This is a genomic window from Maribacter sp. MAR_2009_72, from assembly GCF_007827235.1.
Lineage (GTDB): Bacteria > Bacteroidota > Bacteroidia > Flavobacteriales > Flavobacteriaceae > Maribacter > Maribacter sedimenticola.
The window spans coordinates 2,364,530-2,479,872 of the sequence record NZ_VISB01000001.1 but is presented as its reverse complement, the minus strand read 5'-3'; the positions used below and the strand labels follow the sequence as shown (position 1 = coordinate 2,479,872).

Sequence of the window (115,343 nt, the reverse complement as noted above, 5' to 3'; positions counted from 1 at the left end):
AGGATACAAACTGGCCCAAGGTCCCCAAAAAGCTATTGCAATAGGGTTAGAGTATAGAGATCCAAAATATTGGTGGGTTGGTACAACCGCAAATTATTTGGCAAATAATTATGCCAACATCTCTACGATTATTAGAACGGAAAGTTTTCTGACCGACCCGGAAACAGGTGAGAAGTTTCCAGAAGCCACAACTCAAAATGTCCAAAATTTATTAAAACAGCGTCCATTGGACAATTTTTACTTGCTCAATCTTATAGGTGGCAAGTCATGGTTAAGGAACGGGAAATATTTGAGTGTGTTCGCAAGTGTTAATAATGTATTTGATACGACCTTTAGAACAGGAGGTTATGAGCAAAGTAGAAATGGTAATTATGGCCAGTTAAATCAGGATAATTTAAGTGGTACACCTTCATTTGCCCCTAAATATTGGTATGGATTTGGTAGAACTTATTTTTTGAATTTGGCATTTAGCTTTTAAAACCACGGTATATGTGCGCAACGAAAAATAAAATATTGAATTTGCTGATGGCCAGCTTGGTCTTATTAATAACGGGTTGTGTTGATGACAGGGATTTTGACAAATTGGAAACCTTTTGTAACGACGAACAATATGATACGATTACAATTGGTGAGCTTAAAGCGATGTTTACTGGTGATACTGCTCAAATACAGGAAGATTTGATTATTGAAGGCTATGTGACCTCTTCCGATCAATCGGGAAATTTTTATAACGTACTACATATTCAGGACAGTCGCAGTAATCCAACCCATGGATTACAGATAGAACTGGAACTTAGGGATTCCCATCTATTTTTTAATGTTGGCCAACATATCAAGGTTAAATTAAAAGGACTTTATTTAGGTGAATCTAACGACCTTTTTAAAATAGGTGGCGTATTTACCTCATTTGGGAATCGTAGTGTTGGCAGACTGCCTAAAACTGTGGTTTTTGACCATATTTTTACTTCATGTAAGGATAATGTTGGGGTTGAACCCACATTGGTGTCCCTGACCAATTTAAGTGACAATATGTTAAGTACTTTGGTTAAGCTGGAAAATGTGGAATTTGCTGAAAATTTGATCGGCGAACCCTTTGCAATTTCCAATGAAGAAACTACTAGGACCGTAATGGATTGTGAGGACAATGAGTTTGGACTACTTAATAGCGGTTATTCAACTTTTCATGAACAATTGATTCCGGCGCAATCTGGGACCATTACAGGAATATTGACTAAAAAGGGGAATTCTTTTCTTTTAACGGTAAGGAATGTGGAGGACATAAATTTAATGAATGATAGATGTAAGGATGTAATTGATGAATACAGCTCTAACAATGTCTTTATTTCGGAACTAGCGGACCCTAACAATAATGCCGGCGCAAGGTTTGTTGAACTATATCATTCATCGGATAATATATTATCCTTAAAAGGATGGAGTTTGGTAAGGTATACCAATGCTAATTTGACCGTAAGTTCCTCCATAGATTTATCAAACTATACTATTGGGGCAAAGTCCCTTTTGGTAATATCGCCCAATGCTGAGGAATTTGAACGTGTGTATGGTTTTACACCGGACATTATCGTAGGAACAAATTCACCTGCGGATTCTAACGGTGATGATAATATAGCGTTGGTTGATCCTTTTGGTACGATTATAGATCTTTATGGGGTCATTGGTGAAGATGGTAGCGGAACCGATCATGAGTTTGAAGATGGTAGGGCTTTACGCAAACCGGAAATTAACATTGCCAATGCCCAGTTCAATCCCCAAGAATGGATAATCATTAATGATAGTGGAGGTAGCGGTACGTTAAATGACCCGCAAATTGCACCTGAAGATTTTACGCCCGGGGTTAGGTAGCATCAAATAACTTTATGGGATGAAATTATTTTCTGCAACGCATTCTCCGTTAAGGGTTTTACAATATAATCTTTGACCAATTTGTACTTTTTTGATTTTTCGATTAGTGACGGACTAATAAAGGAACTGGTAATATAAATTTGAATGTGTTTAATTTTATCTTCTGGAAATTCCTCAAATTCTTCTAGAAAAGACCATCCATCCCTTTTTGGCATATTTAGATCAAGAAAGATAATGGTAGGTAGTTTAATATTCTCAACAATAAGGCCTACTAGTCCATCCAAAGCTTTCTGGCCATTGGTATAATATAAAATGTTTGTGCTAAAATCTACTTGCTTTAAGATATTCTTGCTGCTTAAAATAAAAAAGTCATCATCATCAATAATACAGCAACTGGTAAATACGCCCATTAATTTAATCTTTTATTTTATTTTTTAATCTGGCTAGTGACAATATATATTTTTGAACAAAATAAATAAAACTGATAGAAAGATAAGATTTATTTATAGTAGAATAATTAAATGTGACCAATTTTAGATAAAATGAACCTAATAATATCTAGGTTTTTTTTGTGGACTAAGCCTTGGTTGCTTTTAAGATAGTGGATAGATCATCTGGTGTAATGGGTTTTAGTATATAGTTATTAACCTGCTCATAATTCTTTACCCGTTCAAGGTCTCTTGGGTCAACAGATGAACTAATAATGTAGATAATGGTCTTTTCCGTATTATTATTTGGTAAATTTTTGTATTCGTCCAAAAATTCCCAACCGTTCATAATAGGCATGTTTAAATCCAGGAAAATAACTTCTGGCATTAATCCTTCGGCTTGGCTAATTTCCATCAATCCTTCTACTGCTTCTTGGCCATTATTATAGACCAAGATGTCTTCGGCAAAATCCACTTCTTTCATAATCCTTTTAGTACCATAAATGAAAATAGGGTCATCATCGATTATACAGCAAATTTGTACGTTTTTCATGCTTATTATGCTTTTTTTAATTCAATAAAAATTGTTGTACCTACATCTACGGTACTTTCAAGTTTAATTTTTCCGCCCATTGCTTCAATTTGGTTTTTGGTTATGAAAAGGCCAATGCCCTTGGCATCCTTATGCTTATGAAACGTCTTGTACATTCCAAATATTTTATCGCCATGTCTTTTTAAATCTATGCCTTGACCATTGTCTGAAAATGTGATCAGTACATAGTCTCCTTTTATTTTTGAGGAGATTTCGATAATAGGAATTCTATCCTGAGATCTGTATTTTAAAGCATTTGTAATTACGTTCAAAAAGATACTTTCCAAGTAGGCCGGTACTGCATTTACAAAATGGGTTTTAGATACATTAATGTTCAATACGGCCTCCTGTTCCTCTAAAAGTCCGCCAATACTTTTTTTAATGTGATGTATTGTATTCAGTACGCCAATACTTTTTAAGTTTTCTAACGTACCTGTTTTTACTTGTACGACATCGTTTAAGTGGGCAATGGTTTCTGCCAAGCTTTCTGCAGCATTGGATATCATCTCATGTAGGTTTTTACGCTCTTCCTCGTCTTCTTCTTTAGTGAGAAATTTGGTCAGCATAGTCATGTTGGTAGAGTGCGACCTTAGATTATGTGATACGATATGGGCAAAGTTCATAAGGCTATCGTTTTGGCTTTTGGTGACTTCGACCAAGGTTTGCAATCTTTTTTCAGACTCTATCCTGTCCGTAATATCCAAAAATTGAGCAATGGTATGGCTAGGGTTGCCGTTCATGTCCTTTACTACCGTTACCCCTAATACAACATGTACCAGATGGCCATCTTTATGAAAATACCTTTTTTCTAATTGATATGTATCATTTATTCCATCATATGCACTGGTATGAAAGGACTTGCTGACAAGAATGTCCTCTGGGTGGGTTATATCCAAAGTTTTCATGCTCAGCAGTTCTTTTTCCGTATAACCTAAACTGTTCAATAAACTTTTATTGACCTTTAACCATTTAAAATCCGGGCTTACCAATGCCATACCAATAGATGCGTTGTCAAAGGTTTCCGTAAAAGATTCCGTACTCCTTATTAATTTTAGCTCTGTACTTCTTAAATCTGTAATGTCCCAGTTGGCTCCGGTAAGTTTAATAGGTTTACCGTTATAATCCTTTATGGTTTTGGAAGTTCCTTTTACATGTCTAATACTACCGTCTTTTAAGATAATTCTAAACTCTTCGTCAAAATCCTTAACACCGGTTATAGCATTTTCTGTGGCTTTTAAAGCTTTTTCCTTGTCCTCCGGATGAATGGTTGATTCCCATGCTTCAAAAACTCCTGAAAAATCATCTTTTTCTACACCAAAAATTTGGTACATTTCATTGTCCCATTCCAGTTCGTTGGTTTCCAGGTTAAAATCCCAAATTCCTATTTGTGCGGTTTGGGTAGTAATTTTTAATCGTTCTGAAATTTCTTCATGGGCCAATTGCATTTTTTTGGTTTGGTCTATATCCTGAAAAGTTCCAATAATACGTACAGGTTGTCCTTTGGCCATCTCAACCTCACCTTTTGCCCTAACCCAAACCTCGTTTCCCTTCGCAGTAATGATGATTAGTTCTGTATCCCAAGATTTTCCTTGTTCAATGGCTGTGCCCACTAATTCCGTAATTTTATCCCTATGGGAACCCTCTTTGTAAAAATTTATGCCTTGGGCCAGATCGGGAACAAAATCTTCACTTACTTCGTGAATATCCTTGGTAGTTTTGGTCCAATACAGGGAATTATTGATCAAATCAACTTCCCAGCATCCAATTCTGGCAACTGCCTCGGCTTTATGTAATAATTCTATCTCTTTTTTATCTTCCGTTACGTCTTCTAAAAAGATAAGCAGACCATCCAAATTATTTGTATCGTCTATTTTAACAGGAGAAATTTTCCATTTTAGCCATTGTAATTTGCCACTGGGTAAAATATATTTTTGACCAAGATTTTCAATTTCCTCCCCTTTTAATCCTTTTTTTAAATCTTTATCAAATTGCTCAGGAGTTTCACCAATAACCTCAAATAAATTCTTACCGATATAATCGGAATTATTCAAAGTAAAATCCTTACGCCATTGGTTTGAATAGTTAATAAAGTTTAACTTAGTATCTACCATAGCGATCGCGATGGGAGCTTTCTTTAAAAGAAAGTCAATAGCTAATGTTTTCAAAAGAAATTAGTTTTTTATTTAAAGGTACAATTATTGGCATTGTAGGAAAGAATGAAATTAGTAGGAAAAAACTTGGAAAACAACCTTTTTATAACTTAATAACCGTAACATTTTCAATTATGAACGAATTTTTTTTTAAAGCAATAAGGGAAGGTAATTATAATGAGGTGAAGGCAATGTTAGATAAAAATGCCGTTTTGGTCAACAGTAAGGATTCTAGAGGCTCTACCCCATTAATTTTGGCAACGTATTATGATGAAACAGAAATAGCCCGCTTGTTACTTGAAAAAGGAGCAAAGATAGATGCTGTGGACGCCTCCGGAAATACAGCGTTAATGGGGGTTTGTTTTAAAGGGTTTACGGATATTGCCAAACTTTTGATAGACAAGGGTGCGGCCCTTAACGAAAGGAATGCAATGGGGGCTACATGCCTTATCTATGCAGCACAGTTCAATAGACTGGAGATTGCAAAATTATTGATTGCCAATGGTGCGGACAAGTCCATAAAGGACAACAGGGGCAATAGCGCTTTGGACCATGCCAAGACCCAGGGTTTAAGTGCGTTGATAGATTTATTTGAATAAATTGATAATGTCCAATAAAGATAACTTACATCTGCAGGTAGCATTGGTACAATCTCCTATCAAATGGGAAGATCCCCAAGGCAACAGGTCATTTTTTGGCCAAAAAATAGATCAGGTAAAGGAGAAGGTAGATTTGATCATTCTACCTGAAATGTTTAGCACCGGTTTTACGATGTCGCCAGAAAATATTCATGAAAAGGAAGGCGATATTACCTTGCAGTGGATGCAGAAAATGGCGCAAAAAAGAGATTGTGCCGTTACCGGAAGTATGGTCTACAAAGAGGAAAACCATTATTATAATCGTCTTTTTTTTGTGTTCCCTAACGGCCATTATGAATCGTATGATAAAAGGCATACGTTTACCTTGGCAGGCGAGCATAAGAAATATACAAAAGGTACCAAAAAATGTATTGTGGAATATAAAGGGTTTAAAATATGCCCTTTGATATGCTATGACCTTAGATTCCCTGTTTGGAGCAGAAATACTAAAGATGTTGACCTTTTGCTTTATGTAGCCAATTGGCCGGCTCCAAGAGTTAACGCTTGGGATGCACTCTTAAAGGCAAGGGCTATAGAAAATATGGTGTATTGTATTGGTGTTAACCGTGTAGGAAAGGATAATGAAGGTCATTTATATACAGGCCATTCCGGAATTTATGATCCATTAGGGGAACGCATAGGTTTTTCTGAAAAAGATGAAACTTTAGTTAGGACTCTGGATAAAGCAATTCTTAACAAGTACCGTGAAAAATTAAGGTTTTTGGAGGATAGGGATATTTTTACAATTCATTAATCACCATAAGCTATACAAGGTGTTTACTCAATAAGGTTAAAAGTTTCAATCTTCTCCCAATTGGCACGTAACTCAATAGTTGTTGGGTAATAGCTTACCCGTTCTGGCTGTATTTTTTTAAGGTAATTTCCGGTATCCCATTTTCCGTTTCCGTTCAAGTCATAAATTACCCTGGCCATATATTTACCCGGATTTAAGTTGATGAATTCAAATGATTGTGATTCTTTAGCATAAATTTCACGTTGAACCTCTCCTTTTTCATTGGTTAATTGCACTATGATTGGATATTGAATGGTATTGGAATTAAGGTTTAAAGTTAAGTTTCCATAATCGGCAGGACTTTTGGTCCTTAAGTTATATGAAACGGTATCGTTAGTTTGTTCAAAAAAATCGGTAATGGCACCGGGGAAAAGATCAAGCTGATAATTTTGACCGGTTGCTATGGTAAAGTCGAAATTTAATTGATTTTCCAGCGTGTCCAACGTAATGGTATGAACAATCGGTACAGAATCTTTGTCCATTAATTTTATCTTGGTGGTATCAAAACTAATCAAGGGCGTATTGATTTGTAAATTAATAGGTTGATCAAATTCAATATTTCCCCTTTGGTTCATTGAAATTTTCAGGGAATCAAAAGCAACTTTTCTGTTTTTAACGTTAAACGTATCCTTTAACTTGAGTTGTTCGTTGGTAATTGAAAATAGGATAGAATCCATCTCAAAAGGGGTGAACCAAAAATTTAAGGTGTCCTTGTCCCTTTCTTTTACCACAATGGATTTTACAGTATCCGGAAGCGCATTTACTGGTTCTATGCTAATGGCGGAGCCATCGCCATAATAACCGAAGCTTATTTTGTTACTAGCAACCATACTGGGCACGGCTACCCCATAATCGGGAATTTCCTTGAACAGATTCAATAGGTAAATAGAATCTGTAGGTAAGTTAATGGTGTCTTCCACAAAACCTATTTTGTCCGTTTTTTGATCAAATACATTATTGTTAGCGGCATCTTTAATACCAAATAGCGCGTATTTGCCTTCTTTTAAATTTTTAAGTTTAAAAATTACGGCGCTATCCAAGGTATTTGTAATGTAATTTGGAGGGCGTTTATATATGGTAGAATCAGTATAGCTAGTGTCAATTTTATATAGCATTACACTAATAAACTGATCCACTTTTTTATTGAAGGCATCTGTGACCACACCTGATAATTCAAGGGAATCTATATAATCCCCGGTAGAAAATATGTAGGTAAAAAACGGAATGGCATTTTCTTCATTGTTGTCCACAATACCTCGCCCAAAATTAAGAGTGTAGGTAGTATTGGGCTCCAAAGTATCCTTTAAGGTAATTTCTACAAATTTATTGGCACCTCCAAGTGGTGATAGGATAGGGGCGTACTTTAGGGGTGGGGATATAATAAGTTGTTTTTGTATATCTTTTAATTTCACCAGCTCGTCAAAATACAGGCGAATCTTTTTTTCGCTGAAATTAGTAGATAAATTGGCGGGTTCCGCCTTTAGCAGTTTTGGTGGCGTAATGTCCTTTGGTCCTCCTGTAGGTGTGCCTCTTTGAGCACATTGATAGGATACCAACAAAATGATAAATAAAAATATAAAACCTAGAATTTTTCTACCCATACGTGCTATAATCGACCACAAAGAAACAACATATTTTGTACAATTGTAAGCCTATTGTACAAAGGCCATGCTGGCAATATAAATACCAACACCGTCTATTTTTTTTAAACTACTTGCGCAAATTTCCATAGTTGCACCCGTGGTAATAACATCATCCAAAAGCAAGATGTTCTTATGTTTAAGTATGTCACTATTCCTAATTTCAAACAGGGAACGGTTGTCATACCATCTTCCCAATCTATTTTTTTTGGTCTGTGTTTTTGTATTGGCGGTTTTAATGAGCAAATCATCTGCGTATGTTGCGTTGATATGAAAAGCAATACGTTGGGCAAATAAGGAAACTTGATTGTATCCACGTTTTCTAAATTTTTTTTGATGTAAGGGCACGGGTATAACATAATCAATACAATTAAGATGCCCATTTTTTTTCAATATTTGTCCAAACCAGTCGCCTAAAAACTCGCCAATTTTTTCCTGATTTTTGTATTTTAAATTGTGAATAAGGTTTTTAACTATTCCAATATCGGTGAAGAAAAGGAAAGAATTTGCCTTTTTGATGTTAATTCGACCATAAAAAATACGGTCAACGGCATTTTCTTCGTTAAAATTATACTCGGTGAGTGGTAATTGATGTCGGCAAAGTGTGCAAAGCATAACCTCTCCTCCGTATAATCGTGCATTACATCCAAAACATGATATGGGCAGGAGAATGTTAGTAACATCCTTTAGTATATTTGAAATTCTGTTTTGCATCAAATTTTACAGATTAAATTAACCTACAGGCCGTGTTTTAAATGGACAATCAAGATAACAAATTCAATTATAAAATTCTGCTCGCTGCATTTGTGGCTGTAATCATTGCGTTATTGATCGCATTTTATTACAGTTATGCGCAGTCTAGTGCCCAAATAGACTTTTTGGAGCAGGAAAAAGCTATATTGGTAAGGGACCTTACCATTATGAAGGCAGATGTAGATCGCCTTGCCGCCAAAAATGAAATGAACGAGATAGAATTGCAAGATTCCAAATTTAGGGTACAGGAACTTTTGGATTCTGTGGGCAGGTTAAACTTTACCGTAGAAAAACTAAGGGAATTTAAAAGTGAACTTAGAAGATTGGAGTCTAAAAACGACAGTTTAATATTAAAGAATAATTTCCTTCGCTATAACAACATGCTGTTGACCGATAAGTATGACGAATCGCGTAAGCAGGTAGAACAATTACGTGCCAATAGTAATTCATTGGCAGAGGCAGAAGCCTTACAGCGCAGGAAAATTCTGGAATTGAATCAAAAACTAAAGACAAAGAGCTATTTAAAAATGGCCAATGCCGAAGGGAGCGGTTTCAGGATCGTAAGAAATACCAGGCCTACCAAAACCAATAAAGCATCGATTATTGAAAAATTAAGGGGCTGTGTAACCATATTGGCGGACGAGAGCGAAGCGGATAGCGAAAAAATTATCTATTTACAGTTTTTGGACCCCAATAAACAGATCATAGAGGATAATGCCAATACTATTACGGTTAATGGTAATGTGTATAGTAAAAGGGTTGAGTTTGTATTTACTGGATTGGAGTCTTATATATGCGAGGCCATTACGATACCAGAAGGTTCTCTGATCCCTGGTAATTATACCTTAAATGTCTTTGAGGATGAACGGTTGATCACTTCTTCAGAATTTCAATTAAAATAATTATTCTTTTTTTGGGCTATTGTTCTATTTTTGCCGCATGGCAAAGCAAGAAGATGATTTTAAGCGTGTAATATCCCACGCAAAGGAATACGGATACGTATTTCAATCTAGTGAAATTTATGATGGGTTAAGTGCCGTTTACGACTATGGTCAAAATGGTGTAGAACTCAAAAAGAACATACGCGACTATTGGTGGAAGGCAATGGTGCAGCTCAACGATAATATTGTTGGCTTGGATGCGGCAATTTTTATGCATCCTACAACCTGGAAAGCATCTGGACATATAGATGCTTTCAACGATCCATTAATAGATAATAAGGATTCCAAAAAGAGATATAGGGCAGATGTCTTGGTAGAGGACTATGTGGCCAAGATCGATGCTAAAATTGAAAAGGAGGTCAATAAGGCGGCCAAGAGATTTGGTGATGCCTTTGATAAACAAACTTTTTTGGAAACCAACCAAAGGGTAGTTGATTACCAATTGCAAGGAAAAACAATTTTGTCAAGATTGGGAAAATCATTGCAGAATGAGGATTTGGCAGATGTAAAGGCCTTGATCGAGGAATTGGATATTGCATGTCCTATGTCCGGTTCTAAAAATTGGACTGATGTAAAGCAGTTTAATCTCATGTTCGGCACCAAACTAGGTGCCAATGCAGATACTGCTATGGATCTTTACCTTAGGCCAGAAACTGCCCAAGGTATCTTTGTGAACTTTTTAAATGTTCAAAAATCTGGCCGAATGAAAATTCCGTTTGGGATTGCACAGACCGGTAAGGCTTTTAGAAATGAAATTGTCGCTAGACAGTTTATATTCAGGATGCGCGAGTTTGAGCAAATGGAAATGCAATTTTTCATTCAGCCGGGTACCCAAAAAGAGTGGTATGAGGTTTGGAAGGAAAAGCGTATGAAATGGCATTTGTCCTTAGGTTTGGGCGAAGAAAACTATCGCTTTCATGATCATGAAAAATTAGCCCATTACGCAGATGCGGCCGCAGATATTGAATTTCGTTTTCCGTTTGGCTTCAAAGAGCTTGAAGGTATCCATTCCAGAACGGATTTTGACCTAGGTAGTCATGAGAAATATTCCGGTAAAAAACTACAATATTTTGATCATGAGGTGAACAAGAACTATGTGCCTTATGTCCTTGAAACCTCTATTGGCTTGGACAGAATGTTCTTGGCTGTATTCTCAAACTCCCTTAAGGAAGAGGAATTGGAGAATAATACAACTAGAACTGTACTTAAATTACCACCGGTTTTAGCACCGGTTAAAGCGGCAATTTTGCCATTGCTGAAAAAGGATGGTCTCCCCGAAATAGCCCATGGTATTATAGATGACCTTAAGTGGGATTTTAATGTGGTCTATGACGAAAAAGATGCGGTCGGTAGAAGGTATAGAAGACAAGATGCCAATGGTACGCCTTTTTGTATTACCGTGGATCACCAAACCAAGGAAGATCAAACGGTAACCATTAGACATAGAGATTCTATGGACCAAGAACGCGTAGCAATATCCTCATTGAACCAAATCATTCATGATGCGGTTGATATGAGGACCTGGTTAAAGAAGATGGAATAGGTAGTTATAAACTATATTTTAACTGTACACCACCATATAGGTTGGTATTGTTCCCAGGATAGAAATATCTTGGGGCACTACCTCCAAAACTACTTGCGTTTATCAATACGGATTGCGCATATTTTGTATCCGTAATATTATTGACTCCCAACTGAACACTTAGATGTAAATGGTCGTTGATCGGGCTGCCATAACCCAGTTTTGTATTTAATAAATGAAAGGAGTTGCTGTATATACTATTTGCATCGGTCAATGGAATCCTATCTACGAACTGATGAGTTAAATTAGCAAAGAAACCATTTCCAAAACTAGTTTGTAATCCAAAATTTATTCTGTGTTTAGGAACCCCTGTCAATGAATTGCCGGCATAATCCTGTTCAGCTTCCTCGTCTTCAAATTCCACAAACCTATGGGCGCTAAACGAATAATTTAAAAAAGGAGCAATGGATATACGGGGAGAAATGTTAAAGACATAATTCCAGTCAATGTCAAGACCTTTGTGTTCTGTCTTTCCTGCATTTCTGCCTATATATTGGTCTTCACCTATTCTTTTTGCCACTAAGAGATTGTTAATGGGCATCAAATAAATTGCAATGTTTAAATGCATCTTTTTCTCCCTGTCTGTAAGTTTGGTGCCCACTTCGTAATTCATGCCAATTTCTTGCTTAATGTCCGGATTAATAACTCCTTCGGGAGTAAGTGTTTCTTCAAGACTAGGGTTAGAATATCCCCTGCTGATATTGACATATATTTGGCTTAGGGCCGTAGGCGTATAATTTAAGTCTAAACTTGGTAACAGGAGCGTTTTAAAATTCCGTTGGGCGCTTTTATTAAATTCTCCGGTAGTAAAACGGTCTCTAAAATCATATTGTGTTTTATTTATATTTAGTCCGATCTGGGCGGCAAGATTCTTTAACGGGGAGTATCCTAAAGTGGCAAAACCGTTAATTTGTGTTCTAAACTCTTTGTTGTCATTAAGTCTATCTCCTTGAAAACTGCCATTGCCGTTATTCTGCTCATATAAATTTTCAAAAATTGCCCATGTATACTCATCCTTATAGAGTTCTCCTCCAATGGTATAGGAAAGGGTTTTTTGAAATGCATTAAAGTTGCCGGAAAATAAACTCCTAAAACCAAATCCATTGGTGTATTCATCCAATATATTAAATGGTCTGGGTTCATAATGGTCCAGGTAGGTGTAGAAAACACTACTTGTGTTAGTTAAATTGGTAGTAGGACTATAGGTGTGGCTTACGCCAATAAGACTGTAGTTGTTGTCCTCGTAACCTTGGGCGTTTTTCCATGTAAATGCCGCTTGTGTTGGGTCTTCATCAAAGTCGGATTGATTGATGGAACTGGCAATTTGGGCAGAATAGTCTATGTGGTTTATAAGCAAACCTATTTCACTTTTGTTGGAAATGCTATAGATTGAATTCAGCAAATATCCATCACGTTCAAACCTATTATTCTCCCTATAGCCATCAATTTCCATATGTCCGTATTGAAAAGAGAGATATAAATCTTTTTGATGATGGGAAAAACCAAGATTATTTTTGAATAGGCCGTAAGAACCTAGTGTGGTCTTGTTGGTAAAAGTTGTAGGTCTGTTGCTCGGTTGTTTTGTGTTCAAGATAATGGCTCCTCCCAAGTTGGTTCCAAAACCAGTACCTTTAGGTCCTTTGATAATTTCTACGGAAGTTAGGTTTTCTAGATCATAGGCCTCTATGGTAGAGAACCCTGTACCATTTGTTACCGGTATATCATTGTAATATAATCTTAATTTATCTGTACCGAAAGGGGTTCTTGACCCAACGCCCCTTATAGTAATTCTATTGGTGTTCAAGGCTCCGGATAATGCATATACACCAGAAACTTGGTTTATAGCGCCAATAAAATCTACAGGGCTATAGTTATTGAATACAGATGCACCTATAATTTTGGAAGGAATGATTCCTATAGCGTTTTTGGCAGTAAGGGTGTCTATTACTATGACTTCCTTAAGTTGTGTAACGCTATCTTTTAAGATTGTGTTTTGGGCAAGAAGGTTAATGTAGAAAATAACCGAAAAAACAAGGGTAAGTGTAGTTTTCATAGGGATTTAAACCTCAAAAATACCTATTAAAATCGAAAACCTAGTGACAGTCCCGCTTTGAACATAAAATCGCTCTGAAAATCTTCTGGGTTTATATTTCTGCCTAGCCCACCATTTATTTCAATAATGAAACGTTGGCTTCTTGTAGTCCATTTTGAACCCGCTCCAAGACCTATGGCGGTAGTGGCATAGTCATAATCCCTTCCGCCTAAATTTTGGGAAACTTCATCATCTTCACCAGTATAGTACAACCCAAAAACTTCTGCAAAAAAACCGCTTTGCGGTGCGTAACCAAAATAGGCCCTAACATTTGGACCTATACCAAAATTTCCATTATAAGCGGTAGCATCTCCACTAAAATAAAGGGTGCCACCAACACTGGTATCCTCGTTTAAATAATATTCATATGAACTTTCTATTACGGAAGTAACAAGAAACTGACCAACATTGAATTTTATTTCATGCCGGTTAGAGTCATTATAATAGGCTTGGCCGGCCATTGATATCGAAAAAAGTACTGCTGTAAGGGATACTAAAAACTTCATCATATTTCTATTTTGGTAGTACATAATGGTTTAAATGATGTTCCAAAACCGTGAAATTAGGGTTTTTTAATGGGTTTTTTATTCCTAAAATCTACGATCCTTTTCTATTTTTGAAACAAAACATAGAAATGAAAATTATATCCTATAATGTAAACGGAATTAGGGCCGCTTTAAAAAAAGGATTTTTAGAATGGTTGACGACCGTTTCGCCAGATGTAGTTTGTCTACAAGAGATCAAGGCGCATGAAGAGCAGTTGGATCTATCCTTGTTCGAGCAAGCGGGTTATTCATATAATTATTGGTATAGCGCGCAAAAGAAAGGATACAGTGGTGTGGCCATACTTTCGAAGACCAAACCGGATTCAGTGGTTTATGGTACAGGTGTAGAATATATGGATTTTGAAGGGAGAAATATTAGGGCTGATTTTGGTGATATTTCTATTATGAGTATGTATTTACCCTCGGGGACCAATATCCAACGCTTAGATTTAAAACTTACCTATATGGATGATTTTCAGGAATATGTAAATAAATTAAGGAAATCCCATCCAAATTTAATTGTTTTGGGGGATTACAATATTTGTCACGAAGCTAGGGATATCCATAACCCAATAGGATTAAAGAACGTTTCCGGTTTTTTACCCGTTGAGCGTGAATGGATAGGTAATTTTATTGCTAGCGGATTTGTAGATAGTTTTAGGGAGTTTAATGAGGAGCCGGAACATTATACCTGGTGGAGCTATAGGGCTAATGCTAGGAACAATAATAAAGGGTGGCGCCTTGATTATGCTATGGTCGCCAATTCGTTAAAAGATCGTTTGTCCAGGTCCGTAATTCTGTCCGAAGCAAGGCATAGCGATCATTGTCCTATTTTAATAGAGCTAGATAGATAAGGGAAATTAGGTAAGTACCCTCAATATAATTGCTAGCTTTGCATTAAAATGATAAATTTTTAAGTTGAATGATCTACACCAATTTACCACACACAGATATTGAAGTAAGTAAAATTTGTTTGGGAACCATGACATGGGGCAATCAAAATACAGAGGCCGAAGGACATGAACAAATGGATTTTGCTGTAGAACAAGGAGTCAATTTTTTTGATACTGCTGAGCTTTACCCCATTCCGGCCCATAAAGATAGATATGCGGTTACCGAGAAAATTATTGGGAGCTGGTTTAAGAAAAGAGGTAATAGAGAAGATATAGTTCTTGCAAGTAAGATTGCCGGAAGGGCAGAAATGTCAAAATTTATAAGAACTACGGGGTTCACAAGAGATTCTATTATAGAAGCGGTCGAAGGAAGTCTGCAGCGATTAGGAACTGATTATATTGATTTATATCAGTTACACTGGCCTGAACGTACGACCAATTATTTTGGAAAAAGAGGGTATAAGCATGATATTACCGATCATTGGGAAGATAACATACACCAGATATTGGAGACCTTAAGGGACTTGGTTCGTGAAGGTAAGGTCAGGCACGTGGGGGTTTCCAATGAAACGCCATGGGGAATCATGCGCTATTTAGAGGAAAGCAAGGTTCATGGTACTTTACCTAGAATGATTACGGTGCAAAATCCTTATAGCTTGTTGAACAGATTGTATGAAGTGGGTATGGCAGAAATATCCGCACGGGAACAAATAGGTTTGTTGGCATATTCCCCATTGGGTTTTGGAGCTTTAAGTGGAAAATATTTAGGGGACCGTCTGCCCAAAGGGTCACGATTGGAACGTTTTCCTCAGTACAATAGATATGTTGGTGAAACCGCATCTAAAGCAACGAAGAAATATTACGAACTAGCCCAGTCCAACGGACTTACACTGGCTCAAATGTCATTGGCTTTCGTGAATTCAAGGCGTTTTGTCACCAGTACTATTATTGGAGCTACAACAATGCGTCAATTAGAAGAAAATATTGGAAGTATAGAAGTAGCGCTATCCAATGAAATAATAGATGAAATTGAAGCTATTCATGAAAGTATTCCAAATCCGGCACCATAGATGATTGAGCATATTTTTTTAAAAGTAGGATTCTGGCAGATTATAGTTATTGCCGCCGTTATTATAGTTATTATGGTCTTTGCCAGGATAATGCGTGATAAACGTTAACCGAACAAATGACGTACCACCTCTTCGATTTTTGAGGCCATAAGTACCTTGATCGTTGTTGACTTAAGTCCAATTTTATTGTTTTTGGAAACTATAATAGTGGTGTAACCTAGTTTTTCTGCCTCTGTTATACGTTGTTCCACACGTTGAACAGGTCTAATTTCCCCGGCCAGACCAACTTCTGCGGCAAAACATACGCCCTTTGCAATTGGGATATCTTCGTTACTTGAAAGTATGGCTGCAACAACAGCGAGGTCTATAGCCGGATCATCTACGGAAATACCTCCGGTAATATTAAGGAATACATCTTTAGCCCCAAGCCTAAAGCCGGCACGTTTTTCCAATACGGCCAAAAGCATATTTAAGCGTTTAGCATTGTATCCAGTGGTAGAACGTTGTGGTGTGCCATAAACTGCGGTGCTCACCAATGCCTGGATTTCTATCAACAAAGGTCGCATGCCCTCAACGGTTGATGCAATTGCCGTTCCGCTAAGTCCTTCTTCGTTTTTAGATATCAAGACCTCAGAAGGATTATTGACCTCTCTTAAACCACTGCCCTGCATTTCATAAATTCCAAGTTCAGCGGTAGAACCAAATCTATTTTTTAAAGATCTAAGTATTCTGTAGACATAGTTACGGTCTCCCTCAAACTGTAAGACGGTATCTACCATATGTTCCAAAATTTTTGGACCGGCAATGGAACCATCCTTCGTAATATGCCCGATAAGGATTACAGGAGTGTTCGTTTCTTTGGCAAATTTTATAAGTTCAGCAGTACATTCACGTATTTGGGATATGCTACCGGCGGCAGATTCAATATAGTCCGTATGTAGGGTCTGTATGGAATCTATGACTACAATATCAGGTGCAGTGGCTTCAATTTGCTTAAAAATGTTCTGCGTCTTGGTTTCGGTAAGGATTAGGCATGTTTCACTATTGGGAAAAATCCTATCTGCTCGCATTTTAATTTGCTTTTGACTTTCTTCGCCAGAGACATATAAAGTTTTGTACGGTAATTTTAAGGCAATTTGTAGAAGTAAAGTGCTTTTTCCTACACCGGGTTCCCCGCCTAATAGTACTAATGCACCAGGTACCAGACCACCTCCAAGAACCCTGTTGAACTCTAGGTCAAAAGTGTTTAAACGCACTTCTTTTTCAATACTTATTTCATTGACCAATAATGGTTTCGAAACTCTTTTATTAGCAGGAGTATTGGTTTTCCATGTGGTTTTTTCCTCTTTTTGGACCACTTCTTCTACAACTGTGTTCCATTGTTTACAAGCAGAACATTGACCTACCCATTTTGCATATTGAGTTCCGCAATTTTGACAAAAAAATGCAGTTTTTACTTTTGCCATCTTTAATATTTACCGTGCGGGTTAAAGGTAGCAAGAAGTTTATAAAGTGCTAAAGTTTTAAAATTGGTTTTGAATTAATTATTACCGGAACGTTCTTTTTTATGGGCGCTAAATGCTAAAAAGAAAGAGGCCCAGGCCATAAATAGGGCAATTCCGTTATAGGGTAAAACAAATTCTCCTTTTAATCCAAAATAAGTAAAAAGTACTCCTGAGAATACAAAATACATTGCATTGGTTTTAATCATAATAAGTAGGTTTGGCTAATTTGGGAACTAGCTTTTTAATTTATTAAAATCCGAAATCGGCTTTTAAGGCATCCATTTTTTCAAGGGCCATTTCTTTAGTTAAAAAATCTATTTCTTTCATTTGAAAAGCTTTTTCAAATGTTCTTAATGCTTTTTTGGGTTCACCTAACTGCTCATAATATTCCCCTTCAAAATAAAATCCGAGCATGGTTTCAGGATATTCTTTTTTACAAAGTTCCGATAAGGGTTTTAGGGACTCAAAATCCTCTTTTTTTCTTGAGGCCGCATATATGGCCATAATATCATTTAATTCTACGGGTTTGCTAAAGCCGAATATATCCACAATGTTTTGATACTTTTTTTCTAGATAATTATAAACCGGTTCTTCACTGGTAAGTATTTGGGTTTTATATTCTTGTGGGCTAATGGGCTTGAACATGCCAAATATATTGTCAAAAGATTTTCCTATTCCGTAAGTGGCTACGGAAATATGGTCTGCGTTTTTATATTCATCAAAATAATAGTGCAAGGTTTCTTTTTCCAAAGCCTTAATGCCCTGGTTCATTGCCATTATTTTTTTGGTATCCTTGTTCTGTTCCCCTTCAACGATCAATTGATAAAATATTTGGTTGTCAAATGTATTCAGTCTCATAGGCACCCTTGTTTCCATTTCAGGGGCAAGGGTAGGTGAAATACAGATATAAGCATCAAAAATGGAATTCTCCTTAAAAAGCCAATAGTTTTCAAAATTGGCGGTAATATCATAACCAACGATCATTTTAAAAGGAGCGGTACTGTAGTTTAGGTCCAAATATGGAATTAGTTCCATGCCAATGAATTCATAAAAACTTTTGCCTTTTTCAGACGGGAGCCCACTATCCGGGTCAAAGGCACAATCCTCAAACCTAAGCTCGTTTTCGCTTTGGTTTATTCCAACAACGATACTTTGGGGCATACCGTGGAATTGACTATAAAATTTAGATGATGCCACAACTTGTTCAAACAGATATTCACCATCCAAGACTATAATAAGCGGATATTTTTTGGTGTCATCCAAGTTTTTCGGAAAATAGTAATGTACGTCCCTTCTTTCCTGTAGTTTAAAGGATTCAAAGATTTCCTGGGAGACTTGGGAGTAAGATATCACACTTAAAAAAAGCGCGTATACAACAATGAGATTACGCATATAAGGCAAGTTCTAAATAGTTGGTACTATTTGTTTCTGTTTAATAACGGTAATAGAAGAAAAGATATTGCACCGAAAACAACTATCATCATTGTCTGGGCAATCCAGATGATCCACCCAAATGCATCTCCGGAAACAGCACTTATGCCATAAATGGCCAAAGCACTACTTACTGCAATAGGATAAAGACCTATTCCGCCATTGGTGGTTGCCATGGCAAATGAACCTGCAATAAATGCAACCAATAATTGCCCAAGGGAGAGGTGCAGGGTTTCAGGAAGCGTAAATTTAATGACCCAGAACATGCCAATATAACAAGCCCAAATAAATAATGTATGAAAGATGAACAACCATTTATGTTTCATCTTAAAAATGCTGAAAACACCATCCAAAAGGCCTTTTACGAACATTTTTATTTTTTTGGCAATGGAAGATGAGCTTTTTTTAATAAATAAGATAAATATTCCAAAGGACAATATGCCTGCCCCAAGTAATAAAAGGATGCCGGTAAAATTAATGCCTCGCTCAATGAGCATGGACATTATTATATCTGTCTGTAATAAAAAAGTAATTAAAACTATGGCCAACAGCATGATTACATCTATGACTCTTTCCGTGACTATGGTCCCAAATCCTTTTTCAAAGGGTACGTTTTCATATGTAGTAAGTGCTGTAGCTCTTAGCACCTCACCAGTTCTAGGTATTCCAAGATTGGCAAAATAAGAGGTGAGTATGATCAGTATATTGTTCTTTATGCGTGGTTTATATCCAAGAGGCTCCAAAAGATAGTTCCATCTAACAGCTCTTGAAACATGGCCTAAAATACCCATGAGCACGGAAAGAAAGACATAAAGGGGGTCGGCTTCCTTAATATAGAATACTATTTGCGATCTATTTTCGGGAGTAGTATTGGTATAGGAATACCAAACTAAAAAAACTCCCAATGCAATTGGGAGTATAATCTTTAATTTATGTTTTAGACCGGTCGTCAAATTTAATTCAATAAGTTGTTTGTTTCGTTAGGGAACACCAATGAAGGATTAAATTTTTTGGCAGCTTCTATGTCCATCCAAGCGTAAGTAATGAGAATTAGGATGTCTCCTACGGCAACTTTCCTTGCTGCCGCACCGTTCAATGTTATTTCACCACTAGATCTAGGACCTGGTATTGCATAGGTCTCAAGGCGTTCACCATTGTTATTGTTAACAATTTGTACTTTTTCCCCCCTAATTATGTTAGCGGCATCCATTAAGTCCTCATCAATGGTAATGCTGCCTATATAATTAAGGTCGGCACCAGTGACTTTTACTCTATGTATCTTTGATTTTACAACTTGTACTTGCATCTTACGAAATTAGTTAATTAAGGGCTAAATTGTCTATAAGCCTAACATTTTCGGCATAGGCTGCAATAAACGCCCTGTATTTAATATTATTGCTTTTTTGTTTGATCGGGGTCAAGGTTTCGCTATCGGTAATTTCAAAATATTCTAACTGAAAATCAGCGTTTTGCTCAAAGGCCTTATGAACCCAATCCTTAATACTTATAACATTTTCTGTGCCAAATTTTTGTTTAGCGGTTTTTAGCGTCTCGTAAATGAACGCCGCTTTTAGTCGTATTGTATCGCTTAACCTTTCATTTCGGGAGCTCATTGCCAAACCGTTTTTTTCACGTACAATTTCACAGCCTAATATTTCAACGGGTAAATGCTGTAATTCTTTCATTTTTTGAATGATCCTTAGTTGTTGAAAATCTTTTTCTCCAAAATAAGCTTTGTTGGGAGACACTAGCCTAAGAAATTTTTCAACTATGGTACCTACTCCATTAAAATGGTTGTCTCTAAATTCACCTTCCATTACTTTATCCAATCCGTCAAAATCATATAGGTTATGGATGACATTTTTCTCGTAGATTTCACTAACGGAAGGTGCAAACACAATAGCTTCATCTGCTACCGAAGCAATAAGGTTAATGTCATTTTCCAAAGTTTTAGGATATTTCTCCAAATCCTCACTATTATTAAATTGTGTAGGGTTTACAAAAATACTTACAACAATATAATTGTTTTCTTCTGCCGCTCTTTCGATTAAGGAAACATGCCCTTCATGAAGTGCGCCCATTGTAGGTACAAAGCCCAGACTCTGCTCTTTGTCAATTTTATCCAGTTCTGCCCTCAGGTCATTTTTGGTCTTGATTACCAACATGTAAAATGTAATTTAGCGAGCAAACTTACTATAATTACTGCTAATCTCTATATTTTTTGTAATTTTGCACTTGCGTTCTTGTGAAAAATAAAATATAACCTTTATGAATGGTAAAAAGATATTATTTGTATCTTCTGAATTAGTTCCTTACTTACCCGAAAACGAAGTTTCCCTAATGTCTTATGAAGCACCTAGAATGGTCAACAGCAATGGTGGCCAGATAAGGATATTCATGCCACGTTATGGGAATATCAATGAAAGGAGGCATCAACTGCACGAAGTAATACGTCTTTCCGGTATGAATTTGGTAATTAATGATATGGATATGCCATTGATCATTAAGGTTGCATCAATACCAAAAGAACGTATTCAGGTTTATTTTATTGATAACGAAGAATATTTTAAGAGAAAGGCTACGTTTACCGATAAGCAAGGAGTATTGTTTCCTGACAATGACCAAAGAGCGATCTTCTTTGCTAAAGGGGTCATGGAAACGGTTAAGAAATTAAATTGGTCTCCGGATATTATTCACGTACATGGTTGGATGGCTAGTCTTTTGCCATTATATCTTAAAAAATACTACGCGGATGAGCCTTTGTTTGGGGACAGTAAGATCGTGTTGTCTGTATACGGTAAAACTTTTGATGGCACTTTAGATCCTGAAATGATCAAAAAAATTGCATTTGATGGTATTCCTGAAGAAGCTATTTCTTCTTTGGCAGAGCCTACTTATAATAATTTGTTAAAGGTGGCCGTAGATTACGCGGATGCAATTATTTTAGCTTCGGAAGAAATTCCGGAAGAATTAGAGAACCATATATCCAACCAAGAAAAACCAGTGTTACCATACGTACCTGTGCAGGAATTTGAAGAGGCGTATGCTAATTTTTATAACACAGAAGTTTTAAAATAATCTGAATGAATTTTTTTGATAAGTCCGCCACTCCCAGGTTTGTGGGATTGTTTTTGATATTGGCTTTTTTGGTTTCTTGTGAGCAAGATTTGACTACGGTAGGCGCAGGAGTTGTTGGTAACGAACCTTTTACTACAGGACAGGAAGTCTATGATGTATTTGTGTATAACAAGAATATAGAGGCGGTACAGTCCAATAAGTTGCCAATATATCAAATTGGGACTTATAATGACCCTGTATATGGTAAAACAAGGGCTTCTGTAACTTCTCAAGTATTATTGTCCTTGCAAAACCCAACTTTCGGTAATTTTTCTCAAGAAAAGGAAAATAATGCAGGCAGTGCAGATGAGGCAATTACGGTTATTCAGGAAAATGAAACTGTAGAGGAGGTATATCTATATATCCCCTTTTTGTCAAAGTCCATAACTCCGGATAGTGATAATGATGGGGTGAATGATGAATTTGATAATGAACCCTTGAATCCGGACAATGATAACGATTTGGATGGTGTATCCAATATTTTGGAAACGGCTGCAGGAACCGATCCATTGGATAGTGGTAGTGTAGATGCTGATGGTGACGGTTTATATGATGATAATGGAGAAGCGATCATATCAAATAATTTTGCGGAGCGTATAGAATTGGACAGTATTTATATCAACGGAAAAAAGTTTGATAACAGTCTGTATTATGATGCCATAACAGATGAGAATCTACCTACATTTAATTTAAAGGTAGAAAGGTCTACGTATTATTTAAGGGACCTTGATCCAGATGCTAATTTTCAAGAATCACAGGAATATTTTACTTCTCAAGAGATTTCACCTTCATTTGTTTCAGATGTATTGTTTGACGGTGAAGTAAAAATTGATAATAAAGAAAAATTGATACTTAATGAGGATGATGAGACAACTACGGAGGTAGATGAATCATTGACCAATATAAAATTGAATCCGGGAATTCGCGTGAAATTGGATAATGAATTTTTTCAAACCAATCTTTTGGACAAGGAAGGAAGTTCGGAATTATTGAGCCAAGCTAATTTTAAGGAGTTTTTAAGGGGGCTACACTTTTCAATTACGGACGAAGTTGGTAATGAGGTTTACTTTATGTTCGACCTTAAAACAGCCAATATTACCGTGACTTATAGTTACGATAGTTATGATACCAATGGAACAGCAGATGATACAAGTGATGATATTGTCAACGTAAAAAAAGAGAAAGATTTTGTTCTTAACTTTTTGACCCAAATATCAAGTGGATCCGTAAGCGGTAATGCCGTAAATACCATTACAGCTGAAAGTTATTCGCCGGAAATTGCACAATCTTTGGATAATGAGGAAAATGCATCAAGAATATATTTAAAAGGAGGACCAGGTACCTATGCCGAAATTAATTTGTTCGAGGAGAATGGAGGGGAAAGTATTGTTGAACAAATACGTGCTGAAAACTGGGTAATCAATGAAGCCAATCTGGTATTCTATGTAGATAGGGAGATGTTGGATGTTAACGGTAGTGCTTTGGAGCCAATAAGGCTATATCTTTATAATTCAGAAAACAACTTTCCTTTGATCAATCAAAATACAGAACAAAATAACCTTGAGGCCAATCCAATAACGGGGCTTTTTCTGAATTACGATGGTATTTTGCAAAAAACGGATGGAAAAGGGGTGAAATATTCTGTTAAGATAACAGACCATATCAACAATTTGGTTGTGAGGGACTCTGCTAATGCCACTCTGTCATTGACCTTGTCTACCAATATCCAAAATTGGAATGTAGCACCGGCCAAAGTAACGGGAGAAGAAAAATCTATAGCTACAACTTCTAATTTAACTCCTTTAGGAACAGTATTGTATGGTAGTAATGTGCCAAGTACCGATCCTAATTTTGATAAGCGTTTAAGGCTTGAGATTTTTTATACAAAGGCCGACTAGGTAAACCTATTTCTATTTCCTATAATTAATTTGGTATTCGTATATCATTTTATAGATTATTCACGTTGTATACCCTAAATGGTATAAAATTTGGTCACGATGGTATATTTTCGTGTAGGATAATTAAAAAATAAGTCAGCAAATAATAGTTATATGTGTGGAATTGTAGGTTATATAGGTCATAGGGATGCTTTTCCCATAGTAATTAAAGGTCTTCAGCGATTAGAATATCGTGGTTATGACAGTGCAGGTATTGCGTTGTATGACGGGAACAAAATCAACCTCTCTAAAACTAAGGGAAAGGTAGAGGATTTAAAAAACAAGGCCAAGGAGATTTCTTTGGAAGGAAGTATAGGAATTGGTCATACCCGCTGGGCTACCCATGGTGTTCCAAATGATGTTAATTCCCACCCGCACTATTCAAATTCAGGAAATCTGGTGATCATTCACAATGGTATCATTGAAAATTATGAGGCCATTAAGCAGGAGTTGACCAAAAGGGGTTATGTATTTAAGTCGGATACGGACACTGAAGTATTGGTCAATTTAATAGAGGAAGTTAAGAAAACGGAAGATGTGAAGTTGGGTAAGGCTGTGCAAATAGCGCTTAACCAAGTTGTTGGTGCCTACGCAATTGCCGTATTTGATGTTGAAAAGCCAGATGAAATTGTAGTTGCAAAATTAGGTAGCCCATTGGCTATTGGTATTGGCGACAATGAATTTTTTATTGCTTCAGATGCTTCGCCTTTTATCGAATTTACCAATAATGCCGTCTATCTTGAAGATGAGGAAATGGCTATCATTAGATTGGGCAAGGAGATTAAATTAAGAAAGATTAAAGATGATTCAGTTGCGTATCCAAGGATTTTGGAATTGCAAATGAATTTGGAGGAAATAGAAAAAGGTGGATATGACCACTTTATGTTAAAGGAAATTTACGAACAACCTAGGGCTATAAAGGACACCTACAGAGGTAGATTATTGGCAGATCAAGGATTGGTAAAAATGTCCGGTATTGAGCAAAATATGGAGAAATTCATCAATGCCAATAGAATCATCATAGTGGCTTGTGGAACTTCATGGCATGCAGGTCTGGTGGCGGAATATATTTTTGAAGATTTGGCAAGAATACCTGTTGAGGTTGAATATGCGTCTGAGTTCAGGTATAGAAATCCGGTTATTACGGATAAGGATGTTTTAATTGCGATATCCCAATCTGGAGAAACAGCGGATACCTTGGCGGCAATTAAACTTGCAAAAGAGAAAGGTGCATTTGTTTTTGGTGTTTGTAACGTTGTAGGGTCCTCTATTGCTAGAGAGACAGATGCAGGTGCATATACGCATGCGGGTCCTGAAATAGGTGTTGCTTCTACGAAGGCCTTTACTACACAAATTACAGTACTAACGTTAATGGCCTTAAGGTTGGCCAAGGCAAAAGGTGAATTTTCCGAAACCAAATACCGTGAATATTTAACGGAATTGGAAACAATACCTTCCAAGGTTGAAAAATCGTTGGAGTCCAATGCTTTAATAGAAATTATTGCTGATGTATACAAGGATTCTACCAATTGTCTATACTTGGGTAGAGGATATAATTTCCCAGTCGCCTTAGAAGGGGCGTTAAAATTAAAAGAGATAAGTTATATTCATGCAGAAGGATATCCTGCCGCGGAAATGAAGCACGGACCTATAGCCTTAATTGATGAACATATGCCCGTTTTCGTTATTGCCACTAAAAAAGGGCATTATGAAAAGGTAGTAAGTAATATTCAGGAGATTAAATCAAGGAAGGGTAAGATTATCGCTATTGTTACCGAAGGTGATGAACAAGTGAGAGATTTGGCCGACCATGTGATTGAGGTCCCGGAAACGTTGGAAAGTTTGACTCCACTTTTGACTACCATTCCTTTGCAACTACTTTCTTATCATATTGCGGTAATGAGAGGCTGTAATGTGGATCAACCCAGAAATTTAGCCAAATCGGTAACGGTGGAATAGAAGTAAGATAAATTATATTATAGCGGTGTGGAGCAATCCATACCGCTTTTTTTTGCGCAATACACAATATTTATAGGGTATAATTATCAAAATAATACTATGCATGCATAATTTTTTTCAAATTACTATTTTCGAGATAAAATAATCTGTATCTTGAGCCCGAACTAATTTTAAACTTAAATTAAGAATGAGAGCAATACTACTTATAGCATTGTTTGGTTTTGGAACCTTAGGGTTTGCACAGACCAATATCAATGGTACGGTTGTTGATCAGAACAACCAGCCTATCCCCGGGGCCAATATTGTTATTGTTGGTAAAACTATTGGGACTGTATCGGATTTTGACGGTAATTTCAATTTAGAAACTTCTGAGGTTCCACCTTTTAAAATAGAAGTCTCAAGTATTGGGTATACAAATGCCACCGAAACGATTACAAGTAATAATCAGACGGTAAATATTATTTTGACAGAATCCCAAACATTTTTGGATGAGGTCGTTATTTCGGCATCAAGAACCCCTGAACGAATTTTTGAATCCCCCGTTACAGTAGAAAGAATTGGTATTTCCGAAATAAAAAGTACCACGGCTGCAGATTTTTATGGCGGTTTGGAAAATTTAAAGGGAGTAGATGTAAATACGAACAGTTTAACATTTAAATCGGTAAATACCAGAGGATTTGCCTCCTTTGCCAATACTCGATTTATGCAGTTGGTAGATGGTATGGACAATTCTACGCCCGCACTTAATTTTCCTATTGGAAACTTGGTAGGTATGATAGAAACCGATGTTTCCAGTGTGGAGTTATTACCAGGGGCATCATCGGCATTGTATGGTGCTAATGCATTTAACGGAATATTGTTTATGCGCAGTAAGAGTCCGTTTGACCATGAAGGAATAAGTGTTTCTATAAAAAGAGGTATTACTTCTCAAAAATCTGCAGGGGATAACGCCTATACGGATGTTGGGATTAGGGCTGCTCATAAATTCAGCGATAAATTTGCGGGAAAGGTCAATTTTGGTTATTTGAAAGGTACGGATTGGGCCGCTACAAGTGAAGTGGATAAGACTAGGCCCGGAGGTACTAGGGCAGATTTAAATTATGACGGTATCAATGTCTATGGTGATGAGGTTGCAACAGATATTAAGGATGTGGCGCTTACATTAGAAGGATTAGGTATTTTACCTGCCGGTGCAAATGCATTGGTTCCTTCGCAAATTGTAAGTAGAACCGGTTATAATGAAAATGTATTGACCAATTACAATGCGGAAAGTATTAAAGCGGATTGGGGTCTATATTATAGGCCAATTGAAGATAATAGTTTGGAATTGTCCTATGTAGGTAAGGTAGGTACGGGTAATACGATTTACCAAGGAACCAACAGGTACAATATAGCTGGGTTTTTTCAGGAACAGCACAAGTTGGAAGTAAAGAACGACAACTTCTTTGTAAGGGGCTATGTAGTAGCTGATAAAGCCGGTGATTCTTATGACATGGTATTTACAGGTATTAATATTAACAGGGCTTGGAAAGATGACAACACTTGGTTTGGTGAATACACCGGTACATATGTACAGGCCACCTTGGCAGGAGCAACCGATGAGCAAGCACATGCTGCGGCTAGGGCTCAAGCGGAGACAGGTAGGTTTTTGCCTGGAACCCCGGAGTTTCAAGCTGCTTTTGATAGAAGTATCAACGATCCGGATTTGACAACGGGATCAAAATTTCAGGATGCATCCAAATACTATCATGCAGATGCCAATTACAATTTCAGCCATTTAATAGATTGGGCAGAAATTCAGGTTGGGGGTTCTTTTAGGGAATACAGTTTAAATTCTTCCGGTACTATATATACTGATTTTGATGGACCCATAAATTACTCTGAATTTGGTATTTATTCACAAGTACAAAAGACATTGCCTTTTCAAAATGAAAAGAGCTTAAAACTTACCGGATCTATTCGTTATGATAAGTCAGAATTTTTTGACGGATTTATATCGCCTAGGTTATCTGCAGGTTTTACCCTGAACAGAGATCATAATATAAGGGCCTCTGCGCAAACTGGTTTTAGAAACCCAACTACCCAAGATCTTTTTATTGGGTTAGATGCAGGTAGGGCAATCTTGGTTGGGTCCGCACCAAACAATTTGGATCGTTATTCCAGGGATTTTGAAGTCAGTGGAGGTGGTCAGCTTTTAGGGCAGCCAAGTACAATAAACCAAACCGGGGCGGCGGCATATAACAATTCTTATTCCGCAGCATCCGTAACTCGTTTGTCGGAAACGGGAAATCCTGCCGATTTGGAAGTAGCCAACCCTGATATTATAAAGCCCGAAAAAGTAACTTCCTTTGAAGTAGGTTATAGGGGAAAGGTTGATAAATTGGTAATTGATTTTAGTACTTATTTTAATTCTTATCAAGACTTTATTTCCCAGGAAGTGGTTGTTGCCCCATATTACGGTACTGTTGGTGATGGAGGTTTATCCATTGCGGCAATTTCAAACGGGGATTTCCAAGCTTATAGTGCATATACAAATACAGATGCAGATGTAAATTCCTATGGTGCCTCATTAGGGTTAAGTATGAAAGTACTTGGTAATTTTGATCTGGAAGGAAGTTACACTTTTACTAAACTTGATTTTGACCGCGATGCAAACCCAGATGTAATGTTGAATTTCAACACTCCAGAGCATAAATTCAAGGCTTCTTTTGGGAACAAGGAACTGTTCAATAATTTTGGTTTCAACGTATCCTATAGATTTAGCGATGATTATTTCTGGGAAGCTACTTTCGGTAATGGTGTAGTACCTGAATTTCATGTAGTGGATGCGCAGATTAATTATGATGTGCCCAGTATTAAGTCCACGTTCAAACTAGGAGGTACCAACCTTACTAATAAGGAATATTTTACTGCATTCGGTACTGGATTTATAGGGTCTATGTACTACTTATCTTGGACTATTAACAACTAATTTTTAAATAAGGAGTTGAAATGAAAAATTTAAAATTTATATATATTTCTATAGGGATCTTGGCTTTTACGGCTTGTAATGATCCAGAAGATGTTGATCTTTCACCAGAAGTGATTGTGGAAGATCCTGTTGAATTGACCGCTGGCTCTGCTGATTTTTCAAATTATGTGGCCTTGGGCAATTCATTGACTGCAGGTTTTACGGACGGAGCTTTGTTCCAAGCTAGTCAAAGTATGTCGTTGCCAAATTTATTGTCCCAGAAATTTAGTTTAGCGGGTGGCGGAAGTTTTGTACAACCGCTTACCAATGATAATTTTGGTGGACTTGCTGCCGGTGGAGAAAGAATTCAAGACCCTAGATTGGTTTTTGGAGGTGCTGGTCCTGTACCGTTAGAAGCCGCTTTGGGCGCATCGGTTACTGTTTCGACGGATATAGTATTGAACAACCCTACCGGTCCATTTAATAATCTGGGCGTACCAGGAGCTAAAAGCTTTCATCTACTGGCGCCAGGATATGGTAATTTGGCAAATGTATCTTTAGGTTTGGCAAACCCTTATTTCGTAAGGATGACAGGAAATACACCTAATATTAGCGTATTAGAAATGGCTGTAAGTCAAGCTCCTAGCTTTTTCTCTCTTTGGATAGGTAATAATGATGTACTGGGCTATGCAACTACAGGTGGTGACGGTACTAACCCAATAACTCCGGTTTCCGGAGTGCCAGGTGTTGGTTTTGATGGTAGTTACGGAGCTTTGATCGCAACCTTGACCGCAGGAGGTGCAAAAGGAGTGGTTGCCAATATTCCTAATGTGGTAGATATTCCGCATTTTACTACAGTTCCCCATAATCCGGTACCTCTGGATGCTGCTACTGCAGCTGCGGTGAACGGGGCTTATGCACAATATAATGGTGGTTTGCAAGCTGCCTTTGGCGCTTTGGCAGGTACAGGATTGTTTACACAGGAAGAATTAGAGGCTAGAACGATAAATTTTGTCGAAGGACCTAATAATGCGGTAGTCATAGAGGATGAATCATTGACGGATTTAGGAGCTATTAATCCGGCATTTGCTGCATTGCCAAAAATTAGACAGGCCACGGCTAATGATTTATTGGTATTAACGGCATCAAATTTTATTGGTACACTTGCAGTACCGGGCAATCCTTTATCGGTAAATGGAGTTGCCGTACCACTTGCGGACAAGTGGGTATTAATTCCTAGTGAACAAGAAGAAATTGCAGTGGCTATTGAGGCGTTCAACCAAATTATTGAAGCAACGGCCGCCCAAGCCGGTCTTGCCTTGGTGGATGCAAATTCCTTATTGAACCAGTTGGCCAATGGTGGTATTACCAGTGGTGATTTTACGTTAACCTCTAGTTTGGTGACGGGAAGTGCATTTTCTTTGGACGGTGTACATCCTACTGCACGCGGGTATGCGTTGTTGGCAAATGAGTTCATGAAAGCGATTGATGCTACTTATGGTTCAAACTTTGAGGCATCGGGCAATTTGCTTGATGTAGGTGATTATCCTACAAATTATTCTCCCACGTTACAGTAATGGAATATATAATTATCAATAAATAAAGGTGCTCTCAGGGCACCTTTTTAGTTTTGTAAAAAAGCTAAAAAACAGTTTTCGTTTAAAATTGAATAGCATATCTTTGCAGCCTGAAAATGAGAGCATTTTTAAGGTTATATTAAACGTAATACATAAACATAAAAGTAATGTCAAAAGTTACAGGTAAAGTTTCGCAAATCATTGGGCCAGTGGTTGATGTAGAATTTCAATCAGGTGCTGATCTACCTAGAATCTATGATTCCTTGGAAATTGTAAACAAGGATAAGTCAATTTTGGTTTTAGAGGTGCAATCCCATGTTGGCGAAAATACGGTTAGAACCATATCTATGGATTCTACCGATGGTCTAAGTAGAGGTGTTGAAGTAGTGGCTACGGGAAGTGCGATCCAAATGCCTGTTGGGGATGATGTTTATGGCCGTTTGTTCAATGTAATCGGTGATGCTATTGATGGTTTGGGCAATTTACCTAAATCTGGAGATAATGGTCTGCCAATACACAGGGAGGCTCCAAAATTTGAGGATCTTTCGACTTCAACAGAGGTTTTATATACAGGTATTAAGGTAATTGATTTGATCGAGCCTTATGCAAAAGGTGGTAAAATTGGTTTATTTGGTGGTGCAGGTGTTGGTAAGACGGTTCTTATTCAGGAGTTGATCAATAACATTGCAAAAGGACATGGTGGACTTTCTGTTTTTGCCGGTGTAGGTGAAAGAACACGAGAGGGAAATGATTTACTTCGTGAGATGTTGGAGTCCGGTATTATCAAATATGGTGATGATTTCATGCATTCTATGGAAGAAGGCGGTTGGGATTTGAACAAGGTTGATAAAAATATAATGAAAGAATCAAAGGCAACTTTTGTTTTTGGTCAAATGAACGAACCACCTGGAGCCCGTGCAAGGGTTGCTCTTTCTGGGTTGACCATAGCGGAATATTTCCGTGATGGAGCTGGTGAAGGTCAAGGTAAAGATGTTCTTTTCTTCGTTGATAATATCTTCCGTTTTACGCAAGCAGGTTCAGAGGTATCGGCATTATTGGGTCGTATGCCATCTGCGGTAGGTTACCAACCAACTTTGGCAACGGAGATGGGTGCCATGCAAGAACGTATTACGTCAACCAAAAGAGGATCTATTACCTCTGTACAAGCGGTATATGTACCAGCGGATGATTTAACGGATCCAGCTCCGGCAACTACATTTGCCCACCTGGATGCTACAACCGTATTATCACGTAAAATTGCAGAGCTTGGAATTTATCCTGCTGTGGATCCATTGGATTCTACATCAAGAATATTAACTGCTGAAATTTTAGGAAAAGATCACTATGCTTGTGCGCAAAGAGTTAAGGAGCTTTTACAACGATATAAAGAGCTACAAGATATTATTGCCATTTTAGGTATGGAAGAATTATCTGAAGAAGATAAATTAGCAGTTGGTAGGGCACGTCGTGTACAACGTTTCCTTTCTCAACCTTTCCACGTAGCGGAGCAGTTTACTGGGCTTAAAGGTGTATTGGTAGATATCAAGGATACCATTAAAGGATTTAATATGATTATGGATGGTGAATTGGATCACTTACCCGAATCTGCTTTTAACTTGAAAGGTACTATAGAAGAGGCGATCGAGGCTGGTGAGAAAATGTTGACTGAAGCTTAGAACTAGTAAGCAGTTAGCAGTAACAGTTTGCACTTTGTTTGCTACTGTATGCTGAATACTGAGTACTGAATACTTAAAAAATATGTATTTAGAAATTGTATCACCAGAAGCAACCTTATTTGCTGGCGAAGTAACATCAGTTACGGTACCTGGTATAAATGGTGAGTTTCAGATGTTTAAAGATCACGCTCCAATAGTTTCTTTGTTACAGGAAGGGAAGGTTAAAATTGCCGGAAATGTGACTTTGGAAAAGGCTCACGCATCAAAATTCAGTAAAGATTCTGATGGAAACACTGTGTTACCAATTACTAGTGGTACCATTGAATTAAAGAATAATAAGGTTATTGTACTAGCGGATTAAGGCTTACAATTGTTATAAATTATAAAGGCTACACCTTAAAGTGTAGCCTTTTTTATTCAATTTCATATGCGAGTATATCAGCAGGTTGACAATCTAATGCTTTGCAAATAGCATCCAGTGTAGAAAAGCGAATGGCTTTTGCTTTACCTGATTTAAGTATGGATAGATTAGCTTCGGTAATACCAATCATTTCTGCCAGTTCTTTACTTTTTAAATTACGGTCTGTTAATACGGTATTTAAGTTAACGACAATGCTCATAATTATATGGTTAGGTCGTTTTCATTCTTAAAGTAATAACCTTGATCAATTATTTTTGATATAATTAAAAGGAATAAAGAAGTAATTAATAACGTTACAACACCTTCAATGACTCCTTTAGTATTATATTCTATTAATTTCTGGTAATTTTCACCTAGCGAAATTTCAATTATGTTGATAAATAATCTTATAAAAGAATAGTACAAAAATACTCTTCCAATAGTTTTAAAAGATTTTCCGTTTTTCTTGGATAGAAAATTTTCAAGGTTTAGTTTATTTATGACTCTACTAAATTTCAATAAATAAAAGGTTAAAATACTGCTGATACTAATTTTTGCTATTAAAATGCAAATAGGAATTGTTAAGTTACCGTAGACGTTTTCTATTAAAATCAAGTTGTAAAGATCTGAACTTGATTTAAAAATTGCAACTAATCCTCCTATAATCCAAAGACAAATTAATAGGTATAGAAAAAAAATAAGATTCTTCATATTACAATTATTATTGTTTAACGATAACAAATATATAAAAATTATCGAAAAACAATAATAAAATTTTAATTTATTGGATTATGATGTCCTCAAAGATATCAATTCCCAATCTTGACCTAAGGAATTATAGGTGCATATTTTTGTAAAACCAATAGCATAATGGGCGCTCAAAGAGCGGCTATTCGTGGCATCCACTTCAGTTATGATGCTGGTATAAGTAGGAAAGGCTATTTTTTTCATTGCCTCGTACAATCCTCTAAAAACACCTTGTTTTCTATGGGTCTTTGCAACGCAGATTTGACCCATGGTAATATAATTCTGTAGATAATTTTTTTCTATTTCCGTAAACATAGGTCTTAGGACGGAAATATCATCCTTAAAATCTTGTGTCATGGATAGTGCATAACCAACTATCTTACCCTTGTGTTTGGCAATAGTATGCGGAAAAGCATTGTTCATTTTAGTAAGAAGTTCCAAACTATGTTCAACGGTGACAAATCCTTCCCTTGCCATCTCCGTAGCGGTAACGGAAGATCTTAAATTCATTTGTTGTATGGAAAGAATTTGCATTAATTCTTCCGTAGTACTTGCACTGGTGTAATTGATTTCCATTATTACAGTTTTAACCAAGTATTACGAGCTTTAAGCATTTGCTTAGAAGGTAAATCTTCTGTTTTTTCCATCAATTGAATGGAATAGTGTGGATCCGGCTCAAGCGTTAACACGGTATTTTTTTTATTGCCATCTCTTATAAAGTCAATAGAAAGCTTATCTGTTGGCCTAAATTGTTTCAATAAAGCATTGAATGCAATATCTTCTTGCAATGGCCTACCGTTTATGTGGGTAATTAAATCACCTTTGTCCAAACCAGCGGTATAAGCAGGACTTCCTATAGTTGGATTACTTTTAATTATACCATTTTGCTCATTGGAAATTGATACGGCAGCACCAAAATATACAGTATTGGAATCTTGAGAAATAAAAACACCAACACTTTCTAAAAGCTGCTTGTATTTGGGCATACCACTCTTATATATGTAATTATTGAAAAATTGGTTACCAAATTCCTCGCCGGCATAACTGTTCAAGGTTTGGTGTAAATTTTCTAGTGTATAAGGTATTTCAGTTTTACCATATTGAGACCAAACAAGCTTCATAAAATCATCTAAGTTCAATTTTTGTTCCCTTAGGGAAAGGTCTAGCGCCAAACCTAAAACACTACCGTAGGAATAGTAAGATATAAATGTATTTTCCCTATTAACGGGATCTACGGATGTGGCAGCGTCTACAAAAGGAGCTTGATAGCTCATTTCAATAGGATTAAAAAATTGTAGGGCCGGTGAATTCCAAACATAATTAAATGTACCCGTCAATCCCTCAATATATTTTTCTGGTGATATAAGTACAGCTCTACATAATATAAGATTGGTGTAATAACTTGTAAAACCTTCAGCAAACCATAGGGCTCCGCTCATATTTGCCTCTTCAAAGTTAAAAGGTTCCAAAGACTTTGGTCGTATACGTTCCACGTTCCAACTATGGAAAAACTCATGGGAAACCGTACCTATATTACCATCCATACCACCATTTGCCAATGTTCTTGAGCTTGTTAGTATTGTTGAATTTCTATGTTCCATGCCATCACCGGATGCGTTTGGTATATAGCAGGCTAAAAAAGTGTAGGTACTATAATCGAATTGTGGCAACTCACCGAACACCTCTTTTTCGGCAATTACTACTTTTTTTACTTTCTCAAAATACTTGTCTGCTTCTTCTTCAGTTCCTGGGTCATGAAGAGCAAGTTTTACGGTTTGATCATCAATATTGAATTCCCTTACCTTGTGGTTACTTAGTTCTGTGGGGCTATCCATAAAATAATAAAGGTTTGGAGCGCTATAAGTATTGTTTTTAACCTTTACTAATTGAGTGGCAATTTTCCATTCTAAATCTTCCCTATTTACAAAATCAACTTCAATGGGTCTGTCGCTTAAAGAAGGAGCATAAATAAATGTGGCCGGTATATTTAAATGCGCATGGGATTCATCTATTTGTGAATAGGTGCCGTCCCCTCTATCTGCAAATAAGATGTATTCAATTATTACATTTCCGTTATGTCCGGTAATTTGCCATTCATATGGGTTGGGCCTATGGATTTTAAGTATATTACCTTGGGCATCTTTGGCCTTAAAAGCATAAACGTTCTTGGCAAATTCATGTAGGGCATATCTTCCCGGAGATGTTCTGCTCATTCTTACGGACAATGTATCTTGATCAATATCTGGAAAGTTTACCGTAACCACGGCCTCATGGTGTATGGCATTATCAAAAGATATGGAATAATTTATCGTTTGCGCACTAAGAGATAGTGCTGCAAAAAAGAGAAAAATTAGGTACAAATAACGCATACAATGTTTTTAGCTAATATAATGAAGCTAATGCATGTTTGTAAAATTTGATTCTAATTATTAAGCGTGAAGAAAGAATTATTCTCCAAATTTAGATTGAATGGCATTTTTAATTTTTTTGAAAACAATATCATTTATGGGTTTTATGACAAAATCCGTCACTAATGGGCTAGCCATAAGATTATCGATATCTAGCTTATTGCCTGAGGAGGTCAATACAAAAACCATACAATTTGAAGGGTTGGCAAGGACTTCAAAATGTTCCATAAATTTCCAACCGTTCATTACGGGCATATTCAAATCTAAAAACACAACATAGTTGTTGTCGTTGTTATAATCTTCCTTTAAAAAGTTGATAGCCGTTAATCCGTTAGTGAACAAAGTTATGTCACCTGTAATATCAGTTGCCTTTAAACCTTTTTCCAGCAAAAAGGTAAATATTGGATCATCTTCTATAACAATTATTTTATAACTCATTCGGTTTCTTCTATATTCATTCGTTGTACGGTACTGTCTACAATTTTCTTTATGACCACATCTATTTCATCTGCAGAATCTATAATATATTGTAGCATACGGTTTTTTTCTTCAAAATCAAGATCTTGATTTTCGTCCCTAATAAGATTAACCAAACCCATTAATCTTGCAACAGGAGCTCTTAGTTCATGGGACTGTGTCCATGCAATTTCCTTTAATTTTGCATTTTGTTTTTCAATGGCCTTTAAGTAGTTGACACGGTTACTTACATCTCGTGAATTTACGACAATACCGTTTATGGAAGGTTCGTCCAATTTATTGGTAACCGTTGTCTCCATCCAAATATATTGGTTGTTTTTGATTCTGAACCTAAATGGCCTAATCTTGGTTTGGGGTACTTCCAAGATATTATAAAATTGTTTTAGGACTTCATCATAATCTTCAGGATGTACATAATCAAATGCATTGGTGCCTAAATATTCCTCTGGAGTTGTTTGCAAAATTCTGGTAGAAGTAGGACTTACATATAGGAAATTGGCTTCTGTATTTAATATGGCGATTAAATCACTACCATCTTGTACCAAAGATTTAAATCGGCGTTCTGATTGTGAAAGCTGTACGTCAGCTTTTTTCTTCTCGGTTATATCACGGGCTATACAGTATACCACCCTTTCTTTATCGTCCCAATTTGCAGACCAAAGCATGGGTACTATAGTATTGTTCTTGTGGATGTATCTATTTTCAAATCCCGTGACCTTTTCACCTTCTAAAATTGCGAATGCTTCGTTCAAGGTCAATTCTTTGTCCTCTTCATGTACAAAATCTATATATTGCTTACCGATCAAGTCCTTTGGTTCATATCCCCAAATTTTTTGACAGGCCTTGTTAATGCTCAAGAAATATCCTTCTTCATCTATGGTGCAAATGATATCCAAGGATGCATCCATTATTTTTTGCATTTCCTCTTTGGCACTTATCAATACCTGCTGTGACAAAACCTCTGATGTTATGTCTTTAGAATAGCAGGTAAGACCTAATAATTTACCATTGTTGTCATAAAGGGGGTTAAATGAGGTCAACCCATAGGTAGTTCTAAGTTTTGCGGGGTTGTGAAATTTAGCTTTAATAGAAAACTGTTCTCCCTTTAATGCCCTTGCATAATAATTTTTCCATTTATTATTAATATCGATATCAAAATTTTCTGAAAACACGACGTCCCCAACTTTAAACTGATAGCCAATATTGTCCCTGATCAATTCATGATAGGCGTTGTTTGCCATTATTAATCTGTATTCGGTATCAACAGACCATAAAAGATCCTTGGTGTTATTGATAATGGCTTCCTGGTTATTTTTAAGTTTTACCAGTTCAAAATCATCATTTACTTTTTGCGTGATATTCTGGATGGTACCGTACATCAAAAGCGGTTGATCGTCATCCCAAGACAAAACTTTACCGTTATCATGAACCCAATTTGTTTGCCCGCTTAAGTTTATAATTCGGTATTTAATATCATAAATTTCAGTCTTATGCTCAAAACATCGTTTTAGTTTTGCCTTGACCAATTTTAGGTCTTCCGGATGTATAAAATTTTCCCAATCAGAATATTGCAAGGTTTTTTTGGCTTCGGCGGAATAACCTAGAATTTTTAGACATTCATAATTTAATTTCATTAAATTATTCTTGATATCCCGTTCCCAAATACCAATACCAGTTGCAGAAACGATGTTGTCAAGAAGAATACCTTTTTGTTCTAATTTATTTTTTTGGTGCCGTGATAATTTTTTTGACTTTCTTAATTCAAATAATTGTATGACCTGCTTGGCAAGTGTTTTTAAGCCATTTATTTGCAGCTCATTGAGTTGTTTTGTTTTTTGGTCCATGACACATAATGAACCTAATTTATATCCATCATCGTTAGTTAAGGAAACCCCAGCGTAGAAACCAATTTTCAAATCTCCTTTGACAGAAGCATATTCTGAAAATCGTTTATCCTGGATTGGGTTTTCTACGATTAAAACATCTAAATCATCAAGAATTAAATATTTGCAAAAAGAATGATCTAGTGTAGTACTAGTTAAATCCAATCCATGATGAGATTTAAAAAATTGTCGATTATCGTCCACTAAAGAAATGAGGCTTATAGGGGTGTTGCATATAGCTGCTGCCAAAGCCGTGATATCATTGTATAGGGATTCCTCTTCAGAATCCATAATAGTATAAGAACCTAAAGCTTCTAATCTTTCTTTGTCTGCAATTTTATCTCTTTTCATAGCCAATCAATCAGAAAAAAAATATAGCGCTAATAGCAATATACAATATTAATAGTAGGAAAATTCCTTAAAAATTGTGCAAAAATATGTTTATTCTTTAACATTTAAACATTATTTCACGTTTATTTTTGATTAAAAAGAGAGGTAAACTCCTATTTATCAACGTTCTAAATGATGATAAATGGTAATTTAAAACCGGTTTTCTTAAAAAATAGTTTTTTTCTCAAACTTAGAAGTAAATAATTCTTCATTTCATTAAAAACTTCCGTTTCAATTCATAGAAAAGTTATTTTTGCTCAATGAGTAAAACACCCGCTAGGTTAGTAAAATTATTGGCAGGCCGTAAGGAAGAGGACACCTTTAGGCAGTTGACTTCAATGAGTGGTCTAATAGATTTTTTGTCCAACGATTATTTGGGATTTGCCAATAATGAAACACTGTTTTCCAAAACCTTTCAGGTGCTTTTAAATGAAGGGATAGCTTCCAATGGTTCAGGAGGGTCGCGTCTTCTGTCCGGAAATCACAAACTTTATGGCCAATTGGAACCTTTGTTGGCTAATTTTTATAAAGCGGGGGAAGCATTGGTCTTCAATTCTGGTTATGATGCCAACCTTGGCTTGTTCAGCGCTGTACCACAACGTGGTGATATTATATTTTATGATGAGTGTGTTCATGCAAGTATTCGTGAGGGAATACGAATGAGCAATGCAAAATCATATAGTTTCTTACACAATGATTTGTCTAGCCTAAAAGACCGAATTGCTTTGAATTTGGCGAGAAATGATCAAAAAGATAGTATGGTCTATGTGGCTACCGAAAGTGTTTTTTCAATGGATGGAGATTCTCCCGACTTAAAAGCTTTTGCGGATTATACCAAAACTAACGGCTATCATTTAATTGTTGATGAGGCCCATGCCGGTGGCGTATTGGGTAAAAATGGAGAAGGTCTAGTGGCAAAATTGGGGTTGCAGGAAGATGTTTTCGCAAGGACCATAACCTTTGGAAAAGCATTTGGGTGTCATGGTGCAGCGGTTTTGGGCAGTAATGAACTTAAGGTGTTTTTGGTCAATTTTGCAAAACCGTTAATATACACCACAGGCTTAACGCCACATACTTTGGCCACTATTCTTACGGCCCATACATTTTTTAATGAATTAAGTAAAGAGCCAAAAGTAAGGTTAGCGGAAAATATTGCATATTTTAAAGATCAGGTCAAAGCATATAAATTAAATGATTATTTTATTGCTAGCGATACAGCTATACAATGTTGTGTGGTCCCTGGCGCAAAAAAGGTAAAGACGGTATCCAAAAAACTATTGGATAAAGGATTTCATATTAAGGCCATTGTATCACCAACGGTGGCCGAAGGTCAAGAGCGACTTAGAATTTGTTTGCATAGCTTTAATTCCAAGGAAGAAATAGGACTATTGCTTAAATTGTTATCCAGTTTTATTTAGTATGGGCATGGAAGATAAATTTTATCAATTGGCTAGTTTTGAATATGTTGCCGATGTACAGATTGTAAAGGGTAAACTGGAGTCAGAGGGTATTCCGGTTTTTTTAAGGGATGAGAATACCTTAAATTCCGATCCTCTTATTAGCAATGCCATTGGGGGCGTAAAATTGCAGGTATACTCAAAGGATAAGGAAAGGGCAATTGCTATTTATGATGAAATAAGGGCCTATGCCGTAGATGAACAAGGTGATCCTATTGTATGTCCAAATTGTAAGGCAAAACGATCAGAACCATATTATAACAGTAAGGGGGTATTTTATAAACTTTTTCCATTTTTTGAAAAAAGAAAGTATAAGTGCCTAAATTGTAAAATGATTACGAACTCAAAGTAAGAATATAATGCAAAAGATATTTGTGACCGGAATTTCAACAGAAGTAGGCAAAACAATTGCTTCTGCTATTTTTACCGAAGCTTTAACAGCAGATTATTGGAAACCTGTGCAAGCAGGAGATTTGGACAATACAGATGTAGATAAGGTGAAAAGGTTGATTTCCAATGATAAATCTAAGTTTCATCCGTGCAGCTATGAGTTAAAGGCAGCTATGAGTCCGCATGCCGCGGCAGAGTTGGAAGGTATTAGAATAGATAGGTTCCATATTAATGAACCGGAAACCGATAATAATTTGATCATTGAGGGTTCTGGGGGAATATTGGTACCCTTAAATGATGAGGATACCATGTTTGATATTATTATGCCAGACTACAAGGTGGTAGTAGTTTCCAGAAATTATCTGGGCAGTATTAATCATTCTTTATTGACGATCAATTGGCTTTTACATAAAGGTTATGATGTATCCGTACTGTTCAGTGGAGAAGCAAATCCGCAGACCGAAAATATCATATTGCATAAAACTGGTGTATCCTTGATTGGTAGAATAGATGAGGAAAAGGAGTTTACCAAGGAAGTGATCAAAAAATATGCCGTTAAATTTGAGGGTATATTAAGGTCGCTCTAGTCGTTGTAATACTTCTGCATTTTCAACATCGGCCAGTTTTACATAATGCGTAGAAAGGTAATCATCTATATAGGTATTTACTTCTATCAATTTCTTGTCGAATATCCGTTTGCTTTTTCTTGTTATTACCGTTTTGGGCCGTATGACCTCCATAATGTATTGTAATTCTTCAATAGCAATTTTTCTTGGGTTGTTGAAAAATGGGAACAGTTCATCCCTGCAAATATTACTGGGATGTGTAGCCGCAATGGTGGGCGGTAGCGTATTTAAATTCCAATAACCAATATGGTATTCAAAAAAAAGTATGTTTTTGGTCTCTAAATTGTGATCTGTAATATATTGTGGTACAGAGAAACCCTCGCCATTATAAAGTGTATTTTTTTCATAATAGTTTTTGGCGACATTGATATATTCCAAATAACTTTCTGCAGGTATCAGCATTCCTACAAATGCAAGGAAAACCGGTATTCTTGGTTTATAACGTAATAAAATATTTGAAATCACTATGCCCAAAAGGATTAGAAATAGAGGGTGTAATTGTATGAGGTAATGGCCGTTTATCCTTCCGCCTTTTATAAACGATATCAATATCCCAAAAATAGAGACCAGCAGTAACTGGTTGGTTCTGTTTTTAAAATCAATGTATTTGTTTTTATAGGCATAGATGAGAAACAAACCTATAATAACGAATATAGGAGCAAGTTTAAGGAATGAGTATCTTCTAGCCTCGGTATATTCCAAAGGGGCGAGAATTACTGATTTCCACCATACTAAGGTTTGCCCGGTTATATAATAAGGGACTATGGTAGCGAGAATCACGGTAAGTATTCCTATACCAAATAAAATGACTTTTAAAAAACCCTTCTTTTTTTTAGTAAGCAATGCTTCGTACAAAAGGAACAAGCCAATAAAGCATATGGGGAATGCCATATTCAGTTTGACCATTACCGTAATTCCCATGAGCAGTCCGGCAAAAAAGATGGCAAACGCAGATTTTTTTTTCAGTATCAGGTAGATTGCGGGAACAAAGAAAGCAACGCAGATATGTTCTGACATTACACCTTGCAAACTGCCAAACAAGCTGAGCAATACAATACAGGACACGGCAACAATTATAGATGATGTTTTGGCCAATATGGTACGTGCAATTTTAAAGGTAAAGAATGCTGTAATCAAAACGGTGAACACTCCTGCTAATCTAATGGCGATAAAGCTTTTGCCGAATAGGGTGATTATGGAGGCAAAGAAAGCAAAGGTTAACGGGGGCTTTAAGTCCCATAATTGGGTATAGGGCAAAAAACCGTTGGCCCAAGATTGCCCAAGTAATATAAACGTACTTTCGTCCCTGTCAATATAGTCCCTGAAGAAAAAAGGGAACCGTATAAAAAAGGTGATGCAAAAAAAGAATAAAAGAATGGTGGAATTTTTCCATTTGGAAATGGTATAAAATACATTTTCGTTTCTTTTCAAGGACATCTTAAATTTGCGGTTTATTTCCCGATCTTTGCAAGATAGATAAAATGAGGAATTATAAATTTTATGGCCGTGGAAAATCTATCAACTAGAGATAAAAAGTATTTGTGGCATCCTTTAACTCAACATAAGTTAAACAAGCCCCAATTACCTATTGTAAAGGCAAAAGGGGCACTTTTGTTTGATGAGGGCGGTAATGAATATATAGATGGTATTGCATCTTGGTACACCACAATGTATGGCCATGGCAATGACCAGATAATTGCCGCAATGACCAAACAGATGCAAAAGTTGGATTTTGTAATGTTCAGTGGCTTAACACATGAACCGGCTATTGAACTTTCAGAACAGCTTATCAATATTTTACCTGACAATCAAGCAAAACTTTTTTTTAATGATAATGGTTCTACGGCAATTGATGCGGCCATAAAAATGGCGTTTCAATATTTTCATAATGATGGAAAAAAAAGAGATACGTTAATAGCATTTGAAGACGGATTTCATGGAGATACCTTTGGGGCAATGAGTGCTTCTGGACTTTCTTCGTATAATGGACCGTTTGAAGATTTTCTATTAAAGGTTGTGCGCATTCCTGTACCGCAAGAAAACAATCTGGAATTGGTCAAAAAACAATTGACGAATATTTTAAGTGAAAACAGCTGTGCGGCCTTTATTTTTGAACCGCTGGTACAAGGTGCCGCAGGAATGAAATTTCATTCCGCAAAAGGGCTTGATGAGTTGATTCAACTATGTCAAACTCATGATGTGCTTTGTATTGCCGATGAAATAATGACTGGATTTGGAAAAACTGGAACGGATTTCGCTTCTGACATCCTTATGAACAAACCAGATATTATCTGTCTGAGCAAAGCGCTTACGGCAGGTATGTTCCCCTTAAGTATTACCAGTTGTTCAAAAAAGCTGTATGATAGGTTTTTAAGTGATGAGGTACACAAAGGTTTTTTTCATGCGCACACTTTCAGTGCACATCCTATTGGATGTGCTGCGGCTTTGGCCGGAATTAGCCTTTTAAATTCTTCTGAAATTATGGAAAGAAGGCAGTATATAGAAAAGGAACACAATGTATTTGCTGCAGAAGTTAAAAACCATGAAAAGATAGCTGAGGTAAGGGTCAAGGGGGTGATTTTGGCTATAGACCTACAACTGAAAATGGAACGGTATGGCAACTTGCGTGATGAGCTGTATCAATTTTTCTTAAACAGGGGCGTTCTGCTTAGGCCATTGGGCAATACCGTTTATGTGTTACCCCCTTATGTAATTACCAACAAACAACTTCAAAAAATATATGCCGCCATTAAAGAGGCATTAGATACTTTTTAGATTAATATATTGAAAGAAAAAATATCCATAACGGCCCTAGCCTCCCTTTCACCTTTGGGAGATACATTGAATGAAACCTGGAATGCTTATTTAAGCGACAATCATTATTTTTCTTTAAAGGATTACAATGGACAACAAGTATGGGTAGCCCCATTGTCCCAAGCCTCAAAGCTTAAAGTAGATGAATTAAGGTTTTCTGATAATAAATATAAAAAGTTGGACGATAGTGTTCTCTTTGCAATTTTAGCATCGAGAAAGGCAGTTGATCAAGCAGGATGGAAAAATACCTCAATTTTTGGTGTTAATATGGGCTCATCAAGGGGCGCTACAAAACTTTTTGAGGAATACCACCAAGAATATTTGGAAACGGGAGTAACGTCAACCTTAAGCTCACCTACAACAACGTTGGGCAATATATCATCATGGGTATCTCATGACCTTGGGGCGACAGGTCCGGATATCTCCCATTCCATTACTTGTTCCACGGGCTTACATTCCGTATTGAACGGGGTGGCATGGCTTAATAGCGGCATGGCGGACAAATTTTTGGTAGGAGCTAGTGAAGCGCCATTGACCAATTTTACCATTGCCCAGATGAAAGCATTAAAAATTTATGCTAGAACTACGGCTGTTCATGAGCCTCTGGTAGATGAACTTGGAAAGGAGTACCCCTGCCAGGCTTTATATCTTGAAAAGGAGACCAATTCCATGATTTTGGGTGAAGCTGCCACTGTAGCATGTTTGGAAACCGGTACGGTGAACAATGCCCTTGCGCTAATAGAAGGGGTTGGGTATGCAACTGAAATTTTAAAACATAATACCTCCATATCGGCAAATGCGGAATGTTTTCAAAAATCGATGAAAATGGCCATGGGGAACTTATCCCTTTCCGATATTGATGTCATAGTTATGCATGCACCTGGCACCATTAAAGGAGATTTGTCTGAATTTAATGCGGTGCAACAGGTGTTTGGAAGTACAATGCCACTTTTAACGACCAATAAGTGGAAATTTGGGCATACGTTTGCGTCTTCTGGTATGCTAAACCTAGAGTTGGCAATTTTAATGATTCAACATAATAAATTCATACCATCACCTTTTTTTAAGAACAAAGTGAATAATAAGCAGATCAAAAGGGTCTTGGTCAATGCCGTAGGTTTTGGTGGTAATGCTGTAAGTATATTAGTATCTAAAAATGAATAGGTTATGAAAAGGACTCTAGTGTAGTCTTCATTTTAAAACCAACCAATTATATTTTCAATTTAAATTCAGTTATTTTTGAACTTGGTAACAACCCATGATGATATGAGCGACGCAAGACATAATTGGACAAAAGACGAAATCTTAGCAATATATAATAAGCCTTTAATGGAGCTTCTATATGAGGCTGCAACCGTACACAGGCAACATCACGATCCCAACACGGTGCAGGTTTCAACCCTACTTTCAATTAAAACGGGCGGTTGTCCGGAGGATTGTGGGTACTGTCCGCAAGCGGCACGTTACCATACGGATATAGAAGGTAACGACCTTATGGCCGTATCTCAGGTAAAAGCTCAAGCGTTAAGGGCAAAGGCATCTGGTAGTTCACGTGTTTGTATGGGGGCTGCATGGAGAAATGTTAAGGATGGTCCGGAATTTGAGCAAGTATTGGAAATGGTGCGTACCATTAATAAGCTGGATATGGAAGTATGCTGTACACTGGGGATGATAACGGAAAACCAGGCCAAACGTTTGGCAGAAGCAGGTTTGTACGCTTATAACCACAACTTGGATACCTCAGAGGATTATTATAAAGATGTAATTTCTACGCGCGCTTTTGAGGACCGTTTGGATACGATAGAAAATGTGCGCAAAAGTAATGTTACCGTCTGTAGTGGTGGTATCATTGGTATGGGAGAGGCATTGGAAGATAGGGCAGGGATGTTGGTCGCTTTGACCTCACTTAATCCGCAACCGGAATCTGTTCCCATTAATGCTTTGGTTGCCGTAGAGGGTACTCCTATGGAAGATATAGAGCCGGTTTCTATTTGGGACATGATCAGAATGGTGGCCACTACCAGGATTGTAATGCCAGAGACTCAAGTACGTTTATCCGCAGGCCGCACGGAAATGAGTAGGGAAGGTCAGGCAATGTGCTTTTTTGCGGGTGCAAATTCCATTTTTGCGGGAGATAAATTGTTGACGACCCCAAATCCAGATGTAAATGAGGACATGGCTATGTTCAAAATGTTGGGGTTAAATCCTCAAAAACCATTTACCAAAGTGGCCCAGCCCAAAACTGTGGAAGCTGCGGATTCACAACTACAACCTTTAGGCGAAAAGCCAAAGTGGTCAAGACCCGGGCATACCATAGAGCGTAATGAAAATGCCAAGCAAAAGGCAAAAATTGTTGAATAATACTACATTAATACATTTTTAAGAAATTATTTTCTAATCGTTAATTACCTTTGGGTTCCCTAAAAACCATGTGTAATTGAAGTTAGCCGATATTCCAAGGGTAAGTAATATTACCAAGGACATTTTTATTAACGATTATTTTAAACCGCAGCAACCTGTAGTTCTTGAAAATGCAATTACGGATTGGCCTGCCTTTCGTAAGTGGAATCTTGACTACATGAAGGAAGTAGCCGGTTCAATTACCGTACCCTTGTATGATGATAGGCCGGTACAACATAAGGATGGTTTTAATGAACCACATGCCAAAATGAAAATGGCGGATTATGTTGATTTGCTGAAAAAGGAACCCACTAGGTTTAGAATATTTCTTTGGAATATTTTAAAGGAGGTGCCTGCGTTGCAGAACGATTATAGTTTTCCGGATTTTGGTCTAAAGTTGATGAAAGGTTTGCCAATGTTGTTTTTTGGTGGCCGGGATTCCTATACATTCATGCATTATGATATTGATTTGGCCAATATCTTTCATTTTCATTTTGATGGAGAAAAAGAGGTCATACTCTTTCCACAGTCCGAAACGAAAAAATTGTATAAAGTACCACATTCCTTGATTACCCATGAAAGCATAGATTTCTCGGACCCGGACTATGATAAGTGGCCGGCGTTAAAGCAAGCCAATGGTTTTAAGGCTACACTTTCCCATGGTGATGTATTATATATGCCAGAAGGTTATTGGCATTATATGAAATATAAAACACCTGGCTTTTCCATGAGTTTAAGGGCAATTGCCCGTAATCCTAAAAATTTGGCCAAAGCCACGTACAATATCTTGATTATGCGTTACTATGATGTTCTAATGCGTAAATTAAAGGGGCAAGATTGGATAGACTTAAAAAATGAAAAAGCCGTATCTAGAACACATAAAAGAATAGGTGAATTGGTTAGGGATTAAATTTTGTTGACCAGCTCTTGAACTTTTTCATAGACCAAATGGCTTTCCCAACCTCTGTATAATAAGTAGTCCGCCAGTTTTTTTCTGCGCTTTTGTATATCCGTATCGGTAATTTGAAGTAGTCTTTTTTGGGCCAATTCGTCCAATGCCTTCATATATGCAGTAGGGTCAATTTCTTTCAGGGCCGTGGTAATATTGTATTTGGAAATATTTCGTTGTTTTAATTCCCTTACAATTCTGTTTTTACCCCATTTTTTAATGTTGAATTTACCTCTTGCAAAACTTTTGGCAAATCGTTCTTCATTTAAAAATCGATCTTCAATTAGTTGCCCTATTATAGTATCTATGGCAATAGGTATCATACCCATTTCCTTTAATTTGGAAACCACTTCTTTATGGCAGCGATCTTGGTATGCGCAATAGCTTTCTATTTTTTTAGTGGCTTCTAGAATAGTGTAGCCTTTGGTTTTTGAAGTAGTCAAAAGTATATTTATTATAATTGAGAATAAACGTTAGGTAAATTTACCATAACTTATCTATAAGTTGAAATTTTATAATATTTTGGGCGATTGCGAGTTTTATAATAAAATATTAAAAATGAGAAAATTGTTATTGCTAGTATTTGTTTTTTCGATGTTAACTGCTTGTGACGAAGAAGAAATAATAGTTAATGAAATAGAGTTAAAAGATATTACAAGTAACAATTTAATAAATAACCCTATTATTTATGAGTCAACTGATGTCAATATCACAGTTGAAAATAATAGTGGGGCAATAGAATCTATAGTGGTTTATTTTAATGATGAAATTCTTTTGAATTTAGAGAATGATTCAAATGTCAACTTTAGTTTTAATCCTGAACTATACCCAACTGGATCAGCAAATATTAAGATTGAAATAATTGAAAAATCTGGTGGGCTTATTTCAAAAATTTATCCAATTACAATACATAGAAAGTTATTAGATGTTGAATTAGACAATTACTTTTTTCGCAAAGGAAATAAAGATTTTATGATTTTTGCATCAGCATATGATGGTTCATTGTTAGCTACTAGGTTGATTGATTCTACCCCAACATCTTTTGTTTTATCTACTGAAGTAGATATAGATTTAGAAACACCTTATATGTTCACTATTGCCTCAAGAAATGAATTTGTAGATATAGAATATGCAAATTTATATACTGTAATGGATGTAACAAGGTCAAGTTTTAATGAATTTAGACCAAAATCTCCACGAAGAAGTGAGTATTCTAAACAATATAAATTAAACACTATTGGTTTTTCGGAGGATGTAATAATTGAAGGATCAATCAACCCAGGGTATTCCACAGGTTATGATCATTTGGATTTTTCTTTTTCACTTATTAAGTATGAATATTTAAACGAGGAAAATACAATAGATAGTTATTATATCAACGCTTATAATCGAAATACTCGACAAGTAAGTCATATGTGGATTAACGATGATACTTTATTAAACAATCAAGAATTAAATGCGAATGAACTATCTACAGAAGATCAGATTGAAGGTTTTGTAGATACAACTTATTCTGATGGTTTAGAGAATGATCATACTAGAGGACTTCAGATAAGAGGATACCAAAATGAAAAAGATTTTAAAAATAATAATTATCATGAAATTTGGCGTAGTGGTCATACTACGATACAATCTTCTGATATGTACATTCAGTCTATAGAAGATTATGTATTAAATACTTCATTTTATAAATATTCACATTTCTTACGTTTAGAGGATTATATAACAAATAGGGTTGGTATCCCTCTTGAAAAATATAATATACCAAATTGGGATTTAGATTTTCAAATTATTGATAGGCAAATAAATCTAACAGTAAATGGAAGTGGTCACAACGTAGGTAAATTATTAATTTCTTCGGGAAATTCGGTTGATGAAATCCCCACTGTTGAAGGAAAATTAAACTATTATACTTGGAACATTAATTTTGATAGTAATAAAACATCAATAATTACACTTCCTGAGGTTCCTCAAGAAATTAAAAATTGGAGTTTTGGAAAATTTTATAATTCATCTAATCTAAATGTTAAATGGTTTAGAGTAGAGAGGTATGAAAATATAGAAGATTATGATAATTATTTAAATCAAATTATAAGGGAGAATAAAATTTTATTTCAAGTAAGCCCTTTGTTTGAGGCAAAATTTATATCTAACGACAAGTATAGTAATTTTATGTTAGATTCAGATACATTTTTTGATTAACAATTAAAAAAACCTAAAACAAAAAAAGCGACTCTGTTATAGAGTCGCTTTTTTATTAATATATTGTTTTACCGTCCTTGTTCTTAAAACGGTATTCAAGATACGTATACGCATCACGTGGTTGAATTTTTATCCATCGTTTGTATTCCAAGAACCATTTTGTTCTTAACGAAGGAAATCCTTTTGTAATATAGGCTGCAATAAAGGGGTGTATATTTAGTGTTATACTATTGTCCTTTGCAGGTCCTTTAAGGAGTTTTTCAAGATCCACAGTAATTTTGTCTATTAAAACAATAGGTGCTTCCACCTCTTTTCCGGTTTGGTTAGGATCCTCTTCGGTTGTTTTAATATTCATTTCAGGTCGTACCCTTTGTCGGGTAATCTGAATCAAACCAAATTTACTTGGGGGTAGTATTTTGTGTTTGGCGCGATCATCTTTCATCTCATCCCTAAGATGTTCAAAAAGCTTTTTTCTATGCTGTGATTTTACCATATCGATAAAATCCACTACAATAATGCCTCCCATATCACGAAGGCGTAATTGCCTGGCAATTTCCGAAGCCGCCAATAAGTTGACCTCTAGGGCCGTATCTTCTTGGTTTTTGGCCTTATTGGACCTATTGCCGCTGTTTACATCTACCACGTGTAGGGCTTCGGTATGCTCTATAATTAAATAGGCTCCTTTGCTCATGGTGGCGGTACGTCCAAAAGACGTTTTAATTTGTCTCTCGATACCAAATTTTTCAAAAATTGGCACATTGGAGTCATAGTGCTTTACGATACTCTCCTTTGCAGGAGCAATTTCGGCCACATATTCTTTTATTTCATTATAAAGAGTGGCGTCATCTACGTGTATACCCGTAAAACTATCATTAAAAACATCTCTTAATATAGAGGATGCCCTATTAAGTTCTACGAATACTTTTGAAGGTGTTTGAGCACGATATAATTTTTTACACATTGCTGTCCATTTTGCCAGCAAGTTTTCTAGATCTTTGTCAAGTTCCGCAACTTTTTGCCCTTCTGCAACTGTTCTGATTATTACACCAAATCCTTTTGGCTTAATACTCTTAACAAGTCTTTTTAACCGGTCTTTCTCTTCTTTACTTCCTATTTTTTGGGAAACGGAAACACGTTCCGAGAAAGGAACCATGACCAAATAACGTCCTGCTATTGAAAGCTCTGAGCTAATTCTTGGTCCTTTAGTAGATATAGGTTCTTTTACAATCTGCACCAATAAGGATTGGTTTGCTTTAATGACATCGGTTATTACCCCGTTCTTGTCAATATCGGTTTCGAACGGAAAGTTTTTTAAGGAGTAATCCTTTAGTTTTCCGGTACTCACCTGTTTAATGAACTTTAGCATGGAGGATAACTGTGGTCCAAGGTCATGATAGTGCAAAAATGCATCTTTTTCATATCCTACGTTCACAAAGGCAGCGTTTAGGCCTGTAACCGGCTTCCTGATCTTGGCAAGAAAAATATCGCCTACAGAAAAGTCGTTACTGTTTTCCTCTTTATGCAGTTCAGTGAGTTTTCCGTCCTTTAGCAAGGCAAAGTCTACGGCTTGGGAACTAGATCTTACGATTAATTCTCTATTCACCTGAATATATTTTTAGTCGTTCCACTATATAGTATAGGAAACGAGCTGATTAAACAATACCAAAAGCAAACACAATTTGTATTTGCCGAGATCCAATACAGGGATCTCTATGTCAATGAACGTAAAAAGAAAAAGTAGTTAAAAAACTACTTTTTCTTGTGTCGGTTAGCTCTTCTACGCTTTTTGCGCTTGTGTGTAGCTACCTTATGTCTCTTTCTTTTTTTACCGCTTGGCATAAAGTTCTTTTTTTAAGATTAATTATTTTACGTGTACGTTGCTCTTAACTCCTTCAACAAAAACCTTGGCAGGTTTAAATGCCGGAATGTTATGGGCGGGTATTTTAATAGTTGTATTCTTGGAAATATTTCTACCGGTCTTTTCGGCTCTGGTTTTGATTATGAAACTTCCAAAACCTCTAAGGTAAACATTGTCACCACTTTCCAATGATGTTTTTACCTCTTCCATAAAGGATTCAACTGTAGCTTGTACATCTCCTTTTTCAATTCCCAGTTTATCTGAGATTTTCGATACAATTTCCGCTTTCGTCATCTTTCAATATTAGATTTTCTGTATGTTTTTTCGGGTTGCAAATATATAAATTAAATTCAATCTTTCTTTCTAATGGGTTAATTTTAAGTAGATAAACTGCTACTTTTATCCCTTAGCATTGATGAGTATGTCGTTTTCGAGTAAAATTTTAAAGTGGTATGGACAAAATAAACGGTCCTTGCCTTGGCGAAATAGCATTGATCCTTATAGGATATGGCTGTCGGAAATCATATTGCAACAAACCCGTGTAGCCCAAGGTACACCGTATTATTTAAGGTTTTTGGAAGCTTTTCCAACGGTAGACGATATGGCCAAAGCTAAGGAAGAAGAAGTGCTTAAATTATGGCAGGGATTAGGGTATTATTCCAGGGCAAGAAATTTACATGCTACCGCAAAAATAATTGTCAATGAGTATAATTCTGTGTTTCCGGACAGTTATAATGAACTGTTAAAATTAAAAGGTGTAGGTGATTATACCGCAAGTGCAATCTCTTCTATTTGTTTTAATGAGGCTAAAGCGGTAGTTGATGGTAACGTCTACAGGGTTCTGGCACGTTATTTTGGAGTGGATATTCCCATTAATAGTAGTAAGGGTATTCAATATTTTAAATCATTGGCCCAAAAGGTCATGGATGTTGAACATATTAGGGACTATAATCAAGCTATAATGGAATTTGGTGCAATACAATGCTCTCCTAAAAAGCCACTATGCCTGCATTGTCCTTTAAGTGAAAGTTGTGTAGCCCTGCAAAAAGGACTTGTAGGTCAATTACCGGTCAAGATTAGAAAGGCTAAAGTCCGCGATAGGTATTTTAATTATTTAGTACCTATATATAAGGATGAAAAAGGTGATGTGTTCACCAGTCTACAAAAAAGAAACGCGAAGGGCATTTGGCAAAATTTATGGGAGTTTCCTTTATTGGAAACCAGTGCTAATATGAATCTTCAAGAAATACACACAAAGTACCATGACATATTTGGTGATTTAGGCAAGGTAGAAATCCTTTCGTATCATGACCGTCCGATCGTGCATAAGCTTTCCCATCAAAATTTACATACTTCTTTTTGGATATTGAATACTACGGTAGATATCCCATTTAAGGTAAAGGTCCAAAATATTGAACAATATCCGGTACCAGTTTTAATTGCAGATTTTATGAAAGCATTTAAATTTTAGTACTTTTGATTTTTATACATTTATACTATGAGCGGGACATTAAATAAGGTAATGCTGATCGGGCATTTAGGAGACGAGGTGAAAATGCATTATTTTGAAGGTGGCGGTAGTATAGGTAGGTTTCCTATAGCCACTAATGAGACATATACCAATAAGTCTACGGGTGAGCGTGTAACCAATACGGATTGGCACAATTGTGTGGTAAGGAACAAGGCTGCGGAAATATGTGAAAAGTATTTGAGCAAAGGAGATAAGGTGTATGTGGAGGGCAGATTAAAAAATCGCCAATGGCAGGGAGAAGATGGTAATACCAGATATTCTACTGAGGTACATGTGCAGGAATTTACATTTTTGACCACTAAGAAAGAAAGTATGCAGAGTGGTGGTGGGTCTGCTCCTAGTCCGCAAAGGGCAAATACAGAGGATAGGACTCCCCCTAAATCACCTGCGCCTTTAAGTCAAGAGGCGGATGACGATTTGCCATTCTAATTAATATTAAACAATAACTATTGGACCCAGACCCCTTACCGTTAGCAATGATATCTTTAGTAGTAAGCGGTGTATTTGCGATAAATATAGTCGTGCTATGTATATTGCTTATCTGTTCTGCACTGATCTCTGGTGCAGAGGTGGCCTTGTTTGGACTTTCTTCTACGGAAATAAAGGAATTACAGGATAAAAAAACGGCAAAGGGTACCATCCTTATAAAACTCTTAGAGCGGCCCAAAAAACTATTGGCCACTATATTGATTGCCAATAATGCCATTAATATTGGGGTGGTCCTATTGTTCAGCATAATTGGGGATACCTTGTTCGCCAATGTAACCAAAGTATGGTTTGGTATTGTTTCTGCCCGTTTTCTATTAGAGGTTGTGGTAGCAACATTTCTTATTTTAATGTTTGGGGAGATATTGCCCAAAGTATATGCCAATAGAAATAGAATGAGCTTTTCCCATTTTATGGCATTTCCATTAAGGGTCTTGGATTTTGTTTTTTCCCCTTTAAGCTTGCCTATGCGATCGGGAACATTGTTTTTATACAATAAATTGGGAAAACAAAAATCTAATTTGAGTGTGGATCATTTATCCCAAGCCTTGGATTTAACCTCACAGGGCGATACAACCAAAGAAGAGAAAAAGATTTTAGAAGGTATCGTGACCTTTGGCAACACGGATACCAAGCAGGTTATGAGGCCGCGTATAGATATATTTGCCTTAAACGAACAAATGAAATTCCCAGAAGTTTTGGGGGAGATAAAAAAGAACGGATATTCCAGGATTCCGGTTTTTGGTGAAAATATTGATACGGTCAAAGGGGTTTTATATGTAAAGGACCTATTGCCATATCTGGATAGAAAGACATTTAATTGGATGACGTTGATAAGGGAACCATATTTTGTTCCTGAAAATAAAAAATTAGATGATCTTTTGGCGGAATTTCAAGATAAGAAAAATCATTTGGCCATTGTGGTTGATGAATACGGCGGCACCTCTGGTCTGGTGACCTTGGAAGATATTATAGAGGAAATAGTTGGAGATATAAGTGATGAATTTGATGATGAAGATCTTATTTATTCCAAATTGGATGATTTCAATTATGTTTTTGAAGGCAAAACCCCACTTAAGGATTTTTACAGGGTAATTCGTCTAGAGGATACCGAAATTTTTGAAGAAAACAAGGGCGAGTCCGAAACCCTTGCCGGTTTTGTATTGGAAAAAGCGGGAAGTTTTCCCAAACGTGGAGAAAAAATACATTTTGAAGCTTATACCTTTGTTGTTGAAGCTATGGATAAAAAAAGACTGAAACAGATAAAAGTTACTTTACCTCATGAAGAATAGTGTATTGATAGGTTTAATAGTATCCTTGTTGTTTGTAGCCGGTTGCCAAGATGACCCCATTCCTAAGCCAAAGGCAAAAATGCGCCTGGAATATCCACAGGGAAAATTGGCGGAATTGGAAACCGAGAATTTTAGTTTTAAATATAATGAACTAGCCATTGCGGAACTTAATGATGACAAGGCTTTTACGATTTCATATCCAGATATGAAGGGGGCAATATTCCTTAGTTATATGAAGATTGATGGAAATTTGGAAAAATTGATCCATGATTCCAAACGTTTAAGCTATGAACATGCCGCAAAAGCGGATAATATTGTAGAGCAACCATATGTTAATCCCAACAAAAGGGTGTATGGTGCTTTGTTTGAAGTGCAGGGCAATGCCGCTTCACAGTCACAATTTTTCGTTACGGACAGTACGTCGCACTTTCTTACGGGATCGGTATATTTTTATACAAAGCCCAACTATGATTCTATTCTCCCTGCAGCGGCCTATCTGCAAAATGATATAAGAGGTATAATTGAAACCTTAGAATGGAAACATTAAAAAAGTAGGTATGGTGACAGCTAATCAATTATCGGAATGTCATGCACGAATAAAGCCCTACATACATAACACCCCGGTTTTTACTTCACGGTTGGTAAATAAGGAATTAGGCGCCAATCTGTTTTTTAAGTGTGAAAATTTTCAACGTGCCGGTGCTTATAAAATGAGGGGTGCAACCAACGCCATTTTACTATTATCCAAGGATCAAAAGAAAAACGGTGTGGTAACCCATTCTTCCGGTAATTTTGCACAGGCATTGTCATTGGCGGCACAAAGTATAGGTGTTGTAGCCCATATTGTCATGCCCAGTACGGCACCGGAGGTTAAAAAAATTGGTGTAAGGGAATATGGTGGAATAATTCACGAATGTACTCCTACGGTAGAGGCTAGACAGGCAATGGCAAACAACATTGCAAATGAGACCGGGGCTACATTTATTCATCCTTCTAATGATGAGCATGTTATAATAGGGCAAGGTACAGCCGCCATGGAACTACTAGGGGAACAGCCCCATTTAGAATATTTGTTCTGTCCTGTAGGAGGAGGGGGATTAATTGCCGGATCTTCGTTGGCGGTCAAATATTTTGGTTCAAAATGCAGTGTATTGGGTGGGGAACCTTTTGAAGCAGATGATGCATACCGCTCATTGATCAGTGGAAAAATTGAGGGAAATACCAGTGTAAATACTATTGCAGATGGATTAAAAACAACTTTAGGAGATATTAATTTTCCAATTATTCAAAACAATGTTGAAGGTATCATAAGGGTAGATGAAGAAGAAATAGTTAGGGCTATGCAAATGATTTGGGAACGAATGAAGCTTATTATTGAACCCTCCAGTGCTGTAGCCGTAGCTGCCGCAATTAACTATTCAAAGAATAATTACAAAGTATTTAAAAATAAAAAAGTGGGCATAATCATATCCGGCGGTAACGTAGATTTACAGAAATTACCCTTTTAATTGCTATAGACCATCCATAAAATGTATGTTAAACCTAAAAAAATTAGTTAAGAAAATGGCATTGGTAATCTTAGTGATTGTAGGTTTAATTGTGTTAAGCGTATTTTTGTTCGTAACCAACAGTCCACAATTTGGGGGTAAAATGACCAAGGAACAAAAGGAACGTTACGTGGTTTCACCTAATTATAAGGACGGAAAATTTGTTAATATCAACGGGGCGGATGTCAATTTGGGTTTTGGCGATATGATGAAATCATTAAAAGGTTATTTTTTTCCTTTGCCCAAAACCATACCTGAACACAATATTTCCGTAGAGGCTATAGATTCTGTCGCAATTGCTGATTACGTTGGTCCTACGCGGTTAATTTGGTTTGGCCATTCAACGTTTCTTTTGCAAAGTGCCACCAAAAATATATTAATTGATCCCATGTTCGGCGAAGTGCCTGCACCAAACTCAATGTTGGGTACTTCTAGGTTCAGTAAAAAATTACCAATAGAAATTGACCAATTGCCACGCATAGATGCCGTAGTGTTTTCTCATGACCATTATGATCACTTGGATTATGGGTCGGTTTTACTATTAAAGGACAAAGTAAACAAATTTATAACCCCCTTGGGTTTGGGAGTACATTTGACAGAATGGGGGGTAGAACAAAAAGATATTCTAGAGCTGGATTGGTGGAATACAACCAATTATTTAGGAATGGAATTTATTTGCACACCTGCTCAGCATTTTTCTGGAAGGGGCATATCAGATAGGGGAAATACTTTATGGAGTTCATGGGTAATTAATCTTGGAAATGAAAAAATATTCTTCAGTGGAGATAGTGGCTATGGTCCCCATTTTCAGAAAATAGGAGATAAATTTGGTCCGTTTGATTTTGCAATGATGGAGTGTGGTCAATACAATGAACTATGGAAAGCAATTCATATGATGCCAGAAGAAACCGCCCAGGCAAGTATAGATGTTAGGGCAAAACGTATGATGCCTATACATTGGGGCGCATTTAAATTAGCTATGCATCCTTGGACGGAACCTATAGAGCGGGTTTCGGTAAAGGCCAAGGAATTAGGGGTAGATATGATAGCTCCAAAAATAGGACAGCCAATATATTTAGACAAACCATTGACCAATAATGAGCAATGGTGGTTAAAATTTTAAAGCTTTTATTGTTGGCTTAAAAGTTCTTGGGCCTTTTTAATACTGGTATTGATATCGTTCTTTACTTGAATAACTTTTTCTTCCTCTTCCAATAACCATTTCTTTTTTTCATCGGAAAGTTCCTTTCCTTTCATAATTTCTTCTGCATCAAAACGGTTTCCAAAACCTTGCATCCAATCCATCATGGCTTTATTGGCATCCTGAAGATCTTTCATGGCTTTGGCTTCTGCAGAATTTATTCCTAGAGAGTCGGCTAGTGGTTTTAATTGTCCGACCAATTTTCCTAAAGTGCCCATTTTGGGCATAACCTCATCATGAATTTTCATTACATGCTCCATTTTTGTAGGCTCCTCTAGATTTACCTTCTCCTTTGAATCTGCCTCTGCTCTCTTTGTTTCTTTGCAAGAAAAGGCACTGAACATTCCTAATAGAGCTAAAATGACGACTAAATTTTTCATGTAATTATTCTTTATTGATTTGAATTGATTTTATTGTGTACACGTAATTATTGAACTTGGTATTTGTAATAATATGTTCAATTTCCTCTAAACCAATAACTGTTGGGTCAAAAACTATTATCCCATTTTTATTCTCAAAACTAATGTCTGCGGAAAGAACACCTTTGGCCTCTTTTAAATTAGCTCCAATTTTATTTGCACAGCCCTCTTGGCAAGCCATACCATCTATGGCTATGGTTGCATGGGTAATATTGTTAGGGGTCTGCATGACAATTTTAGATGTAGATTCTTGTGCAGAAATATCACTAAACGACAATGCAGAAAGAAAAAAGAACGATATAAATAGCTTAATGCCCATAATCAGAATGTTTGTACCAATAGGTCTTAAAAATGAACCTTAATGTAAAGATACCAAATATGTAAAATGATAACATGTTCATATAAATAAAAGAAGTGATAAATCAACTTTCTGCAAAAAACCTCACATTTGTCATAAATAAAAGACTTTGAAAAATATTGAACAAAAGTGGTTATACCTCGTTGTTTTGGCTTTGATTTGGGGTTCCTCATTTATTTTAATTAAAAAATCCTTACTTGGATTTACCCCTTTACAAGTTGGCGGATTACGAATAGTATTTGCATCAATCTTGTTGTTTTTGTTGGGATTTAAATCTTTGAGGACATTATCCGGTAAGGATTGGAAGTATATTGGGATAGCAGGATTGTGCAGTTCTTTTTTTCCTCCTTTTTTCTTTGCAATTGCGCAAATGCAAATTAGTAGTGGTGTTACGTCAATTTTAAATTCGGTAGCTCCATTGTTTACAACATTGGTGGGTATTACATTATTTGGTCTGGCATTTAAGCAAAGGCAAATATGGGGTGTTTTTGTTGGGCTTTTGGGTACTGTAATATTAATTGTAGCGGGTATGGATTTTAATCCGGATCAAAATTATTGGTATTCCTTTTTTATTATAGCCTCTGCATTGGGCTACGCATTCAATATCAATATCATTAAAAAACATTTGGCGCATTTAAGTCCGTTGTCGGTAACTACTGCAAGTTTTGGGGTCGCTTTTTTTCCAGCCCTTGCAGTACTTTTGTATACTGATGTTTTGGTGACGTTTTCAGAAAATGGGGCAATGCATAACGCAGTATGGTATGTATTGATATTGGCCTTGTTGGGTACAGCTTTGGCAAATATTATGTTCAATAAACTTATAAAATTGTCCAGCCCGGTATTTGCGGCTTCGGTAACCTATTTAATTCCACTTGTTGCAGTATTATGGGGATGGTTGGATGGCGAGTCAATAAGCATTTTCCAACTTTTTGGTGGATTGGTTATCTTGTTTGGGGTGTGGTTGGTAAACCGAAAAAGGAAAGTTTAAGGCGTTTATTGTAGAAGCAACTGTAACAAGTTAAAACAATGATTGTCTTTACTTTGAAAATATAACTTATAAGGTATGGTACATATGAAAAAAATTATTCTTTCCGTTTTTATGATTATAGGTGTGGTTTGTGGTCTATGGGCACAAGACAGCTCATTTGCGGTAACATCTTTCAATAAAATAATTGTAAGTCCGCATATAGAGGTAAACTTAGTGGAAGGTGATCAAGAAGGTGTTGTTATCAATAATGCCAAAGTTCCCATGGATAAAATAAATGTTGAAGTAGAAGGTAATGTGTTAAGGCTTTATTTGGATGGTGCAAAGGTGGTCACCAAGTCAGAACGTGTTTCCAGTGACCATTGGAGAGGTAGCAAACCATTATATAACGGCACCATGGTAACTGCAACGATTACTTATAGGGAATTAAGGAACTTATCGGTTAGGGGAGAAGAAATAGTAAGGAGCGAAGGTCCTTTGAAAGCCAATGATTTTAAAATGTCTTTATACGGTGAAGCTAAGGTTTATTTAAGTGACGTGGATTTTGATGCGTTTACGGTTGCAATCTATGGAAGTAGCTATTTGGAAATCAGTAAGGGAAATATAAATAGACAGGTATATAGGGCCTATGGTGAAAGTGAGGTAAATACTTTGGGAATGCATGCGGATGAAACAAAGATAACCGCCTATGGGGAAAGTAATTTTAGGGTAAATGTAGCAGAACGTTTAAAAGTAACCTGTTATGGTGAGACGAATGTTAGTTATATTGGTGATCCAAGTGTGGACAAAGGTATAATCATTGGAGAGGCAAAGGTTCATAAAATTGGATAATTTCAATATATAGAAAATAAAAAACCCGCTTTTTAGCGGGTTTTTTTATGAATACAATTAATAATTATTTAAAATCTTCTTCAGATACACCTTCGTTAACCTTGATTTCGGATACTATAAATTCAAAAGATTGTGGGCCCATGGTCTGTGTAAGTTTAAAAGGAAACAATATTCCGTTCACTTCCCTGTAATCTTCATAGGTAAAGGTGGACTGTATTTGCTGACCTTGCATTTCTGCAATATTTACCTCTTGTAGTTTAAGGCCTGTTTCTACATCATAGAAAATAGTTTTATCATCGGAAACTTTTACTTTAAATGCACTTTTGTCACCGACCATTTCTGCTCCGTCCAAGGAAATATCTGAATTGGTCAAATATTGGAGTTCAACAAATGGGGCGGATTCCGCTTTAATTTTCAGAAGTTCTTCACCGGAGAGTTCCATTCGTTGACCTTGGTTTACCATATAGCCAGTATCACCGTCCAATACTTGTTTGCTCACTGAATTCCCCATCATCTTTACATCTTGCATAAATTGGTTGGCTGCTGTTTTTTTAATCTCAAGGTCTAGTTGCATTCCTTGCATCTCAGCTGCAGCGGTCATTAAAAAAGTATCTACATCCTCTAATTTTTCTTTGCCACCAATAGCGGTAATATAAGAACTGATAACCTCGTTTGCGGTCAAGTTTTCGGGAACTGAACTTTCGTAGTTAGGGGCTTCTGTCCGTTCTGCATTCTTGGTATAGTGTAAAACGGGTATTTTTTTGCCATTCAGGTCAATTTGCTCCAAATTGGATAGTATTTCGCTTCCTTTTCCTGCTACCACAATTCTGGCATTATCCACATTGAAAAATTTTTGCGCGGCCATTTGCACTTCCTCTGTACTTATGTTATCAAGTCTTTCCAAATAGGTCTTGTAAAAATCCTTGGGCAAGTCCTCGGTTTCTATATTTAGGGCATATTGGGCAACTGTTTGTGGATTTTCAAGTGCAAGAACAAATCTACCGGCATATTTGGCCTTTGTATTTTTCAGTTCTTTTTCACTAACAGGTTCTACGGTTATGCGTTTAATTTCCTTTAGTAATTCTACAATGGCACTATCTGTCACCATATTTCTCACGCTTGCTCCCGCAGTAAATCTCGTAGGCACAAATTTGTTGTTCCTAATGGCAGATGAGGAGCTATAAGTATACCCTTTATCTTCTCTTAAGTTTAAGAACAGACGACCTTCTGCACCGCCTCCTAAAATTTGATTTGCTACCAGGGCGGCTAAATAATCACTGTCTTTCATCTTTAGATTAACGATATTCTGTACCGTAATTTCAGATTGGACGGCATTGGGCAAATCAACAAAATTAATCTGTGTGTTTGGAACGTTTATGGGCTGTGAATATGAAAATGAAGGAGGAACGGCTTTTGTCCAAGAAGTAAAATATTCTTCGGTCAATTGTTTTACCTGATCTATGGTTATATCTCCAATGATGATCAAGTATGCATTGGCAGGTACAAAATAGTCTCTGTAAAATGCTTCTACATCCGTCAAGGAAATGTTTTTTACCGTTTCTTCGGATGTTATTTCCCCGTAAGGATGATCTTTGCCGTAAGCCAATGCCAATTGCACCCTGTTGGCAATTGCCGATACATCTTTCTCTTCGGTCTTAAGGCCTGTAATCAGTTTATTTTTTTCTTTTTCAAATTCTTCTTGTGTAAAATTAGGATTAATGGCGGCATCTGCCATCAGTTCCATCATACGTGGAAAATATTTGGAAAGAGAACTGGCATATGCACCTTGGGAACCAAAATTTAAACGGGCGCCTAAGAAATCTATCTCTTCGTTAAACTCATCTTTTGGAATATTGGTAGACCCGTTACCAAGAAGGCTCCCGGTAAGACTACTTACTCCCGCCTTATTTCCTTCCAAAATAGGTGGGTTGTCTATAGTTAATTGAATGCTGACCCTGGGTAGTTTATGGTTTTCCACGACCATTACCTTTAACCCGTTGTTCAGTTTAAAACTGGTAGGAGTCTTTAAGTTAATTTCCGGAGCTGGCCCGGGCTTAGGCATTACTGTGCGGTCTACTTGTGCTTGAGCGGCTATACTTATAAAAAATGCCGCAATTAATATCGTTATTCTTTTCATCATTGTGTTAGTTTGCAGGGTTTTCCTCAGGTAGGTATTCTAATAAAAGTCTTTGGTTGGTGTTTAAACATTTGCTGGCTACATTCTTTATCTCTTCGCGGGTAATTGATCTATAAACTTCAATTTCCTTGTTGATCAAAGAAGTATCCCCGTATAACAAATAGTATCTGGCCAAAGAATTCGCGATTCCCTCAACACTTGAATTGGAGTTGACAAATTGATTTTCAAATTTATTTTGGATTTTTTGATAGTCTTTTTCAGAAATCAATGTTGTCCTTACTTTTTCAATTTCTTCCTCCATTTCGGTATATAGAACTTCTAGAGTGGTTTCTCCTACAGGTAGCCCAAAGACTACGTACATACCGTAATCTTCTTGGGAAATATTAAATGCTCCAACTTGTAACGCTTGTTTTTGGTCATCCACCATTTTTTTATATAATTTGGATGATGGCCCATCGCTTAAATATGTGGAAATAACATCCAGTACATAAGCATCCCTTTCTGTGAATCCTGGGGTTCTATATGCAACCATGGCAGCCGGTATCTGAATATTGGGGTCATTGAAAGTTGCTTTTTTCTGTGTTGTAATAGGGGTTTCCTCTGGGTAATTACGAGTGATGGCGTTACCCTTTGGTATTGGTCCAAAATAGTCTTTGACCAATTTTTTGGTTTCGGTAAGGTCTATATCTCCAGCAACCACTAAAACGGCATTGTTAGGTACATAATATTTTTGGTTGTAGACAAGAACATCATCCAATGTTGCTGCATCCAAGTCTTTCATATAACCAATGTTTGGATCTTTATAAGGGTGTACATCAAATAGGTTTTTTCCTAAAACCGGTAAGAACTGTCCGTAAGGCGAGTTGTCATAGCTAAGTCTTTTTTCTTCTTTGACTACCTCTTTTTGGGTATCTATACCGCTTTGGTCTATAATGGGATGTAGCATCCGTTCTGATTCTAACCAAAGACCTAATTTTAAGTTGTTGGAAGGAAAAACTTCATAATAATAGGTACGGTCTTGGGTGGTATTGGCGTTATTGGTGCCGCCATTAGAGGAAACGATTTCAAACCATTTACCTTTTTCTATATTCTTGGTTCCTTCAAACAACAGGTGTTCAAACAAATGAGCAAAGCCGGTTCTTCCTTCAGTTCTATCCTTGCCCCCAACATGGTACATAACAGAAGTCGTTACAATAGGTGTGGTTTTATCTTGATGTAATATTACGTGGAGGCCGTTGTCCAGATCGTATTCTTCATAATTTACCTCTTGGGCAAATGTTGTAATTCCACATAACAAGATCGCCGATGATCGGAGTAATAGTTTTTTCATTTAAATAGTGTTTAGTATAAAGGTTGTATATGTTTAGTGGTTAAAATATTAATAGTGTTACACTAAAAATAAAGAATTGTAGGTAAATTTTTATTAATGTTAATTCTTTAACACCAATTTTTTAAAAATTTAAAGTTTATTGATTACCTTAAAGGAGTTAATAATCAAGGTTTTAAGGTATGAAAAATTATGCGTTACCTATTCGTTTCGGAGTTGCGGCAAGTGGTTGTTTAATAGCTTACTTTTTAATTTTGTCTCTTCTTGGGCTCCATGTCAATGTTTTCTACAGTTTGTTTAATGTGGTTATTACCGGTTTTGCCATTTATGAGGCCATAAAATATTATAAAGTCCAAAAGGGTAGGGACTTTACGTATGGAGAAGGGTTTGTGGCCGGTTTGGTAACCGGTGGGGTGGCAACATTCATATTCACCTTATTTTTTGCGTTGTATTCCACAGAATTACAGCCAGGATTTTTAGAGGAATTATCTACAAAATGGGCAAGTACTTACCGCAGTTTTGAGGCTATAGTTTTTCTTGTTGTAGCGGTTATGGGCTTTACTACAAGCTTGGTTTTGACCTTGGCCTATATGCAACTGTTTAAGGCTACGAACACTACAAAAATAAAACAGGTGCAAAATTCCTAAAAAACACTTGTAAATTCACGATTAAGAAGTATATTTGCACCCGCCTATGGAAAAAATCCATTAGGTTTAATTTTTACATTTAACAATATGTACGCAATTGTAGAGATGGCAGGGCAGCAATTTAAAGTTGCAAAAGACCAAAAAGTGTACGTTCACCGTTTACAGACAGAAGAAGGGAAAAAGGTTACTTTTGACAATGTTCTTCTTTTGGCAGATGGATCGAATGTTACCGTTGGCGCCCCGGCTATAGACGGAGCCGCAGTAGAGGCTAAAGTCGTTAAACACCTTAGAGGAGATAAGGTAATCGTTTTTCATAAGAAAAGACGTAAAGGTTACAAAAAGAAAAATGGACATCGTCAATCCTTGACTGAGATTGTTATTGAGTCCATAATTTCAAAAGGAGCAAAGAAGACAGAAACCAAAAAAGCTGAGCCCAAGGCAAAGAAAGCTGATGGTAAGGCAGCTCCAGTAGATGTTTCCGTAGCATCCAAGCCAAAAGCAAAAAAGGCAACGGCAAAGGGTGATGATTTAAAAAAGATTGAAGGTATTGGGCCAAAAATAGCCGAAACCTTAAACGCTGCAGGAATTTCGACTTTTGCAGAGTTGGCAAAAACAGACGCGGCCAAGATTTCTGAAATCATTGCTGACGTTCGTGGAAACCATGTAACTGATACTTGGCCAAAGCAAGCACAATTAGCAGCTGACGGTAAATGGGAAGAGTTACAAAAATGGCAAGATGAATTAGATGGTGGTGTAGCTAAATAAGCTTACCATTAAGTATAATATATAAAACCTTAGACAATGGCACATAAGAAAGGTGTAGGTAGTTCAAAAAACGGTAGGGAATCAGAATCGAAACGATTAGGAGTTAAGATTTTTGGTGGTCAGGCCGCTGTTGCTGGTAACATTATTGTTAGACAGCGAGGAACAAGACACAATCCTGGTGAAAATGTTTACGCAGGAAAAGATCATACATTACACGCACGTGTAGATGGTTTGGTAAAGTTTACGAAAAAAGCAGGTGGAAAATCTTTTGTTTCCATTGAGCCTTTCGAAGCTTAATCATTAGAAAAATTAAGTTAAAAAACCCCTCTTCTTATTGAAGAGGGGTTTTTTGTTAGGCTAGGGTTAAGTAATGGTAAACTGGCCTGTAAATTGAAATAAGCTTAAAATATCCTTAAGGTTTACACAACATTGTTTTGTTTGCACTTTAATTTCTTTGTGGCCAAATAACAACCACTTAGAAAATGAAAAATGCTGTTTTTTTTTACTTAGTATTACTTGTGCCTATGATTGCCATGGCACAATCAGGAAATGTTCAGGGTACCGTAACAGATGAGAACGGCCTTTATTTGCCCGGGGCAAATGCAATTATTACTTCGCTCTCCAAAGGAGCAATTACGGATTTTGATGGTAGGTTCGCTATAGTAGATGTACCGGTAGGAACATACACTATAGAAATCTCTTATTTAGGTTATGCGGAACTTTACAAGGAAATTACGGTAGAGGAAAATACCACGATCAGTGTTAATTTTTCCATTGAGCCCAAAACTATGGAGCTTGATGGTGTTGAGGTTTCTGCCTATGGCTTAAGTGGCCAATCTAAAGCCTTGAATACCCAAAGGACAAACCTTAATATTACCAATGTGGTATCTACCGATCAGATCGGCAAGTTTCCTGATGCCAATATTGGTGATGCCGTTAAAAGAATACCGGGAATAACCATGCAGGTTGATCAAGGTGAGGCAAGAAACGTTATTGTGCGTGGACTTTCGCCTCAACTAAATTCCGTGACCCTTAATGGAAGTAGGGTGCCCTCTGCCGAAGGGGATAATAGAAACGTACAGATGGATTTAATTCCGGCAGATATGATCCAGTCCATAGAAGTTAGTAAGGCGGTTACCCCAGATATGGATGCAGATGCCCTTGGTGGTTCCGTAAACCTTATCACAAGAACGTCTCCACAAGGCTTTAGACTTTCTGCCACTCTAGGGTCGGGAATTAATTTTATAACAGACAAGCCAATTCTGAATGGTTCCGTGCTATTGGGTGACCGTAGTAAAAACGATAAGTTTGGATGGATGCTTGCAGTATCTGGAAACGATAATGATTTTGGATCGGACAACGTTGAGGCGGAATGGACCAATGAATTTGAATATAATACAGGAGTAGAGGATGATGAAGGGGAGCCAATTTTGGAAGAGGTAAATGTAGCTCCTTACGTAAACGTGTATGAGCAGCGGGAATATTTAGTACAGCGTATTAGAAGAAGCTTTTCCGCGAACTTGGATTATAAGCTTGATGTAAATAATACGGTATTTTTAAAAACCATGTACAATTGGCGTGACGATAGGGAAAACCGTTTTAGATTGGAACATGAGATTTTAGATGCCGAAGATATTGAATTGGGAGATTTTACGATCACGGACGGGATGCCTACAAGTTTTCCCGTGGAGGTGAAAAGGCAGTCTAAAGGAGGTATTGATAGTAAAAGGAATAAAAACCGACGCCTAGAGGACCAAAGAATGCAAAATTATAGTTTGGGGGGAAATCATCTTTGGGGCAATGTCAAGGTAGATTGGATGACATCCTATGCCAAAGCCAGTGAGGAAAGACTTAATGAGCGTTACGCGGAGTTTGAATCTGAATATATCGTTAATAATGATGTGTTGAATTCCAGATATCCAAGATTTTCAGTGGCAAATGCCGAGGATGCCGCCTTAACCAATTTTGAGTACAGTGAGATTACCGAAGAAAACCAATATACCGAAGAAGAAGATATAAACGTATTTATTAATTTTCAGCTGCCGCTTGATATTTTTGGTCAAGGGGACGGTACGTTAAAATTTGGTGCAAGGGGCAGGTTCAAATCCAAGTTAAGGGAAAACAATTTTTATGAATTTGACCTAGAGGATGACTTTCCTACCTTGGCAGATGTGCCGGTCAAGGAGTACAGTGATACTAATTTTTTGGCCGGAAGTCAATATCAAATAGGTTCATTTGCAAGTGAAGATTGGTTGGGGGCTTTAAATTTAGTTCCTAATAATGGTGAGTTGATCGTAGATGAATTTGCACCCGCTAATTTTAACGTTAATGAGGATGTGTTTGCCGGTTATGTAATGGTCAATCAAAAACTTAGTGAAAAATTTAGCGTCTTAGCCGGATTGCGTATAGAAAACACAAATTTAGAATCTAAGGGTAATAGGGTCATTTATATAGAAGAGGACGAAGATGCGGGTATTGAGGAAGCTATAGTCGTAGAAGAAGTAAATGGCGAAAACTCATATTCAAATATACTGCCCGGAGTACATTTTAAATACAATCTTACGAATAATACCATATTGCGGTTTGCGTGGACAAACACCTTGGCACGACCAAACTATCAAGATTTAATACCAAGGGCAGAGGTTATCAATGAAGATAAGGAGTTGGTTTTGGGTAATGCCGATTTAAGTCCTACGACATCCATGAATTTTGATATCATGGCAGAGCATTATTTTCAAAGTGTTGGGTTGCTATCCGGCGGCTTATTTTACAAAAATATAGATGATTTTATCTATACTTTTATCTATGAGGCCCCAGATGATAGTTTAGGTGCTGGTACAGAAGGGTATGATGTATTTCAACCTTTAAATGGGGACAGTGCAACCATATTTGGTATGGAACTTGCTTTTCAGCGTCAATTGGATTTTCTCCCGGGTTTTGCAAGAAATTTTAGTATCTATTTAAATTATACCTATTTATCCTCTACCGCAGAGGGTATTAGAAATGAGGATGGAGATGAGCGGAACGATTTGGATTTGCCAAATACCTCGCCCAATATGTTCAACGGTTCTTTGGCCTATGCGGATAAAAAATTCAGTGCACGTTTATCTGCCAATTTTTCGGATAGTTATATAGATGAAATTGGGGGGAACAATTTTGAGGATAGGTACTATGATACCCAGTTATTTATAGATATGAACGCATCGTATCAAATTAATGGTAATCTAAGTATTTATGCGGACTTAAATAATGTCACCAATCAGCCTTTACGATATTTTCAAGGTGTTAAGGAGCGTACGCAGCAAATGGAATTTTATGGTCAGCGCTTTACAGTGGGCCTAAAATATGACCTATTTAAAAAATAATGTTGATAACAGTAAGTAATATATACAACAGCGGCCATTTATTTGGTCGCTGTTTTTTTGGCAACATTTTTACATGGTGTTACATCAATTTATTTGCAATTTCAAACCAGGTGTCAACACGTTCAAATCCTGATGTATTGATATTATGTGGTGAGGTAAATTGCAACGCACGCCCATTAAATTTTTCAAGATTGTAATTTCTGTCATCGATCAGGACATCACCCTTTAAAATATGCTTATGTCCGCATAGAATTCTATTCTGCCATGGAATAAAAGGAAAATGTTCATCTAGCCAATCGCTCTTTTCCTCTAATGAATTAGGAAACTGCATAGCTGCCGAGGCTATATAGACATCATGTTTGTTAGATAATTGTGCAAGTATTTCCTGGCTACCTGGTATAGGTTTTAAGTTTCTGAAAAAACCACGTCTGGTAGCATGTTTTTTAACACTCTCTTGGTGGGCTTCCGGTACCATACGCCATACTTCAGAGCCCGCACATAATTCTGTAGTCAATTCCCCTTTAAATTCTTGGTTGTAAAGCTCAATGTGCGCCCCGTAGGTATCCGCTATGACCTCGTCCATATCCACAAATATGATCATGTTGTTCAATTTTATGACGAAGTACGGAAAATTACACCTTATAATAAAATGGGATATTGAACCAGTTGTAATTTTATAAAAGTCAAAATAATTGGGATTTTGTTGATTCATTTAAAGCTTTCAAAGAGCATTAAAGGCAATAAAATTTGTAAACAAGCATAGGTTTTCAATTTAAAATCATCTAATTTGATAGTTAATTCTAAACAATCTTAATTATGAAAAAATCAATTATCTGTGTTGCAATGGCCAGTACGCTATTATTTTCTAGCTGTCTAGGTTCTTTTAGTGCCTTTAATAATCTAAAGGATTGGAACCAAGGAGTGTCTGACAGTAAATTTGTAAACAACCTTGTATTTTGGGGTCTAAATATAATACCGGTTTATGGTCTGTTCTTTTTGGGAGATACCATAATTTTCAATGTTATTGAATTTTGGAGCGGTTCTAATCCAATTGCCATGAAAGAAGGAGAACAAGAAACGCAAATGGTAGAAAGAGACGGAAATACTTTTGAAATGACCGCTACTAAAAACAGAATGCAGATTACCGTTGTTGAGGGACCTAAAAAAGGAAAAAAGATAGATTTGGTTTATAAGCCAAGCGAAAAATCTTGGAACGCAGTAAGACCAAATGGAGAAATTATTAAATTATCTTCCTTTGAAGAAGGATTTTATATTGTTTATATGCCCAATGGACAGGAAATAAAAATTAATCCGTTAAGTTCAAAAGAGGAAGGTTTGGCCCAAATAAAGGAACAGACAGATTGTTATTATTTAGAAGGAATGTTAGCTTCAAATAATTAATAAATAACATAGTGGTCAACAAATAAAAAAGGTCCTGATTTTCGTCAGGACCTTTTTTGTATAATGAACTTATTAGTATCTATAGTATTCCGGTTTAAACGGACCTTCTACGGTTACCCCAATATATTCAGCTTGATCTTGCTTTAATTCGGTAAGTTCCGCTCCTAAGCGAGATAAGTGTAATTTGGCAACCTTTTCATCTAAATGTTTAGGTAGCATGTATACCTTGTTCTCATAAGAATCGCTATTTTTCCAAAGCTCTATCTGTGCCAAGGTCTGGTTGGTAAAAGAATTGCTCATTACAAAACTAGGATGTCCTGTGGCGCAACCTAAGTTTACCAATCTTCCTTCTGCCAATACAATTACATCCTTGCCGTTAATGGTATATTTATCTACCTGTGGCTTGATTTCATCCTTGGTATGGCCATGGTTTTTGTTTAACCAGCCCATATCTATTTCATTGTCAAAGTGGCCTATGTTACAAACAATGGCCTTATCCTTTAGTGCTTCAAAATGCTCAGCTCTGATAATATCCTTATTACCTGTGGTGGTAATAACGATATCCGCATTGCCTATTACCGTTTCCAATTTTTTGACTTCAAATCCGTCCATACAAGCCTGTAGAGCGCAAATTGGGTCAATTTCGGTAACCGTAACTATAGATCCGGCACCTTTGAACGAAGCCGCCGTACCTTTGCCAACATCTCCATAACCAGCAACAACTACGCGTTTACCTGCTAACATGGTATCCGTGGCCCTACGTATGGCATCTACCGCACTTTCCCTACATCCATATTTATTATCAAATTTCGATTTAGTAACAGAATCGTTCACATTAATGGCGGGCATAGGTAGTGTACCATTTTTTACACGCTCATATAAACGGTGTACTCCTGTAGTAGTTTCTTCTGAAAGTCCTTTAATACCTGCGGCCATTTCGGGATATTTATCCAGCACCATATTGGTAAGGTCGCCGCCATCATCAAGGATCATGTTCAACGGTTTTCTGTCCTCTCCAAAAAATAAGGTTTGTTCAATGCACCAATCAAACTCTTCTTCGTTCATACCCTTCCAGGCATAAACAGGTACACCGGTTGCGGCAATTGCGGCAGCAGCCTGATCTTGGGTAGAAAATATATTACATGAGCTCCAAGTTACCTCTGCGCCCAATGCGGTCAATGTTTCGATCAACACAGCTGTCTGTATGGTCATATGAAGACATCCGGCAATACGCGCGCCCTTTAAAGGTTGTTCATTTTTGTACTCTTCTCTTAACGACATTAGTCCCGGCATTTCAGCTTCTGCCAGTTCAATTTCTTTCCTTCCCCAATCGGCAAGTGTAATATCCTTAACCTTATAAGGCACATACGGTATAGTTTTCGTGCTCATATCTATATTATTTTATACTTTCGTTTATCTGTGATCAGCAATTTTTATGAAGTCACAAAGGTACGAATAACCCTAAGAATCCCATGCCGCTTTACAAAACAATAACAATTGATAATGATACCTCCCTTGCTATTTGGAAGGTTGAGGAAACTGAGGAAATGTTGTGGGATAATGTTGAGCTCAGTCCACATTGCCAATCACGGTTCAATGGTATGAAATCAACTTTGCACAGAAGGGCCTTTTTAAGTATTAGGCACTTGTTGGCCCAGTATGGGTATACGGATTTTGATCTGGTGTATGATGATAATGGTAAACCACATTTAAAAGATGGGAAGTATATTTCTATAACCCATTCCCATAATTTTACGGGAATCATTGTTAGCAGTACGCTAGAGGTTGGCATTGATATTGAGATGCAACGAGATAAAATATTGCGCATTGCGCATAAGTTTACCCCGTTTGAGGAATACCGTACCTTGGCAAATACTGCTGCCATTATTAGGAAACTTACCATTGTTTGGGGCGCTAAAGAATCCTTATATAAAATTTATGGGGAGCGCGGATTAAGCTTTCTGCAGCACATAAATGTACAGGATTTTTTATTTGAAGATTGTAGCACAACAGCTGAAATAATTTACAACGGTACCCTTTCTCATTATCAAATACATTTTTTGGAATTTGAGGATTTCACTTGTGTGTATGCGGCAAAGAATAGAATATAACTAATCATTTTTCAATAAATTTTTATGGAAATTTCAGTAGAATTAACTTTTTCACCCCTACAGGACGATTTTGAGGAACATATCATTCAATTCATACAGAAGTTAAGGCAATCTGGATTGACCATTTTGGAAAACCCGCTGAGCACACAGGTCTATGGATCTTATGAAAAAGTTATGGAAGTATTGAACCAAGAAATTAAAATTGCATTCAATTTAATGGACCGTGGACTTCTGTTCATGAAAATTGTAAAATCTGATAGAAGTAACTATGAGCCCCATTTTTGATTATTTTTTTGGGCAGTACAGTACGTATGACACTATAGATATAATACTTGAAATCACTGCCGTAATTTTTGGCTTACTGTCAGTTTGGTTTTCCAAACAAAACAACATTTGGGTATATCCTACCGGATTGTTAAGCACATCAATTTTCGTCTATTTATTATTAAAATGGGGGTTATTGGGAGATATGCTTATCAATGTCTATTACTTTATAATGAGTTTATATGGTTGGTATATATGGACTAGAAAGATAGATGAGACCCATGTTACCCCTATTACTACCGTTACCAAAAGAGAGCATATAATCTCATTACTTATTTTCCTGACAACCATTGTATTTGTTTATATGGTGTATCAAGTTTTTGATAAATGGAATAGTTGGACCGCTTATGTAGATACGATAACAACAGCAATCTTTTTTGTGGGAATGTGGTTAATGGCAAAGAGAAAAGTAGAAAATTGGATATATTGGATTATTGGAGATATAATATCCGTACCATTATATTTTTATAAAGGTTTTACATTCACTAGTTTTCAGTATTTAATCTTTACAATACTGGCCATATATGGTTATAATGCATGGAAGAAAAATATAAACAGCAGCCGTCCAATATCTTAAAGGTTGTTCTTTTTGGGCCCGAGTCTACGGGAAAAACAACATTATCAGAGCAGTTGGCCAGGCATTACCATACGGTATGGGTCCCGGAATATGCCAGGGAATATTTACAGGATAAATGGAACAATGAACGCAAGACCTGTGAGCCTCATGATTTGCTACCTATAGCAGCAGGCCAAATGAGGCTGGAAAACGAACTGACCAAAAAAGCAACTAATATTTTGATTTGCGACACTGATCTTTTGGAAACAAAAGTATATTCGGAGGCATATTATATTGGTGATTGTGACCCTATCCTTGAAAAGTACGCCTTGGAGAATTCCTATGACCTGTATCTGCTGACCTATATTGATATACCATGGGAGGCGGACGATCTACGGGACAAACCAAATGAACGCACAGAAATGTTTTCCTATTTTAAGGAAACCTTGGAAAAATACGGTAAAAATTTTATTACCTTGAAGGGTGACAAGAAAACCAGATTGGAAAAAGCCATTAACCATATAGACCAGTTATTAAATACATGATACAATTTACAGAGAACGACGAAAAACAATTGAAGGAAAAAGGTATTGCCAAGGAAAAGGTAATGGAACAGATCAATACCTTTAAAGAGGGTATCCCCTTTGTTAATCTTCGCAATGCGGCCATAATTGGAAATGGAATCTTAAAATTCAGCCCATCCGAAGAGAATGAGCTGATCAAGTTATACGAGCACAAATTGACCAATTTGGAGGTTTTGAAATTTGTACCGGCTTCTGGGGCTGCTTCTAGAATGTTCAAGGCTTTGTTCAATTTTTTGGATGTTTACGATCCAGCTAAGGAAACGCTTAAAGATTATCTGGGGAGAACAGGTGATAAGGATATCAAGATTTTTTCTGAAGGCATGGAACGCTTGCCTTTTTATGATTTGGTAATCAGCAGATTGCCCAATAAAAATGGAACAGAAGGTGAAGTTGTTTATCATTTTGTAACAGAGCTTTTAGGTGAAAATGCATTGAATTATGGTTTTTATCCTAAAGGTTTATTGCCTTTTCATAATTACAACGGTACTACGGCCACTCCTTTTGAAGAGCATTTAAAGGAAGGCGCTCTTTATGCAGGTGCCAATGGTAAGGCAAAATTACATTTTACGGTATCTGGCCAACATGAGGAAATGTTTAAGGAAGAGTTTGCAAAAGTAGGTCCTAGAGTATCTAACGATACCGGATTACAATATGAGATTGACTATTCATTTCAAAAATCGTCTACGGATACGTTGGCCGTTGATATGGAGAACAAACCTTTTAGAAATCCAGATGGCACGGTACTTTTTAGGCCGGGCGGTCACGGTGCATTGATAGAAAATTTAAATGATCAGGATGCGGATATTATTTTTATTAAAAACATAGATAATGTAACCGTTATGAAAGATGCCAAAGAAGTGGCCGATAGTAAAAAGGTTTTGGCCGGAACGTTATTGAAAGTACAGGAAAAGGCGTTTGAATATGCCAAACAAATAGAAGAAAGGCAACTAACGGAAAATGAAATTGAGGAAATCAGTTCTTTTTTAAGGGATGAACTTAATGTTAGGTTCAATGAAGATTTTTCAACAATTTCCATGAATGAACAGATTGCAGTATTGAGAGACAAGATCAATAGGCCAATACGTATAGCCGGTATGGTTAAAAATGAAGGCGAACCTGGTGGTGGGCCTTTTTGGGTGACCAATGCCAATGGTGAAGTTTCATTACAGATTATAGAATCCGCACAGATAAATATGGACGATAATCAACAAGCGGATATTATGAAGAACTCAACACATTTTAATCCTGTGGATTTAGTGTGCGGAGTAAGAAATTTTAAAGGGGAAAAGTATAATTTGCTCAAATTCGTTGATGATAAACAGGGTTTTATTACGAGGAAGACCAAAGACGGTAAGGAGCTGAAAGCTTTGGAATTACCAGGATTATGGAACGGAGCAATGGCATTTTGGAATACTATTTTTGTTGAGGTTCCTTTGGTGACCTTTAATCCTGTTAAGAGTGTTGTAGATTTATTAAAGGAGTCGCATCAGGTTTAACACTAACTTATTATGAAATTTGAAAAGTGTGTAGTTTCTACACACTTTTTTATTTGGATACAATTTTACACAGTATTGATTTTGATTTATTGTTCGGTAACCATATAATAATCAATTAATTAAGCAACTTATCTGGTCATGTTCTTTTTTGGCATAATTATTCTAAGTAGGTATAGTAAGAATGTTTAATTTAAAAGCAATACAGATGAGAAAAATAGTTTTGGCCACAGCATTGGCAATAGGTAGTATATCAATAGGAACGGCGGCAACACCCATAATTTTTCATGATGGTATCATGGAAGAAGTCATGCAACAGGATTTTCAGGAGATAGCGGTATCAGAAGTTCCGTCTCCGGTTATCCAGGCATTGAAAGAAGATTATGCGGGAGCAGTCGTAAATAAGGCTTATGTAGATGAAAACAAGACATATAAGTTAGAGGTAACCAATGAAGATGGTACCATGGTAGAATTATTTGCCGATGAAGATGGAAATTGGTTGAATATGTAAATTCCCCCAAATATTAAGTTGTTTATGTAAAAGCTGCCTAGGCAGCTTTTATTAGTTGTAATAAGTAAAAAAACTAGAGCTGTAATCCATTCCTACATTTAGACCGTAGATAAGTAGAGAGATAAATTTTTTAATGATTAAAATATTTAGGATGAAAAAGAGTGTGTTACTTTCTTTAATGGCAATAGGCATTATGTGTAATGTTTCTGCCATGAACGTTTCTGAAATAGCAAATAATAAAATTGTCATCAATAATACTGATGAATATGTCAAAATTAAGTCAAGTGAACTTACTCCTCCGGTAATAGAGGAAATTTTAAAACAATATCCAACATCAAAACTTGGTGCCGCCTATAAAAATAATAGTGGTGAATTTAAATTGGTCATGGTTTTGAAGAGCGGTACAAGAAGGACTGTTTATATTGACCAATATGGCAATTGGATAAATAAAAAATAAACTTGTTTGGTCATTAAGATCAAAAAAAAACTGCAATCTGCAGTTTTTTTTATTTTAAATGTGACCTGTTTAAAAAAGTGGTGTCTAAATAAGTGTAGCAGAATTATGAACAAATGGTCACTATAATTTTTATTTCGATAACAATGGCGATTACGATATTAACAGTAGCGGTAATTTCAAAAATATGTTGGGAACGGTAAAAATTAAAAAAATCACTTTCGCGTAAACACTAACCGTTAACTATGAAGGTGCCACCAGAATTAATTGAATTTTAAAATATTCCCCGAGGTTGACTAAGTCTTGTTTGATTTGATGCAAAATTAATAAAGGAGTTGATTTAAAATTTTAAAAGTAAAGTTTGATAGGTGGTTTTAAGGAGTTGCATTTGCAACTCCTTTTTTTTTAATAGGTATACGTCTCTCCAATTTCTTCATTAAGGGTGTGTAAAGTTTACCCACTCTATACTTGGTTTACCAATATTACCCAACTTATAAAATCTATGTATAACCATAAACACCTAATTTTCAGTGCTTTATCGGATGTATGATTCTTTGGCATATTTATTACTTAAGTATAGATAACAGAATGATTATTAATTTAAAATAGATTAAGATGAAGACATTATTTTTATTAGGAGCAATAACTCTAGGAGGGTTTACGGCAAATGCACAAGATGCTTTATTTTCTCAATCAGGAATCGTACATAATGAAGTAAAGGAAATAATGGTTACGGCCAATGATTTCACGGAAATTTCAGTTTCACAGGTTCCCCAAGCCGTAATGGATGCCATTTCCACAAATTTTCCAACGGCAAATTTGGATAAGGCATTTACCAATGAGGAAAAGCAGTATAAATTAGTCCTTTCATTAGAGGATGGTACTCAAGGAACAGTATATGCAGATGAGGATGGTAATTGGCTGGACATGTAAATTTTAAGTGTAATTTAAGTGTAACTTGTATATACAAGTTGGTTTGGTCGGGTAAGAGTAGGTCATATACTACTCTTACCTTTTTTTATGGAAAATAGAATTAAAATGTTTAAGATAATTTTAAAATACAAATAGCTGGCATATGGTATTTTTACGTAGATACTTTAGAACACGTAAACAACTATGGCCAGAATCCTTATAAATGAAGATGATGCTGCTTTTGCCCAAATGCTTCAAAAGTTTTTGATCAGAAACAATTTTGAGGTTTTGGTTAGTCATACAGGTGCCGATGCCGAGAATAAAATAAAAGAAGGAAATTTACAATTGGTCATTACTGACCTTAGGTTGCCCAATTATGATGGCTTGGATTTGGTATCGGCATTACAGGGAAAGATACCTATAATTGTCATGACCGGTTATGCAGAAGTGGCCTCTGCGGTCAAGGCTATGAAAATGGGTGCTTATGACTATATCTCCAAACCCTTTACGCCCGATCAAATGTTGGCCGTTATCGATGGAGCTTTACATGTCAAGCCTTTAGAACCTAAGGTAAAAAGTGCTGATAAGAATCAGGAAAAAGAATTACAAGTGCAACGGGCACAACAAGGGGTATCATCAGATAAAACTACGGGGCTATTACTTGTGAGTGATGCCACGCAGAAACTGGAAGAATATATTTCGTTGGTAGCGCCAACGGATATGTCCGTTCTCATCATTGGAGAAAGCGGTACAGGTAAGGAGGTGACCGCCAAGGCCATTCATGAAAAAAGCTTGCGAAAAGAGCAGCCATTTGTTGCTTTGGATTGTGGAGCCATACCCAAGGAATTGGCATCCAGTGAATTTTTTGGTCATTTAAAAGGTAGTTTTACAGGAGCCATAGCAGATAAAATAGGAAGTTTTGAAGCGGCCAATGGTGGAACCCTCTTTTTAGATGAGGTAGGTAATCTTTCTTACGAAAACCAAATGCAATTGCTAAGGGCTTTGCAGGAGCGTAAAATCAAAAGAATTGGTAGTAACAAGGAAATTAATGTAGATGTTAGAATTCTCTCTGCCACCAATGAAGATTTAAAGGCTGCGGTAGAGAAGGGTACATTTAGGGAAGATCTATATCATAGGCTAAATGAATTTTCTTTGCAAATACCCGCACTTAAGGATAGACATGGAGATTTAAAGGCTTTTGCAACTTATTTTTTAGAAAAGTTCAATGGAAAATTAGGCAAGCAAGTGGCCGATTTTTCCCCTGAGGTTTGGAATGTTTTCAATACATACACTTGGCCAGGTAATATACGTGAATTGCAAAATGTAATTCAACGGGCCGTTTTATTATCAACGGAAAACACAATAGAAATACATACTTTGCCTGCGGAGTTACTTGAAAAAAAGGATGTTCCCAAAGATTTTGGAGCATTATCAAAAGCAGATTTTGAAAAGGAACAGATAATAAATGCCTTAAAAAAAACAAATTACAACAAGTCCAAGGCGGCCAAATTATTGCAGGTTACCCGAAAAACATTGTACAACCGTATAAATTATTATGATTTGGATGTGCTTTAATCCAAGCGTAATGTTACAACAAATAGCTCCAAAAATGAAACCGAAAGTGAATTGAATTCAAAATTGGATTGTTAAAAATTAGGAGTTCTAATAAACGATAGGTTTTAACTATAATAATAGATTATGAGAACAACAATTCTATTAATTTTTGTTTGTTTAACCGGCAAATCATTTTCACAAGAATTTCTTAATCTTGGATTTGAATTTGAATTGCGAGGCTCTGAAACACCTAAGAAGTGGTGGTATACTACAAGTTCTGGTTATATTTTTAATTGGGATGGCAACGAAAAACATGAGTCTAATAGAAGTTTAAAAATAATAAGCAATAATCCTAAGGAAAATCAATCTGGAGTTTTTACCGCAAGTTTTCCTGTCGCTTATGCAAAAGGCAGAAAGATAGAGCTTAGAGGTCATGTAAAAACCGAATCAATAAATAACGGATATGCCGGTCTTTGGTGGAAAGTAGATGGACAGGATGGGGTTCTGGCATTTGATAATATGGAGAACAATGGATTAAAAGGTACGAATGAATGGCAGGAAGTCTCGCTAATGATGAGTGTTGACGAGAAGGCTAAAGAAATCACCTTTGGGGGCTTATTGCTGGGTAACGGAGTAGCTTGGTTTGATAATTTTAAAATTCTGATCGACGGAAAAACATTTAACGATTTACAACCTAGATCAACCGAACTCACAACTGACGAACTGGCATGGCTAAAAAAAAATGTTTACCCATTATCAACTTATGACCCTAGTACGAAATCCGATGTAGATCTTGAAGTTTTCGGTTCTCTAATAGGAGATGCCCAGGTTGTAGCGCTCGGAGAGGTTACCCATGGATCGAGTGAAATATTCCAGATAAAGCATCGATTGGTCAAATACTTAGCTGAGAAAAAAGATTTCGAAATTTTTTCCATGGAGGCCAATATGCCTGAAGCATATAAGCTCAATGACTACACTATGCATGGAAAGGGAAACCCAACGGAATTGATTAAAGGCATGCATTTTTGGACTTGGAGCACCCAGGAAGTATTGAATATGGTGAAATGGATGAAGTTGCACAACGCTACCACACAAAAAATTCAATTCACGGGATTTGATATACAATATTATAATTTATCGGTAGAGGAGTTGGAAAAAGCATTTAAAGATCATAATACTATATTGGAAGATTTGACATCCATTAAACGGATATTGGATAAAACTTCAGCAAAACATCAAGGTTCAAGGATGGGTGCTGTTTCCCAAGACGATAAAGATACTATCGTGAAAAAATTAGAACATGTGAGGAATGTAATTGAAAAATTAGGTCTTACCAAGGATAGGACGGCATGGCTATACCAAAATATTAGGGTCATTGAGCAATATATAGATAAAACTGTATTCTCACGGGATAAATTTATGGCAGAAAATCTATTATGGATAAAATCCCAAAATCAAGATTCGAAAATAGCAATATGGGCACATAATGCTCATATACAGAGAACGATGCACGGCATGGGAAATTATCTATCCGATAGTTTGACGAATGATTATGTGGCGGTAGGTTTTGCATTTAGTAGGGGTACCTATACTGCAATGGGGGAAAATGGACTAACCACTTATCAGGCACAGGCACCTTATAATGGTACTTTTGAAAAATTTTTCGAATCTATTGATGTTCCAATATTTATTATTGATCTCCGTAGAATTAAAGAAGAAAAACCAATGCATGCCAAATGGCTTTTGGAAAAAATGGACTTTAGGCAAGTAGGATCTATGAAGATGAAAAGTGAATTTTACGAGACAGATATAAGCGGAGATTATGATTTGATACTCTATATCAATAACTCATCGGGCTCAAAACTTTTGGATTGACCTTTACCTTTAGAATAGGAAATCTGAATGGACTTCCGAGCAAGTTTGTTCAGTCGGAATTGAATCAGAACGTGCTTACTCGAATCCGTTGCAACTTGTTGTAACAAAACCTAAACGTAATGCGGACTTTAGGGCTGAAACTAATGGGCTGTGTATATTTATAAAGTCGTTAAATCTTATGGTTTTAGCTTCGTGCGCAGACGGAAACGAAAAGTTTCATTGCCTCCGCACTACGCTTAGCTAAACCGATATGGCCTTAATAATAACGTTGATATTTTGTTTTACCGCAAGATGTTTTTCCTTTATTTGTTGAGCAGTAAGTTCCTTGCGTTTTAAGCGCTCAAATTGTTCTAGAACATCTACTACTTTTTTGGCATTCAATTGGCGGAACATAGGAAGCATTTTATGGGCCGTTTTGTTAATTTCAGTAATATTCAAAGCGTCAACGGCAGCAGTCAGATTTTTAGAATTCTCTTCTGTATCTTTTAAAAAAGTTGAAAGAATTTCGTTAAGCGCCGCTTCATCGTTTCCAATGAACATTTTTAGGGTATCAAAGGTAAATGGACCTTCTTTGACCTTAGTTTGTATAGGAGCTGTGGTATTCACTTTTTCTGTAAAGGTTATGGGGCCAAATAGCTTTAGTTTTTGCAGCAATTCTGTTTTAGAGAATGGTTTGCGCAACAGTTCATCAAATCCTTTATTCTTAAAATGTTCAACGCTTAGGTCGTTCCTTCCGGTCATTGCAATAATGGGCTGATCGGTATGGTTAGGAAATAATGGTGATCGCAGTTTAGTGACTACATCATAACCTGTGGCGTTGGGCATTTCAATATCGGTCAAGACAACATCATAATGAAAATTGACGGCTGTGTCGTATGTATTAAAATTGGTATATAAACGGGTGTTAATGTGTGCGGATTTCATCATCTCTCCAATTAGTTGTAAAAATGAAGGGTCATCATCGATTACTAGAGCACTATTAATACGTTTCTTTTTATTGCTGCCAGACTGTGGTACGGTATTTAATACACCAAGTTGTGTAGGTATTTTTAAAGTAAACTTGCTGCCACTCCCAATTTCACTTTCCAAAATAATTTTTCCGTTCAGTAGTTCCGTAAGTTTTTTGGTAATGGTAAGGCCCAATCCATAGCCTTCATGTTTTTTATTGGTAGTAGTGCCGGCCTGTGTAAATTCCTTAAAAATAAGCTTTTGCTGTTCTTTGGATATCCCAATACCCGTATCTTCTATGATAATGTACAATACGGGTTCATTTTTTATCTGTTTAATGAAAGCAGATAAGGTTATTTTACCCTGTTCCGTAAATTTGAAGGCATTTCCCAATAGGTTAGATAGAATCTGCCTTAACCTAAAATCATCTAAAACTATTGGTTTCGCTAAAGATGAGTCCAGGTTGAGAATGAGATCAATGTTTTTTTGAGAATACTGTGTAGCAATGTTGGTAGCACTTTCCCGCAGCAGTTGGTCCACGAGAAAAGTATTGTTTTTGGCAACCATTTTTCCGGCCTCCAATTGTGAGAAATCCAATAGGTCGTTCACAAGATTGTTGACATATCCGGTGGCAGATTTAATATGGTTCAAATGTTCTTTGTCTATGGTTTTAGATGTTTCAATGAGTTGGGTATACCCAGAAATGGTATTAAGGGGTGTTCTTAGATCATGGCTTACGGTCGCTATAAGTTGTTCCCTACTTTTTAACAAGGATTCTGAAAGCTGTTTTTCCTTCTCCAGTTTTTCCCTTAGCAAGTTCACTTTCCAAAAATCGCGGTTCAGGATAAAGATGAATACGCCAACCACCAAAAAACCTAGTATCGCCGCAATAACGGCCAATTTTATACTTCTGTTCAATAACGTTTCCTTTTTAATGGAATTGGCCAAACTGTTCATAGTAATTTCATGCTCAAAGGAGGACAGTATGCTTCGCAATTGCTGGGTAAGTTCCATATCGGTCCTATTAATGGAGTTTTCTCGCATTGCCAAGGAATTTTCGGTATTGTTGTTTTCCTGCTGAACGTCTTTTAGAAGATTTTTGGACATAGTAAGTACACTATCCATACGTTGAGCTTTTAATTGGGGGTTTTCTTTCTGTGGTATATTGGCGTTAAGATAGTCCGCTACTTTTTTAATGGCGCTTTGGGCTTTTGGGGATAGTTCATCTATGTTGGGTGCCAAACTTTCTGGTTTTATAATTCCTAAGGATTCCTCAAGTTTATCGAACTCCTTTAATGCGGAGTCAATGGCTGAACTCGTTTGATCATTAATTTTTAGGGTTCTAAGGGCATTGATGTTGGTTGCTTTTTTTCGTAACAATGAATGTAGACTATCCAATAGACCTTTTTGATATGTGTTTTCGGTCAAAAGTTTAAGCGCCTCAATATCCGTGTATATGGAATCTATTTTGTTTTGGTATGCCGTAAAGTTAGATTTGCTTCTGGTCTGTATGGCAAGTTTTGACAAGCTTTCTGCTTCATATAGTTGGGCTAGAAAAGAGTTGGTCCTTAAGAGTTTGTTGTCCTTTTCTGTGGTAGTTTCAGTAGCAATATATGCGTTGACCTCATTATATATATAATATGATGCTATAATGGCCAATAGGACAAGCAATAAATAACTTAAAGTGATTTTTATGGTGAAATTATTTTTCTTGGTGTCCATGTAAATAAATTAAATCCTCCTTGAATGTACGTTTAAACGCTCATCCGTAGTTTTAAATTGGTGTTAATTATGAAGGCATTATTTTTCATGATTATGTTATGAGAGATGAAATTATGGTACTACATTTGTATCATCTCAAAGGGGTGCCCAAAGCTGACAAATGTTGGCCCAAAGCTGAGATTATACCCAAAGAACCTGGGCTGGTAATGCTGCCAAGGGAGGCGATGATCGCCATTAGGTGCAAACGTTGTCAAAAACTAAAATTTAGACAACAAAAATCAATAGGAACTTTAGAATAATAGCCCCTTTTATTCGTAGAATATATACGGATGAAACCAGTTATTTTTACAATTGTCGCATTTTTTACTTTTAACTCGGGCTTACTGGCTCAAGAGCAGGAAATAGATTCTTTACAAGGTAGTAAGGTTGTTTTAGATGAGGTCTTTGTATCTGCCCTAAGGGTAACCAAATCGTCTCCGGTAACTTTTTCAAATTTGACCAAGGAAGAAATTAAACCTAGGAATTTAGGGCAGGATATTCCTGTACTAATGAATTTTTTACCCTCAGTGGTTACTACAACAGATGCAGGTGCCGGTGTAGGTTATACCGGTATACGTGTTAGGGGTAGTGATGCCACCAGGGTCAATGTTACCATTAACGGCGTTCCTTATAATGATGCAGAATCTCAAGGGACCTTTTGGGTTAATATGCCAGATTTTGCCTCTTCTACGGAAAGTTTGCAATTACAGCGTGGTGTTGGTACTTCTACCAACGGTGCCGGCGCTTTTGGGGCAAGTTTAAATGTATTGACCGATGGCTTTTCTCAAGAAGCCTATGGTCAAATCTCTACATCTGTCGGGAGCTACAATACACTTAGGAACAACTTGAAGTTTAGTACAGGTATGTTGAATGACCAGGTTGAAATTTCAGGACGACTATCAAAAATTAACTCGGACGGTTATATCGATAGGGCCAGATCAGATTTAGACTCCTATTTTTTGCAGGGAGCCTATAAGGATGATAATACCTTGGTCAAAGCACTGCTTTTTGGTGGTCATGAAATTACGTACCAAGCTTGGTACGGTATAGATGCCGAAACCTTAAAGGAAGATAGAACCTTTAATCCTTCAGGTATATATACCGATGAAAACGGAAACACTCAATTTCATGATAATGAAGTAGATAATTACAAACAAGACCATGCGCAATTATTATGGAACGAGCAGATTTCCAATGAGTGGAGTACTAATTTAGCATTGCACTATACAAGGGGTAGGGGTTACTTTGAACAATATAAGGAAGATGATGATTTTGCAACCTATGGTTTTGAGCCTATAACCGTCAATGGCGAGGAAATCACCGAAACGGATATCATAAGAAGACGTTGGTTGGATAATGATTTCTATGGAACGGTTTTTTCTGCGAATTACAAGAAAGAAAAGTTAGATTTAATAATAGGTGGTGGTCTAAATAAATACGAAGGCGATCATTTTGGTGAGGTTATCTGGGCTAGATATGCCAGTAATAGTAATTACCAAGACCGTTATTATGATGATAGTTCCGCTAAAACAGATTTTAATCTATATACAAAGGCAAATTATCAATTAAACGAGCAATGGTCACTATATGGAGATGTGCAATATAGAACTGTTGGTTATGAGGCTAATGGTGAGGATACCGGTTTGGTTGACGATACCTTCAACTTTTTTAATCCAAAGGCAGGGATAATCTTTGATCTTAATAAGAACAATAATTTTTATTTATCATATGCAGTGGCCAATAGGGAGCCTAATAGAAATGATTATGAGAGTGGAAATCCAAAACCGGAACGTTTAAATGATTTTGAATTGGGGTGGCGTTATATATCTGAAGATGTTCAATTCAACACTAACGTTTATTATATGAATTATAGGGACCAATTGGTTTTGACCGGTGAGTTAAACGATGTTGGCGCCCCATTACGTGAAAATGTAGGGGAGAGTTATCGTTTAGGATTAGAAATAGATGCCAATATAGGATTAGGGGAAAAACTGTTAGTAAAACCCAATGTGGCAATAAGTACTAATAAGAACCAAGATTTTGTATTTGAAAGGGATGGAGTACTGCAAGAACTTGGAAAGACCAACATTGCCTTTTCTCCTAACTTCATTTTTGGAAATATTATTTCATATAACCCTGTCAATGAATTGAACATTTCATTTTTGTCCAAATATGTAGGAAAGCAGTATATGGGGAATATTGATTCTGATAATTCTATATTGGATGCCTATTCGCAAAGCGATTTGAATTTACAGTATACCATAACATGTAATGGATTCTTAAAAAGTATTGTTTTATCTGGTTTGGTCAATAATGTATTCAATGCCAAATACGTGTCTAATGGTTATTTCTATACCTATGACGATACGTTTAGCGTTCCTGGCACTACAACTACCATAGAAGGTGCAGGTTATTATCCTCAAGCAGGTACTAATTTCCTTCTTGGTGCCACAATAAATTTCTAGGAATATTATGAAGAAAACAGCATTGTAAATTTGTCTTAAATATTTAATGTAAATCAATTAGGTAAGAAAGAATACTCTAATTTAGGACCCTAATATTCAGGGGTTATGGAGGGTAATGTTCCGGTATTTGGAAGTAAGCTCAGAAACAATATTGTTATTGTTCCGGAAGTCATTTCCCAATGCTCTGGTATACGGGTTTTTGGACAGTCCATTAAATCATTCCTCTTTAGTACAGATGTGGCCATTATAAGGAATACGAATGCCAATGCTATAATAGCGGTATATCCTTTTACCCCACAGCCAGTAATTTCAAATGCTTTGATCTTGGCCGCGGACAAGCCTATTTTCTGTGGTGTGGGTGGCGGTATTACCACAGGTGTACGTTCTTTGGAGTTGGCCATCCATGCAGAATTCCAAGGCGCTTTGGGAGTAGTACTCAATAAACCAACGCCAAATAGTCTAATAACAAAATTAAAGGAGAAAATAGATATTCCGGTTACGGTCACCGTGGTATCCGGAAAAGAGGATATAAAAGGTAGGATAAAAGCGGGAGTAGATATTTTTAATGTGTCAGGGGCAGGCAATACGGTTGATATTATTAAAAAGATACGGGACATAGATACCAATGTGGCTATAATTGCAACAGGAGGTAAAACCAATGAAACAATATTGGAAGCCATAGAGGCAGGGGCCAATGCCATAAGTTATACCCCACCCAGTACTGGTGAATTGTTCAAAGGTATTATGGAAAAATATAGGTTAGAGGAATAATCAATTGGAGATCACAACGGTATTCCCGGTTAAAGAGGCGCGGTATTCCAACAAGTCATAATACCGTTTTCCGTCTTCCGGCCGGTTTAAAAGTTGACCGGTAAATAAACTATATTCATAGTCTTCGCAGGAACACGTAACTACTTGGCCGTTTAAGCTCATGGTAGAACAATCATTTGGTGCATGATTGGGACAACTGGCTTCAAACGCCCTAAACTGATCAAAACCTGTATTTATGACAAAAACACCCCTTGTTCCGGCCAAATTACTTGATATAGGTACAGCAGTTCCAATATTTGTTAGTGGGTTATATTCTGGTAGGTTCAAATTGGCATCGAACCTAAAACTTACCTCCAATAAATAAGGATTTCTATTGGTGCCATCATTACTACATGAGATGAAAATTAGTAGAAATAGAATACTTAAATAACGGATCATGGTGTAATTTTGTTTTGAAAAACTTCAGCAAATGTGCGTAAAAAATATGTATATTTGTGTTAAATCCTCTCTTAAAAAGCCGTTATAAAAGGCATTTGCAGAGGATTTGTCTATTTATAAAACGAGGATGTTATGAGTAACGTATCTTATTATACTGCCGAAGGGTTAAAAAGGCTAAAAGCGGAACTAAACCATTTAAGGGACGTAGAACGCCCAAAGGCATCTCAGGCTATTGCGGAGGCTAGGGACAAGGGAGACCTATCCGAGAACGCAGAATATGACGCGGCAAAAGAGGCCCAAGGACTTTTGGAAATGAAAATCTCAAAATTGGAGAATACGGTAGCCAATGCACGTTTAATAGACGAGTCGCAACTAGATACTTCTAAGGTATTGGTGCTGTCTACCGTAAAACTTAAAAACCAAAATAACGGAATGGAGATGACCTATAAACTGGTGGCGGAAAGCGAAGCGGACCTAAAAGCGGGCAAGATTTCGGTAAGTTCACCGATCGGTAAGGGTCTTTTGGGAAAAAAAGTGGGCGATACTGCAGAAATTGTTGTGCCCAGTGGAGCTATCAAATTTGAAATTCTTGAAATTTCTAGAACATAGAAATTGTAATTTGCTATATTTAATCCTATCCCATTCTGGATAGGATTTTTTTGTGCCATTTAATATTAAAAAAAGATGCCAACTATTTTTACAAAGATCATCAATGGTGAAATACCATGTTTTAAGGTAGCCGAAGATGAAAATTTTTTAGCTTTTTTGGACATTAATCCTAATGCCAAAGGGCATACGCTTTGCATACCCAAAAAAGAGGTGGATAAAATTTTGGACTTGGATGAAGAGACATATATAGGCCTAATGGCTTTTTCTAGGAAAGTGGGCAAGGCATTGCAGCAAACCGTAGCGTGCAAAAGAGTGGGTATGTCCGTAATAGGTTTAGAGGTTCCCCATGTACATGTTCATTTAATTCCCTTGAACAATATGAAGGATATTACATTTCAGCACAAGGTATCTCTTAGTGATAAGGAATTTACAGAACTTGCCAAGGCCATAGGTGCTAAAGTTGAATAGCGCCTGTGATATAAAGATAGATTACCCCTGCTATGAGTGCTATGATAACCAAAAAGAGACTGTAAAATAATAGTGTAGGTTTAGAGGATTTTTTGGCAGGCACAGCAGTTTTTTGATAGTAATTGTACATACGTTCAATATCCTCTGTCCAACTAATAGGGTAAATAGTGGTCTTACAGGTATTGCATACCAATTTGTGACTTAGTTCTCCCGTAATTTTATGAAAAAAACGGCCATAGGTGTGTTTTTGAAAAAAGGTAAGGTTCAAATCTTGGTTGAAGCACTCGGGACAGTTATTGTTAAGATTTGCCTCCTTTATGATGTTCAGTTTTTCCTTTGCCATAGATCAATGTAATACTTTAAGCGATATTTGCATTATAGTACCTTCTTTGCCAGATGACAATACTTTTATTTTGCCATCATGATATTCTTCCACAATACGTTTTACCAAAGAAAGGCCAAGGCCCCATCCTCTTTTTTTAGAAGTGAAACCAGGTGTAAAGATACTATTATAGTTGCTTTTTGAAATACCGTGACCGGTATCGGCAATCAATATATTCACAAATTTACCTTCAGGGACAATTTCTATGGCAATACTGCCCTTGCCGCGCATAGCGTCTATTCCGTTCTTGACTAAATTCTCTATGGTCCAATTATAAAGGGAACTATTGAGCATAACGGGTAACTTTTCCACTTTGGTCTGCAAGCTAAAATGAATGAGTTTGGAGCTTCTTCTCTTTAAATAATCATAAGCATCCTTTGTTTCCTTTACAATATCACTTTCAACAAGTTTAGGTAAAGATCCTATTTGTGAAAAGCGTTCTGTAATGGTTTGTAACCGATCTATATCCTTGTCTATTTCCTTGGTGATACTCGGGTTAATGTCTTCTGTTTTCAATAGCTCGTTCCATCCTAGCAATGATGAAAGGGGCGTACCTATTTGATGGGCAGTTTCCTTGGCCATACCTGCCCATAGTTTATTTTGCTCCGCGGCCTTGTTGGTTTTGAAAAGAAAATAGATAACGGCGGCAAAAAGAAATATGATTAAAAGAAGGGCAATAGGGTAAAATTTTAACTTGTTGAGTACCTCAGAATTTCCGTAATACAAAGTAGCTAAATGTTCGCCTTGTTGGTCTATTGAAATTGGGGTGTTCTCGTTCTTGAACTTGTTTAACTGTCGTTGAATATATAGGGAGTCATCAACCTTTGATGGAGGGAAATTATTGACCCTAATGGATTTATCCTTGTTAATAAGGATCATTGGGGTAGAGGTGTTGTTTTGAAATACCTTTAAATGTAAACTACCTAGATCAACAGTTTCGGAAGATTGTAGAAATTCTGATTGCGCAGTGGCCCAAATTTCCATTTTTAAGCGTTCCTCTTCCTTAAATTGTTTAAAAAAACTGTTTGTATTCCATAAGATAAGGCTCACCACTACAAAAGAACCTATCAATAGAAAAATGTTGGAAATCTTGTTTTTAGGAATAAAGTTCATCCACGTGTATTCTAATATTAAGGATAACACCAAATGTAAATAATTGTTGTGTTGTTATTGTCCTTGCTTGTTTTAATACCGCATCATTTTATGTATTTTTGGACTTTATTGTAAAAAGAGTTCAACATGGAAATAGAAGGTAAAGTAAAATTGATCGGAGAAACCCAAACATTTGGTAATAATGGGTTTAGAAAAAGAGAATTGGTCGTCACTACGGATGAACAGTACCCGCAACATATAATGATTGAGTTTGTACAGGATAAATGTGACATGTTGAATAGCTATGCGGTTGGACAAGATGTTAAGGTCAGTATTAATTTAAGAGGAAGGGAATGGACCAACCCTCAGGGCCAGGTTAAGTATTTCAATTCTATACAGGGTTGGAGAATAGAGAACGTATCACAATCCCAACCAGAAGGAATGCCACCGGTACCTCCAATGGAAGCTTTTGAGCCGGCAGACAATTTAAACGAAGAAGACCATGACGATCTACCTTTTTAAAAAGGTAATTGTTATAAATAGTTTAAGTATAAAACTTGTTCAGCTATAAGTTGGGCAAGTTTTTTATTTTAGGACAATAAATTTTAGATAAGTGAAAAGTCCACATAGATTGTTCTATTTAACGGATAGGTTAGAATTTCCACCTGTTGAAACTGCAAATAGCGAAGGTCTTTTGGCCGTTGGTGGTGATTTGTCCGTGGAGCGGTTGGTATTGGCCTATACAAACGGAATATTTCCGTGGTTCAATGAAGAATCGCCCATATTGTGGTGGAGTCCCGACCCTAGAATGGTCTTGTATCCGGATAAAGTAAAAATTTCCAAAAGTATGCGTAAGGTACTTAGGGACAATCGTTTTAGGTTGACCAAGAATACCTGTTTTCAACAAGTTTTGGAGCATTGTTCTAGTATTGAAAGAGAAGGGCAAGATGGTACTTGGATAACGCAAAATATGAAAAAGGCCTACTGTGCAATGCATGAAAAGGGCTATGCAACATCCTATGAGGTGTGGGAGCAAAATGAACTGGTTGGTGGTCTGTACGGTATTGATCTAGGTCATATTTTTTGTGGGGAGAGTATGTTCAGTTTAACATCCAATGCATCCAAATTTGCCTTTATCAAATTGGCGGAAGATTTACGTGCCAAGGGATATAAAGCCATAGATTGCCAATTATATACTGCACATTTGGCCAGTTTGGGTGCACAGGAAATGCCTAGGGATAAATTTATGGAGTTGTTGAAATAATCATGATAATACCTTAATAGAGGACATGGTCATAATTCTGCGGTAGTGCTATGCGTTCTTGCCTTAAATTTCCATCTGCATCAAATAACAATTCATACTGATCGTGGCGCTTATTCTTTTTGCCAGCAACAATAAATTTATAGTTTACCGTAGGTAATAGTAGATTTTGAAAGGCGTTTTTAAAAGTTACGTCTAAAGCTTCGTTATTTGAATGATATTGCTGTTGTATACTTTTTATTTTGTATTTGGAGAACATATTGTCTAAATATGAATCTATTTGGGAATATGAATCATTGGGGATATCCATACGCTTTATCTTAATCTGTATCAACTCTAAATCACCATTTTCTTGAAATTGTACGCCATACCAAAGTTTGTCTTTTTTAAATTTTGCAAGATAAACGGGTATAGAACTGTCTATTTCCTGGTAAAACTTTAGTCGTTTAATTTCTTGCACATGTTCATGAATCAATGAAAGGGAACGTGCCGGAAATTGGCTTTTTAATATTCTAAATTCTCGTTCAAATATCTCTTGAGCGCTAAGTACGGAACAGCAAGTAATAAATAAGACGAATATAAGGACTAATGATCTGCTCAAAGGAATTTGCATTAAGAGTTAAACTTGGTGATATCTAAAACAATTGATTTCATGATCGTTTACCATACCCGTTGCTTGCATAAAGGCATAAATAATTGTACTGCCAACAAATTTAAACCCTCTTTTTTTAAGGTCTTTACTTATCTTATCAGATAAGGGAGTAGTAGCTGGGGCTTCTTTATAATTCACCACCTTATTTTTTATTGGTTTGTCATTCAAAAACCCCCAAATGTACATGCTAAAACTTCCAAATTCATTTTGAATATTTATAAAGGCCTGGGCATTGGTTTTGGCAGAATTCACCTTTAACCTATTGCGTATAATACCCTTGTTTTGTAATAAGGATTGGATTTTGGAGTCATCATATAATACGATTTTTTTATAATCAAAATCATCAAATGCTTTCCTGAAATTTTCGCGTTTACGCAAAATTGTTATCCAGCTAAGTCCGGCTTGAAAAGTTTCCAGTATCAAAAATTCAAATAAAGTATCATCATCCTTAACGGGTACGCCCCATTCTTTATCATGATAGTTTTCGTATAAGGTGTCACCTTCGCACCAACCACATCTCTTTTTTTCCATAGCAGAATTATGGATTTAAAGATATGGGAATTAATTAAAAATATTGAACGATACAAAGATAAAGCGGCATACCTAAAGTAATATTAAAAGGAAAAGTAATGGCCAAAGCCATGGGCAAGTACAAACTAGGATTTGCTTTTGGGGCGGCCAAACGCATTGCAGCAGGTACGGCAATATAGGATGCACTGGCTGCTAGAATGGCGAACAAGAGTCTATTGCCATCACTCTGCGTAATAACGGAACTTATAATCGCTACGGCACTACCATTAATTAAAGGAATAATTATAGCGAATAATAAGGCAAACCAGCCCTTTTTCATAAAATCATTAAGTTTTTTACCGCTACTAATACCCATGTCTAAAAGAAACACTGCCAAGAATCCTTTAAAGATATCTGTGGTAAAGGGCTTAATGCCCATTGCCTGATGGTCACTCGCTAGAAAACCAATACAAAGGCTACCAATTATGAGTAAGACACTACCATTGGTAAGGGAGTGCTTTAGGACGGTCGAGAGGTTAATTTTGTTCTTCTTATTTTTTTGGAAATAAGACATTAATAGGACACCAATAATTATTGATGGTGCTTCCATTAAGGCCATTACTGCCACCATATGCCCACCAAAATTTATTTGTTCAATTTCCAAGAAGGATATGGCGGTTACAAAGGTAACGGCGCTTACAGAACCGTAAGCCGCTGCTATAGCTCCAGAATTGGCTGCATTGAATTTTTTTCGAAGAATAAAATAAGAATAAATGGGTATAAATAGCGCTAAAAAAACACCAAATAAAAGTGACCAAAGTATTTCCAAATCCAAATTACTATGAGATAGCTCTACACCCCCTTTAAAACCAATTGAAAACATTAAATAAAGAGAGATAAACTTGGATGAATTTGGTGGTATTTCCAAATCACTTTTCAATTGAACTGCAAGTATACCCAAGAAGAAAAATAGTAGGGCTGGGTTCGTTAGATTGTCAACAAGTAAATTTAAATCCATTGATGGTAATAAGGTTATTTTGTTTTTTGGACAAAACAAAGCCTTCAATCCTTATTATATTTTATGGAGTGAAGGCTTTTGTATTGTTTTTAGTATGATTTATCTTATCGTAGTTTAGATTAATCTTCAATTTCTAGGACAATAGAACTATTTATTTTTAAATTTTTACCATCCCTCCTCGCAAGAGATATAAAATCCTTTACAATGCTCTTATCATATTCCAATTCATTTATTCTATCCGAAGGTTCCGCTGTATCACCATTTGGATGTACTGCGTAGACTGCCAAACGTTCCAATTTGTGAAAATTTATTTTATGATCTAAAAATGCGATTAATAAATCTGAAGCTTCTGTTGGGGTAAAGTTGCCTTTGATAAGGTCTACTGATTGTTTTGAATTTTTCATGCTTTGTTTTAGGGTTAATTAATTTTTCTTTTATCTAAATTTTTCTCTTTGTCATAAAGATTTACAACTCTTGAAAATCCTGTCTTGGTATTTTTTTCCTTAACTACTACAGCAATAGTTATTGTGGCAATTGCTATCGATAACTCTTTTAGGAACAATTTGTCATTTACATAGGAGAATGATAAAATGAAAGTCGCAAATGCCACAATAAAAATTATTTTTAGTAATTGATTTCGGGGCTTTTTGTTCCGCTTATTTAATTGTATTACCTCTTTCATATTGATTTGTTTTTTAGTTCTCGAGGCAAAGGTGTGAATCTTATTTGATAAAATATTATTTATATTTATTATGAAAAACATAAAAAATATTTATGAATTATACGTTGCATCAACTTCAAGTGTTTCTTAAAGTAACAGAGAAAGAGAGTATTACGCTTGCGGCAGAAGAGATGTTTTTAACGCAGCCAGCCGTCTCAATTCAACTAAAAAATTTTCAAGATCAATTTCCAATTCCACTTACGGAGGTGGTGGGTAGAAAGCTCTTTGTAACGGATTTTGGCCAAGAAATTGCCAAAGCGGCAGAAAAAATATTAAATGAGGTACACGCCATAAACTATAAGACATTGACTTACCAAGGCAATCTCTCTGGTCGGTTAAAATTATCAGTTGTATCCACTGGTAAATATGTGATGCCCTTTTTTTTAAATGGTTTTATGAGGGAAAACAATGGACTTGAGCTAATTATGGATGTAACAAATAAGTTAAAGGTAGTTAGGGCCTTGGAACTAAATAAAATTGATTTTGCGTTAGTTTCGGTTTTGCCTGATAATTTAAAAATAGAAGCTGTGCCACTTTTGGAGAATAAATTGTTTTTTGTGGGTAGTGGGAATGAGGTGTTATATAAAAAATTGACTAAAAGACAACTTTTTGAAACGCGACCGCTAATCTTTAGGGAACCTGGTTCGGCTACCAGAAACGCTATGGAAGATTTTATAGCAAAGAACAAATACAGGTCTATTAAAAAAATGGAACTTACCTCTAATGAAGCCGTTAAACAAGCTGTAATAGCCGGTCTAGGATATTCTGTTATGCCTCTCATTGGAATAAAACATGAGCTAAAGAATAAAGACTTAAGAATAGTAGACGTGAAAGGCTTGCCAATTAACACTACTTGGAATTTGGTTTGGTTAAGTTCAAAAAAACTATCGCCCGCCGCTCACGCTTTTTTAAACTATATAAAACAAGAAAAGGAACGTATTATTGAAGATAGTTTTAGTTGGATTAAAGAATACTAAAGCGGGTAATACTGTAAAAAATTGACGTTTATTTTTAGGTAATAACACTAATCTGTTTAGAGACTAATCTAAGTTTGCTTTTCGTTGGATTAATAAGGTGTATATAATACGGCCCAGAGCCCAATATTATAGGTAAGCATGGGATTTCTAGGCCGTATCGGAGAACAAAAATTAATATTAATTATTTGCTAATGATTCTTTAGATAAATTAGGTCGCACTAGCTCATTACTTTCAATAGCTTTACTCAGGTTTGCCGAAACCAAGGTAAAGCGATTAAAGAATTTACCGCCCGCTAAAGGGACTAGTTTGGCCATTTGATCACCCTTTGAATTAACATGTGATGATTTAACCCTTACCGCCATTCCATTTAAACTTTTAAAATTAGCTATTGCACCTCGTTTAATTATAAAATTGGCTCTTGGGAAATCAATATGGTCAAAAGGCATATTATGGTTTTTGTTAATAATCAAAACATCGCCATCGGTAACCATTATGTTATGATCTTGCCCAAATAGTTTTGGTGTTATAAATAACAAAACAAAAACAAACATTAAATTTCTCATAATAATCTATTATTTAGGGTTGTACTTCGTTTTTAAATATTCTTTACGCTTATTAAAGCTTTGTAATCAGTCTATCAGAACCTCTAAATTATCTAGCTTCTTATTTATTTGACAACTGGCAAAATGATAATATATCCCTCCTGTAATTGTTAGATTACAATTTTAAACACAAAATAATAAGAATATTATAAAAAATAGGAATACTGTCGTTAAAAGAAAGTTAAGCTATCACTATATGATAGTGATACTATTATATTTGTATTGCAATATTATTAAAATATGGAACATTTACTTAGATCAGTAAAAATTGTCATAAACGATAAAATATTTGTGAAAGACCCTGAATCATCTGATTTGGGCAAGAGAATCATTAAACATAGTATTATAATGATCAATGAGATGGGATTTGAGAGCTTTACATTTAAAAAATTGGGAAGGGAAATAGGATCCAATGAAAGTTCTATATACCGCTATTTTGAAAATAAACATAAGCTGTTGTTATACCTGACGTCATGGTATTGGGGTTGGATGGAGTATCATTTGGTCTTTGCTACCCATAGTATTCAAGATCCTAAGGAAAAGCTACAAAAGGGAATAAAAATTCTAACCAGTGAAGTTAAAATTGATTCGTCCTTTTCACATATTAACGAAGTTGTTTTAAATGAAATAGTGATCAATGAATATTCCAAATCCTATTTGACCAAAGAGGTAGATCAGGAGAATAAGGAAGGATATTTTACAGTATATAAAAGAATGGTGGGTAGAATTGGTGAAATGATCAAAGATGTCAACGACTCTTATAAGTTTCCTTCCAGTTTGGCAAGCACCCTTTTGGAAAGTGCTTTACATCAACATTTTTTAAAGGACCATTTCTCTACATTAACAGATTGCAACGACAAGGTAACTATTGCCGAGTACCTTACACATCTAGTTTTTAATACACTAAATAGACCAATAAATGAGTAAGAAACTTCTAACCTCATGGCAACGTTTTCTAGGACTTTTAAAACTGGATAAACGAGATATATTCCAAGTATTTTATTATGCCGTCTTTGCCGGTGTCGTTAACCTTTCCTTACCATTGGGTATACAGGCTATAATAAATTTGTTGCAAGGGGCGCAAGTCAGTACTTCCTGGATTGTTTTGGTAATATTGGTTACTCTAGGGGTGGCATTTGTGGGAATATTGCAATTAATGCAGATACGAATTATTGAAAATGTACAACAAAAAATCTTCACCCGTTCTTCATTTGAATTTGCTTACAGATTTCCTAAAATTAAAATGAGTGAGCTGCACAACTACTATCCACCGGAATTGGCAAATAGGTTTTTTGATACATTGACCATTCAAAAGTCGTTGTCCAAAGTTTTAATAGATTTCCCGGCTGCCTTACTGCAGATTGTTTTTGGGTTGTTGCTACTATCCTTTTACCATCCATTTTTTATAGCCTATGGTTTGCTTTTGTTGCTGCTTATTTATATCGTGTTCAAGTTTACCGCACAAAGAGGGCTGGACACAAGTTTAGATGAGTCAAAAAGCAAATACCAGGTAGTGCATTGGTTGCAGGAAGTCGCAAGGTGTATTGTTAGTTTTAAGCTATCCGGTAAAACATCCCATGCATTGGAAAAGAATGATACCTTGGTTGTGGGGTATCTCAATGCTAGGGAAAGCCATTTTAGGATATTGGTGCTCCAGTTTATACAGATGATCGGTTTTAAAGTCTTGGTAACGGCCGGACTTTTATTGATCGGGGGGCTTTTGGTTTTAAACCAAGAAATGAATATTGGACAATTTGTAGCGGCGGAAATTATTATCCTTTTGGTGATAACCTCGGTGGAAAAATTGATTTTGGGTCTGGAAACTTTTTATGACCTATTAACCTCCTTGGAAAAAATGGGCCAGGTGGTAGATAAGGAGCTAGAGCCTCAAGATGGTGAAAAACCCTTTACCGATGATGAATCGTTGACCATAGAATTAAATGATATAACCTATAGTGTTCCGCATGACAAACGGGTAATCATTTCAAACCTTAACTTGACCATTACCCCAAATTGTACCATCTTATTAAGGGGTAACAGCGGTTCGGGAAAAAATACGTTGTTGAGGATCATAGCAGGAATTTTAGAACCGGATAGCGGTGGAGTGTATGTAAACGGCGTTTCCTTAAGGGGTATGAACTTAAATTACTACCGCTCCAAGCTAGGCCAATCATTGTTGGAAGAATCTCCTTTTGAAGGGACCATTTTGAATAACATAACTTTTGGGGACAAGGATATCACTAATGAGCAGGTATATTGGGCTTTGGACAAAGTTGGCTTGACCGATTTTGTTAAGAGCCAGGCAAAAGGATTGAATACCATAATTTATCCTGAGGGCAAACAGATACCCCATACGGTATCCAAAAAAATAGTTTTGGCAAGAAGTATCGTGAGAAAACCCAAACTATTGCTATTAAAAGATCCTTTGGAACAATTCAATATTGATGAAGCTGATAAAATCTTGAAATTTTTAAGCGATCCTGTCAATGGTTGGGCATTAGTGGTGGTCAGTGAAAATGATAAATGGATCAATACATGTTCTCGTGTAATTACGATGGAAAAAGGAAAAATAATTAACGAATTGTAAGCACATATGTTGAATATATCTCATAAAAAACTTAATAAAAAGGTTTCTTTGGACCATTTTAAATCTGCCCAAAAAGTCTTTCATTATAGGCATTACAAGCATTTTAATCGTTTTTTGTTCGCATTTGCGGTCATAGGTATCATTGTACTGTTCTTGCCTTGGACACAGACCATTAATGCCAGAGGATATCTAACCACCTTAGAGCCTGGGCAAAGGCCGCAGACCATACAGTCCCCTATACCGGGCAGAATAGAAAAATGGTTTGTAAGGGAAGGAGATTATGTAAGCAAGGGAGATACTATACTTTTTATCTCTGAAATTAAATCGGAGTATTTTGATCCTGATTTGGTGGAACGTACCGGGCAACAGCTAAAGTCCAAAGCGTCCTCCGTAACTTCTTATGGGGATAAGGTTAAGGCATTGGACAACCAAGTTGCTGCCCTGTATAACGAAAGAAAGTTAAAATTGGAGCAGGCTAAAAACAAATTATTGCAGGCAAGGTTAAAAGCACAGAGCGATAGTATAGAATTTGAGGCCGCTAAAACCAATATCAAGATTGCGGAGCGCCAATATGAAAGGACGGAGCAATTGCAGAGCGAAGGGTTGAAAGCGGTTACGGATGTGGAAGAAAAAAGGCTGAAATTACAGGAAACCCAAGCAAAGCTAATTTCACAACAGAACAAATTACTGGCCGCTAAGAATGAAATTTTGAACGCAGAGGTTGAGATTAACAGGGTACAGGCCTCCTATACCGATAAGATATCCAAGGCCCAAAGTGATAAGTATACAGCCATGTCCAATCAATTTGACTCTGAAGCACAGGTTAGCAAGTTGGAAAATGACTTTACCAATTACCAAATGAGAAATGACCTGCGTTATATAAGGGCCCCGCAGAACGGGTATATTAACCAGGTGATTAAAGCGGGTATTGGTGAGGCATTTAAGGAAGGAGCACCATTGGTTGGCATTATGCCTGCCGATTATGACATGGCCGTAGAGACATTTATAAACCCCATAGACCTGCCGTTGATTCATTTGGGAGAAAAAGTAAGGATACAATTTGATGGTTGGCCCGCTATCGTATTCAGTGGTTGGCCCAATGCCTCTTACGGTACGTACGCCGGAGAGGTAGTAGCTATAGAAACCTTTATAAACCCCAATGGAAAGTATAGGGTGCTGTTATCACCGGATAAGAGCGATCAACCTTGGCCCGACGCCCTTAGGGTAGGTTCCGGAGCCAATACCATTGCCTTATTGGAAGATGTTCCAATTTGGTATGAACTATGGAGGCAGTTAAATGGCTTCCCGCCAAACTATTATCAGCCCAATGGTGCCCAGGACAAACCTGTAAAAAAATAAAGATGAGATTATCTATCCTTATAATTTGTTTTTGTGCCGGTTGTTTTGCAAATGCTCAAAACGTGGATTCCCTACAGTTAAATTTCAGGGAGTATTTAGGCTATGTCAAAAAATACCATCCTATAGCAAGACAAGCAAATATGGCCTTGGATATTGGGCAGGCCAATTTAATGAAGGCCAGAGGAGGGTTCGATCCAAAAATCGAGGTCGATTATTCAGGAAAGGAGTTCAAGGGTACGGAGTATTATGATTTGCTAAATGCCACTTTCAAGGTGCCTACATGGTACGGTATAGAGCTCAAGGGAGATTTTGAACAGTATACAGGTGAATACGTTAATGCGGAACGTAATGTGCCGGAAGATGGTTTGTACAGCGCTGGGGTAGCCTTGTCCTTGGGCCGTGGTTCTTGGATCAATGAGAGAATGGCCACCTTAAAAAAAGCAAAGTTCTTTAGGGAACAATCCAAAGCGGATAGGGATATTTTGGTCAATCAAATCTTATATGATGCTTCCTTGGCCTATTTTAACTGGCTTCAGGCCTATAGAAATAGTTTGTTGTTCAATGATTTTTTGGATAATGCTAAGGTTAGGCTAAAAGGCATCAATCAAAGCGCATTGGCAGGCGAAATTGCCGCAATAGACACCGTTGAGGCCAAAATTGCCGTTCAGAATAGGGCGTTAGAACTTGAACAGGCTAAGGTTACTTTACGTAATGCCAAGTTGGAACTCTCAAATTTTCTTTGGATGGGAGAGAATATTCCCATGGAACTTCAGGAAAAAGTCTTACCAGATCTCTCTTTGGATGTAGAAATAGATCAGGCATTGGAAATTTTAGGAAAGCCGTTGGACAGTTTTGTGCTGGAGAACCATCCCAAGTTAAAATCATTAGGTTATAAAATAGACGGGTTGACCGTAGATAAACGGTTAAAGACCAATAAGCTGCTGCCTAGGATAGATGTAGAGTATAAATTTATTACGGATACGCCCAATTATCTAAATTCATTGGAGCCACAGAATTATAAAGGCGGGTTAAATTTTGAACTTCCCTTGTTCCTAAGAAAGGAGCGGGGAGATTTAAAATTGGCAAAACTGAAACTAAGGGATGCCCAGTTTGAGTTTGATAATGCCCAAGTACAAATACAAAACAAAATAGTGGCAATTTATAATGAACTGGAATCTTTTGAGAAACAAAACAGCTTAATAGAGGATATTGTGGCAAGTTATCAGGCACTTTTGGCCGCGGAGGAACGTAAGTTCAGTTTTGGTGAAAGTTCATTGTTCTTGATTAATTCAAGAGAGACAAAATTGATTGATGCCGTCTTAAAACAAAATCTAGTTGAGAATAAATATTTTACGGCAAAGGCCAAATTGTTCAATAGCTTGGCGGTGAATCCGGAAAATTTGTAAGTATTGGGTGGTGTTGGCTACTAATGGTTACGATTAATGTATTGAACAAGGATAATATGGAGCTTGCCGTAGAGGATTTAATTGAAAAAAGTTTGATTAACGGGTACACGTATGGTGCATACAGGGCCTTGGTGGCCGGCTTGGCGGAAAAGGGTGCTACTACGGGCCCGGAGCAAACGGAAGCTTTTGTACAGTATACCCGGTTGAACGATAGCCGAATGAGGAGGTGGGACAAAACCTTAAGGTTCAGTGATGAAGATATTGCCAAAATCAAATCTGTAGATCAACCTGTTTCTTGGTTGGTATTGACGGAAAGTTGGTGCGGAGATGCTTCCCCCGCACTGCCGGTAATGCATAAGATAACGGAAATCAACCCTAAAGTTTCGTTGACTATAATTTTACGTGATATGAATTTGGCGATCATGGACCGTTTTTTGACAAATGGAACAAGGTCTATTCCTAAATTAGTTGCTATTAATCAAAATAGTGGTGTCCCAGTGGCAACATGGGGGCCACGATCTATGAAGGCTACGGTAATGGTAGAAAAGTATAAGAATACGCATGGCAAGCTTACGCCCGAGTTCAAGCAAGATCTACAGCTATTTTATAATAAGGATAAAGGGCAGAGTATTCTAGAGGATTTATTAAGGTTACTTCCCTTGAAATAAATAGGTAATAGAACCTTTTTGAGATTTCTTATCAGATGAGTTGAAACGGGATTTTAAAGCATAGGCTATTGCATTTTCCACAAGGCAACCATTAGAGGTGCCGGAACTACGTTCGTTAAAGTCCGCATCTGTAACATAACCCAATTCGTTTACCACTATATTGATGACTACTTTACCACCTTCTATACATGTATAGATTGGGGGAGGCAACCTATAATTAGTCCTGTTAAGCAATGAATAGGAAACGGAAGTCCTACGCGCGGCGAGGTTATTGGTAAATTCCTTTTTTTGGGCTTCCTTTTCACCAAGAAGTTGTCGTTTTTCTTCCCTTTTTTTGGCCAAAGCCTTTATTCGTTCAGCATAACCTTCATCGTCAGTTGCATTGTCCGTTGTAGCGCTTTCTTCCATTTCACTGCGCTCCTGTAAAATTTCGTCCAATGTTTTTAAGGGCTCGGGATTACCATAACTAGGTTTGGCAGTTTCGTTATAGGCCAAATGACTTTTAATTGGATCTAGATTGGCCTGCTCTTCCTTGGTTTCTTCTTCCTCCAGTAATTTTTCAATAATTTCCTCGTCCATCACCATTTCAACAACATATTCATCATGCCTTTCTTCCTTGCCTCCTAAGTGAATACTGAACAATACCAGGACCACTATAGCCATGCTAAGAAACGTAATAAGCAATGATAGTTGTTGTCTGTTTAAATTCATGGTATTATAACCTCAATTATACCAAAATATTTTAAAACCCGTATGCCTAATCCTTAAAAGTCGTTCAAGAACCATGTTCGGTACCCAATAATACATTGGCAAATATCATAGGGTCTTGGGCTATATCTACGTTAAAATCACCTATTTTGGTTCTCCTTAGGGCAGATAAATGTGCCCCTGAACCTAGTGCAAGGCCAAAATCATTGGCTATGGAACGGATATAAGTGCCTTTGCTACATGTAATTCTAAAGTGAACGTTAAGGTCATCAATTTTGGTTATTTCAAATTCCCTAATCGTAACAATACGTTTGGAAATTTCTACGGTCTTACCCTCCCTTGCCAGTTCATACAGGCGCTTACCATCCTTTTTTAATGCGGAGAATACAGGGGGTGCTTGCGCTATTTCCCCAATAAATTGGTGGGTGGTCTCCTTAATCAACGCCGGTGTAATATGGTCTGTGGGGTAAGTGTTATCAATAACGGTCTCCAAGTCATAGGAAGGTGTTGTAGCACCTAGGGTGAAAATGCCAGTATATTCTTTTTCCTGACCTTGAAACTCGGTAATTTTTTTGGTGAACTTACCTGTACAGATAATTAAAAGTCCGGTTGCCAATGGATCTAATGTACCGGCATGGCCAATTTTAAATTTCTTAAGGCTGAATTTTTTTCTAATGGCCCATTTTAATTTATTTACGGCCTGGAAAGAGGACCATCCCAAAGGCTTATCGATCAATAACACCTTACCGTTTAGGAAATCTTCTTTCGTTAAATTTTCCATGTAGGTTTTGGGTTTGTTTATGGTTGGTGTTATGAGTTGGTAAAACCGTAAATCACGGCAATTAATCCTACTATAAGGCAGTAGATGGCAAAATAGGAAAGTTTGCTTTTACGTACCAGTTTGATCATCCAGGTACATGCGGCCAAACCTGCTATAAAGGCGGCGATAAACCCTGCACCCATGGCAACATTGTTTTCTCCGGTAAAGTTGAGATCCCCGCTCATTAGGTCTTTGGCAATCTTGCCAAAAATTAGAGGAACTACCATCAAGAATGAAAATCTTGCCGCTTTGGATTTGTCTACCCCTAATAGAACGGACGTTGAAATTGTAGCGCCACTTCTTGAAATACCCGGTAGCATGGCAATTGCTTGAGATATGCCTACAATAAAGGCGTTTCCAAAACTTACTTTTTTTTGGGTATCCTTGGCTTTATCTGCAAAATAAAGTAATACGGCGGTTATGATCAACATAAAGCCTACAAATCTAATATTGCCGCCAAAAAATGCTTCTAGTTGCTCCTCGAAAAAGAGGCCTACAATGACGGCCGGTATCATGGAAATGATAATCTTTACGGAAAACTGACTTTCCTCGTTCCATTTAAATTGAAACAATCCACTTAAAATTTCCCAAATATCCTTTCTGAACACAACTATGGTACTAAGCGCAGTTGCAAAATGTAGGACAACGGTGAACAATAAACTCTCTTCCTGTAAGGAATTATCACCAAGTATTGCTTTGCCCAATTCCAAATGACCGCTTGATGATACGGGTAAGAACTCGGTCAATCCTTGAATGATCCCGAGCAGTATAGCATCTAAAGTATCCAATTATGCTTTCTTTTTGTGTGGGTTCAGTAAGATTGCGTAGATTTCAATACCTAGGCCGATCAACACTAAAGTAGGGGCCAAACGAATTCTCCTAAAATTATATATTTCCGGATTGAATACATTGGGGTCGTCACTTCCTCCTCCGCTCATTAATATAAAACCTAATGCGATACAAGCAATGCCTATGAACATAAACGTGTAATTCTTCTTTTGAAAGATAAACTCCTGTTTAGGCGGTTGTTCTACTTTGTTCTTTTTACTCATGGCGCAAATTTAATAATATAATTCGTCGGTTCTAAGGTTTAGGAAACGTTGGGTCGCAAAATACGTGCTGATGAACGAAATAAGGATACCCAAAAGAAATACACTGACAAAAAGGATGATTAAAATATATGGTTCGTCAAAAAGCCCAAAATCCTGAAAATTGGTATTTAAATAATAGACGACTCCGGCAATGGCCAATAAAGCTATTGCAGCACCGATCATACCCAATTTAATGTTTTGCCAAATAAAAGGTCTTCTGATAAAAGTCTTTGTGGCCCCTACCATTTGCATGGTCTTAATGATGAACCTTTTGGAATAGATGGACAATCTTATGGAGCTGTTGATCAATAGTACGGCAATAAAAGTAAATATGGCACTGGCTACCAAGATCCAAAAACCAATTTGCTCTACACTTTTAGCTACCATACTGACCAAAACACGGTCATAACTGACTTCGTCCACAAAACTTTTTTCCGCAAGCGTAGCAGCAATTTCCTCCACTTTTTCTGCGGTAACAAAATCTGCCTTCAATTTTACATCAATTGAATTTTTTAGAGGGTTGTATCCAAGATAGTCCACAAAATCCTCTCCAATATCTTCACTATGTTGTTTTGCGGCCTCTTCCTTGGAGACATAGGTAGACGATTTGGTATATTCTGACATGGCCAAGGTTTTTTGAAGTTGTTCTACTTCAATCTCCTTGGTGTTCTCTTTTAGGAAGACGGAAATAGTAATCTGTTCCTTTGAGCGATCGGCCAATTTTTTGGTATTTAATACCAAAAGGCCCAGGATACCTAATAAAAACAGTACCAAAGCAATACTTAGCACTACGGAAAAGTATGATGAGATTAGTTTACGTCGTTGATAATTTTCAAAAGAGTTCGCCATATAGCACTTAAAAGTGCAGTAAAAATAGCAAAGTAAAGTTAAATGCAGCTTGAAATTTTCAACCTGTTAACGTTTCAGTGTAAAGTGTCCGTCAATTTGCATACTTCCTGCAATGATCTTATACCAATAATCATCTGATGGCATTTGTTTTCCTTGAAAAGTCCCATCCCAATAAGCGGCATCGGAATTGGCGAATTTCAATAATTTGCCATAACGGTCAAAAATGGATATGGTTAGGTTGGGGAAGGCATTTGTTCCTTCAAGCTCAAATACATCATTTACGTTATCTCCATTTGGTGTAAAAAAAGAAGGGATTACCAAATGGTCGAAAATTTGTGTAACCACTCCGCAGTTAAATGTATCCCTAACATATACGGTATAATTTCCCCCATTTACAGCTTCAAAAACCGGACTGTTTTGATAATTAAATCCGTCTAGGGAGTACTCAAACTCTCCTTCATTTTCTATAGTGATTTCAATAGATGGTCCGTTGGATCTAATAGTGCTTATTATAGGCAGGTCTATCTGTTCTGCGGTAATCGTTTTGGTTGCGGAGCAACCGTTACTGTCAGTTATTAGGACCGTATATATCCCTGGGGTGTCTGTTGTAATTTCCTGGGTAGTTGCCCCTGTGTTCCATTCATAGTTGGCATTGTCCATATTGGCGGTTAAGATGGCCATGGTTCCCTCGCAAAAAGTAACGGTTTCATCCTGTACATTAGGAGGTTGGTTTACGATTAACGAAATGGCCGTTCTAGAAGTTGAGGAACAAGTTATAGTTGTTGATACGGCTTCGGCATAATAGGTGCCTGCAAGTTCTGTTTCAAAATTCATGGAGTCCTCCAATAATAAGGAACCACCGGTAGGCTGGTCATACCAGTTCACGGTATATCCATTAACGGTAGTGGCGGTAAGAAGACCGGTTTCACCTTGGCAAATAGTAACATTCCCATTACTAATAGGGGCATTGGGTATAGTTTGCACTATAATATCAAATACATTGGACACAATATTGCAAAGGTCATTGTTGACATTTATGGGGTCTTCCGCAATTTTTACTCTGTAATACGTGGTTTCCGTTATGGGTGGGGTTGACAACGTATTGCTGGTTTCACTAGGGATATCCGTCCATAGTTGTTGATCGTTACTTTGTTGCCATTGATAGGCATGGGTAGAGAAAATAGAATTATCCGGTGTGGCAATAATGGTACTTGTTACGCTGCCTTGGTCTTCACATATGGTTAAACTTTCTTCGGCGGAATTGGTGCTTACGGTAACGTTGTCCCCACAAGATTTAAAGACAATATCATCAATGGCCAGGTCGTTACCACAACCTCCGTTGCTATTGTTCCTCATCTTAAGAATAACCGAGGTTTGTCCGGGTTCAGTGGTAAAAACCAAGGCATATTGTTGCCATTCCGTATTGGAATTTGCTGTTATACTTCCGGTATCTCCCTGCGCCAATAAATTGGTATCCGTTTCATCCCAAATCTGAAATCTTACGTTAACTGGTATGCTATTGCCTTCACAACTTCCTATAGATTGTAAATTGATAAGCCATGATGAAAATTCATAGGTGGTATTTTCGCATAGACCCATGACCTGCCTTTGGTAAAACTCCCCGGCGGTAAAACTTGCGTTGACAATGAATGACTTTCCATTGGTGTCTCCCGGCGTATGGTCCTGTACGGAAATCCAATCAAAATAATTGGTGGTGCTAGATATGGTATAATCTCCGTCATTAGGTGTTCCCGTGGTAAAATTATAGGATGTTGTACCTGCAGGAAGCGCCGGTCCGACTGTGGTTCCGGATCCAAAATCCTCAGTAAATATTGGGTCTCCGGAGCTACCTCCGCAAAAGCCAAGTTGTGCTTGGAGTACCGTGTTAGAAAGGCAAAGTAGCGTTATGAAGGAAAAAAATATTTTGGGACATTTTGTTTTCACGATCCTAAGATACCAAATTTACATCACTGCCATAGCCTAGTTTGGAAATCATGAGTGCACTGTTATTTCCAATATCTTTTTAACTCTCGTTGATTCCACCTATTTTTGCGACTTACAGCAAAGAAGTTAAAATCATGCAATACAATTTCAACGAAATTGAGGCCAAGTGGCAAAAATATTGGGCAGAAAACCAAACCTTTAGGGCGGAGAACAATTCTGATAAGAAAAAATTCTATGTGTTGGATATGTTCCCTTATCCATCAGGTGCAGGTCTGCACGTTGGACACCCATTGGGGTATATAGCCAGTGATATTTATGCACGTTATAAAAGGCACCAAGGTTTTAACGTATTGCACCCACAAGGATATGATTCTTTTGGGTTGCCAGCTGAGCAGTATGCCATACAGACCGGGCAGCATCCTGCCATAACTACGGCGGCGAACATTAAAACCTATAGGAGGCAATTAGATCAGTTAGGCTTTTCTTTTGATTGGAGCAGGGAGGTGCGTACGTCCAGTCCTGAATATTATAAATGGACCCAGTGGATCTTTATCCAGATCTTTAATTCTTGGTATAATAAGGATACGGATAAGGCAGAAGATATAGATACCTTGATCGCTATATTTGAGGCAGAAGGTAATGCCAATGTAAATGCTGTCTGCGATGATGATATTACTGTTTTTTCAGCGGAAGATTGGACCGCTTTTTCAGAGGTGGAAAAGCAAGAAATATTATTAAAATATAGGTTGACATACTTGGCGGATACCGAGGTAAACTGGTGTCCGGCATTGGGAACGGTATTGGCAAATGACGAAATTGTAAACGGAGTATCGGAACGTGGCGGTCACCCGGTAGTTCGTAAAAAGATGACCCAGTGGAGTATGCGTATTTCTGCCTATGCCCAGCGGTTGTTAGATGGTTTGGATACCATAGATTGGCCACAGCCGCTAAAGGATTCCCAGACCAATTGGATCGGTAGGAGTGAAGGAGCTTCGGCAATTTTCAATGTCAATGGGCACGATGAAACCATAGAAGTGTTTACGACTAGACCCGATACTATTTTCGGAGTTTCTTTTATGACCTTGGCTCCGGAACATGAATTGGTGGGCAAAATTACAACAGCAGAGTATAAGGACGAGGTAGAGGCATATATAGAAGCTACGGCAAAACGTTCTGAGCGCGACCGTATGGCCGATGTAAAAACCATATCCGGTGCATTTACGGGTGCCTATGCGGAGCATCCATTTACAAAAGAACCTATTCCGATCTGGATCGGGGATTACGTATTGGCTGGTTATGGTACCGGTGCCGTAATGTCTGTACCTTGTGGAGATCAAAGGGATTATGATTTTGCCAAACATTTTAACCTGCCAATTCCCAATATTTTTGAAGGAATTGATATTTCTGAAGAAGCATTTGCGGATAAGGATAAAACCATAATTGCCAATTCTGATTTTTTAAACGGCTTGCCCTATAAGAAAGCGGTAAAGCGTGCCATATTTGAATTGGAAAAATTAGGTCAAGGAAAAGGCAAGGTAAATTATAGGCTTCGCGATGCCGTATTTAGTCGCCAAAGATATTGGGGGGAACCTTTCCCGGTGTATTATGTAGATGGTATGCCACAGATGATTGCAAAAGAACATCTGCCCATTGAGTTGCCCGAAGTTGAAAAGTACTTGCCCACCGAAACCGGAGAGCCCCCTTTGGGCAATGCCGAGGTTTGGGCGTGGGATACCGTAGCGAATAGGGTAGTGGCAAATAGTAAGATTGATCATACAACAGTTTTTCCGCTGGAGTTAAATACCATGCCAGGTTGGGCGGGTAGTTCCCAATACTTTAATAGGTATATGGACCCAAATAATAATGATGAGATTTTTTCAAAGAAAACCATTGGTTATTGGGAGGATGTAGACTTGTATATTGGAGGAAGCGAGCACGCAACCGGGCATTTGTTGTATAGCCGGTTCTGGCAAAAATTCATGTTCGATAAAGGTTTGGTACCCAAAGATGAGTTCGCGAAAAAGCTGATCAACCAAGGAATGATTACGGGGACAAGTGCTTTTGTGTATAGGGCAGAAAATGGTAAAACTATGATTTCCAAAGGGCTTATAGCTGATAAAAATGTAGTCCCCATACACGCAGATGTATCATTGGTAAACGCATCGGATGAATTGGATATTGATGGTTTCAAAAAGTGGAGAGAGGAATATGCGGATGCGGAATTTATTACTGAGGATGACGGAACATTTAAAGTAGGTCGTGAGGTTGAAAAAATGTCCAAATCCAAATTTAATGTTGTAAACCCCGATGCCATATGTGAAGAATATGGGGCAGACAGTCTACGCTTGTATGAAATGTTCTTGGGTCCTTTGGAACAATCCAAACCTTGGAATACTGCAGGGATAACAGGTACCCATGGTTTCTTGAAAAAATTATGGAAGTTATATGCGCCGTTTATAGATGGTTCACAGGATAATGGTCAGGAAGAATCCTCAAAAGAGGCGTTGAAGACTTTGCATAAAACCATTAAAAAGGTTCAGGAAGATATTGAGAACTTTTCCTTCAACACTTCAGTATCTACATTCATGATTGCCGTTAATGAACTGTCTGCGCAAAAATGCGCAAATAAGGAAGTGTTAGAAGCATTGATCATATTGGTATCACCTTATGCTCCCCATATAGCAGAAGAACTTTGGAGTAAATTGGGCCATACGGAGTCCATTGCAACGGCACCCTTTCCAAAATTCGAGGAAAAATACTTAAAGGAAAGTAGCAAGGAGTATCCTATCTCGTTTAACGGTAAAATGAAATTTACCATGGAGCTTTCCTTGGATTTGTCCAAAGATGAAATTGAGGCAGCGGTCATGGCCAACGAAAAAACACAACAGCAATTACAAGGTCGTGAACCTAAGAAAGTAATTGTAGTACCCGGTAAGATTGTAAATATCGTAGGGTAATATTTATTTGTAAAACGTCATTTCGGCGAAAAGATGTGGTCGGTAAGTCCTCTACTGGGATTTAGCAGATTGCTTCGTAATCCCGTAATGACGTTTTTGTTTTTTTCATAGTTCCGCTAAACGAAAAGACGGCCCATATAACGTTAAGCGTAGAGTTTTTATTCCGTGAAAGTGCCGTTTGTTTTAGGGGGTTTAATGATTGTGGTTTGTTACAATAGTTACATTTATACTTATCATCAATTCATCAGGAATTTTTTAAAATTTAGGGGGTACAGCATAATTTATTTCATTTTAGTTAAGTTTACCCCCTAAAAATTTAGGGGTTATATTCAATATAATTACTTATTTAAACATATAACCCCTACATTTTATCGATTTTATGTTTGATATGTGTATAATTAGTTTCAATTTTGTGACATAACATAAAATGATAACATCATGATCGTTGGTATTCCAAAAGAAATTAAGAACAATGAAAGCAGGGTAGGCATGACGCCGGCCGGTGTTTTTGAATTGGTAAAGAACAATCACAAAGTCTATGTGCAATCTGGCGCTGGGGAAGGAAGCGGATTCTTTAATCAAGACTATCAACAAGCAGGTGCTATTATTTTGGATACTATAGGCCAGGTATATGCCATGAGTGAAATGATCGTTAAGGTAAAAGAGCCTATAGAAGAGGAATATGATTTAATACAAAAGGGTCAAATACTGTTTACATATTTTCATTTTGCCTCAAGTGAAGAGTTGACAAAGGCCATGATAAGACAAAAAGCGGTATGTATAGCATATGAGACCGTGGAAGATGAAGAAGGTACATTACCTTTATTAACGCCAATGTCCGAAGTAGCGGGAAGAATGGCCATACAGCAAGGTGCCAAATATTTGGAGAAACCGGTAAAGGGCCGTGGGGTATTGTTAGGCGGTGTACCAGGTGTGGCACCGGGCAAAGTGTTGGTACTTGGTGCAGGTGTAGTAGGTATCCAAGCTGCAAAAATGGCAGCAGGTTTGGGTGCACATGTTACTATATTGGATATTAACATGAAACGTCTGCGCTATGTTAATGATGTGATGCCACCACATGTAGTAACTGAATTTTCAAATGAATTTAATATTAGAAGACTTATAAAGACCCATGATCTAATTATAGGGGGTGTATTATTAAAAGGTGCCAAGGCACCAAATTTAATAACCAGGGATATGCTTAAAGAAATGAGACCGGGTACAGTAATCGTAGATGTGGCCGTAGACCAAGGCGGATGTGTGGAAACCACAAGGCCTACAACTCATGAAGATCCTATTTATATCATAGACGATGTTGTACATTATTCGGTGGCGAATATGCCAGGGGCCGTACCGTATACCTCTACAATGGCATTGACCAATGTAACTTTGCCCTATGCCTTAAAATTGGCCAATTTAGGATGGGAGACAGCGTGTGATAAGGATGCTTCCTTAAGGAGAGGCTTAAATATTGTAGATGGTAATGTAGTATACCAAGAGATAATAGAAGCTTTTGGCTGGGAAGGCATTGTAGCATAACAAGTACATTTTGTCAGTAAAATAGACCTCGTCAAGATCAAAAGGATTTTGGCGGGGTTTTTGCTTTTAAATGGTTGGATTCTAATTTAAGTATGAATCTTTAGTATATTTAATTGATTTAAAAATTGAAACGTTATGATGGGATATTATATATTGATCGGAGCCATAGCATTGGTAAGCTGGTTGGTAAGCAGTAAATTAAAGAGTAAGTTTAAGTTTTATTCCAAGGTGCATTTGCAAAATGGAATGAGTGGTGCAGAAATTGCAGAGAAAATGTTGGCGGATCACGGCATTAGAGATGTTAAGGTGGTATCTACCCCTGGTATGTTAACGGATCACTACAATCCAAAGAACAAAACCGTAAATTTAAGTGAAGGGGTGTATAACCAAAGAAATGCAGCCGCTGCGGCAGTTTCTGCCCATGAGGTGGGTCATGCCGTACAACATGCCCAAGCTTATGAATGGTTGGGTATGCGTTCCAAATTGGTGCCAATTGTCAGCGTAACCTCAAGCATGTCCATGTGGGTCGTATTCGGTGGATTGGCATTGGGTGCCGCTGCAGGTGTAGGTTTGGGATATTGGGTAGCCATTGCAGGTTTGGTAATGATGGGACTGGCAACGTTGTTCAGTTTTGTAACCTTACCTGTTGAATATGATGCCAGTAACCGTGCCTTGGCTTGGTTAAAGAATAAAAACGTAGTTACTCCAGAAGAGTACAAAGGTTCTGAAGATGCTTTAAAATGGGCGGCTCGTACCTATTTGGTTGCTGCAATAGGTTCACTGGCTACTTTGGTTTACTGGGGGTTACAAGTATTTGGCGGTAGAGATTAAAACGAAAAAAATAATCATAAGAAAACCCGTCTCAAAGACGGGTTTTTTGTTTTATATGGGTTTTTATGGTACGGATAAATACCAAAAGGTTGCGTTTAGAACCCATTAGCTTGGAAGATGCCACGTTTATATATGAACTATTGAACAGTGAAGGATGGCTACAGTTTATAGGAGACAAGCAGATATCTACCGTAAAAAAAGCGGAAGATTATATCGTGAACAATTTTATGGCAGGATATCAAAAGCATGGCTTTGGATTGTTAAAGGTTTGTTTGGGCAATGGTTTACCCATCGGCATTTGCGGACTTTTGAAAAGGGATTATTTAGATAATATAGATTTGGGCTTTGCCTTCTTACCTGCTTACGAAGGTTTTGGATATGCCTATGAAGCAACTATGGCTATGATGGAATTTAGTAAGAATCAATTACAAAGCTCACGTATTCTAGCCATATGTATGGAAACCAATACCCGATCGTTGGCATTGTTGCGTAAATTGGGTTTTACAAAAAAAAGATAGGATACAACTAGGTTCTGGTTCAGAAGAACTATTGTTGCTCTCTACTTAAATTGATATTTGCCGGTCTATTTGTTGTGCAAGCGAAATAAAGGTTTCTGTTCTGGAAACACCTTCAATTTGCTGAATTTCCTTGTTCAATACCTGCATTAAATGTTCATTGTCCCTACATAACACTTTTATAAGAATAGACCAGTTGCCCGTGGTATAGTGACATTCAAGTATTTCCGGAATTTTTTCCAATTGCTTTACGGCCACAGGATTACTCATGGCTTTGTCCAAATATATACCAATATAGGCCATAGTGGTATATCCAAGCGATTTTGGATTGATTACGAATTTTGAACCTGCCAATAGGCCAGATGCTTCAAGTTTACGTAAGCGCTGATGTATGGCAGCTCCAGATATTCCAATGCTTCGCGCAATTTCCAGAACCGGTTTTCTGGCATCTTTCATTAAAAATCTTAGGATTTTCTTGTCAATACCATCAATTTTAGCCAAACTAGTAGGTGTTTTCATTCAGTAGTTTCAAATTAAAATATAAAAATACCTAATTGCTTTTAAATTGATACTGGTATTTGCTCAATTTACTACGGCATTAGGGTTGTAGCCCAAGTAGGGTACATCGTATTCCTTAAAATTGATACCATAGGTTTTCAACTCTTCCAGAATGGGCTCGTAAACCTCTTTGGTAATAGGTATTTGCACTCCTGGGGTAGTAATATTGCCATTTAAAATCTTTAATGCTGCAATGGCCACGGGAAGTCCTACGGTTTTGGCCATTGCGGTATAGGTTTGGTTTTCACCGGTGACCACTAGTTTGGAATCTATTTGTTTTTCTTGACCATTTAATCTATATCCAAATTTATGGTACATAACGATCATATCTTTTTCGTCTGCTTTTAAGGTCCAACTATCCTCAAGGATTTTTTGCAGAGCTTGTGCGGGTGTGGCATTGGGTATTCCTATTATTTTTTTATGATCAAAAATATTCAGTTCCAAGAGTTTGTCCCACCTAATATCATCTTGGTCAAGTTTCAGATAATGTCTTAATTTTAGTTCTACGGAATCTGTGGGCGAATAAGGCAGAAATAGGTTAATGAATTCCCTATAGCTCATATTTTCGGAATTTTCAATGGTGTAGGAATCGTCCGTTACCCCTAATTCAATAAACATATTCCAAGCTTTGGAAAACCCAACACGGCGCATGGTTCCCCTATAAATAGTGAGGGCATCCTGTAATTTATAGGCTTCCCTATAATTAAGGGAATCCCTATTGGCATACCCTTCAAAACGGCCATATCCTTCAATTTCAAAAAATTCCGTTCTTCTAAAAAGTCTATGGTAAGGGATATATTTATAGGTGCCTTCTTGAATGAATTTAGCCGTACCGCCCTGTCCGGCAAGTACCACATTTCTTGGGTTCCAGGTAAACTTATAGTTCCAGAGGTTATTATCGTTTTCGGGAGCTACCAAACCTCCACAAAAAGATTCGAACAGAATGATTTCTCCCCCGTTTTCACGAATACGGTCAATGACTTGCATTGCGCTCATGTGGTCCAAGCCGGGGTCTAGCCCGATCTCGTTCATAAAAACCAAGTTATTTTTCTTTACGCTTTCGTTTAGGGCCAACAGTTCCGGACTAATATATGAGGCGGTTACCAAGTGTTTTTTAAGTTTAACGCAATCTTGGGCCACTTTGATATGAAATCGTGCCGGTAACATAGATATGACAAGATCAGCATTGGCAATAGCAAGCTTACGTTCGGTTTCTACAAAAATATCTAGCGTTATTACGGTGCAATGGGCATGGTCTGTAATTTGAGCGGGTATGATACTGGGATTTATATCGCCAATGGTTATTTCTAATTGTTCTGCATCACCCTTTTTTAAAAGATAATCCAATAAAAATGAAGTGGATTTTCCTGCCCCTATAACTAGAATTTTGCGCATCATACGATTTCAGTATTTTTGATTGGTATTTATTCACTAAGGTATCAAAATGTTACATTTATAAGAAAACAATAGAATAAAGTTATGAAAAAAACAATTTTAAGTACAGCATGCGTATTTGGTTTGTTGGCGGTAGTTTTTGGAGCTTTTGGTGCCCATGGCTTAAAAAATTTGGTAGGTACAGAAGCGGTAACAACTTTTGAAACCGGTGTTCGGTATCAAATGTACCATGCTTTTTTCTTATTTGTGTTGGGTTTGTTGCCAGAAAATATCCTGTTCAAAAAATCAATATATATAAGTACGTTAATAGGGGTGGTGCTGTTTTCATTTTCAATTTACCTTTTGTCTCTCAATGATGTGGTGGACTATGATTTTAGGTCCATTGGTTTTTTAACACCAATAGGCGGAGTTTTCTTAATTGCTGGTTGGGGATTATTGGGTTATAGTATTTTACGATCAAATACTGGCAAAAAGCAATATGGCGTTGAATAGCATTGGATAAAACCGTAAATTCAATCTACAATGTAAGATGTATGCATAAAATTAAATGGTTGGGCTTGGTCCTAGGTCCGCTATCCTTTATACTAATTATCTCCTTTTTTCATCCGGAAGGACTTTCTAAAGAAGCGAACGCCGTACTTGCATCTACATTATGGATAGCCATTTGGTGGATTACGGAGGTAATTCCCATAGCGGTCACCGCATTGTTGCCTTTGGTCTTGTTTCCACTATCCGGTGGATTGGATTTGGCGGCTACATCCGGGTCATTTGGTCATAAATATGTATTTCTTTACATGGGTGGCTTTGTAATTGCCATTGCCATTGAAAAATGGAACCTGCATAGACGTATTGCCCTCCATATCATTAATTTAATAGGTTCAGATGTTCGTAAGATAATTTTAGGGTTTATGGTGGCAACCGCATTTTTATCGATGTGGATTTCCAATACGGCCACTTCAGTAATGATGTTGCCCATAGGACTAGCTATTATAAAGCAATTAAGGGACAACCCAGATACTATAGAGGATGAAAACCAAATATTTGGCAAGGCATTGATGTTGGCCATTGCATATAGTGCCTCTATTGGAGGTTTGGCAACCTTGATCGGCACACCCCCTAATCTAGTATTGGCAGGTGTTGTATTAGATACCTACGGGTATGAAATAACATTTATGCAGTGGTTTATGTTTGGGCTGCCAATATCCGTATTGTTATTGTTCATATGCTGGAAATACTTGACCAGATTTGCTTTTTCGTTTAAGCAAAAATCATTTCCGGGGGGCAAACAGGAGATAAAACGTTTATTGTCCACTTTAGGTAAAATCAGTTATGAAGAAAAGATTATTGCCTTTGTGTTTGCATTAACGGCATTTTGCTGGATAACCCGCTCTTTTTTGTTACAGCGGATATTGCCAAATTTAGATGATACAATTATTGCTATATTTTTTGCTATTTTGTTATTTCTGATTCCGTCCAAAAAGAAGGGGCACCAATTGATCAATTGGGAGGAGGCGGTAAAAATGCCTTGGGGTATTATATTATTATTTGGCGGGGGTATGGCTTTGGCCAAAGGATTTGAAGTAAGTGGGCTGGCCGTCTTTATTGGCAACCAAATGACATCATTGGCAGGATTGCCTATATTTT

111 protein-coding genes (2 of these 111 running past the window's edge) are annotated in these 115,343 nt (G+C 37.0%); 64 read left to right on the top strand and 47 right to left on the bottom strand.

What is annotated here, in order from left to right; translation table 11 throughout:
- On the top strand, nt 1–478 hold the final stretch of the coding sequence (locus JM81_RS10395) for a carboxypeptidase-like regulatory domain-containing protein (RefSeq protein WP_144803098.1). 2,267 nt of this gene lie to the left of the window's left edge; 478 of the gene's 2,745 nt are visible here — the last part of the coding sequence; its start codon lies off the left edge, out of view; its stop codon occupies nt 476–478.
- 11 nt (nt 479–489) lie between these two features.
- A complete protein-coding gene (locus JM81_RS10390; RefSeq protein ID WP_144803095.1) occupies nt 490–1,860 on the top strand; it encodes a DUF5689 domain-containing protein in 1,371 nt (456 codons plus the stop codon).
- A gap of 2 nt (nt 1,861–1,862) precedes the next feature.
- Here the strand turns inward: JM81_RS10390 and JM81_RS10385 are convergent, their stop codons facing one another.
- The 3 genes from JM81_RS10385 to JM81_RS10375 all read right to left on the bottom strand — a co-directional run bounded on the left by JM81_RS10385 (nt 1,863) and on the right by JM81_RS10375 (nt 5,045).
- The gene (locus tag JM81_RS10385; protein WP_144803092.1) at nt 1,863–2,270 is read right to left on the bottom strand and encodes a response regulator; all 408 of its coding nucleotides are present in this window, start codon (nt 2,268–2,270) and stop codon (nt 1,863–1,865) included.
- Between the two features lie 166 nt (nt 2,271–2,436).
- Nucleotides 2,437–2,841 carry a response regulator gene (locus JM81_RS10380; protein WP_144803089.1) on the bottom strand — a complete coding sequence of 135 codons (405 nt, stop codon included), beginning with the start codon at nt 2,839–2,841 and terminating at the stop codon, nt 2,437–2,439.
- A 5-nt stretch (nt 2,842–2,846) separates the two neighbouring features.
- Nucleotides 2,847–5,045 (bottom strand): sensor histidine kinase, encoded by a 2,199-nt coding sequence (locus JM81_RS10375; RefSeq protein WP_144803086.1) that lies wholly within the window; start codon nt 5,043–5,045, stop codon nt 2,847–2,849.
- Nucleotides 5,046–5,164: 119 nt separating this feature from the next.
- On the opposite strand from JM81_RS10375, the gene JM81_RS10370 reads away from it, so the two are divergent.
- The gene (locus JM81_RS10370) at nt 5,165–5,629 is read left to right on the top strand and encodes an ankyrin repeat domain-containing protein (RefSeq protein ID WP_089260949.1); all 465 of its coding nucleotides are present in this window, start codon (nt 5,165–5,167) and stop codon (nt 5,627–5,629) included.
- A gap of 7 nt (nt 5,630–5,636) precedes the next feature.
- Nucleotides 5,637–6,422 carry an amidohydrolase gene (locus JM81_RS10365; RefSeq protein ID WP_144803083.1) on the top strand — a complete coding sequence of 262 codons (786 nt, stop codon included), beginning with the start codon at nt 5,637–5,639 and terminating at the stop codon, nt 6,420–6,422.
- Between the two features lie 23 nt (nt 6,423–6,445).
- Here JM81_RS10365 and JM81_RS10360 read toward each other — a convergent pair whose 3' ends face one another.
- Entirely contained in the window at nt 6,446–8,062 is a 1,617-nt protein-coding gene (locus JM81_RS10360) for an Ig-like domain-containing protein (protein WP_144803080.1), read from the bottom strand.
- A 51-nt stretch (nt 8,063–8,113) separates the two neighbouring features.
- Entirely contained in the window at nt 8,114–8,815 is a 702-nt protein-coding gene (locus JM81_RS10355; protein ID WP_144803077.1) for a ComF family protein, read from the bottom strand.
- A gap of 41 nt (nt 8,816–8,856) precedes the next feature.
- On the opposite strand from JM81_RS10355, the gene JM81_RS10350 reads away from it, so the two are divergent.
- Nucleotides 8,857–9,756 (top strand): hypothetical protein, encoded by a 900-nt coding sequence (locus tag JM81_RS10350; RefSeq protein WP_144803075.1) that lies wholly within the window; start codon nt 8,857–8,859, stop codon nt 9,754–9,756.
- Nucleotides 9,757–9,793: 37 nt separating this feature from the next.
- On the top strand, nt 9,794–11,338 hold the full coding sequence (locus JM81_RS10345; protein WP_089260944.1) for a glycine--tRNA ligase: 1,545 nt from the start codon (nt 9,794–9,796) through the stop codon (nt 11,336–11,338).
- 4 nt (nt 11,339–11,342) lie between these two features.
- Here the strand turns inward: JM81_RS10345 and JM81_RS10340 are convergent, their stop codons facing one another.
- The gene (locus tag JM81_RS10340) at nt 11,343–13,430 is read right to left on the bottom strand and encodes a TonB-dependent receptor (protein WP_144803072.1); all 2,088 of its coding nucleotides are present in this window, start codon (nt 13,428–13,430) and stop codon (nt 11,343–11,345) included.
- 26 nt (nt 13,431–13,456) lie between these two features.
- A complete protein-coding gene (locus tag JM81_RS10335; RefSeq protein ID WP_261375019.1) occupies nt 13,457–13,978 on the bottom strand; it encodes a hypothetical protein in 522 nt (173 codons plus the stop codon).
- Between the two features lie 125 nt (nt 13,979–14,103).
- On the opposite strand from JM81_RS10335, the gene JM81_RS10330 reads away from it, so the two are divergent.
- Complete coding sequence (locus JM81_RS10330; protein WP_144803069.1) at nt 14,104–14,868, top strand: exodeoxyribonuclease III; 765 nt, start codon at nt 14,104–14,106, stop codon at nt 14,866–14,868.
- 68 nt (nt 14,869–14,936) lie between these two features.
- Entirely contained in the window at nt 14,937–15,977 is a 1,041-nt protein-coding gene (locus JM81_RS10325; protein WP_144803066.1) for an aldo/keto reductase, read from the top strand.
- A gap of 104 nt (nt 15,978–16,081) precedes the next feature.
- Here the strand turns inward: JM81_RS10325 and radA are convergent, their stop codons facing one another.
- The 6 genes from radA to panC all read right to left on the bottom strand — a co-directional run bounded on the left by radA (nt 16,082) and on the right by panC (nt 21,078).
- A complete protein-coding gene (gene radA / locus JM81_RS10320; RefSeq protein WP_089260941.1) occupies nt 16,082–17,443 on the bottom strand; it encodes a DNA repair protein RadA in 1,362 nt (453 codons plus the stop codon).
- A 74-nt stretch (nt 17,444–17,517) separates the two neighbouring features.
- A complete protein-coding gene (locus JM81_RS18425; protein WP_186435561.1) occupies nt 17,518–17,688 on the bottom strand; it encodes a hypothetical protein in 171 nt (56 codons plus the stop codon).
- A gap of 43 nt (nt 17,689–17,731) precedes the next feature.
- The gene (locus tag JM81_RS10315) at nt 17,732–18,874 is read right to left on the bottom strand and encodes an alpha/beta hydrolase (RefSeq protein ID WP_144803063.1); all 1,143 of its coding nucleotides are present in this window, start codon (nt 18,872–18,874) and stop codon (nt 17,732–17,734) included.
- A gap of 26 nt (nt 18,875–18,900) precedes the next feature.
- Nucleotides 18,901–19,866, bottom strand: coding sequence for a lysylphosphatidylglycerol synthase transmembrane domain-containing protein (locus JM81_RS10310; RefSeq protein WP_144803060.1), 966 nt, complete (start codon nt 19,864–19,866; stop codon nt 18,901–18,903).
- A gap of 2 nt (nt 19,867–19,868) precedes the next feature.
- Nucleotides 19,869–20,219 (bottom strand): aspartate 1-decarboxylase, encoded by a 351-nt coding sequence (gene panD / locus JM81_RS10305; RefSeq protein ID WP_089260938.1) that lies wholly within the window; start codon nt 20,217–20,219, stop codon nt 19,869–19,871.
- A gap of 13 nt (nt 20,220–20,232) precedes the next feature.
- Nucleotides 20,233–21,078, bottom strand: a complete 846-nt coding sequence (gene panC / locus JM81_RS10300; RefSeq protein ID WP_144803057.1) for a pantoate--beta-alanine ligase — start codon at nt 21,076–21,078, stop codon at nt 20,233–20,235.
- A 103-nt stretch (nt 21,079–21,181) separates the two neighbouring features.
- Here panC and JM81_RS10295 point away from each other — a divergent pair, with 103 nt between their 5' ends.
- The 7 genes from JM81_RS10295 to JM81_RS10265 all read left to right on the top strand — a co-directional run bounded on the left by JM81_RS10295 (nt 21,182) and on the right by JM81_RS10265 (nt 32,490).
- A complete protein-coding gene (locus tag JM81_RS10295) occupies nt 21,182–21,991 on the top strand; it encodes a glycogen/starch synthase (RefSeq protein ID WP_089260936.1) in 810 nt (269 codons plus the stop codon).
- A 5-nt stretch (nt 21,992–21,996) separates the two neighbouring features.
- The gene (locus JM81_RS10290; protein ID WP_144803054.1) at nt 21,997–23,928 is read left to right on the top strand and encodes a DUF4270 domain-containing protein; all 1,932 of its coding nucleotides are present in this window, start codon (nt 21,997–21,999) and stop codon (nt 23,926–23,928) included.
- A 153-nt stretch (nt 23,929–24,081) separates the two neighbouring features.
- Nucleotides 24,082–25,926 (top strand): glutamine--fructose-6-phosphate transaminase (isomerizing), encoded by a 1,845-nt coding sequence (glmS, locus tag JM81_RS10285; RefSeq protein ID WP_144803052.1) that lies wholly within the window; start codon nt 24,082–24,084, stop codon nt 25,924–25,926.
- Between the two features lie 187 nt (nt 25,927–26,113).
- Nucleotides 26,114–28,897, top strand: coding sequence for a TonB-dependent receptor (locus JM81_RS10280; protein WP_144803046.1), 2,784 nt, complete (start codon nt 26,114–26,116; stop codon nt 28,895–28,897).
- 20 nt (nt 28,898–28,917) lie between these two features.
- The gene (locus JM81_RS10275) at nt 28,918–30,453 is read left to right on the top strand and encodes an SGNH/GDSL hydrolase family protein (protein ID WP_144803043.1); all 1,536 of its coding nucleotides are present in this window, start codon (nt 28,918–28,920) and stop codon (nt 30,451–30,453) included.
- 167 nt (nt 30,454–30,620) lie between these two features.
- On the top strand, nt 30,621–32,129 hold the full coding sequence (atpD, locus tag JM81_RS10270) for a F0F1 ATP synthase subunit beta (protein WP_089260931.1): 1,509 nt from the start codon (nt 30,621–30,623) through the stop codon (nt 32,127–32,129).
- Nucleotides 32,130–32,211: 82 nt separating this feature from the next.
- Nucleotides 32,212–32,490, top strand: a complete 279-nt coding sequence (locus tag JM81_RS10265; RefSeq protein ID WP_144803040.1) for a F0F1 ATP synthase subunit epsilon — start codon at nt 32,212–32,214, stop codon at nt 32,488–32,490.
- Between the two features lie 52 nt (nt 32,491–32,542).
- Here JM81_RS10265 and JM81_RS10260 read toward each other — a convergent pair whose 3' ends face one another.
- The 6 genes from JM81_RS10260 to JM81_RS10235 form a co-directional block, all read right to left on the bottom strand.
- Nucleotides 32,543–32,749 (bottom strand): helix-turn-helix domain-containing protein, encoded by a 207-nt coding sequence (locus JM81_RS10260; RefSeq protein WP_144803039.1) that lies wholly within the window; start codon nt 32,747–32,749, stop codon nt 32,543–32,545.
- A gap of 2 nt (nt 32,750–32,751) precedes the next feature.
- Entirely contained in the window at nt 32,752–33,240 is a 489-nt protein-coding gene (locus JM81_RS10255) for a DUF2975 domain-containing protein (protein ID WP_144803036.1), read from the bottom strand.
- Nucleotides 33,241–33,318: 78 nt separating this feature from the next.
- Entirely contained in the window at nt 33,319–33,852 is a 534-nt protein-coding gene (locus JM81_RS10250) for a GNAT family N-acetyltransferase (RefSeq protein ID WP_144803033.1), read from the bottom strand.
- A 2-nt stretch (nt 33,853–33,854) separates the two neighbouring features.
- Complete coding sequence (locus JM81_RS10245; protein WP_144803030.1) at nt 33,855–35,645, bottom strand: M61 family metallopeptidase; 1,791 nt, start codon at nt 35,643–35,645, stop codon at nt 33,855–33,857.
- Between the two features lie 78 nt (nt 35,646–35,723).
- Nucleotides 35,724–36,122, bottom strand: coding sequence for a two-component system response regulator (locus JM81_RS10240; RefSeq protein WP_144803026.1), 399 nt, complete (start codon nt 36,120–36,122; stop codon nt 35,724–35,726).
- Entirely contained in the window at nt 36,119–38,395 is a 2,277-nt protein-coding gene (locus JM81_RS10235; protein WP_144803023.1) for a PAS domain S-box protein, read from the bottom strand. Before JM81_RS10235 ends, JM81_RS10240 begins: the two co-directional genes overlap by 4 nt.
- Before the next feature lie 299 nt (nt 38,396–38,694).
- On the opposite strand from JM81_RS10235, the gene JM81_RS10230 reads away from it, so the two are divergent.
- From JM81_RS10230 to bioD, 3 genes are read left to right on the top strand one after another with little or no spacing between them, the layout of a single operon-like run.
- The gene (locus JM81_RS10230; RefSeq protein ID WP_144803020.1) at nt 38,695–39,852 is read left to right on the top strand and encodes an aminotransferase class I/II-fold pyridoxal phosphate-dependent enzyme; all 1,158 of its coding nucleotides are present in this window, start codon (nt 38,695–38,697) and stop codon (nt 39,850–39,852) included.
- 7 nt (nt 39,853–39,859) lie between these two features.
- Nucleotides 39,860–40,243, top strand: coding sequence for a DUF2007 domain-containing protein (locus JM81_RS10225; RefSeq protein ID WP_089261261.1), 384 nt, complete (start codon nt 39,860–39,862; stop codon nt 40,241–40,243).
- 7 nt (nt 40,244–40,250) lie between these two features.
- A complete protein-coding gene (gene bioD, locus JM81_RS10220) occupies nt 40,251–40,868 on the top strand; it encodes a dethiobiotin synthase (RefSeq protein WP_144803017.1) in 618 nt (205 codons plus the stop codon).
- Here the strand turns inward: bioD and JM81_RS10215 are convergent.
- Nucleotides 40,854–42,344: an ArnT family glycosyltransferase gene (locus JM81_RS10215; RefSeq protein WP_144803014.1), complete on the bottom strand. Its 1,491-nt coding sequence runs from the start codon at nt 42,342–42,344 to the stop codon at nt 40,854–40,856. The genes bioD and JM81_RS10215 overlap by 15 nt on opposite strands.
- Before the next feature lie 69 nt (nt 42,345–42,413).
- Between JM81_RS10215 and bioA the strand changes: the two genes are divergently transcribed.
- The 4 genes from bioA (at nt 42,414) to JM81_RS10195 (ending at nt 47,031) form a co-directional block, all read left to right on the top strand.
- Nucleotides 42,414–43,682 (top strand): adenosylmethionine--8-amino-7-oxononanoate transaminase, encoded by a 1,269-nt coding sequence (gene bioA, locus JM81_RS10210; RefSeq protein ID WP_261375018.1) that lies wholly within the window; start codon nt 42,414–42,416, stop codon nt 43,680–43,682.
- A 9-nt stretch (nt 43,683–43,691) separates the two neighbouring features.
- Nucleotides 43,692–44,885 (top strand): beta-ketoacyl synthase N-terminal-like domain-containing protein, encoded by a 1,194-nt coding sequence (locus JM81_RS10205; RefSeq protein WP_144803008.1) that lies wholly within the window; start codon nt 43,692–43,694, stop codon nt 44,883–44,885.
- 102 nt (nt 44,886–44,987) lie between these two features.
- Complete coding sequence (gene bioB / locus JM81_RS10200) at nt 44,988–46,082, top strand: biotin synthase BioB (protein ID WP_089260919.1); 1,095 nt, start codon at nt 44,988–44,990, stop codon at nt 46,080–46,082.
- A 76-nt stretch (nt 46,083–46,158) separates the two neighbouring features.
- Entirely contained in the window at nt 46,159–47,031 is an 873-nt protein-coding gene (locus tag JM81_RS10195) for a cupin-like domain-containing protein (protein ID WP_089260918.1), read from the top strand.
- Here the strand turns inward: JM81_RS10195 and JM81_RS10190 are convergent.
- The gene (locus JM81_RS10190; RefSeq protein ID WP_186435560.1) at nt 47,028–47,513 is read right to left on the bottom strand and encodes a regulatory protein RecX; all 486 of its coding nucleotides are present in this window, start codon (nt 47,511–47,513) and stop codon (nt 47,028–47,030) included. The genes JM81_RS10195 and JM81_RS10190 overlap by 4 nt on opposite strands.
- Nucleotides 47,514–47,628: 115 nt before the next feature.
- Between JM81_RS10190 and JM81_RS10185 the strand changes: the two genes are divergently transcribed.
- Nucleotides 47,629–49,272 (top strand): hypothetical protein, encoded by a 1,644-nt coding sequence (locus JM81_RS10185; RefSeq protein WP_144803005.1) that lies wholly within the window; start codon nt 47,629–47,631, stop codon nt 49,270–49,272.
- Nucleotides 49,273–49,327: 55 nt separating this feature from the next.
- Here JM81_RS10185 and JM81_RS10180 read toward each other — a convergent pair whose 3' ends face one another.
- Nucleotides 49,328–50,875, bottom strand: coding sequence for an Rne/Rng family ribonuclease (locus JM81_RS10180; protein WP_089260916.1), 1,548 nt, complete (start codon nt 50,873–50,875; stop codon nt 49,328–49,330).
- Between the two features lie 258 nt (nt 50,876–51,133).
- Nucleotides 51,134–51,424, bottom strand: coding sequence for an HU family DNA-binding protein (locus JM81_RS10175; RefSeq protein WP_027065813.1), 291 nt, complete (start codon nt 51,422–51,424; stop codon nt 51,134–51,136).
- A gap of 127 nt (nt 51,425–51,551) precedes the next feature.
- Here JM81_RS10175 and mutY point away from each other — a divergent pair, with 127 nt between their 5' ends.
- Genes mutY through JM81_RS10145 form a run of 6 tightly spaced genes read left to right on the top strand, consistent with a single transcriptional unit; the run spans nt 51,552 to nt 57,109 of the window.
- Nucleotides 51,552–52,601, top strand: a complete 1,050-nt coding sequence (gene mutY / locus JM81_RS10170) for an A/G-specific adenine glycosylase (RefSeq protein WP_144803002.1) — start codon at nt 51,552–51,554, stop codon at nt 52,599–52,601.
- 27 nt (nt 52,602–52,628) lie between these two features.
- Complete coding sequence (locus tag JM81_RS10165) at nt 52,629–53,090, top strand: single-stranded DNA-binding protein (protein ID WP_144802999.1); 462 nt, start codon at nt 52,629–52,631, stop codon at nt 53,088–53,090.
- A 20-nt stretch (nt 53,091–53,110) separates the two neighbouring features.
- Entirely contained in the window at nt 53,111–54,439 is a 1,329-nt protein-coding gene (locus tag JM81_RS10160) for a gliding motility-associated protein GldE (RefSeq protein ID WP_379921251.1), read from the top strand.
- The gene (gene gldD / locus JM81_RS10155; protein WP_144802996.1) at nt 54,429–54,986 is read left to right on the top strand and encodes a gliding motility lipoprotein GldD; all 558 of its coding nucleotides are present in this window, start codon (nt 54,429–54,431) and stop codon (nt 54,984–54,986) included. The genes JM81_RS10160 and gldD overlap by 11 nt, the downstream gene beginning before the upstream one ends.
- Before the next feature lie 10 nt (nt 54,987–54,996).
- Entirely contained in the window at nt 54,997–55,947 is a 951-nt protein-coding gene (locus tag JM81_RS10150) for a pyridoxal-phosphate dependent enzyme (protein ID WP_144802993.1), read from the top strand.
- Nucleotides 55,948–56,002: 55 nt separating this feature from the next.
- A complete protein-coding gene (locus tag JM81_RS10145) occupies nt 56,003–57,109 on the top strand; it encodes an MBL fold metallo-hydrolase (RefSeq protein WP_144805625.1) in 1,107 nt (368 codons plus the stop codon).
- A 5-nt stretch (nt 57,110–57,114) separates the two neighbouring features.
- On the opposite strand, the gene JM81_RS10140 is transcribed toward JM81_RS10145, so the two are convergent.
- Both JM81_RS10140 and JM81_RS10135 read right to left on the bottom strand, forming a co-directional pair.
- Nucleotides 57,115–57,567 (bottom strand): hypothetical protein, encoded by a 453-nt coding sequence (locus tag JM81_RS10140; RefSeq protein WP_144802990.1) that lies wholly within the window; start codon nt 57,565–57,567, stop codon nt 57,115–57,117.
- A 4-nt stretch (nt 57,568–57,571) separates the two neighbouring features.
- Nucleotides 57,572–57,925 carry a heavy-metal-associated domain-containing protein gene (locus JM81_RS10135; protein ID WP_144802988.1) on the bottom strand — a complete coding sequence of 118 codons (354 nt, stop codon included), beginning with the start codon at nt 57,923–57,925 and terminating at the stop codon, nt 57,572–57,574.
- Between the two features lie 148 nt (nt 57,926–58,073).
- On the opposite strand from JM81_RS10135, the gene JM81_RS10130 reads away from it, so the two are divergent.
- Both JM81_RS10130 and JM81_RS10125 read left to right on the top strand, forming a co-directional pair.
- The gene (locus JM81_RS10130; protein ID WP_144802985.1) at nt 58,074–58,952 is read left to right on the top strand and encodes a DMT family transporter; all 879 of its coding nucleotides are present in this window, start codon (nt 58,074–58,076) and stop codon (nt 58,950–58,952) included.
- Between the two features lie 84 nt (nt 58,953–59,036).
- Nucleotides 59,037–59,780: a head GIN domain-containing protein gene (locus JM81_RS10125; RefSeq protein WP_186435559.1), complete on the top strand. Its 744-nt coding sequence runs from the start codon at nt 59,037–59,039 to the stop codon at nt 59,778–59,780.
- A 64-nt stretch (nt 59,781–59,844) separates the two neighbouring features.
- On the opposite strand, the gene JM81_RS10120 is transcribed toward JM81_RS10125, so the two are convergent.
- Nucleotides 59,845–61,920: a M16 family metallopeptidase gene (locus JM81_RS10120; RefSeq protein ID WP_315897747.1), complete on the bottom strand. Its 2,076-nt coding sequence runs from the start codon at nt 61,918–61,920 to the stop codon at nt 59,845–59,847.
- Nucleotides 61,921–61,924: 4 nt separating this feature from the next.
- Nucleotides 61,925–63,247, bottom strand: a complete 1,323-nt coding sequence (locus JM81_RS10115) for a M16 family metallopeptidase (protein WP_144802981.1) — start codon at nt 63,245–63,247, stop codon at nt 61,925–61,927.
- 179 nt (nt 63,248–63,426) lie between these two features.
- Here JM81_RS10115 and JM81_RS10110 point away from each other — a divergent pair, with 179 nt between their 5' ends.
- The 4 genes from JM81_RS10110 (at nt 63,427) to JM81_RS10095 (ending at nt 68,021) form a co-directional block, all read left to right on the top strand.
- On the top strand, nt 63,427–63,891 hold the full coding sequence (locus JM81_RS10110; RefSeq protein WP_089260905.1) for a DUF4199 domain-containing protein: 465 nt from the start codon (nt 63,427–63,429) through the stop codon (nt 63,889–63,891).
- A gap of 87 nt (nt 63,892–63,978) precedes the next feature.
- Entirely contained in the window at nt 63,979–64,656 is a 678-nt protein-coding gene (gene rplU / locus JM81_RS10105) for a 50S ribosomal protein L21 (protein ID WP_144802978.1), read from the top strand.
- 36 nt (nt 64,657–64,692) lie between these two features.
- Nucleotides 64,693–64,953 carry a 50S ribosomal protein L27 gene (rpmA, locus tag JM81_RS10100; RefSeq protein ID WP_089260903.1) on the top strand — a complete coding sequence of 87 codons (261 nt, stop codon included), beginning with the start codon at nt 64,693–64,695 and terminating at the stop codon, nt 64,951–64,953.
- A 185-nt stretch (nt 64,954–65,138) separates the two neighbouring features.
- Nucleotides 65,139–68,021: a TonB-dependent receptor gene (locus JM81_RS10095; protein ID WP_261375016.1), complete on the top strand. Its 2,883-nt coding sequence runs from the start codon at nt 65,139–65,141 to the stop codon at nt 68,019–68,021.
- Nucleotides 68,022–68,100: 79 nt separating this feature from the next.
- Here JM81_RS10095 and JM81_RS10090 read toward each other — a convergent pair whose 3' ends face one another.
- The gene (locus JM81_RS10090; RefSeq protein WP_144802975.1) at nt 68,101–68,622 is read right to left on the bottom strand and encodes a 5' nucleotidase, NT5C type; all 522 of its coding nucleotides are present in this window, start codon (nt 68,620–68,622) and stop codon (nt 68,101–68,103) included.
- 215 nt (nt 68,623–68,837) lie between these two features.
- Between JM81_RS10090 and JM81_RS10085 the strand changes: the two genes are divergently transcribed.
- Nucleotides 68,838–69,422 (top strand): DUF3332 domain-containing protein, encoded by a 585-nt coding sequence (locus JM81_RS10085; RefSeq protein ID WP_089260902.1) that lies wholly within the window; start codon nt 68,838–68,840, stop codon nt 69,420–69,422.
- 72 nt (nt 69,423–69,494) lie between these two features.
- Here the strand turns inward: JM81_RS10085 and ahcY are convergent, their stop codons facing one another.
- Nucleotides 69,495–70,811, bottom strand: a complete 1,317-nt coding sequence (gene ahcY, locus JM81_RS10080; protein ID WP_089260901.1) for an adenosylhomocysteinase — start codon at nt 70,809–70,811, stop codon at nt 69,495–69,497.
- An 83-nt stretch (nt 70,812–70,894) separates the two neighbouring features.
- Between ahcY and JM81_RS10075 the strand changes: the two genes are divergently transcribed.
- From JM81_RS10075 to JM81_RS10030, 10 genes are all read left to right on the top strand, one after another.
- A complete protein-coding gene (locus tag JM81_RS10075; protein ID WP_144802972.1) occupies nt 70,895–71,533 on the top strand; it encodes a 4'-phosphopantetheinyl transferase family protein in 639 nt (212 codons plus the stop codon).
- Between the two features lie 24 nt (nt 71,534–71,557).
- Complete coding sequence (locus JM81_RS10070) at nt 71,558–71,818, top strand: thiamine-binding protein (RefSeq protein ID WP_144802970.1); 261 nt, start codon at nt 71,558–71,560, stop codon at nt 71,816–71,818.
- Nucleotides 71,802–72,434, top strand: coding sequence for a nicotinamide riboside transporter PnuC (gene pnuC / locus JM81_RS10065; protein WP_089260898.1), 633 nt, complete (start codon nt 71,802–71,804; stop codon nt 72,432–72,434). Before JM81_RS10070 ends, pnuC begins: the two co-directional genes overlap by 17 nt.
- Nucleotides 72,395–72,958 carry an AAA family ATPase gene (locus JM81_RS10060; protein ID WP_144802967.1) on the top strand — a complete coding sequence of 188 codons (564 nt, stop codon included), beginning with the start codon at nt 72,395–72,397 and terminating at the stop codon, nt 72,956–72,958. Before pnuC ends, JM81_RS10060 begins: the two co-directional genes overlap by 40 nt.
- The gene (locus JM81_RS10055) at nt 72,955–74,493 is read left to right on the top strand and encodes a DUF4301 family protein (RefSeq protein ID WP_144802964.1); all 1,539 of its coding nucleotides are present in this window, start codon (nt 72,955–72,957) and stop codon (nt 74,491–74,493) included. Before JM81_RS10060 ends, JM81_RS10055 begins: the two co-directional genes overlap by 4 nt.
- Before the next feature lie 205 nt (nt 74,494–74,698).
- Nucleotides 74,699–75,001, top strand: a complete 303-nt coding sequence (locus JM81_RS10050; RefSeq protein ID WP_144802961.1) for a hypothetical protein — start codon at nt 74,699–74,701, stop codon at nt 74,999–75,001.
- Nucleotides 75,002–75,152: 151 nt separating this feature from the next.
- Nucleotides 75,153–75,458, top strand: a complete 306-nt coding sequence (locus JM81_RS10045; protein ID WP_144802957.1) for a hypothetical protein — start codon at nt 75,153–75,155, stop codon at nt 75,456–75,458.
- Between the two features lie 612 nt (nt 75,459–76,070).
- Complete coding sequence (locus tag JM81_RS10040) at nt 76,071–76,388, top strand: hypothetical protein (protein WP_089260894.1); 318 nt, start codon at nt 76,071–76,073, stop codon at nt 76,386–76,388.
- Nucleotides 76,389–76,571: 183 nt separating this feature from the next.
- Nucleotides 76,572–77,942 carry a sigma-54-dependent transcriptional regulator gene (locus tag JM81_RS10035; protein WP_144802954.1) on the top strand — a complete coding sequence of 457 codons (1,371 nt, stop codon included), beginning with the start codon at nt 76,572–76,574 and terminating at the stop codon, nt 77,940–77,942.
- Nucleotides 77,943–78,065: 123 nt separating this feature from the next.
- A complete protein-coding gene (locus JM81_RS10030) occupies nt 78,066–79,796 on the top strand; it encodes an erythromycin esterase family protein (protein WP_144802951.1) in 1,731 nt (576 codons plus the stop codon).
- 240 nt (nt 79,797–80,036) lie between these two features.
- Here the strand turns inward: JM81_RS10030 and JM81_RS10025 are convergent, their stop codons facing one another.
- Nucleotides 80,037–82,466, bottom strand: coding sequence for a hybrid sensor histidine kinase/response regulator (locus tag JM81_RS10025; RefSeq protein ID WP_144802948.1), 2,430 nt, complete (start codon nt 82,464–82,466; stop codon nt 80,037–80,039).
- A 329-nt stretch (nt 82,467–82,795) separates the two neighbouring features.
- Between JM81_RS10025 and JM81_RS10020 the strand changes: the two genes are divergently transcribed.
- The gene (locus tag JM81_RS10020; protein ID WP_144802944.1) at nt 82,796–84,970 is read left to right on the top strand and encodes a TonB-dependent receptor; all 2,175 of its coding nucleotides are present in this window, start codon (nt 82,796–82,798) and stop codon (nt 84,968–84,970) included.
- A 105-nt stretch (nt 84,971–85,075) separates the two neighbouring features.
- A complete protein-coding gene (locus JM81_RS10015) occupies nt 85,076–85,741 on the top strand; it encodes a hydrolase (protein WP_144802941.1) in 666 nt (221 codons plus the stop codon).
- Here the strand turns inward: JM81_RS10015 and JM81_RS10010 are convergent, their stop codons facing one another.
- Complete coding sequence (locus tag JM81_RS10010; RefSeq protein ID WP_144802938.1) at nt 85,742–86,179, bottom strand: Rieske (2Fe-2S) protein; 438 nt, start codon at nt 86,177–86,179, stop codon at nt 85,742–85,744. It lies immediately after the preceding gene.
- 132 nt (nt 86,180–86,311) lie between these two features.
- On the opposite strand from JM81_RS10010, the gene greA reads away from it, so the two are divergent.
- A complete protein-coding gene (gene greA, locus JM81_RS10005; RefSeq protein ID WP_089260886.1) occupies nt 86,312–86,788 on the top strand; it encodes a transcription elongation factor GreA in 477 nt (158 codons plus the stop codon).
- Between the two features lie 75 nt (nt 86,789–86,863).
- Nucleotides 86,864–87,256: an HIT family protein gene (locus JM81_RS10000; protein ID WP_144802935.1), complete on the top strand. Its 393-nt coding sequence runs from the start codon at nt 86,864–86,866 to the stop codon at nt 87,254–87,256.
- Here JM81_RS10000 and JM81_RS09995 read toward each other — a convergent pair.
- Together JM81_RS09995 and JM81_RS09990 are read right to left on the bottom strand one after the other, a co-directional pair.
- A complete protein-coding gene (locus JM81_RS09995) occupies nt 87,243–87,599 on the bottom strand; it encodes a hypothetical protein (RefSeq protein ID WP_089260884.1) in 357 nt (118 codons plus the stop codon). The two genes, JM81_RS10000 and JM81_RS09995, sit on opposite strands and share 14 nt — an antisense overlap.
- A gap of 3 nt (nt 87,600–87,602) precedes the next feature.
- The gene (locus JM81_RS09990; protein WP_089260883.1) at nt 87,603–88,751 is read right to left on the bottom strand and encodes a sensor histidine kinase; all 1,149 of its coding nucleotides are present in this window, start codon (nt 88,749–88,751) and stop codon (nt 87,603–87,605) included.
- Nucleotides 88,752–88,877: 126 nt separating this feature from the next.
- On the opposite strand from JM81_RS09990, the gene JM81_RS09985 reads away from it, so the two are divergent.
- Both JM81_RS09985 and aat read left to right on the top strand, forming a co-directional pair.
- Complete coding sequence (locus JM81_RS09985; RefSeq protein ID WP_089260882.1) at nt 88,878–89,252, top strand: DUF3127 domain-containing protein; 375 nt, start codon at nt 88,878–88,880, stop codon at nt 89,250–89,252.
- A 109-nt stretch (nt 89,253–89,361) separates the two neighbouring features.
- Nucleotides 89,362–89,994, top strand: coding sequence for a leucyl/phenylalanyl-tRNA--protein transferase (aat, locus tag JM81_RS09980; protein WP_144805622.1), 633 nt, complete (start codon nt 89,362–89,364; stop codon nt 89,992–89,994).
- Between the two features lie 13 nt (nt 89,995–90,007).
- Here the strand turns inward: aat and JM81_RS09975 are convergent, their stop codons facing one another.
- From JM81_RS09975 to JM81_RS09955, 5 genes are all read right to left on the bottom strand, one after another.
- Complete coding sequence (locus tag JM81_RS09975; RefSeq protein ID WP_144802932.1) at nt 90,008–90,592, bottom strand: hypothetical protein; 585 nt, start codon at nt 90,590–90,592, stop codon at nt 90,008–90,010.
- A gap of 18 nt (nt 90,593–90,610) precedes the next feature.
- Entirely contained in the window at nt 90,611–91,174 is a 564-nt protein-coding gene (locus tag JM81_RS09970) for a DNA-3-methyladenine glycosylase I (protein WP_144802929.1), read from the bottom strand.
- 34 nt (nt 91,175–91,208) lie between these two features.
- Nucleotides 91,209–92,171 (bottom strand): sodium-dependent bicarbonate transport family permease, encoded by a 963-nt coding sequence (locus JM81_RS09965; protein ID WP_144802926.1) that lies wholly within the window; start codon nt 92,169–92,171, stop codon nt 91,209–91,211.
- 119 nt (nt 92,172–92,290) lie between these two features.
- Entirely contained in the window at nt 92,291–92,575 is a 285-nt protein-coding gene (locus JM81_RS09960; RefSeq protein WP_144802923.1) for a hypothetical protein, read from the bottom strand.
- Between the two features lie 14 nt (nt 92,576–92,589).
- The gene (locus tag JM81_RS09955) at nt 92,590–92,853 is read right to left on the bottom strand and encodes a hypothetical protein (RefSeq protein WP_144802921.1); all 264 of its coding nucleotides are present in this window, start codon (nt 92,851–92,853) and stop codon (nt 92,590–92,592) included.
- A gap of 92 nt (nt 92,854–92,945) precedes the next feature.
- Here JM81_RS09955 and JM81_RS09950 point away from each other — a divergent pair, with 92 nt between their 5' ends.
- Nucleotides 92,946–93,869, top strand: a complete 924-nt coding sequence (locus JM81_RS09950) for a LysR family transcriptional regulator (protein WP_144802918.1) — start codon at nt 92,946–92,948, stop codon at nt 93,867–93,869.
- A gap of 177 nt (nt 93,870–94,046) precedes the next feature.
- Here the strand turns inward: JM81_RS09950 and JM81_RS09945 are convergent, their stop codons facing one another.
- Nucleotides 94,047–94,433 (bottom strand): hypothetical protein, encoded by a 387-nt coding sequence (locus tag JM81_RS09945; RefSeq protein ID WP_144802915.1) that lies wholly within the window; start codon nt 94,431–94,433, stop codon nt 94,047–94,049.
- Nucleotides 94,434–94,712: 279 nt separating this feature from the next.
- Between JM81_RS09945 and JM81_RS09940 the strand changes: the two genes are divergently transcribed.
- From JM81_RS09940 to JM81_RS09920, 5 genes are read left to right on the top strand one after another with little or no spacing between them, the layout of a single operon-like run.
- On the top strand, nt 94,713–95,399 hold the full coding sequence (locus JM81_RS09940) for a TetR/AcrR family transcriptional regulator (RefSeq protein WP_144802911.1): 687 nt from the start codon (nt 94,713–94,715) through the stop codon (nt 95,397–95,399).
- Nucleotides 95,392–97,059, top strand: a complete 1,668-nt coding sequence (locus JM81_RS09935) for a peptidase domain-containing ABC transporter (RefSeq protein ID WP_144802908.1) — start codon at nt 95,392–95,394, stop codon at nt 97,057–97,059. The genes JM81_RS09940 and JM81_RS09935 overlap by 8 nt, the downstream gene beginning before the upstream one ends.
- 6 nt (nt 97,060–97,065) lie before the next feature.
- Nucleotides 97,066–98,418, top strand: a complete 1,353-nt coding sequence (locus JM81_RS09930) for an HlyD family secretion protein (protein ID WP_144802905.1) — start codon at nt 97,066–97,068, stop codon at nt 98,416–98,418.
- Nucleotides 98,419–98,420: 2 nt separating this feature from the next.
- Nucleotides 98,421–99,824 (top strand): TolC family protein, encoded by a 1,404-nt coding sequence (locus JM81_RS09925; RefSeq protein ID WP_144802902.1) that lies wholly within the window; start codon nt 98,421–98,423, stop codon nt 99,822–99,824.
- A 23-nt stretch (nt 99,825–99,847) separates the two neighbouring features.
- The gene (locus tag JM81_RS09920) at nt 99,848–100,492 is read left to right on the top strand and encodes a thioredoxin family protein (RefSeq protein ID WP_261375014.1); all 645 of its coding nucleotides are present in this window, start codon (nt 99,848–99,850) and stop codon (nt 100,490–100,492) included.
- On the opposite strand, the gene JM81_RS09915 is transcribed toward JM81_RS09920, so the two are convergent.
- From JM81_RS09915 to JM81_RS09890, 6 genes are all read right to left on the bottom strand, one after another.
- Nucleotides 100,475–101,203 carry a hypothetical protein gene (locus tag JM81_RS09915; RefSeq protein ID WP_144802900.1) on the bottom strand — a complete coding sequence of 243 codons (729 nt, stop codon included), beginning with the start codon at nt 101,201–101,203 and terminating at the stop codon, nt 100,475–100,477. The genes JM81_RS09920 and JM81_RS09915 overlap by 18 nt on opposite strands.
- 64 nt (nt 101,204–101,267) lie before the next feature.
- The gene (truB, locus tag JM81_RS09910; RefSeq protein WP_144802897.1) at nt 101,268–101,981 is read right to left on the bottom strand and encodes a tRNA pseudouridine(55) synthase TruB; all 714 of its coding nucleotides are present in this window, start codon (nt 101,979–101,981) and stop codon (nt 101,268–101,270) included.
- A 29-nt stretch (nt 101,982–102,010) separates the two neighbouring features.
- Nucleotides 102,011–102,808 (bottom strand): undecaprenyl-diphosphate phosphatase, encoded by a 798-nt coding sequence (locus JM81_RS09905; protein ID WP_144802894.1) that lies wholly within the window; start codon nt 102,806–102,808, stop codon nt 102,011–102,013.
- Complete coding sequence (locus JM81_RS09900) at nt 102,809–103,072, bottom strand: DUF3098 domain-containing protein (protein ID WP_089260871.1); 264 nt, start codon at nt 103,070–103,072, stop codon at nt 102,809–102,811.
- A 9-nt stretch (nt 103,073–103,081) separates the two neighbouring features.
- Nucleotides 103,082–103,960, bottom strand: coding sequence for a cell division protein FtsX (locus JM81_RS09895; RefSeq protein WP_089260870.1), 879 nt, complete (start codon nt 103,958–103,960; stop codon nt 103,082–103,084).
- 66 nt (nt 103,961–104,026) lie between these two features.
- A complete protein-coding gene (locus JM81_RS09890) occupies nt 104,027–105,904 on the bottom strand; it encodes a T9SS type B sorting domain-containing protein (RefSeq protein WP_144802891.1) in 1,878 nt (625 codons plus the stop codon).
- Nucleotides 105,905–106,038: 134 nt separating this feature from the next.
- On the opposite strand from JM81_RS09890, the gene leuS reads away from it, so the two are divergent.
- The 4 genes from leuS to JM81_RS09870 all read left to right on the top strand — a co-directional run bounded on the left by leuS (nt 106,039) and on the right by JM81_RS09870 (nt 111,749).
- On the top strand, nt 106,039–108,861 hold the full coding sequence (gene leuS, locus JM81_RS09885; protein WP_144802888.1) for a leucine--tRNA ligase: 2,823 nt from the start codon (nt 106,039–106,041) through the stop codon (nt 108,859–108,861).
- A 438-nt stretch (nt 108,862–109,299) separates the two neighbouring features.
- The gene (ald, locus tag JM81_RS09880; protein WP_089260867.1) at nt 109,300–110,400 is read left to right on the top strand and encodes an alanine dehydrogenase; all 1,101 of its coding nucleotides are present in this window, start codon (nt 109,300–109,302) and stop codon (nt 110,398–110,400) included.
- A gap of 135 nt (nt 110,401–110,535) precedes the next feature.
- On the top strand, nt 110,536–111,231 hold the full coding sequence (locus JM81_RS09875) for a zinc metallopeptidase (protein WP_089260866.1): 696 nt from the start codon (nt 110,536–110,538) through the stop codon (nt 111,229–111,231).
- 65 nt (nt 111,232–111,296) lie between these two features.
- The gene (locus JM81_RS09870; protein ID WP_144802885.1) at nt 111,297–111,749 is read left to right on the top strand and encodes a GNAT family N-acetyltransferase; all 453 of its coding nucleotides are present in this window, start codon (nt 111,297–111,299) and stop codon (nt 111,747–111,749) included.
- Between the two features lie 45 nt (nt 111,750–111,794).
- On the opposite strand, the gene JM81_RS09865 is transcribed toward JM81_RS09870, so the two are convergent.
- Both JM81_RS09865 and JM81_RS09860 read right to left on the bottom strand, forming a co-directional pair.
- A complete protein-coding gene (locus JM81_RS09865) occupies nt 111,795–112,265 on the bottom strand; it encodes an Lrp/AsnC ligand binding domain-containing protein (protein WP_089260864.1) in 471 nt (156 codons plus the stop codon).
- Nucleotides 112,266–112,328: 63 nt separating this feature from the next.
- Nucleotides 112,329–113,702 carry a saccharopine dehydrogenase family protein gene (locus tag JM81_RS09860; RefSeq protein WP_144802882.1) on the bottom strand — a complete coding sequence of 458 codons (1,374 nt, stop codon included), beginning with the start codon at nt 113,700–113,702 and terminating at the stop codon, nt 112,329–112,331.
- 81 nt (nt 113,703–113,783) lie between these two features.
- Here JM81_RS09860 and JM81_RS09855 point away from each other — a divergent pair, with 81 nt between their 5' ends.
- Nucleotides 113,784–114,191, top strand: coding sequence for a DUF423 domain-containing protein (locus JM81_RS09855; RefSeq protein WP_144802880.1), 408 nt, complete (start codon nt 113,784–113,786; stop codon nt 114,189–114,191).
- 41 nt (nt 114,192–114,232) lie between these two features.
- Nucleotides 114,233–115,343 carry the 5' portion of an SLC13 family permease gene (locus JM81_RS09850; RefSeq protein ID WP_144802877.1) on the top strand. 362 nt of this gene lie beyond the right edge of the window, so only the first 1,111 of its 1,473 coding nucleotides appear in the window; the start codon lies at nt 114,233–114,235; its stop codon lies beyond the right edge, outside the window.

Bases quoted from the DNA above. Each gene is read 5' to 3' on its own strand.
- JM81_RS10390 (WP_144803095.1), top strand. From the start codon at position 490: ATGTGCGCAACGAAAAATAAAATATTGAATTTGCTGATGGCCAGCTTG.
- JM81_RS10385 (WP_144803092.1), bottom strand. From the start codon at position 2,270: ATGGGCGTATTTACCAGTTGCTGTATTATTGATGATGATGACTTTTTT.
- JM81_RS10380 (WP_144803089.1), bottom strand. From the start codon at position 2,841: ATGAAAAACGTACAAATTTGCTGTATAATCGATGATGACCCTATTTTC.
- JM81_RS10370 (WP_089260949.1), top strand. From the start codon at position 5,165: ATGAACGAATTTTTTTTTAAAGCAATAAGGGAAGGTAATTATAATGAG.
- JM81_RS10365 (WP_144803083.1), top strand. From the start codon at position 5,637: ATGTCCAATAAAGATAACTTACATCTGCAGGTAGCATTGGTACAATCT.
- JM81_RS10360 (WP_144803080.1), bottom strand. From the start codon at position 8,062: ATGGGTAGAAAAATTCTAGGTTTTATATTTTTATTTATCATTTTGTTG.
- JM81_RS10355 (WP_144803077.1), bottom strand. From the start codon at position 8,815: ATGCAAAACAGAATTTCAAATATACTAAAGGATGTTACTAACATTCTC.
- JM81_RS10350 (WP_144803075.1), top strand. From the start codon at position 8,857: ATGGACAATCAAGATAACAAATTCAATTATAAAATTCTGCTCGCTGCA.
- JM81_RS10345 (WP_089260944.1), top strand. From the start codon at position 9,794: ATGGCAAAGCAAGAAGATGATTTTAAGCGTGTAATATCCCACGCAAAG.
- JM81_RS10340 (WP_144803072.1), bottom strand. From the start codon at position 13,430: ATGAAAACTACACTTACCCTTGTTTTTTCGGTTATTTTCTACATTAAC.
- JM81_RS10335 (WP_261375019.1), bottom strand. From the start codon at position 13,978: ATGATGAAGTTTTTAGTATCCCTTACAGCAGTACTTTTTTCGATATCA.
- JM81_RS10330 (WP_144803069.1), top strand. From the start codon at position 14,104: ATGAAAATTATATCCTATAATGTAAACGGAATTAGGGCCGCTTTAAAA.
- JM81_RS10325 (WP_144803066.1), top strand. From the start codon at position 14,937: ATGATCTACACCAATTTACCACACACAGATATTGAAGTAAGTAAAATT.
- radA (WP_089260941.1), bottom strand. From the start codon at position 17,443: ATGGCAAAAGTAAAAACTGCATTTTTTTGTCAAAATTGCGGAACTCAA.
- JM81_RS18425 (WP_186435561.1), bottom strand. From the start codon at position 17,688: ATGATTAAAACCAATGCAATGTATTTTGTATTCTCAGGAGTACTTTTT.
- JM81_RS10315 (WP_144803063.1), bottom strand. From the start codon at position 18,874: ATGCGTAATCTCATTGTTGTATACGCGCTTTTTTTAAGTGTGATATCT.
- panD (WP_089260938.1), bottom strand. From the start codon at position 20,219: ATGCAAGTACAAGTTGTAAAATCAAAGATACATAGAGTAAAAGTCACT.
- panC (WP_144803057.1), bottom strand. From the start codon at position 21,078: ATGTTGGTAATCAAGACCAAAAATGACCTGAGGGCAGAACTGGATAAA.
- JM81_RS10295 (WP_089260936.1), top strand. From the start codon at position 21,182: ATGAATGGTAAAAAGATATTATTTGTATCTTCTGAATTAGTTCCTTAC.
- JM81_RS10290 (WP_144803054.1), top strand. From the start codon at position 21,997: ATGAATTTTTTTGATAAGTCCGCCACTCCCAGGTTTGTGGGATTGTTT.
- glmS (WP_144803052.1), top strand. From the start codon at position 24,082: ATGTGTGGAATTGTAGGTTATATAGGTCATAGGGATGCTTTTCCCATA.
- JM81_RS10280 (WP_144803046.1), top strand. From the start codon at position 26,114: ATGAGAGCAATACTACTTATAGCATTGTTTGGTTTTGGAACCTTAGGG.
- JM81_RS10275 (WP_144803043.1), top strand. From the start codon at position 28,918: ATGAAAAATTTAAAATTTATATATATTTCTATAGGGATCTTGGCTTTT.
- atpD (WP_089260931.1), top strand. From the start codon at position 30,621: ATGTCAAAAGTTACAGGTAAAGTTTCGCAAATCATTGGGCCAGTGGTT.
- JM81_RS10265 (WP_144803040.1), top strand. From the start codon at position 32,212: ATGTATTTAGAAATTGTATCACCAGAAGCAACCTTATTTGCTGGCGAA.
- JM81_RS10260 (WP_144803039.1), bottom strand. From the start codon at position 32,749: ATGAGCATTGTCGTTAACTTAAATACCGTATTAACAGACCGTAATTTA.
- JM81_RS10255 (WP_144803036.1), bottom strand. From the start codon at position 33,240: ATGAAGAATCTTATTTTTTTTCTATACCTATTAATTTGTCTTTGGATT.
- JM81_RS10250 (WP_144803033.1), bottom strand. From the start codon at position 33,852: ATGGAAATCAATTACACCAGTGCAAGTACTACGGAAGAATTAATGCAA.
- JM81_RS10245 (WP_144803030.1), bottom strand. From the start codon at position 35,645: ATGCGTTATTTGTACCTAATTTTTCTCTTTTTTGCAGCACTATCTCTT.
- JM81_RS10240 (WP_144803026.1), bottom strand. From the start codon at position 36,122: ATGAGTTATAAAATAATTGTTATAGAAGATGATCCAATATTTACCTTT.
- JM81_RS10235 (WP_144803023.1), bottom strand. From the start codon at position 38,395: ATGAAAAGAGATAAAATTGCAGACAAAGAAAGATTAGAAGCTTTAGGT.
- JM81_RS10230 (WP_144803020.1), top strand. From the start codon at position 38,695: ATGAGTAAAACACCCGCTAGGTTAGTAAAATTATTGGCAGGCCGTAAG.
- JM81_RS10225 (WP_089261261.1), top strand. From the start codon at position 39,860: ATGGAAGATAAATTTTATCAATTGGCTAGTTTTGAATATGTTGCCGAT.
- bioD (WP_144803017.1), top strand. From the start codon at position 40,251: ATGCAAAAGATATTTGTGACCGGAATTTCAACAGAAGTAGGCAAAACA.
- JM81_RS10215 (WP_144803014.1), bottom strand. From the start codon at position 42,344: ATGTCCTTGAAAAGAAACGAAAATGTATTTTATACCATTTCCAAATGG.
- bioB (WP_089260919.1), top strand. From the start codon at position 44,988: ATGAGCGACGCAAGACATAATTGGACAAAAGACGAAATCTTAGCAATA.
- JM81_RS10185 (WP_144803005.1), top strand. From the start codon at position 47,629: ATGAGAAAATTGTTATTGCTAGTATTTGTTTTTTCGATGTTAACTGCT.
- JM81_RS10175 (WP_027065813.1), bottom strand. From the start codon at position 51,424: ATGACGAAAGCGGAAATTGTATCGAAAATCTCAGATAAACTGGGAATT.
- mutY (WP_144803002.1), top strand. From the start codon at position 51,552: ATGTCGTTTTCGAGTAAAATTTTAAAGTGGTATGGACAAAATAAACGG.
- JM81_RS10165 (WP_144802999.1), top strand. From the start codon at position 52,629: ATGAGCGGGACATTAAATAAGGTAATGCTGATCGGGCATTTAGGAGAC.
- gldD (WP_144802996.1), top strand. From the start codon at position 54,429: ATGAAGAATAGTGTATTGATAGGTTTAATAGTATCCTTGTTGTTTGTA.
- JM81_RS10150 (WP_144802993.1), top strand. From the start codon at position 54,997: ATGGTGACAGCTAATCAATTATCGGAATGTCATGCACGAATAAAGCCC.
- JM81_RS10145 (WP_144805625.1), top strand. From the start codon at position 56,003: ATGGCATTGGTAATCTTAGTGATTGTAGGTTTAATTGTGTTAAGCGTA.
- JM81_RS10140 (WP_144802990.1), bottom strand. From the start codon at position 57,567: ATGAAAAATTTAGTCGTCATTTTAGCTCTATTAGGAATGTTCAGTGCC.
- JM81_RS10135 (WP_144802988.1), bottom strand. From the start codon at position 57,925: ATGGGCATTAAGCTATTTATATCGTTCTTTTTTCTTTCTGCATTGTCG.
- JM81_RS10125 (WP_186435559.1), top strand. From the start codon at position 59,037: ATGAAAAAAATTATTCTTTCCGTTTTTATGATTATAGGTGTGGTTTGT.
- JM81_RS10120 (WP_315897747.1), bottom strand. From the start codon at position 61,920: ATGATGAAAAGAATAACGATATTAATTGCGGCATTTTTTATAAGTATA.
- JM81_RS10115 (WP_144802981.1), bottom strand. From the start codon at position 63,247: ATGAAAAAACTATTACTCCGATCATCGGCGATCTTGTTATGTGGAATT.
- JM81_RS10110 (WP_089260905.1), top strand. From the start codon at position 63,427: ATGAAAAATTATGCGTTACCTATTCGTTTCGGAGTTGCGGCAAGTGGT.
- rplU (WP_144802978.1), top strand. From the start codon at position 63,979: ATGTACGCAATTGTAGAGATGGCAGGGCAGCAATTTAAAGTTGCAAAA.
- rpmA (WP_089260903.1), top strand. From the start codon at position 64,693: ATGGCACATAAGAAAGGTGTAGGTAGTTCAAAAAACGGTAGGGAATCA.
- JM81_RS10095 (WP_261375016.1), top strand. From the start codon at position 65,139: ATGAAAAATGCTGTTTTTTTTTACTTAGTATTACTTGTGCCTATGATT.
- JM81_RS10090 (WP_144802975.1), bottom strand. From the start codon at position 68,622: ATGATCATATTTGTGGATATGGACGAGGTCATAGCGGATACCTACGGG.
- JM81_RS10085 (WP_089260902.1), top strand. From the start codon at position 68,838: ATGAAAAAATCAATTATCTGTGTTGCAATGGCCAGTACGCTATTATTT.
- ahcY (WP_089260901.1), bottom strand. From the start codon at position 70,811: ATGAGCACGAAAACTATACCGTATGTGCCTTATAAGGTTAAGGATATT.
- JM81_RS10075 (WP_144802972.1), top strand. From the start codon at position 70,895: ATGCCGCTTTACAAAACAATAACAATTGATAATGATACCTCCCTTGCT.
- JM81_RS10070 (WP_144802970.1), top strand. From the start codon at position 71,558: ATGGAAATTTCAGTAGAATTAACTTTTTCACCCCTACAGGACGATTTT.
- pnuC (WP_089260898.1), top strand. From the start codon at position 71,802: ATGAGCCCCATTTTTGATTATTTTTTTGGGCAGTACAGTACGTATGAC.
- JM81_RS10060 (WP_144802967.1), top strand. From the start codon at position 72,395: ATGGAAGAAAAATATAAACAGCAGCCGTCCAATATCTTAAAGGTTGTT.
- JM81_RS10055 (WP_144802964.1), top strand. From the start codon at position 72,955: ATGATACAATTTACAGAGAACGACGAAAAACAATTGAAGGAAAAAGGT.
- JM81_RS10050 (WP_144802961.1), top strand. From the start codon at position 74,699: ATGAGAAAAATAGTTTTGGCCACAGCATTGGCAATAGGTAGTATATCA.
- JM81_RS10045 (WP_144802957.1), top strand. From the start codon at position 75,153: ATGAAAAAGAGTGTGTTACTTTCTTTAATGGCAATAGGCATTATGTGT.
- JM81_RS10040 (WP_089260894.1), top strand. From the start codon at position 76,071: ATGAAGACATTATTTTTATTAGGAGCAATAACTCTAGGAGGGTTTACG.
- JM81_RS10035 (WP_144802954.1), top strand. From the start codon at position 76,572: ATGGCCAGAATCCTTATAAATGAAGATGATGCTGCTTTTGCCCAAATG.
- JM81_RS10030 (WP_144802951.1), top strand. From the start codon at position 78,066: ATGAGAACAACAATTCTATTAATTTTTGTTTGTTTAACCGGCAAATCA.
- JM81_RS10025 (WP_144802948.1), bottom strand. From the start codon at position 82,466: ATGGACACCAAGAAAAATAATTTCACCATAAAAATCACTTTAAGTTAT.
- JM81_RS10020 (WP_144802944.1), top strand. From the start codon at position 82,796: ATGAAACCAGTTATTTTTACAATTGTCGCATTTTTTACTTTTAACTCG.
- JM81_RS10015 (WP_144802941.1), top strand. From the start codon at position 85,076: ATGGAGGGTAATGTTCCGGTATTTGGAAGTAAGCTCAGAAACAATATT.
- JM81_RS10010 (WP_144802938.1), bottom strand. From the start codon at position 86,179: ATGATCCGTTATTTAAGTATTCTATTTCTACTAATTTTCATCTCATGT.
- greA (WP_089260886.1), top strand. From the start codon at position 86,312: ATGAGTAACGTATCTTATTATACTGCCGAAGGGTTAAAAAGGCTAAAA.
- JM81_RS10000 (WP_144802935.1), top strand. From the start codon at position 86,864: ATGCCAACTATTTTTACAAAGATCATCAATGGTGAAATACCATGTTTT.
- JM81_RS09995 (WP_089260884.1), bottom strand. From the start codon at position 87,599: ATGGCAAAGGAAAAACTGAACATCATAAAGGAGGCAAATCTTAACAAT.
- JM81_RS09990 (WP_089260883.1), bottom strand. From the start codon at position 88,751: ATGAACTTTATTCCTAAAAACAAGATTTCCAACATTTTTCTATTGATA.
- JM81_RS09985 (WP_089260882.1), top strand. From the start codon at position 88,878: ATGGAAATAGAAGGTAAAGTAAAATTGATCGGAGAAACCCAAACATTT.
- JM81_RS09970 (WP_144802929.1), bottom strand. From the start codon at position 91,174: ATGGAAAAAAAGAGATGTGGTTGGTGCGAAGGTGACACCTTATACGAA.
- JM81_RS09965 (WP_144802926.1), bottom strand. From the start codon at position 92,171: ATGGATTTAAATTTACTTGTTGACAATCTAACGAACCCAGCCCTACTA.
- JM81_RS09960 (WP_144802923.1), bottom strand. From the start codon at position 92,575: ATGAAAAATTCAAAACAATCAGTAGACCTTATCAAAGGCAACTTTACC.
- JM81_RS09955 (WP_144802921.1), bottom strand. From the start codon at position 92,853: ATGAAAGAGGTAATACAATTAAATAAGCGGAACAAAAAGCCCCGAAAT.
- JM81_RS09950 (WP_144802918.1), top strand. From the start codon at position 92,946: ATGAATTATACGTTGCATCAACTTCAAGTGTTTCTTAAAGTAACAGAG.
- JM81_RS09945 (WP_144802915.1), bottom strand. From the start codon at position 94,433: ATGAGAAATTTAATGTTTGTTTTTGTTTTGTTATTTATAACACCAAAA.
- JM81_RS09940 (WP_144802911.1), top strand. From the start codon at position 94,713: ATGGAACATTTACTTAGATCAGTAAAAATTGTCATAAACGATAAAATA.
- JM81_RS09935 (WP_144802908.1), top strand. From the start codon at position 95,392: ATGAGTAAGAAACTTCTAACCTCATGGCAACGTTTTCTAGGACTTTTA.
- JM81_RS09930 (WP_144802905.1), top strand. From the start codon at position 97,066: ATGTTGAATATATCTCATAAAAAACTTAATAAAAAGGTTTCTTTGGAC.
- JM81_RS09925 (WP_144802902.1), top strand. From the start codon at position 98,421: ATGAGATTATCTATCCTTATAATTTGTTTTTGTGCCGGTTGTTTTGCA.
- JM81_RS09920 (WP_261375014.1), top strand. From the start codon at position 99,848: ATGGTTACGATTAATGTATTGAACAAGGATAATATGGAGCTTGCCGTA.
- JM81_RS09915 (WP_144802900.1), bottom strand. From the start codon at position 101,203: ATGAATTTAAACAGACAACAACTATCATTGCTTATTACGTTTCTTAGC.
- truB (WP_144802897.1), bottom strand. From the start codon at position 101,981: ATGGAAAATTTAACGAAAGAAGATTTCCTAAACGGTAAGGTGTTATTG.
- JM81_RS09900 (WP_089260871.1), bottom strand. From the start codon at position 103,072: ATGAGTAAAAAGAACAAAGTAGAACAACCGCCTAAACAGGAGTTTATC.
- JM81_RS09895 (WP_089260870.1), bottom strand. From the start codon at position 103,960: ATGGCGAACTCTTTTGAAAATTATCAACGACGTAAACTAATCTCATCA.
- leuS (WP_144802888.1), top strand. From the start codon at position 106,039: ATGCAATACAATTTCAACGAAATTGAGGCCAAGTGGCAAAAATATTGG.
- ald (WP_089260867.1), top strand. From the start codon at position 109,300: ATGATCGTTGGTATTCCAAAAGAAATTAAGAACAATGAAAGCAGGGTA.
- JM81_RS09875 (WP_089260866.1), top strand. From the start codon at position 110,536: ATGATGGGATATTATATATTGATCGGAGCCATAGCATTGGTAAGCTGG.
- JM81_RS09870 (WP_144802885.1), top strand. From the start codon at position 111,297: ATGGTACGGATAAATACCAAAAGGTTGCGTTTAGAACCCATTAGCTTG.
- JM81_RS09865 (WP_089260864.1), bottom strand. From the start codon at position 112,265: ATGAAAACACCTACTAGTTTGGCTAAAATTGATGGTATTGACAAGAAA.
- JM81_RS09860 (WP_144802882.1), bottom strand. From the start codon at position 113,702: ATGATGCGCAAAATTCTAGTTATAGGGGCAGGAAAATCCACTTCATTT.
- JM81_RS09855 (WP_144802880.1), top strand. From the start codon at position 113,784: ATGAAAAAAACAATTTTAAGTACAGCATGCGTATTTGGTTTGTTGGCG.